General features: G+C 39.6%; 91 protein-coding genes (2 of these 91 cut by a window edge). 38 read left to right on the top strand and 53 right to left on the bottom strand.

The window, feature by feature from the left end; genetic code table 11:
* On the bottom strand, window positions 1-74 hold the beginning of the coding sequence (gene helD, locus ACJZU6_RS07010) for a DNA helicase IV (protein WP_408900866.1). The gene continues 2008 nt to the left of window position 1, outside the view; 74 of the gene's 2082 nt are visible here — the first part of the coding sequence; its start codon is at window positions 72-74; the stop codon falls past the left edge of the window.
* Window positions 75-386: 312 nt separating this feature from the next.
* On the opposite strand from helD, the gene yccS reads away from it, so the two are divergent.
* Window positions 387-2531 (top strand): YccS family putative transporter, encoded by a 2145-nt coding sequence (yccS, locus tag ACJZU6_RS07005; protein WP_327766294.1) that lies wholly within the window; start codon window positions 387-389, stop codon window positions 2529-2531.
* A gap of 117 nt (window positions 2532-2648) precedes the next feature.
* Here the strand turns inward: yccS and torC are convergent, their stop codons facing one another.
* The gene (gene torC / locus ACJZU6_RS07000; RefSeq protein ID WP_408900865.1) at window positions 2649-3821 is read right to left on the bottom strand and encodes a pentaheme c-type cytochrome TorC; all 1173 of its coding nucleotides are present in this window, start codon (window positions 3819-3821) and stop codon (window positions 2649-2651) included.
* Between the two features lie 577 nt (window positions 3822-4398).
* On the opposite strand from torC, the gene ACJZU6_RS06995 reads away from it, so the two are divergent.
* Window positions 4399-7038 (top strand): molybdopterin-dependent oxidoreductase, encoded by a 2640-nt coding sequence (locus ACJZU6_RS06995; RefSeq protein ID WP_408900864.1) that lies wholly within the window; start codon window positions 4399-4401, stop codon window positions 7036-7038.
* 99 nt (window positions 7039-7137) lie between these two features.
* Here the strand turns inward: ACJZU6_RS06995 and ACJZU6_RS06990 are convergent, their stop codons facing one another.
* Both ACJZU6_RS06990 and ACJZU6_RS06985 read right to left on the bottom strand, forming a co-directional pair.
* Window positions 7138-9399 (bottom strand): peptidase U32 family protein, encoded by a 2262-nt coding sequence (locus ACJZU6_RS06990; protein WP_408900863.1) that lies wholly within the window; start codon window positions 9397-9399, stop codon window positions 7138-7140.
* A 116-nt stretch (window positions 9400-9515) separates the two neighbouring features.
* Window positions 9516-10508, bottom strand: a complete 993-nt coding sequence (locus ACJZU6_RS06985; RefSeq protein WP_408900862.1) for a LacI family DNA-binding transcriptional regulator — start codon at window positions 10506-10508, stop codon at window positions 9516-9518.
* Window positions 10509-10685: 177 nt separating this feature from the next.
* On the opposite strand from ACJZU6_RS06985, the gene nhaC reads away from it, so the two are divergent.
* The 5 genes from nhaC to ACJZU6_RS06960 all read left to right on the top strand — a co-directional run bounded on the left by nhaC (window position 10686) and on the right by ACJZU6_RS06960 (window position 16114).
* Entirely contained in the window at window positions 10686-12143 is a 1458-nt protein-coding gene (gene nhaC / locus ACJZU6_RS06980) for a Na+/H+ antiporter NhaC (protein ID WP_080157830.1), read from the top strand.
* A gap of 58 nt (window positions 12144-12201) precedes the next feature.
* Complete coding sequence (locus ACJZU6_RS06975; protein ID WP_107275745.1) at window positions 12202-13371, top strand: MalY/PatB family protein; 1170 nt, start codon at window positions 12202-12204, stop codon at window positions 13369-13371.
* A gap of 167 nt (window positions 13372-13538) precedes the next feature.
* Window positions 13539-13730 carry a hypothetical protein gene (locus ACJZU6_RS06970; RefSeq protein WP_080157832.1) on the top strand — a complete coding sequence of 64 codons (192 nt, stop codon included), beginning with the start codon at window positions 13539-13541 and terminating at the stop codon, window positions 13728-13730.
* A gap of 264 nt (window positions 13731-13994) precedes the next feature.
* On the top strand, window positions 13995-14645 hold the full coding sequence (locus ACJZU6_RS06965; protein ID WP_107275746.1) for a LysE family translocator: 651 nt from the start codon (window positions 13995-13997) through the stop codon (window positions 14643-14645).
* Between the two features lie 302 nt (window positions 14646-14947).
* Window positions 14948-16114, top strand: coding sequence for a Card1-like endonuclease domain-containing protein (locus ACJZU6_RS06960; RefSeq protein WP_408900861.1), 1167 nt, complete (start codon window positions 14948-14950; stop codon window positions 16112-16114).
* 111 nt (window positions 16115-16225) lie between these two features.
* Here the strand turns inward: ACJZU6_RS06960 and ACJZU6_RS06955 are convergent, their stop codons facing one another.
* The 9 genes from ACJZU6_RS06955 to ACJZU6_RS06915 all read right to left on the bottom strand — a co-directional run bounded on the left by ACJZU6_RS06955 (window position 16226) and on the right by ACJZU6_RS06915 (window position 27709).
* Window positions 16226-16456 (bottom strand): hypothetical protein, encoded by a 231-nt coding sequence (locus ACJZU6_RS06955; protein ID WP_080157835.1) that lies wholly within the window; start codon window positions 16454-16456, stop codon window positions 16226-16228.
* Window positions 16457-16650: 194 nt separating this feature from the next.
* Window positions 16651-17418, bottom strand: a complete 768-nt coding sequence (gene udp / locus ACJZU6_RS06950) for a uridine phosphorylase (protein ID WP_408900860.1) — start codon at window positions 17416-17418, stop codon at window positions 16651-16653.
* 390 nt (window positions 17419-17808) lie between these two features.
* Window positions 17809-20379, bottom strand: a complete 2571-nt coding sequence (locus ACJZU6_RS06945; protein ID WP_408900928.1) for a zinc/cadmium/mercury/lead-transporting ATPase — start codon at window positions 20377-20379, stop codon at window positions 17809-17811.
* 144 nt (window positions 20380-20523) lie between these two features.
* Window positions 20524-20997 carry a response regulator gene (locus ACJZU6_RS06940; protein WP_080157838.1) on the bottom strand — a complete coding sequence of 158 codons (474 nt, stop codon included), beginning with the start codon at window positions 20995-20997 and terminating at the stop codon, window positions 20524-20526.
* 12 nt (window positions 20998-21009) lie between these two features.
* Window positions 21010-22335, bottom strand: a complete 1326-nt coding sequence (locus ACJZU6_RS06935) for an ATP-binding protein (protein ID WP_107275749.1) — start codon at window positions 22333-22335, stop codon at window positions 21010-21012.
* A 30-nt stretch (window positions 22336-22365) separates the two neighbouring features.
* Window positions 22366-23781, bottom strand: a complete 1416-nt coding sequence (locus ACJZU6_RS06930) for an SLC13 family permease (RefSeq protein ID WP_327766286.1) — start codon at window positions 23779-23781, stop codon at window positions 22366-22368.
* A 323-nt stretch (window positions 23782-24104) separates the two neighbouring features.
* Window positions 24105-25556: an MATE family efflux transporter gene (locus ACJZU6_RS06925; protein WP_327766338.1), complete on the bottom strand. Its 1452-nt coding sequence runs from the start codon at window positions 25554-25556 to the stop codon at window positions 24105-24107.
* Window positions 25557-25725: 169 nt separating this feature from the next.
* A complete protein-coding gene (locus ACJZU6_RS06920) occupies window positions 25726-26142 on the bottom strand; it encodes a CBS domain-containing protein (RefSeq protein WP_080157841.1) in 417 nt (138 codons plus the stop codon).
* 250 nt (window positions 26143-26392) lie between these two features.
* A complete protein-coding gene (locus tag ACJZU6_RS06915) occupies window positions 26393-27709 on the bottom strand; it encodes a DUF945 family protein (RefSeq protein ID WP_408900859.1) in 1317 nt (438 codons plus the stop codon).
* A gap of 239 nt (window positions 27710-27948) precedes the next feature.
* Here ACJZU6_RS06915 and ACJZU6_RS06910 point away from each other — a divergent pair, with 239 nt between their 5' ends.
* Window positions 27949-28941, top strand: a complete 993-nt coding sequence (locus ACJZU6_RS06910; protein ID WP_080157843.1) for a 2-hydroxyacid dehydrogenase — start codon at window positions 27949-27951, stop codon at window positions 28939-28941.
* Window positions 28942-29008: 67 nt separating this feature from the next.
* Here the strand turns inward: ACJZU6_RS06910 and dsdC are convergent, their stop codons facing one another.
* Window positions 29009-29917, bottom strand: coding sequence for a DNA-binding transcriptional regulator DsdC (gene dsdC, locus ACJZU6_RS06905; RefSeq protein ID WP_107275752.1), 909 nt, complete (start codon window positions 29915-29917; stop codon window positions 29009-29011).
* Window positions 29918-30020: 103 nt separating this feature from the next.
* Entirely contained in the window at window positions 30021-30620 is a 600-nt protein-coding gene (locus tag ACJZU6_RS06900; protein WP_080157845.1) for a TfoX/Sxy family DNA transformation protein, read from the bottom strand.
* Window positions 30621-30892: 272 nt separating this feature from the next.
* Here ACJZU6_RS06900 and ACJZU6_RS06895 point away from each other — a divergent pair, with 272 nt between their 5' ends.
* The 3 genes from ACJZU6_RS06895 to ACJZU6_RS06885 all read left to right on the top strand — a co-directional run bounded on the left by ACJZU6_RS06895 (window position 30893) and on the right by ACJZU6_RS06885 (window position 33689).
* Complete coding sequence (locus ACJZU6_RS06895) at window positions 30893-31489, top strand: LON peptidase substrate-binding domain-containing protein (protein WP_408900858.1); 597 nt, start codon at window positions 30893-30895, stop codon at window positions 31487-31489.
* 114 nt (window positions 31490-31603) lie between these two features.
* Complete coding sequence (locus ACJZU6_RS06890; RefSeq protein WP_107275754.1) at window positions 31604-32521, top strand: HDOD domain-containing protein; 918 nt, start codon at window positions 31604-31606, stop codon at window positions 32519-32521.
* Window positions 32522-32789: 268 nt separating this feature from the next.
* Window positions 32790-33689, top strand: a complete 900-nt coding sequence (locus tag ACJZU6_RS06885) for a lysine exporter LysO family protein (protein WP_080157848.1) — start codon at window positions 32790-32792, stop codon at window positions 33687-33689.
* An 80-nt stretch (window positions 33690-33769) separates the two neighbouring features.
* On the opposite strand, the gene ACJZU6_RS06880 is transcribed toward ACJZU6_RS06885, so the two are convergent.
* The 5 genes from ACJZU6_RS06880 to ACJZU6_RS06860 all read right to left on the bottom strand — a co-directional run bounded on the left by ACJZU6_RS06880 (window position 33770) and on the right by ACJZU6_RS06860 (window position 39506).
* Window positions 33770-34222 (bottom strand): YidB family protein, encoded by a 453-nt coding sequence (locus ACJZU6_RS06880; protein WP_080157849.1) that lies wholly within the window; start codon window positions 34220-34222, stop codon window positions 33770-33772.
* 50 nt (window positions 34223-34272) lie between these two features.
* Window positions 34273-34701: a peptidoglycan-binding protein LysM gene (lysM, locus tag ACJZU6_RS06875; protein ID WP_080157850.1), complete on the bottom strand. Its 429-nt coding sequence runs from the start codon at window positions 34699-34701 to the stop codon at window positions 34273-34275.
* 376 nt (window positions 34702-35077) lie between these two features.
* Complete coding sequence (locus ACJZU6_RS06870; protein ID WP_408900857.1) at window positions 35078-35545, bottom strand: RDD family protein; 468 nt, start codon at window positions 35543-35545, stop codon at window positions 35078-35080.
* Window positions 35546-35553: 8 nt separating this feature from the next.
* Window positions 35554-37173, bottom strand: a complete 1620-nt coding sequence (locus tag ACJZU6_RS06865) for a PTS transporter subunit EIIC (protein ID WP_080157852.1) — start codon at window positions 37171-37173, stop codon at window positions 35554-35556.
* A gap of 809 nt (window positions 37174-37982) precedes the next feature.
* Entirely contained in the window at window positions 37983-39506 is a 1524-nt protein-coding gene (locus ACJZU6_RS06860; RefSeq protein WP_080157853.1) for a PTS transporter subunit EIIC, read from the bottom strand.
* Between the two features lie 673 nt (window positions 39507-40179).
* Here ACJZU6_RS06860 and ACJZU6_RS06855 point away from each other — a divergent pair.
* The 3 genes from ACJZU6_RS06855 to ACJZU6_RS06845 all read left to right on the top strand — a co-directional run bounded on the left by ACJZU6_RS06855 (window position 40180) and on the right by ACJZU6_RS06845 (window position 42768).
* Complete coding sequence (locus ACJZU6_RS06855; RefSeq protein WP_408900856.1) at window positions 40180-40410, top strand: hypothetical protein; 231 nt, start codon at window positions 40180-40182, stop codon at window positions 40408-40410.
* 373 nt (window positions 40411-40783) lie between these two features.
* Window positions 40784-41341 carry a hypothetical protein gene (locus tag ACJZU6_RS06850; protein ID WP_408900855.1) on the top strand — a complete coding sequence of 186 codons (558 nt, stop codon included), beginning with the start codon at window positions 40784-40786 and terminating at the stop codon, window positions 41339-41341.
* Window positions 41342-41760: 419 nt separating this feature from the next.
* On the top strand, window positions 41761-42768 hold the full coding sequence (locus ACJZU6_RS06845) for a substrate-binding domain-containing protein (protein ID WP_408900854.1): 1008 nt from the start codon (window positions 41761-41763) through the stop codon (window positions 42766-42768).
* 37 nt (window positions 42769-42805) lie between these two features.
* On the opposite strand, the gene ACJZU6_RS06840 is transcribed toward ACJZU6_RS06845, so the two are convergent.
* Genes ACJZU6_RS06840 through ACJZU6_RS06830 form a run of 3 tightly spaced genes read right to left on the bottom strand, consistent with a single transcriptional unit; the run spans window position 42806 to window position 45765 of the window.
* Complete coding sequence (locus tag ACJZU6_RS06840) at window positions 42806-43444, bottom strand: bifunctional 4-hydroxy-2-oxoglutarate aldolase/2-dehydro-3-deoxy-phosphogluconate aldolase (RefSeq protein WP_408900853.1); 639 nt, start codon at window positions 43442-43444, stop codon at window positions 42806-42808.
* A 19-nt stretch (window positions 43445-43463) separates the two neighbouring features.
* Window positions 43464-45257 carry a phosphogluconate dehydratase gene (gene edd, locus ACJZU6_RS06835; protein WP_408900852.1) on the bottom strand — a complete coding sequence of 598 codons (1794 nt, stop codon included), beginning with the start codon at window positions 45255-45257 and terminating at the stop codon, window positions 43464-43466.
* On the bottom strand, window positions 45250-45765 hold the full coding sequence (locus ACJZU6_RS06830; RefSeq protein ID WP_408900851.1) for a gluconokinase: 516 nt from the start codon (window positions 45763-45765) through the stop codon (window positions 45250-45252). The genes edd and ACJZU6_RS06830 overlap by 8 nt, the downstream gene beginning before the upstream one ends.
* Before the next feature lie 167 nt (window positions 45766-45932).
* Between ACJZU6_RS06830 and ACJZU6_RS06825 the strand changes: the two genes are divergently transcribed.
* Window positions 45933-47294 (top strand): GntP family permease, encoded by a 1362-nt coding sequence (locus ACJZU6_RS06825; RefSeq protein ID WP_408900850.1) that lies wholly within the window; start codon window positions 45933-45935, stop codon window positions 47292-47294.
* A 377-nt stretch (window positions 47295-47671) separates the two neighbouring features.
* On the opposite strand, the gene ACJZU6_RS06820 is transcribed toward ACJZU6_RS06825, so the two are convergent.
* From ACJZU6_RS06820 to yceD, 13 genes are all read right to left on the bottom strand, one after another.
* A complete protein-coding gene (locus tag ACJZU6_RS06820; RefSeq protein WP_080157859.1) occupies window positions 47672-48448 on the bottom strand; it encodes a TatD family hydrolase in 777 nt (258 codons plus the stop codon).
* 68 nt (window positions 48449-48516) lie between these two features.
* A complete protein-coding gene (gene holB / locus ACJZU6_RS06815; protein WP_408900849.1) occupies window positions 48517-49479 on the bottom strand; it encodes a DNA polymerase III subunit delta' in 963 nt (320 codons plus the stop codon).
* Between the two features lie 2 nt (window positions 49480-49481).
* A complete protein-coding gene (gene tmk, locus ACJZU6_RS06810) occupies window positions 49482-50111 on the bottom strand; it encodes a dTMP kinase (RefSeq protein ID WP_408900848.1) in 630 nt (209 codons plus the stop codon).
* Entirely contained in the window at window positions 50108-51124 is a 1017-nt protein-coding gene (gene mltG, locus ACJZU6_RS06805; protein ID WP_080157862.1) for an endolytic transglycosylase MltG, read from the bottom strand. The genes tmk and mltG overlap by 4 nt, the downstream gene beginning before the upstream one ends.
* Window positions 51118-51927: an aminodeoxychorismate lyase gene (pabC, locus tag ACJZU6_RS06800; protein ID WP_080157863.1), complete on the bottom strand. Its 810-nt coding sequence runs from the start codon at window positions 51925-51927 to the stop codon at window positions 51118-51120. The genes mltG and pabC overlap by 7 nt, the downstream gene beginning before the upstream one ends.
* Window positions 51928-52032: 105 nt before the next feature.
* Entirely contained in the window at window positions 52033-53271 is a 1239-nt protein-coding gene (gene fabF / locus ACJZU6_RS06795) for a beta-ketoacyl-ACP synthase II (RefSeq protein ID WP_080157864.1), read from the bottom strand.
* A gap of 88 nt (window positions 53272-53359) precedes the next feature.
* Window positions 53360-53593 carry an acyl carrier protein gene (gene acpP, locus ACJZU6_RS06790; protein ID WP_027697107.1) on the bottom strand — a complete coding sequence of 78 codons (234 nt, stop codon included), beginning with the start codon at window positions 53591-53593 and terminating at the stop codon, window positions 53360-53362.
* 158 nt (window positions 53594-53751) lie between these two features.
* Window positions 53752-54486, bottom strand: coding sequence for a 3-oxoacyl-ACP reductase FabG (gene fabG, locus ACJZU6_RS06785; protein WP_080157865.1), 735 nt, complete (start codon window positions 54484-54486; stop codon window positions 53752-53754).
* Between the two features lie 23 nt (window positions 54487-54509).
* A complete protein-coding gene (gene fabD / locus ACJZU6_RS06780; protein ID WP_394166184.1) occupies window positions 54510-55439 on the bottom strand; it encodes an ACP S-malonyltransferase in 930 nt (309 codons plus the stop codon).
* Window positions 55440-55576: 137 nt separating this feature from the next.
* Window positions 55577-56533: a beta-ketoacyl-ACP synthase III gene (locus ACJZU6_RS06775; RefSeq protein WP_327766271.1), complete on the bottom strand. Its 957-nt coding sequence runs from the start codon at window positions 56531-56533 to the stop codon at window positions 55577-55579.
* A 5-nt stretch (window positions 56534-56538) separates the two neighbouring features.
* On the bottom strand, window positions 56539-57564 hold the full coding sequence (gene plsX / locus ACJZU6_RS06770) for a phosphate acyltransferase PlsX (RefSeq protein WP_162494756.1): 1026 nt from the start codon (window positions 57562-57564) through the stop codon (window positions 56539-56541).
* Window positions 57565-57573: 9 nt separating this feature from the next.
* Window positions 57574-57744 (bottom strand): 50S ribosomal protein L32, encoded by a 171-nt coding sequence (gene rpmF / locus ACJZU6_RS06765; protein ID WP_006231206.1) that lies wholly within the window; start codon window positions 57742-57744, stop codon window positions 57574-57576.
* 20 nt (window positions 57745-57764) lie between these two features.
* Window positions 57765-58283, bottom strand: a complete 519-nt coding sequence (gene yceD, locus ACJZU6_RS06760; RefSeq protein WP_327762674.1) for a 23S rRNA accumulation protein YceD — start codon at window positions 58281-58283, stop codon at window positions 57765-57767.
* A 391-nt stretch (window positions 58284-58674) separates the two neighbouring features.
* Between yceD and ACJZU6_RS06755 the strand changes: the two genes are divergently transcribed.
* Complete coding sequence (locus ACJZU6_RS06755) at window positions 58675-59256, top strand: nucleoside triphosphate pyrophosphatase (protein ID WP_327772001.1); 582 nt, start codon at window positions 58675-58677, stop codon at window positions 59254-59256.
* A gap of 215 nt (window positions 59257-59471) precedes the next feature.
* On the opposite strand, the gene rluC is transcribed toward ACJZU6_RS06755, so the two are convergent.
* Complete coding sequence (gene rluC, locus ACJZU6_RS06750) at window positions 59472-60416, bottom strand: 23S rRNA pseudouridine(955/2504/2580) synthase RluC (RefSeq protein ID WP_080157871.1); 945 nt, start codon at window positions 60414-60416, stop codon at window positions 59472-59474.
* 439 nt (window positions 60417-60855) lie between these two features.
* Between rluC and rne the strand changes: the two genes are divergently transcribed.
* The 4 genes from rne (at window position 60856) to ACJZU6_RS06730 (ending at window position 67245) form a co-directional block, all read left to right on the top strand.
* On the top strand, window positions 60856-64125 hold the full coding sequence (gene rne, locus ACJZU6_RS06745) for a ribonuclease E (protein WP_408900847.1): 3270 nt from the start codon (window positions 60856-60858) through the stop codon (window positions 64123-64125).
* Between the two features lie 245 nt (window positions 64126-64370).
* A complete protein-coding gene (locus tag ACJZU6_RS06740) occupies window positions 64371-65927 on the top strand; it encodes a SulP family inorganic anion transporter (protein WP_080157873.1) in 1557 nt (518 codons plus the stop codon).
* Window positions 65928-66049: 122 nt separating this feature from the next.
* Window positions 66050-66655 (top strand): cob(I)yrinic acid a,c-diamide adenosyltransferase, encoded by a 606-nt coding sequence (cobO, locus tag ACJZU6_RS06735; protein ID WP_408900846.1) that lies wholly within the window; start codon window positions 66050-66052, stop codon window positions 66653-66655.
* 155 nt (window positions 66656-66810) lie between these two features.
* The gene (locus tag ACJZU6_RS06730) at window positions 66811-67245 is read left to right on the top strand and encodes a phosphate-starvation-inducible protein PsiE (protein WP_080157875.1); all 435 of its coding nucleotides are present in this window, start codon (window positions 66811-66813) and stop codon (window positions 67243-67245) included.
* A 106-nt stretch (window positions 67246-67351) separates the two neighbouring features.
* Here the strand turns inward: ACJZU6_RS06730 and ACJZU6_RS06725 are convergent, their stop codons facing one another.
* The 6 genes from ACJZU6_RS06725 to apbC form a co-directional block, all read right to left on the bottom strand.
* Window positions 67352-68674 carry an anaerobic C4-dicarboxylate transporter gene (locus ACJZU6_RS06725; RefSeq protein WP_080157876.1) on the bottom strand — a complete coding sequence of 441 codons (1323 nt, stop codon included), beginning with the start codon at window positions 68672-68674 and terminating at the stop codon, window positions 67352-67354.
* 413 nt (window positions 68675-69087) lie between these two features.
* On the bottom strand, window positions 69088-70029 hold the full coding sequence (gene yhjD, locus ACJZU6_RS06720) for an inner membrane protein YhjD (RefSeq protein ID WP_408900927.1): 942 nt from the start codon (window positions 70027-70029) through the stop codon (window positions 69088-69090).
* Between the two features lie 246 nt (window positions 70030-70275).
* The gene (locus ACJZU6_RS06715; protein WP_408900845.1) at window positions 70276-72387 is read right to left on the bottom strand and encodes an AsmA family protein; all 2112 of its coding nucleotides are present in this window, start codon (window positions 72385-72387) and stop codon (window positions 70276-70278) included.
* A gap of 209 nt (window positions 72388-72596) precedes the next feature.
* Window positions 72597-73190: a dCTP deaminase gene (gene dcd / locus ACJZU6_RS06710; RefSeq protein WP_080157879.1), complete on the bottom strand. Its 594-nt coding sequence runs from the start codon at window positions 73188-73190 to the stop codon at window positions 72597-72599.
* A gap of 186 nt (window positions 73191-73376) precedes the next feature.
* The gene (udk, locus tag ACJZU6_RS06705; protein WP_080157880.1) at window positions 73377-74021 is read right to left on the bottom strand and encodes a uridine kinase; all 645 of its coding nucleotides are present in this window, start codon (window positions 74019-74021) and stop codon (window positions 73377-73379) included.
* Window positions 74022-74170: 149 nt separating this feature from the next.
* Window positions 74171-75259 (bottom strand): iron-sulfur cluster carrier protein ApbC, encoded by a 1089-nt coding sequence (gene apbC / locus ACJZU6_RS06700; RefSeq protein ID WP_408900844.1) that lies wholly within the window; start codon window positions 75257-75259, stop codon window positions 74171-74173.
* A gap of 259 nt (window positions 75260-75518) precedes the next feature.
* Here apbC and metG point away from each other — a divergent pair, with 259 nt between their 5' ends.
* The 4 genes from metG (at window position 75519) to ACJZU6_RS06680 (ending at window position 82454) form a co-directional block, all read left to right on the top strand.
* The gene (gene metG / locus ACJZU6_RS06695; protein ID WP_408900843.1) at window positions 75519-77561 is read left to right on the top strand and encodes a methionine--tRNA ligase; all 2043 of its coding nucleotides are present in this window, start codon (window positions 75519-75521) and stop codon (window positions 77559-77561) included.
* Between the two features lie 348 nt (window positions 77562-77909).
* Window positions 77910-79310, top strand: coding sequence for an L-cystine transporter (locus ACJZU6_RS06690; protein WP_107250417.1), 1401 nt, complete (start codon window positions 77910-77912; stop codon window positions 79308-79310).
* A 72-nt stretch (window positions 79311-79382) separates the two neighbouring features.
* Complete coding sequence (locus ACJZU6_RS06685) at window positions 79383-80711, top strand: CoA-disulfide reductase (RefSeq protein WP_408900842.1); 1329 nt, start codon at window positions 79383-79385, stop codon at window positions 80709-80711.
* A gap of 423 nt (window positions 80712-81134) precedes the next feature.
* Window positions 81135-82454: a dicarboxylate/amino acid:cation symporter gene (locus ACJZU6_RS06680; RefSeq protein ID WP_080157885.1), complete on the top strand. Its 1320-nt coding sequence runs from the start codon at window positions 81135-81137 to the stop codon at window positions 82452-82454.
* Between the two features lie 403 nt (window positions 82455-82857).
* Here ACJZU6_RS06680 and ACJZU6_RS06675 read toward each other — a convergent pair whose 3' ends face one another.
* A complete protein-coding gene (locus ACJZU6_RS06675) occupies window positions 82858-84159 on the bottom strand; it encodes a hypothetical protein (RefSeq protein ID WP_408900841.1) in 1302 nt (433 codons plus the stop codon).
* A 726-nt stretch (window positions 84160-84885) separates the two neighbouring features.
* Here ACJZU6_RS06675 and ACJZU6_RS06670 point away from each other — a divergent pair.
* The gene (locus tag ACJZU6_RS06670) at window positions 84886-85443 is read left to right on the top strand and encodes a sugar O-acetyltransferase (RefSeq protein WP_080157888.1); all 558 of its coding nucleotides are present in this window, start codon (window positions 84886-84888) and stop codon (window positions 85441-85443) included.
* 170 nt (window positions 85444-85613) lie between these two features.
* Here the strand turns inward: ACJZU6_RS06670 and ACJZU6_RS06665 are convergent, their stop codons facing one another.
* The 6 genes from ACJZU6_RS06665 to lrp form a co-directional block, all read right to left on the bottom strand.
* Complete coding sequence (locus ACJZU6_RS06665) at window positions 85614-87404, bottom strand: bifunctional metallophosphatase/5'-nucleotidase (protein WP_408900840.1); 1791 nt, start codon at window positions 87402-87404, stop codon at window positions 85614-85616.
* Between the two features lie 474 nt (window positions 87405-87878).
* Window positions 87879-89186 carry a serine--tRNA ligase gene (gene serS, locus ACJZU6_RS06660; RefSeq protein ID WP_080157891.1) on the bottom strand — a complete coding sequence of 436 codons (1308 nt, stop codon included), beginning with the start codon at window positions 89184-89186 and terminating at the stop codon, window positions 87879-87881.
* A 126-nt stretch (window positions 89187-89312) separates the two neighbouring features.
* A complete protein-coding gene (locus tag ACJZU6_RS06655) occupies window positions 89313-90659 on the bottom strand; it encodes a replication-associated recombination protein A (protein WP_304589990.1) in 1347 nt (448 codons plus the stop codon).
* 67 nt (window positions 90660-90726) lie between these two features.
* Window positions 90727-91347 carry an outer membrane lipoprotein chaperone LolA gene (lolA, locus tag ACJZU6_RS06650; protein WP_080157893.1) on the bottom strand — a complete coding sequence of 207 codons (621 nt, stop codon included), beginning with the start codon at window positions 91345-91347 and terminating at the stop codon, window positions 90727-90729.
* A gap of 104 nt (window positions 91348-91451) precedes the next feature.
* On the bottom strand, window positions 91452-94442 hold the full coding sequence (locus ACJZU6_RS06645) for a DNA translocase FtsK 4TM domain-containing protein (RefSeq protein ID WP_408900926.1): 2991 nt from the start codon (window positions 94440-94442) through the stop codon (window positions 91452-91454).
* Window positions 94443-94921: 479 nt separating this feature from the next.
* Window positions 94922-95416, bottom strand: a complete 495-nt coding sequence (lrp, locus tag ACJZU6_RS06640; protein WP_005368765.1) for a leucine-responsive transcriptional regulator Lrp — start codon at window positions 95414-95416, stop codon at window positions 94922-94924.
* Between the two features lie 647 nt (window positions 95417-96063).
* Here lrp and trxB point away from each other — a divergent pair.
* The 6 genes from trxB (at window position 96064) to infA (ending at window position 102601) form a co-directional block, all read left to right on the top strand.
* Entirely contained in the window at window positions 96064-97029 is a 966-nt protein-coding gene (trxB, locus tag ACJZU6_RS06635) for a thioredoxin-disulfide reductase (protein WP_107275773.1), read from the top strand.
* 110 nt (window positions 97030-97139) lie between these two features.
* A complete protein-coding gene (gene cydD, locus ACJZU6_RS06630; protein ID WP_408900839.1) occupies window positions 97140-98912 on the top strand; it encodes a heme ABC transporter permease/ATP-binding protein CydD in 1773 nt (590 codons plus the stop codon).
* Window positions 98905-100629, top strand: coding sequence for a heme ABC transporter ATP-binding protein/permease CydC (gene cydC / locus ACJZU6_RS06625; protein ID WP_080157896.1), 1725 nt, complete (start codon window positions 98905-98907; stop codon window positions 100627-100629). The genes cydD and cydC overlap by 8 nt, the downstream gene beginning before the upstream one ends.
* 127 nt (window positions 100630-100756) lie before the next feature.
* Entirely contained in the window at window positions 100757-101461 is a 705-nt protein-coding gene (gene aat / locus ACJZU6_RS06620; RefSeq protein WP_408900838.1) for a leucyl/phenylalanyl-tRNA--protein transferase, read from the top strand.
* An 11-nt stretch (window positions 101462-101472) separates the two neighbouring features.
* Entirely contained in the window at window positions 101473-102174 is a 702-nt protein-coding gene (locus ACJZU6_RS06615; protein ID WP_080157898.1) for an arginyltransferase, read from the top strand.
* 208 nt (window positions 102175-102382) lie between these two features.
* Complete coding sequence (gene infA / locus ACJZU6_RS06610; RefSeq protein WP_005368778.1) at window positions 102383-102601, top strand: translation initiation factor IF-1; 219 nt, start codon at window positions 102383-102385, stop codon at window positions 102599-102601.
* A gap of 160 nt (window positions 102602-102761) precedes the next feature.
* Here the strand turns inward: infA and clpA are convergent, their stop codons facing one another.
* Both clpA and clpS read right to left on the bottom strand, forming a co-directional pair.
* A complete protein-coding gene (gene clpA / locus ACJZU6_RS06605; protein ID WP_107275775.1) occupies window positions 102762-105032 on the bottom strand; it encodes an ATP-dependent Clp protease ATP-binding subunit ClpA in 2271 nt (756 codons plus the stop codon).
* Between the two features lie 47 nt (window positions 105033-105079).
* Complete coding sequence (clpS, locus tag ACJZU6_RS06600) at window positions 105080-105400, bottom strand: ATP-dependent Clp protease adapter ClpS (RefSeq protein ID WP_080157900.1); 321 nt, start codon at window positions 105398-105400, stop codon at window positions 105080-105082.
* A 220-nt stretch (window positions 105401-105620) separates the two neighbouring features.
* Between clpS and cspD the strand changes: the two genes are divergently transcribed.
* Complete coding sequence (gene cspD, locus ACJZU6_RS06595) at window positions 105621-105842, top strand: cold shock domain-containing protein CspD (RefSeq protein WP_080157901.1); 222 nt, start codon at window positions 105621-105623, stop codon at window positions 105840-105842.
* 522 nt (window positions 105843-106364) lie between these two features.
* Here cspD and icd read toward each other — a convergent pair.
* Entirely contained in the window at window positions 106365-107618 is a 1254-nt protein-coding gene (gene icd / locus ACJZU6_RS06590) for an NADP-dependent isocitrate dehydrogenase (RefSeq protein ID WP_080157902.1), read from the bottom strand.
* 143 nt (window positions 107619-107761) lie between these two features.
* On the opposite strand from icd, the gene ACJZU6_RS06585 reads away from it, so the two are divergent.
* The 6 genes from ACJZU6_RS06585 to ACJZU6_RS06560 all read left to right on the top strand — a co-directional run.
* Entirely contained in the window at window positions 107762-108412 is a 651-nt protein-coding gene (locus ACJZU6_RS06585; protein ID WP_080157903.1) for a pseudouridine synthase, read from the top strand.
* Between the two features lie 377 nt (window positions 108413-108789).
* Complete coding sequence (gene mnmA, locus ACJZU6_RS06580) at window positions 108790-109905, top strand: tRNA 2-thiouridine(34) synthase MnmA (protein ID WP_080157904.1); 1116 nt, start codon at window positions 108790-108792, stop codon at window positions 109903-109905.
* A 14-nt stretch (window positions 109906-109919) separates the two neighbouring features.
* On the top strand, window positions 109920-110537 hold the full coding sequence (gene hflD, locus ACJZU6_RS06575; protein WP_080157905.1) for a high frequency lysogenization protein HflD: 618 nt from the start codon (window positions 109920-109922) through the stop codon (window positions 110535-110537).
* 88 nt (window positions 110538-110625) lie between these two features.
* Window positions 110626-111993: an adenylosuccinate lyase gene (gene purB / locus ACJZU6_RS06570; RefSeq protein WP_408900837.1), complete on the top strand. Its 1368-nt coding sequence runs from the start codon at window positions 110626-110628 to the stop codon at window positions 111991-111993.
* A gap of 447 nt (window positions 111994-112440) precedes the next feature.
* On the top strand, window positions 112441-114015 hold the full coding sequence (locus tag ACJZU6_RS06565) for an EAL domain-containing protein (protein ID WP_408900836.1): 1575 nt from the start codon (window positions 112441-112443) through the stop codon (window positions 114013-114015).
* On the top strand, window positions 114008-115343 hold the 5' portion of the coding sequence (locus tag ACJZU6_RS06560; protein WP_408900835.1) for a diguanylate cyclase. 266 nt of this gene lie beyond the right edge of the window; only the first 1336 of its 1602 coding nucleotides appear in the window; its start codon is at window positions 114008-114010; its stop codon lies beyond the right edge, outside the window. Before ACJZU6_RS06565 ends, ACJZU6_RS06560 begins: the two co-directional genes overlap by 8 nt.

Raw genomic sequence — 115343 nt, 5'->3', positions numbered from 1 at the left:
TTACCGTCTAAAGCGATACTGTAATAATCACCTTGAACTAGCCATTGTGCTAATCGACTGGCACTTAATTGCATTGTGATTCCACCAATTGTTCCATGCTTTAATTAGGCTGTAAAACTCATTACCAGCTGATAACTATGTCATCAACCTCAATTGAATCATTACTTGTCACCCGCTTATCGGGATAATGTTACTTAGAGTATCAATAACTCTCGTGTAGCCATAGTATTGAAACGTCTATTTGACTAAATATTATTCCACGAACTAAAAGTTTATATTTTTGATCGGCAATAACAAGATATCTGTTATCTTTAGTCACGTTTTTATAACGTTAGTTGATTCTATCGTTTTCTCTATTCCTTATTATCAGAAGATTGTTAATATCCATGCAAACTAAAGAGTTAAATGTAAAATTCCGCAAGTACTGGGTGAATGACCGAATCAATTATTCAATTCGAGTATTGATTGCTTTAGTTGGTGTTGTATTACCCTGTTGGTATCTTGGCGCTAATCATGCCGTAACCCCACTCGTACTTGGTATTATTGCAGCAGCACTGGCTGAATCTGATGATAATTTAACGGGCCGAATTAAAGGTCTCACCATTACTTTAATTTGTTTTTTGATTGCTTCTCTTTCTATAGAAATTCTATTTGATTACCCCATTTTATTTGCAATTGGCTTATTTAGTTCAACCTTTGGCTTTATTATGTTGGGGGCAATGGGTCCACGTTATGCCAACATCGCTTTTGCCTCATTATTATTAGCGGTTTATACCATGCTTGGTGCAAATAGCAGTGCCGATCTTTGGTATCAACCGATGTTACTTTTAGCGGGTGCTTGTTGGTATGGGATCTTGTCATTGCTATGGCATGTTTTATGGCCTAATCAACCAGTTCAACAAGGGTTGGCCAATGTATTCACTGAATTTGGTTACTACCTTGATAATAAAAGTAAGTTATTTGAGCCTGTAGTTGATCTCACTTCACATCCATTTCGAATTCAAGCAGCTAAACAAAACGCTAAAGTCGTTAACGCATTAAACGCGGTTAAAATGACATTGCTACATCGTGCTGGCCGTGGTCAAAGTGATAAATTCCTTAAAATTTATTTTATGGCGCAAGATATCCATGAACGCGCTAGTTCATCACATTATCGTTATCGAGAACTGGCGCAAGCCTTTCAGCGCAGTGATGTCTTATTTCGCTTCCAACGTTTATTACATGTACAAGCCCAAGCTTGTCACTGTATTGCTGATGCATTAAAACAAGGCAAAGCCTATCATCATGGTTCTGATTCCATCAATGCTTTAGATGAACTGCAACAATCACTGAATTACCTCAAACAACAAAACAACCCGCAATGGCGTTTGCTGCTGAATCAATTGGATTATTTATTTAATAATTTAGCAACAGTAGAACGTCAACTACAAAATATTAATAATCCAGATGCAGAACACATTGAACAACAAATTGATATTGAGTTAGTGGATACTGAAGCGCACAGCATCAAAGAAATGTGGAAGCGTATTAGCAGTCAACTTAATACTGATTCAATGTTATTTCGTCATGCCATCCGCTTAGGGATTGCATTAATTGTGGGCTATGGCTTTATTCAAGCACTGGATCTACAACGTGGATACTGGATCTTATTAACAACCCTCTTTGTATGCCAGCCAAACTACAGTGCAACCCGTCAAAAGCTCGTGCAGCGTGTTATTGGGACATTGGGGGGCTTGCTGGCAGGTATACCACTGCTGTATTTATTTCCCGGCCAAGAAGGTCAATTGGTATTAATGGTTATAATGGGCGTACTGTTCTTTGCCTTTCGAGCCGTTAAATATGACTGGGCAACAGCTTTTATCACACTATTAGTGCTGTTTTGCTTTAACCAATTAGGTGAAGGATTTGCGGTTATTTTACCGCGTTTAGGCGATACATTACTTGGCTGTCTGTTAGCAGTATTAGCCGTTAGTTTCATCTTACCTGATTGGGAATCTAAGCGATTGCATAAAGTAATGGCTGAAGCCACGTTAGCAAATAAAGATTATTTAGCGCAAATCATTGCTCAATACCGTATCGGTAAACGCGATAATATGAATTATCGTATTGCGCGTCGTGAAGCCCATAATAAAGATGCGCAGCTAAGTACGGCTATCAATAATATGTTAGCAGAACCTGATAAATACCAAATAGATACGGATAAGAGCTTCCGTTTTTTGACATTAAACCATGCTATGTTGAGCTATATTTCTGCACTGGGCGCACATCGAACTCAACTTGAAGATAATCAAACCCATCAGTTAGTATCAGAAGCTCATCGTATTATACATAATCACTTAGACTGTATTTCGTCGCAGCTTAATGGTTCTCTTATTGAAATATCACCATCATTAAACCTCAGTCTCGAGCAGCGTTTGGGACAATGGCGAGATGAAGACTGCACTTCAGGGCGAATGGTATTACAACAACTTCATTTAATTCATTGCATGCTACCTGAACTCCATGCGCTGGGTGATAACCTTTCACCTTAAACACATGCGATTGTTATAGCAAAGTAAAAATATAATAAAAACAATCACGCACAAAAAAGCCTGCACTAAACGCAGGCTTTTTATTACTCAAAAATAGAGTTTTTAATTATCTCAACCTTATTGAGCTGCTTGAGTTGCAGCTACTGGTGCATCTTTCGCATTGTTTTGAAGATACTTAAGTAGCGTACGTTCTTCATCTTTATTAAGCATATAGTATTGTTGCATCGCCTTAAGACCCTGAACCCAACCGTTTACAGTTAAGTGTTTTGGATCTGGAATTGCGTGACACTGACTACAGCTTGCATCTAGAATTTCTTTACCGTAAGCCCAAATAGGCTTCATGCTTGCTAACATATTACGCTGGGTGATCCATGCTGATACTTGCTCTTGCTGCCATGTCTGACCATCTTTAGCTTTTACTGTATTAAGAATAGTTGCTGACTTTTGTAGATCTGCATTTAGAGAAACAGTTTGAATTTGTTTCGCCATGTCTTGTACTAACATACCTGTTGTTGAGCCTTGTTGCTGCCAACCTGTAATTTGTACTTTGATCATGTCGCCACTAGTACCTAACACTTCAACTTTTGATGCTGGGTATAGTTGACCTTGTGCATCACCTGATGCTGAGTCAGTGGTATACAATTTTTTAGATGCTAATGTATAAAGAGTCTTAGCCGCAGGTGCTTCACCAGCATTAACTGTTAATTGCTTGAACGTTGCTTGGAAGTCGTTATTGATATGTGGCAACTGGTGCGCAATACCTTTATGACATTCAATACAGTTCATATTTTTTGCAGCTGCTGTCGTCATTGCCGCTGCTGCTGCTGGAGATTGCTTCGCGTGATCCATTGCAGTGTATGAGTGACAGCTCTTACATGTTGCTGAATTTGTTTCAGCCATCATACGCCACACGTTTTGAGCCATACGTAAACGGTTTGCTTCAAACTTAGCTGGAGTATCAATATCTTTACTAATAAATTCGCTGTAGATATCGCCAACACCGCCTAGTTTTGCTTTCATGAAAGCAATCGGATCATTTTCTGGAATATGACAATCACGACATTCAGCACGTACACCGTATGCGTTTTTGTAGTGGATGCTAGTTTTATATTCGTTGTAGTTTTCTTTCATTGTGTGACATGAAGTACAAAACTCAGTAGTCGAACTAAACTTTATCGATTCGTGAAAGGTAAATACGCCTGCCAATGTTATGATCACACAGACAACTGCAATCGCTAATACTGAATAACGACTACTTGGCTTTACTAAAAAACGCCATAGTTTCTTCATGGATGGTCCAAAATGAATTAAACGTCAAAACAACGTTAAAAAAAGAGTTGCGCACAAACTAACATTTGAATATTAACAGGGCAACGTCATTGATTCATATAAATAAATATTCTAAACACAACTGAACATATAATTGTGTTACAATTTGTAAAAATCATTATTTCATTAGATCTCTAATTATATTTAATCTGTAAATAATGTTTTTCTTTAAATACCATAATGTCTACTTTATAAAATCATAACCAAGCAAACCAATGAAAATCAATAAGTTAACGATTCATAATACCGACATTCATACGGTAAGCAAGCTTTGTGATCATTCCTATCGAGAATAGTTATCAATCACTTTTTAGTTGCAGTGCTAAGTGTTTTTTATTTATATAGAGCATTAAACATTACTTATTATAGTGTCTTTTTGTGGTAACTTATTTTCCATTTAGCAGCCTAATATATTTTATATTTCCGTGTAGCCTATCAAGAAATAAGTCAAATAATAGATCACTATACCGATTAATATTAAAATGCTTATTATGTCATTTAAATGCTTACTTATTCGGTTTGTCTTCGGAATATAAACATGACCCTATCACGTCGTAACTTTTTAAAAGGTTCAGTAGCAACGGCCATCGCTGCTAACGGACTCACCCTTTTTCCTGCTGGAAAAGTATTTGCTTCAGATACAATTACCATTCCATCAGCTACTCACTATGGTCCGTTTAAAGCAGTCGTTAAAGGCGGTACATTAATTGGTGTTCAACCGATTAATGATGTCGACCCTTTCCCAACAGAAATGTTAACCAAAGGTGTATTAAGTCGTACTTATAGTGAGACACGTATCAAATATCCAATGGTACGTAAGTCATTGTTAGAAGATCCATTGGGCGATCACAACCCACATCTTCGTGGTAAAGAACCTTTTGTTCGCGTTGATTGGGACACAGCAATCGCATTAACCGCATTCTGCATCGCGCGTACTGTTGAAAAACACGGTAACGAAGCTGTATTCAGTTCATCATACGGTGGTTGGTCACACTGTGGTGTTAACCGCCCTCAAACATTACAAGGTCGCTTCTTTAACCTTATTGGTGGCCAAAGTATTTGTGCTGGTGACTACTCTGCTGGTGCTTCTGAAGTTATTCTTCCGCATGTTATCGGTGATATGGAAGTATATTCACCACAAACTGCATGGGAAATTGTTGAAAAAAACACTGAAGTTGTTCTTTTCATCGGTTGTGATCCATGGAAAACCAACCGTGTAGAATTCCGTGTTGCTGATCACTCTATGCAAAAACACTGGGAAGCGTTTAAGGAAAAAGGGATTAAGTTTGTCTCTATAAACCCTCAACAAACCCAAACAGATAAAGCAGTTGGTAGTGAAATGATCAATATCCGTCCTAATACGGATACTGCCCTATTTACTGCAATGTCTTATCATTTATACAAAACAGGTCAACACGATAAAGCTTACATCGATAAATACACAGTTGGCTTTGATAAATACCTAGCTTACTTAATCGGTGACGAAGATGGTGTTGTTAAAACACCTGAGTGGGCTGAAGAAATCACAGGTTTACCTGCAGCTAAAATTAAAGAACTTGCTGAACTGTGTGTGACTAAACGTACCCAAATTGCAGCGGGTTGGGCACTACAACGTGCTGACCACGGTGAGATGATTCACTGGGCTATCATCAACTTTGCTGCAATCGCAGGTAAAATTGGTAAGCCAGGTGAAGGTGCAGGCTTTAGTTGGCACTATGGTAATGGCGGTATGCCTGCATCTGGTAAGCGCATGCCTATCGGTTTATCACAAGGTCGTAACCCTATCACTAAGACATGCCCTGTGGTTATGGTTTCAGATATGCTGAAAAACCCAGGTAAAGCTTATACTCGTGATGGTTCAAACCTTACGCTACCAAAAGCAAAACTTATCTATAACGCAGGTAATAACTTACTGTCTCACCAACAAGACACTAACGAATTAATCAAAGCGCTTAACGATAATATCGATACCATCATCTGTCACGAACCGTGGTGGTGTGCAACAGCGAAATATTCCGATATCGTTCTGCCAACAACCACCACACTTGAGCGTGATGATATTTCATCTGGCGGTACTTACAGCAACAATAAAATCTACGCAATGCGTCAGGTTATTGAGCCTGTTGGTGAAAGTCTTGATGACTACGAAATCTTCTCACGCCTTGCTTTCATGTTTAACGTACATAAAGAATTTACCGAAGGTAAAACTATGTACCAACATGTTAAAGCCTCTTATGAAGCATCTGATGCAACGGATGATTTCAAAACATTCTGGCAAAATGGTATCGCTCACGTATCAACACCTGCGGCAGCAAATAGCTTTGTACGTCATGGTGATTTCTACGCTGATCCGATTAAGAACCCACTGCATACACCAAGTGGTAAAATCGAATTATATAGCTCAACTATTGCTGGATTTAAAGCCAATAGTTGTCCACCAATGCCACAATGGATTCCACCATTTGAATGGCTAGGTAATGCGAAAAAAGGCCAAGTACACGTATTAAGCCCACACCCATGGATGCGTTTGCACTCACAAATGGCGAATGCGGATGTAAACAGCTACGAATCTGTTGATGGTCGTCAAATCGTACTAATCAATAAGAAAGACGCTGAAGAACGTGGCGTAAAAGATGGCGATGTAGTTGAAGTTTACAATGATCGTGGCGTACTACTAGCTGGTGCTCGTATCACTGATGAAGCAATGCCGGGTGTTATTTACATCCACGAAGGCGCATGGCTACAACTTGATAGCAAAGGCCGTTGTAACTCAGGCTCAATCAACATGTTAACAAGTAGCCAACCAACCAGTGGTTTAGCCCAAGCAACCAGTGCGAACACTTGTTTGGCTTACTTTAAGAAATGTACTGACGTAGAAACACCAAACCAGGCTTACACACCACCAAAAATTGTTAAAACTGATTATCAAGTTGATATCTGGTCGCTACAATTAGGTAAACGCTTAAAAGCCGTTGCAGCAGAGCAAGGTCCAGAGCAATCTCCTGGTGAGAAATTATTCTACGGTAGCTGCACCCTTTGTCACGCAGCACCACACCCAAGTGACTTCACTTACAAGCAGTGGAAAGGTATTACTAACAGTATGTTCCCACGTGCAGGTCTAAATGCGACAGACCGTAAACTTGTACTTGATTTCCTACAAGAAAATGCTAAAAAATAATTAATAGTCCGCTATTATTTAAATAACAAAAAGCCCCGCTGGTTAATCTCCTGCGGGGCTTTGTTATAGCAATGCGTTGCTTTTATTTACTGCTCGCTGTTACAAGCCTTTGGTGTATTGATTACAGGTATTACCAATAATAACCGCTTCAATTTCACTACGCGTAAGTTCATTATTACCCGTAACATACTGATTAAATAACGCCGTTAATTCCGCTTTAGTTACTGTCACTTGGGTGTCAGTTTTAATGTCGCGCAAATCAACCATAAACCCTGAGAACTTATTCTTAATCTCATCAACAATATCAAGGTTTAAGAAATTATTTGGGTTATATAACGCATTATGATCACCGCGCTGTTTATCAACCACAAATGACGCTTCAGTCAGATTAATGATCGACGCTGACTTATCACATTTACGTAAGCATTTATCATCAAACCGCTTTTTCTTACAGCCAACGGTTTGATGGAATAAACACTGACGGCTCATTAATAGCATCATTGGATGATAAATACTGTAATACAATTCAAACCCAGTAGGTGCAACAATGGGCTTAATTTGTGAACGTTTGATCTCATTAGAAATAAACGCCCCTACACAACCAAATTCTTGCTGTAAACACTCAAGGCTCAAACTATTACTGATGTTCATTTGCGGACCCGCTATCCACGCTAAACCTAATTGGTGCGATGCATACCCCACACCACTATTGTTAGTCACAACACGTGATGGTTTAACTTGCTCAAGGAACGTCACAGCTGCTTGATAATTATCGCCAATTAAAATTGCAGGGAACCAAGGAATTAGCTGTGGGTTTTCTTGGAACAAACTCACTAATTTTAGCCCTTCCATTGCCATCGCTTCTGGCAATTGATAATACACTGCGGTATCTGGCTGGCTCACAGCTTCAATATCTGCAGGATTAGCAATTAATACTGATAACCGTGGCATCATCGCAGCGAGAGGCTTACGGACAGCTTTAGGTAACTCAACCGGCTCAACTAATGGTTGATCACCGTTTAACACACGGGCAATTTGATCTCGCATGATAGTTAATTCTTTAAACGGCACCACTACGTCTGTCACGAGTTGACTCAAATCTATTGGTGCTAATAAATACTCACCATTATTTAAACTACGGAAGCGTTTATCAAAACAATCGCTATCAAGCACTGTATTATCTGATCGACGTAATAACGAGGTTGATGTGACTTCAAACTGTTGTAACGGTGTCGTTACTTGAATAATTAGCGGCTGTCCAACCTGACCGATAATCGTCAGCTCTAATGCTAATAAACTAATGTCTAAATCTGCAATTCGTTCTTCAACGGTTTGGATAATAGTGGTTTTATCATCATATAACTTTCGTTTAACCGTTTGAATTTCTGTCTCAGATTTAGCATCAGCAATTTGTGCAAAGTGATCGACAGAGTTATCACGTGGATTGTCGATAAACATCGCTTTATTAATATCACCCATTAAATATGAGTTAGAGAAATCGCGATTAAAGACAGTATATAACTCACGTGTATCCGCTAATAATGGCTTTTGATTACAATAGTTATCTAATTGACGACTCCAATTATCTACCACGGTATAAACGTAATGTGATTTTTTGATGCGTCCTTCTACTTTTAATGAATACACCCCAGCATCCGCTAAGGCTTCTAAATTTGAAAACGCAGAATTGTCTTTCATATTGAGCGGATAATCTTTACCAACGGCGGTAGTTTGGTATTGTTCTCGACAAGGCTGACTACAACGACCACGGTTACCTGAGTTACCATTTTTAGCCGAACTGATATAACACAAACCGGAAAAACCAATGCAGTATGAGCCATGGACAAACACTTCCATTAACACATTATGTTGATGTCCAAACTGTGCTAAATGTTTTATCTCTTTGATATTAAGTTCACGCGATAAATTCACACGGCTCGCATTAAGCTGCCCCATAAATAAAATTTGGCCTTCATTGTGACTATTAACTTGAGTTGATGCATGCACATCAAGGGTTGGAAAATGCTGTTTAATAAGATGAAACAGCCCTAAATCTTGCAGGATCACACCATCAATTTTAGTGTTAACTAATTTATTTAATAATCGAATAACCGCTGGAATTTCACTTTCAAGGATCATGATATTAAGCGTAAGAAAAATCTTACAATCGCGTTGATGGGCAACACGGACAATGCCATTTAAATCTTCAAAAGTAATATTGGTTGCACGATTACGGGCATTAAAATTATCTAAGCCGCAATAAATAGCATCCGCACCCGCAACGATAGCCGCTTTAATCGACTCTATATCGCCACCTGGAGCTAACAACTCAAAATTACTTCTCATCGCGTTATTACCCATTTATAACCGTGCCTTAAAAAAACGTACCAATATTGTGAGCGGCTATTCTACTCATGAGGGCGATTAAGTCCAATTTTGGAAGATAAATCACAGCTTATATTACTCGTTGAATACCATTACTCACATGGCGCTTGTACCGAATCACGCTTAATTAGCAATGGATGAAAGGCGTTTGATACTGGTAAATTTTCACCTTCTAAAGATAACCTTGCCGCATTAATAGCCATACTCTCAATTGGATTACGAATTGTTGTGAGCTTAGGACTAAAATAACATTGTGGTAAAACGTCATCAAAACCGACAATAGATAACCGTTGTGGGATTTCAATACCGTGCTCTTTAAATACTTGCATCGCAGCGGCCGCATAAAAATCATTAAATGCCACTAAAGCTGTCACTGGCAACCCTTTATTGAGTAAGTTAATTGCCGCTTCAGCCCCCCCTGGTTCACCAAAAGGAACTTCTTCTATCCAATCAGGGTTAAGCTCAATGCCCGCTTCTATTAATGCTTGTTGATAACCATTAAAACGATCAAATTTATCATCTACCTCCATCTCGCACGAAAGATAAGCAATTTTACGATGCCCTTGTTCAATCAAATGTTTAGTTGCTAAATAGGTTCCAGCGCTGTTATCTAACCACACACACTGAGATTCTATTTCACTAACATGGCGATTAATCATGATGATTCCTGAATGCTGTTTTGCATAATGGATCAACATGTCATCAGTCATCGCTTTACTATGTAAAACAATATTACGGCAGCCTTTACTTAAAATAAATTTAAGCGCTTCCTCTTCACACTCCATATCATAATTACCACTCGCAACAATCAGTTTACGGCCATGCTTTTTAGCCACCTTTTCAACGCCTTGCGTTAATAAACCATAAAAAGAGGAGTGAAAGCGGCTAACAATCAACCCAATCGTATCTTGCCCTTGGTTTATCGTAAGCCGTTGATTATCTTTTATTTGATAGCCAATCTCAGCCATTACCATTTCAACTTTAGCCACTGTTTCTGGCAGCACACTATCCGATTTATTAATAACACGAGAAACGGTTGCAGTTGAGACATTTGCCGCTTTTGCTACATCTTTAATTGTTGCCATATGAGGTAGAGATCCCATTTTTTAACCATGTAATTTACATATGATACTAATATGTTACATCAGTGAATTCCATCACAGAATGATAGATATTTAGTATTTATCCTAAGAATGTGAATCAAAACAGATAAAAATAATTAATAACCCTTGCCCTTTAAATGACGTGTGGATGTAAATTACATGAAAAATAAATCTATAACGACACCACCAGTAGGATTAGCCCTGCTGCCATTAATCGCAATGATCGGATTATTAGTCATTGGATATGGAGTGTATGGCCTTCCAATTGAAAGTCTTTTATTAACATCAGCAATCATTGCCGCAGTTGTAGCATGGAAAATTGGCTATAGCTGGAATGATATTCAAAATGCCATTATCGAACGTTTAGCAAAAACTCTACCGGCTATATTTATTCTGGTATTAGTTGGCGGTTTAATCGGCAGTTGGATGGTCGGTGGTACTATCCCAATGTTGGTTTACTATGGCCTGAAAATTATTAGCCCTGAATACTTAGTACTGACTTCATTTTTAGTAACCTGCATGATCTCACTTTGTACTGGTACCTCATGGGGCGCGGCGGGTACCATTGGTGTTGCTCTAATGGGTATAGCAACGGGTATGGACGCAAACCTTGCAGCGGTTGCAGGTGCTGTTGTTTCTGGAGCCTATTTTGGTGATAAGATTTCACCATTATCGGACTCAACTAACTTTGCCCCCGTGGTTGCAGGAACAGATCTCTACTCACATATTCAACATATGCTATGGACGACTGTTCCAGCATTTATCCTATCCTGTGTCGTGTTTTTCTTTGTTGGTAACCATGAAGTAACAGCCGCTACACCAGAAAAAGTTATTGCTATGTTGGCAAATATTGAACAATTATTTTCACTTAACGTTTTCTTATTACTCCCACCAGCTCTAATTTTATGGGGTGCTATCCGTAAACTACCAACGATTCCTTTAATGCTCTTAGCCATCATTATTGGCATTTTTAACTCAGTAGTATTCCAAGGCTTTAGCTTAGTGACGGCGTTAAATGCAATGCTTAATGGCTTCAATGCGAGCATGTTTGCTGATGCAGGTTTAGGCAACATTACTGTTGTTAGTGATGTTCTAACATTAGTCAATCGTGGCGGCATGACATCCATGATGGGTGTCGTATTATTGGTTTTCTGTGCTTTCTCATTTGCAGGAGCATTAGCACTCACTGGCGCACTTAATGTTCTGGTAGATTTACTTAGCAAAGGCATTAAAGGAACAGCAAGCCTTATAGGTGCAACAATTATCACGACGATTACCGTGGTATGTACCACCTCTGATGGTAAATTAGCACTGCTTATTCCATCTGAGTTATTCCGTGATACTTATAAGAAAATGCAGTTAGATCCTAAAAACTTATCTCGTACAATCGAAGATGCTGGCACCATTATTGAGCCTCTCGTTCCTTGGACTAATGCTGGTGTATTTATGGCTGCTACATTAGGAGTATCAACACTTGACTATATGCCTTGGGCAATTCAAAACTATTCTGCCATTTTCTTTGCCATGCTATGGGCAGTAACCGGCATTGGTATTGCTAAAGCAGTAAAAGATGTAAAACAAACAAAAACAACCACTCAAAATAAAGTAACAATCTAAATAAACTATTTTTGGAAAGTCCGTCAATTTGGGGCTTTCCTGCCTACGAGAGGAAATTATGGCACACGAACTTGATACAATTATTAATCGCTATGGTACAGACAGCTTAAAATGGGATTATATGGAAAAATGGCTTGGTGTTCCGAAAGGAGAAGCTTTACCAAGTTGGGTCTCAGACTGGGATTTTAAAGCCCCTACATTTATTACTGATGCGCTACAAGCGCGCTTAGATCATGGCATTTTTGGTTATTCTGAGCGCGGTGATGAATACTTTAATTCTGTCATTGATTGGTGGGCTGAACGTCATCAAGTGACATTACAAAAAGAATGGTTCCATACAACACCAGGTAGCCTACCCGCTATAGCAATGCTAGTAGAACAATGGTGTCACGTGGGTGATAAAGTCTTGGTTTTAAGCCCTGTGTATCATGCTTTTTATCGTACTATTGAAAATACAGGCCGCACTGTTGCTGAATCCAGTTTAATTAATAATGACGGTTACTACACCATTGACTTTACTGATCTTGAAACGCAATTTCAAAGTGGCGTCAAGATTATGATTTTCTGTAATCCACATAACCCAGGAGGCAGAGTCTGGACAGAACAAGAAGTCAATAAGGTCTGCCAACTTTGTCATCAATATGGTGTGTATCTTATCTCTGATGAGATTTGGGCAGATATCGTCTTCACTGGCAGTAAGTTTTACAGCTGTTTGCGCGTAGACTCTAAATATTTTGATAAATTAGCAGTATGTATCGCTGGCACAAAGACATTTGGCTTACCGTCAATGCGCTTAACAAATACCATGATCCCAAATGAGAAAGAAGCCCAAGCATTAAAAACTAAATTACTTGCCTATGGTATCGATGTGTATAGCGCATTTAGCATTATTGCCAATCAAGCAGCATACCGTAATGGTCACGCATGGGTAGATGAAACAGTTAAGTATTTAGAAGAGAATAACAAAATTCTTGAAGCCTTTGTCCGTAATGAGCTTAAGCAAGTAACCTATCGAGTTCAAGAATCGACTTACTTAGCATGGCTAGATTGTCGAGCAATGGGATTAGATGATCAAACCCTAGAAAATACACTACATCAAGCAGGTGTTATTCCAACAATGGGATATGGCTTTGGCCGAGATGGTAGTGGATTTATTCGTCTAAATCTTGGTTGTCCAACATCTATTTTAGAAGAAAAAATTAATCGACTACGTACCGTACTAAAGTAAAAAGCACACCAGATACATCCTCAAAATATGCATTAGGGTAAGTCTTATAACCCTAATGCATTATGCTTACCCCATAAAAGTAATCTCTAATTACAATCATTTCAGTCGTAAAATATTAACGATATAATAAAAATTAATCATATCGTTATATTTCAAGGAAACACACCATGACAACTCAACAAACGCAACTAACAGAAGCACAAAAATCCGCCATCGAAGAAATGGTTATCAACCGCGTAAATGCAATGAATAATGATGCTGTACTGTGTGATGCGATTGATAATAAAGTTCACAATATGGAAGAGCATCTAAAAGCTTACTTTCATGAGCGTTTTCATTTCCACAGCAAGAAAGCATAATCAACGTTAGTCAAAAATAGACCAACAAAGCCAATCATTCACTGATCACATCAACGGTATTTTTTATTGTTAGTGATCAGTCCTATACCTAGCTTCATTTCCAAAAAAACCATCGCCATTAACAACTCAATAACGTAAAACAGACGATTAACATACATAATCAAGTCAAAGCAGTAAAAAACACCCTCTATTGCTTGTAACTCATGGATTGGAACTATTTATTGTGTAAAATATAGACTTCTACACTATAACGTTGTTTTTACCATGATTGATTTAAATGTATTACCTCTTTACCTCACCGCTGTGATTGCTCTACTACTCATTCCAGGACCTGACATGCTACTTATTGCCAGCTCAAGCTTAACTTACGGTCGCAAAGTCGGTATTTATGCAAGTTTAGGTAATGCAACCTCTGGTATTTTATTAACTATTTTAGCGGCTCTTGGTGTCTCTGCGCTTATAGCAATGAATCCAATCGCTTTACATGTTTTACGTTTAGTTGGCGGCGCGTATTTATTGAAAATGGGTTGGGATTGCATGCGCACTCATCCAGATGACGCCCCTCAAGAATTAGAGCATTCAAATAAAATGGCATCGACACTTTATCGTCGAGCTGTTTTTACTAATCTACTTAATCCTAAAGCACTCATTTTCTTTGTTTTGTTTTTACCGCAATTTGTTTCAACCCATGTTGCAACATCATCGGGGGAACAAATGTTAGTACTTGGATTATTACTTAATGTCTTAGGGTTATTATTTAATTTATTTCTCGTGACGACCATTGGCGTATTCGGCCAGTCATTGCTTAAAAATGAAAAATTCCGAAATAACCAACATAAATTTATGGGTTTAATCTTCTTCATACTGGCTATTTGGCTATTAGCCTCGCAATTACCAACCCCACCAAGCATGTAATTTAATATTGGTAACTATGTTTTCAACAAAAAAAACGCCATTAATAATGATGGCGTTTTAGAAATTATCGATATTTAAGTAAAAAAAACGATTAAAAATAGACTATTAGACAAAATAACTGAATAAGTAATATTTTCGCCTTATATGTGAATTCTTAGCCTTTAAATTTTGACTTGAATTTCACACTAAAAAACCTCATATACTTACCTTATAGATGTGTGCGCACGCTTACTTTTGCATTTCTTTTATTTAATGCGCATCACAACATTACGCCCAGTATGTCGGGCGCATTAAGGATTATTATGATTACTCACGTTGGCATTATTGATCAGGATCCAGTCCGCCTGATCACTCCATTATTAGACGAAGCCGTACCTGCCGATAAAATGATATTTATTGGTACTGAAAAACAACAAGAACAATATGATCGACTCGCTTCTATTTTAACTTCACGTAATATTATTGTTGAATTTTTCATTATTCCCGACATTATCAATGTCACTCAAATTAGACAACGTTTGAACCAACTTGCCGACCAATTAAAACAAGACAGCCGTGATGTTTGGTTTAATGCAAGCTGTGGTTTACGTCACCGTTTATTATCCGCTTATGAAGTTTTCCGCTCTTTTCATTGGCCAATCTATGTCATTGAACCATTCAGTGATGAAATGTGCTGGTTATTCCCCAATGATCGCGAACAACAACAAGTACAAGATCGTATTCAAATTTCTGATTATTTAACTATTTTTGGTGCGCGTTGTGAGTTATCTGATAATCCAATGCCAGAATCTCTTAACGATCAGTTATGGGAACTGGGCCAACGTTGGACGAGTTCTGCATTAGAATTAGGCCCAGGCTTAGCAACGCTTAACTACCTAGCAACTACATGTCGTAAAGAACAAGTGCTAACTGTTGAGTTAAGTGAAAAACAGCAAGGTTATAAAGAACTAGGTACACTTCTAACCGATCTCGAAGAAACAGGCCTTGCAACATATCACGATGGTATTTTGACATTTAAACATGAAGAGGCACGTCGATTTGCTAATGGCGAGTGGTTAGAAAGCCTTGTTCACAGTACAGTGCGTGCGATTCAAAATGAGTTACCCACTATTCAAGATCACTCTTTAGGTGTGCAGGTTTACCGTAAAATTGGTGAACGTGAAGTACGTAATGAACTTGATGTAGCAACTATCGTCAATAATAAACTGCACATCATTGAATGTAAGACCAAAGGTATGCGCGATGATGGCGATGATACCTTGTACAAACTAGAATCTTTACGTGACTTGCTAGGTGGCCTACAAGCACGTGCAATGCTAGTGAGCTTCCGTCCTTTACGTCACCATGACCTCGTTCGAGCTCAAGATTTAGGATTAGCGATCATTGGTCCAGATCAACTAGGAGAGTTATACACTCATCTACATGATTGGCTTAAAGGTGCGGGTGGTCAAGCTCATAACCCAGCCTAAATCGCGAGCCATCTTGCATTAGTAAAAAAGAGTAACGATCAAAAAAGGCCTTCTTAAAGGCCTTTTTATTTCATCAAATTTTGAGAATCGCTTAATGCTGTTTGGCGTGAATTATCCAAGTCGATTAAAAACAATTCCTGCAGCTTGTGGCTTCTGTGTATGGTGCTGACCCTCATCTAAGACAAGTGTTACCGTGGTCATATTTTCCCCTACAGTTGCAATAATATCTCTTACAACAAACACATCATCTAAGTAAGCAATCTTCATCTGTAATACAGGAGAGATAGGTAATGCTATGGTCGCTTGATGTCCATTTGGAAATATAATTTTATAATCAATCATGTTTATAACTTCACTAAGCTCAACGAAATACTATTCTACAACAAAAACAACCTAATGGTTAAACTCCCCCCACTAAGTCATAGCATTATCGTGTTGTTTTCATTATACCTGTGCGCTTTTAATGCAAAAAAGCCGATAGTAATCTATCGGCTTTCTAACATACATATTAAATAAATCGCGTTATTGAAAACGTATTATTTAGTTAGCATCTGACGTGCAGCTTCAACAACAATCTTAATTGAGCGCGCTTCAGTTGCTTTTAATGTTGCGTGATCAGGAATTTCTTTTTGAGTGCGGTTAATAATAACGCCCGCAACACAACCTGCACGTAAACCAGAACTTGCACACATAGTTAATAGTGTTGCAGATTCCATTTCAAAGTTCAGCACACCCATTTCCTGCCACTCTTTCATAGAGCCTTGGAAACGACGTACTACACGACCTGAGAATGTGTCGTAACGCTCTTGACCTGGGTAGAAAGTATCACTAGAAGCGGTAACGCCAGTATGCACTGTCGCACCAGCATCATCACATGCTTGCTTCATTGCTGTTGCAACAGTGAAATCAGCAACCGCAGGGAATTCCATTGGTGCAAAGTGAAGGCTTGCACCGTCAAGACGTACAGAACCCGTAGTTACAATCATATCACCCGGGTTAATGTTTGGTTGAATAGCACCTGTTGTACCTACACGAAGGAAAGTATTAACACCCAATTGTGCTAACTCTTCAACAGCGATAGATGTTGATGGTCCACCAATACCAGTAGAACAAATAACAACTGACTTACCATCTAACTGCGCGCGGTATACTGTGTATTCACGTGCACTTGCTAGGAATTCAGGGTTTTCCATTAGGTTGGCAATTTTTTCTACACGAGCAGGATCACCAGGAATAATTGCTAACTCAGCACCGTTAAGATCCGCTTTATTAACACCTAGGTGGAACACTTTATTGTCAGACATAATGATACCCTTTAAATTTAATCGCTCTGATTGTAGGAACAGAGATGGATAATTATCGTTAATTATTGTGTTTTTTGACAGCAAACGTAATACGCAACATAACAACAACGTCTGTCAAAATCTAATGTAAAGATAACGGAAGCTGAGACTGTTTTTAGTGAGTTAAATCACATTAAACAAAAGCAATATAATTTTTAGTTACAAAATAATTGAACCGATATCACAACAAAACGTTTTCCTATCGAGCCCATCACAAAAAAAATCGTAACTTCAGCATAACGTTTACCGCTTTTATTGGTATTCAATCATAACTATAAATAAAAAAGCAGAATGGTGTTGAAACCATTCTGCTCTTCGTTATTCAGCGAATAATATTATTTATTCACCCAATTATTGCTTAGGTTTAAAACGTAATAAGCGTAACGCATTTAAAGTCACTAATGCTGTTGCACCACTATCCGCTAATACCGCGACCCACAGTCCTGTTACACCCAATATCGTTGTGACAAGGAAAATACCTTTAAGCCCAAGAGCAAGGCCAATGTTCTGACGAATATTATTTAACGTTGCACGTGACAGCTCAATCATTACAGGCAATTCAGCCAAACGATTATGCGTAATCGCTGCATCAGCAGTTTCCAGTGCAACATCAGTACCGCCGCCCATCGCAATACCGATAGTTGCAGTTTTCATTGCCGGCGCATCATTAATACCATCACCAATCATGGCAACACTATGTTCGTCATTCAATTTACGAATTTCAGTGACTTTATCAGCAGGTAATAAGCTGGCACGAAAATCAATATTGATCTCTTTCGCAATTGCAGCGGCAGCCCGAGTATTATCACCCGTTAGCATTACGGATTTAATACCAAGCTGTTTAAGTTTTTCAATCGCAACTAATGCATCGTCACGTAAATTATCTCGCCATGCAACAAGACCAACAGCTTGTGTATTACGCACCGCAACCACCAACGTTTTGCCTTCATTTTCTAACGCTGTTGCTTGTTGCTGTTGAGCCGGTGTTAAAACAATAGCCACGGGCAAACGATCAGCGGCACATAATAAGAAATTATCGCCTTCGGTGATGCCTTGAATACCACGACCAACCAAGGTTTCTCGCTCCGTTGCTTCAACCACAGTGACCTGCTGTTGTTGCGCGCGATTAACCACGGCTTTCGCTAATGGGTGCAATGAACCCGCTTCAATCGCTGCAGCTTGACGTAATAATTTCTCGTCGTCGTTATCCCAACAAATCATATCTGTTACAACAGGTTTACCTTCAGTCAGCGTACCTGTTTTATCAAACGCAACCACTTCAATATGACCCAGTTGTTCTAACGCCGCTCCCCCTTTAATTAATGCACCACGACGTGCCGCCGCAGCCAAACCTGATGTAATCGCTGCGGGAGTAGAGATAACTAATGCACACGGACAAGCAATCAATAATAATGCTAAGCCTTTATAAATCCACTCATCCCACGATTGACCAAATACCAGTGGTGGAATAATAACCACCAGTGCAGCCAATAAAATCATACTTGGCGTATACCAACGGCTGAATTTATCCAAGAAACGTTCTAATGGTGCTTTACGTGATTCAGCATCTTCAATCATATGCAAAATACGATCGATGGCATTATCGCCTTGCGCTGAAATAATGGTTAATCGCACCACTTTATCGGATGCCATGCTACCCGCCATGACTTTTTCGCCCGGTGTACGTTCAACAGGCACGGACTCCCCTGTTAACGCACTTTCATCAAAACTGGCGATAACATCCAACACTTGACCATCTGCGGGTAAACGTTCACCCGGTACCACTTCAATCACATCACCGGGTTTTAACTCCGCTGCTGATCGTTTGGTTTTAGTACCATCAGCCAAAATAACAGTGGCTTCTTCTGGTACTAAATCCATTAATGCTTTGACGCCACTACGCGCACGAGAAGCCGCATAACCTTCAAGTTGTTCGCCAATAAGGAACAAAAAGATAACCATTGCCGCTTCTGCAGTTTCACCAAGGTACAAAGCGCCAATAGCGGCAACCGACATTAATGTTTCAATTGAAAACGGTGTTCCTGATTTAGTTAAAATAATCGCTTTTTTCAAAATAGGGAATAAACCAACAATGGTCGTCAACGTAAACGCTAACAACCCTGCTTCTGCCGAAACCGTTTTATTTAAAATAAAGGCAATCACCATCATCATTGCAATAACGATCACAGAGAGATGTTGATGTAAAAAAGATTGAGTAGGTAAATCTGCGGTTTTTGTAGCAGTAGAAACTAAGGTAAAACCTGTCTGTTGTGATTTATTTTCGATCTCAGATTTTAAGCTTTCAATATCTGCTTGTTGATTATCATGAATATTTACAATCAACTTTTCAGTCGCAAACATCACTTTAGCCGTGTCGACTGAAGTTAATGACATAATGGACTTTTCAAGCTTAGCTGCGCAACTAGGGCAATCCATGCCTAGTACTTTCCAGCTAAAGGTCTTGCCATGAGCGCTATTGGTTAGAGAGGCTTCTAACGCTAATTCTTGTTCTTTACTCATCGCTGGTGTTGAACAACACTGTTTCGTATGAACATGTTCGCTATGATCATGAGTATCATGGTGGTGCGTACGCGTGGCATCTACACCATGATCATGGTGTGTATTATTTTGGGCAGGCTTATCACAATCAGAAATATGCGTACCTGTAATGGTAAAGCTGTTTTTCTTGGCTACCGGATGGATCGCATCATGTGTTGTCGCTGAACAACAACCACCTGCCGCAGGACCTTCAGTGTCATTATCACCATACCCTTCAGAATCTTTATTGGTCGAGCAACAATCAGCACTGACACTGGAACAGCAATCCGTTGTTGCTGCAACCATAGTAACCGTTGCTTTATTTGCAACGGTTGATTTTGCAGTATGAATATGATCTTTTTTATTATTACATTGAGCACACATCATCGTTCTCCTTGGGTGCTATTCGATTTTACTATTTTTGATTATAAACCTTTGAGTTAAGACCAAGGTCAAGCAACTCATCACAGTTAAGTGATAATAATTATCATAAATAAGTAAAAATACTGTTGCACCCTTAGAGATAAATTAACGTAAACGACGTAAAACTATTGTATTATCAAGCACATCACCCCAAAGCGTATAATCTAACCCCATATCAAAAATATATTCTGTCACTAATGTTCGTACACAGTTAACCAATACCTCAGTGTCCCATGGCTTTTCAAAATAGCTTTCAATACGGGCTTTATTGATCGCGGCAATAGTATCTTGATGGGTTGCTTGACCGGTTAATAACACCTTTTTAGTATGAATAAAGCGGTTATCGTTAGCCACTGCGGTTAACAATTCAACGCCACTTTTACCGGGCATAACATGGTCAGAAATAATTACCCCAATAAACTGACCGTCAGCATCCAGTTCATCCATCAACGCTAATGCTTCATCGGCTGATTCACACTCTTCCAATAAAAAAGATGGCTCAAATTCAGCTAAATCTTTTAATACTGCACTTAACACTTCACGTTGATCATCAACGCAAATAATAGTGATTTTTTCCATAATAACCGTCCCTTACGTTATCGGTAGCTTAATTCTAAATGTCGTATGTTGGTGATCACTTTTAACAACTATTGTGCCGCCATAGCTATTCACAATACGTTGAACAATGGCCAATCCCAATCCTAATCCAAATGATAATCCACCCTTTTTGGTACTAAAATTGGGATTAAATATTTTACGTCGTGTGGCTTCATCGATTATTGGTCCATTATTAGTAATTGTAACTAACAACTTATTCTTTACACTTCGAGTCGCGATTTCAATTTGTGGATTGTCAGTGTGCTCCATTGCATCGCATGCATTCTTAATCAAATTAACCCAGATCTGCACCAACTCAGTAACGCTTGCGGTTACTGGTGGTAAAATTGCAGGTCTAAGCACAACCTCCACCGCTCGCAAATTACTTTGTAATAACGCTAATGATTTATGAAGCGTATCATTGATATCAACATTAGGTATGCGGGCATGATCACCGCCACCAAGTTGTTTTACCGAACGTACAATACTTGCGGCATGGCGAGCCGCCAATCGAATATCACGTAAATCACGTCCCGTATCCCAACATTCAAGTGCGGCATTAATATCTACAAGCCAATTAGCAGGTACATCCCCACTCGGTAATGCTCGAGCAAGGATACGTGCTTGTTCTCGGCTCAAATGATATTGCTGCTGTAAAACCTTGGTACGCTCACGAACTTCTGCCGAGCTTATACTTTGACCATGATCGATACCATGTTGTAAAAATGGCATCATTTGTGGCTGGTTATCACCAACAAACTGACTAATCGCGGTTTGGATATTTTCCGTTTTACTGCTAATAACACCAATAGCATTATTGAGTTCATGGGCAATACCAGCGGCTAATTGACCTAAAGTCGTCATTTGTTCAGTGGCATACAGTTTCTGCAACGCTTTTTCTTTTTCTAGTGCTGCAATTCCCGTTAGCATTTGCCGCATTGCCAATTCATGCACCATCACTGGCATAAATTGTTCCGCTAATGGGCCATAATGTTCAGGTTCAATCGCTTGAGTTGATAAATCAATCCAAGCAATTTCACTGTCTTTTTCTGCAACAACTGTCGTTGAAGCGACACGTGTTTGTGCAAAGAAACTGTGAACACCAAAAAACATCCCTTCCTTCACGACAAACACTTGGGCACTTAAATCATTTTCTTCACTTTTTAAATACCCCGATAGCTCACCTTGTTTTACCCAATATAAGCGATCGTTATACCCATCTTGGCGTAACACCTCTGTGCCCGCGACAACAGCCATAGTCATGGTTGGATCTTGAAAATAGGTATCGATGATTCGGCGCAATGCTTTTGGTTGATTCATGCCAGCATCCTTGAATTAAGTTCATTATCCTTAAATATGATCGATGACCTGTAGTCCCCAAATCATCACAAAACTCAATAACACCCCCACAACACCAATAATAACGCCAACGCGAGCCATCTGATTACTTTCAACATGCCCTGTAGCATGCGCTAACGCATTCGGCGGTGTACTTATAGGTAATGACATACCAAGCGATGCTGCAAAAGTAACCACTAAAATCAATGTCACTTCACCACCTAAAGGCGTTAACGACACCATCGATGTTCCTAATGCCGCCATAATTGGCATTAATAAGTTTGCCGTTGCGGTATGTGACATAAAGTTAGCCATCAATAAACACAATATCGCCGCCCCAAGCAAGACCACATAAGGAGAGAAAATATCAAATGGAATACTATGCACGACTAATTTTGCTAAACCGGTTTTATCCAAGGCTAAACCAAGCGCAATACCCCCTGATACCAGCCATAGAACATCCCATGATATTTTCTTAAGATCTTCTTTATTGATGATCCCCGTTAACGAGAAAATAGCTACTGGAATTAATGCAACAGTATAAGAGTTCATGCCATGCATTGAACCCATTAACCATAGAATAATGGTGACAGCAAATGTCACATAAACCGTGATCGCTTTTGGCGTTTTAAGAAACTTCCCTTGAATTGTCAGCTCAATCGATTGTTGAGTTGCAGGATAAAGTTTATTAATCAACCACCATGCAAATACCAATAACACCGCTACAAATGGCACACCAAAGAACATCCATTCACCAAAAGTAATCAGATTTTCTCCGGTCAGGTATTTCAACGCAATCGCATTTGGAGGAGTACCAATAGGCGTGCCAATACCACCAATATTAGCCGCAACTGGAATACATAAAGCAAACGCTATTTTGCCCGGATCTTTGGCGCTAAACAAAGTAATAACTGGCGCTAAAATAGAGAGCATCATTGCGGTTGTTGCTGTATTTGACATAAACATAGAGAAAATAGCCGTGATCAGCATTAAGCCAAACATGACATATTTAGGTTGGTGTCCAAATGGTTTTAATAACACTCGCGCTAAGTTGACATCTAAACGGTATTTCGTTGCCGCCATGGCTAAAAAGAAACCGCCTAAAAATAACATAATAATAGGACTCGCAAAGGTCGCCATTATTTCGCTATAACTCATTAAATTGCCAAAATGAGGCTGTCCTTGATCAAGCCGAAACAGATACAAGCTTTTATCTGACAGTAATAATAATTCCAGCACAATAATCACAACAGACGTTGCATAAATAGGAATCGGCTCCATTACCCAACACAATGCAGCTAATAAAAAAATAGCAATAACACGTTGTTGAATAACCGTTAACCCTTCAAGAGGAAAGGCAGATGCGGGCAACAATAAAATCAGTAATGGAATTAAAATAGGTATGATATAGCGAAGATTTTGACGCATAGAGCATTATTCCCTTAAACAATAAATACGCCATCACCTTTATTTTCCTTAACCTAAAGGTGAAGTGTAATGGCTAAACTAACATTACTGACAATGGCAAATAGCGGCAGTCGCTATAAACATTCATCTACAAGCTAATAATTGTTAGTATTATTATTGTCGCTGGCTATAGCTCTTATTTCATCGAGTTAGATCAATAAAGTGATGAAATAATCACTCATTAGATAAAACAATGATCACATTTCGACAAAAAAATATCCTATCTCTATCAAAAACATAGCTGCATGTGAGCCACTTCACACAACCTATATCACCTCAATTACCTACTTTTTTAGCTCAGTGGTATTACGACTATGATCAATATCAGCCGCTAATACTTCTTCTAACACATCTTCCGTTCCCATGTAGGTGCGTGAAGAACAAAACGCCGTAACAGGAACCGATGGGGTCAGAATATCATTGTCATCCAATAGTTGTTGTTCGTGTGTCAGTCCCATCTTCTTAACTTGATGAATAACCAAACCAAAACCGATAATACCAAACACTACCGAACCAACAGCCTGCCCCATTAATACCCCCCCCGCACCCGCCAAATGTCCGCCAATTAACACAAAAGGTATGGTTCCTAAGGTTGCTTTTCCCATATTTAATGCTGTTGACCATGTTGGACGATTAAGATTATTAAAGGCGGCATTTGCCACAAATAATGCACCATTAAAAATGAAGGTCACGGCAATAAAGCTACAGAATATACCGACAATTTCAGCCGCATCACCCGTCAGGCTAAACATCGCAATTAATATATCTTGTCCAAACCAAAGTAACAGCGAAACACCAACGCAATAAACCGCCGTAAATAACATTGCATCACGTAAGATTTGATTAATTCTATCCCACCGTTCAGCACCAAAATTTTGACCAATAATCGGCCCAACAGCACCAGATAAAGAGAAAACCAACGCAAAACAAACTGGCATAATGCGCCCAATAACCGCATAACCTGCGACAAAACTTTCACCAAAATGGGCAATATTACTGGTCACAACAGCGTTACCAATAGGGGTTGCAGTGTTGGTAAGTATTGCTGGCAAGGCTATTTTAGCCACTGTTGGTAATGCCAGTTTAAAGCTCGTAAGATCAGGTTTGGCTATTAATTGATGCTTATAGACCACGGCATACAAGGAAAAACACATAACAGCTAATCGTGCAAATACAGATGCAATTGCAGCACCTTGCATACCCATTGATAAACCGAAAATAAACAGAGGATCTAAGACCGCATTAACGCCCCCGCCAATAAGTGTTGCGATCATTGAACGTCGAGCATCGCCAACCCCGCGTAATGCCGCTCCCGCAGACATAGAAATCGCAATAAATGGTGCGCTGGGCAATAGAATCACTAAATATTGAGTAGCGGCTTCAGCTACAGCCCCTTTCGCGCCAATTAAATCAAGCAAGAGCGGCAACTGCCATAGCATCAAGCTCACGACAGTAATGCTGATAATAACGGCAAAAATCATTACATTGCTGGCCATCATACGTGCTTGTTGACGATCATTTTTACCTAGTGCGCGTGAGACTAATGCCCCCGCAGCAATCGATGTACCGATAGAAATAGAAGTAGAAAAAAACACCAAGGTTCCAGCAAAGCCAATGGCAGCAGCAAGTTCAATTTGCCCCAACATGCTAATAAAAAACATATCGAGCAAATCAACTAAAAACAATGCCATTAAGCCAATCGCACCCGTTCCTGACATCACCACAATGTGGCGCATAATAGAACCAGTTAAAAATTTAGCTTGGCTATTCTCTGCTGTATTTTCTTTGTTCACAACATCTCCAAATCGGCATTATGACACTCGAAAATAAGGCCATAACAATCAAAAAGAAAGGCGCTCTGAGCGCCTTTTTTGTTACTAATCTACAAATATGTTTATATATTGATCACAATGGATGCTTAAAGCAAGCCCCAATCTGATTACTAATTGCCGTTAGCACATCACGACGTGTGATGACCCCCACTAACCGACCATCATCAACAACAGGGTATATTTTAGGCTTTTGCCCAGTCATGGTTTCAGCTAATACAATGATTGTGTCATCCCCAGACACGGTTAACACATCAACGCGCATACACTCACTAACAGTATGACTATCTTGGCAGTGATAACCTACTTTAAGGAGTTTATGGATCATATCTTGTTCCGATATAAAACCGACCACTTGCTTATGCTCATTAACAACCGGTCCACCAATCTGTTTCGCTGTTAGTAATTTATCTAGTGCTGCGGATAACGACATACCTTCAGTAAATGTAACCGGACGAATATTCATATAGTCTTTTACTTTTAGTGATTCCATAGCTTCCCCCCACCATACTGTATCCTGCTGTGGATCAGATTTAATCCTTTGATATGCTGTTTAAAATAAACCTGTACCTATAACATTAAGTTAAGTCTAAATATCTGGTTTTACTAAATATCAATGTTCCATTTTAAACATATTTATCAAAAAAAATGGTAACAACATGATAATTAACACTTTTACACATCAAAAAAAACGCTTACTCAAAAGGTAAGCGTTTTATTATCTCTAACCCACCCAAATTAAATTAGTGCAGGAATAATGCCATCATTGCTAATGGTAATTTTGCACCAGAAGAAAACTCCAATTGATCAGCAATAATTTTTACCTGTAACTGATAATTACCATCTTGCTTAGTGACAATTTTTTGATTCACTAATACAGGCAATTTCGCCGCTAATAACGGCTCTTTAGCCACAAGTGCTGCAGGAATTACTATATTGATATTACCGCTCACTTGATCAGTCACTGCCGTCAAATTGGTCGACGCATGTTCTAACCCTGATTTAATATTAAGCAGCAATTGTGCATTAACCGTGCCTTCTGGCGTTTTTACACTTAGTTGTGATAAATCAACTGTTGCACCATGAGCGATCAATAAATCTAACGCTACCATTGCTTGCTTAATCTGTGCTGGATCTTGAGCTGCTTGTGGAGATTGCTCCATCGCAGCTAACTGACTAATGGCTTTATAATTTAAATCTTTTAACGCTAACTTAAAGGCAATGTCTTGATAATGTTGGCCATCAAGCGTCGTTAATGTTGCCACTTGGATGGTATTAGTATTGGTAACTTGTTGGGTATCTTCTGTTGGTGTCTTTTCACCGCTAGGCTGACTTAAGGCGTTATTCATTGCAACATTAACACCATTAATAGCAATAAATTGGTTTTGATCAGCAGCGGTAAATTTGGCATGTTCTAAACTAAAGGTTTGATGTCCAATCCAAAAATTACCTTGCATTTGGCCTTTGCCTTCACCATTAATACCTTTGACGACCATACTTTCTTTATCAGGGGTCGCTATGGTTAATTGTGGTAAATTATAGCTAAATTGACTCTTACCATTTTCAGGATCAAATTCACCTTTCATCAGTAATGTTTTACTGATCGCTGTCATACCGTCATCATGGGTGTAATCCATTGGATTGATTGTCATCACAAAATGGGTTGTCCCCGTAAAACCGGAGTCTGTGACAATTTGCATTGGTGCAACATTCTTGCCCCAAATTTTGTTAACTAACGGTGCTAACTGCTTATCGATCACGAATTCACTGGTTGATTTAACGCCTAAAAAGCCATTATCAATATGATGACTAACTAACCATACAGTCGGTAAACCTTGTTCTGCAAACTCCGCTTTTAATTGATTTTTAAGCTCAATACGCGATACCGCATTTGACGATAAGTAGCCTCGTTCAAAACTTTTATTGGTAATAGACAGATAAGGGCTATGGTAGTTTTCAACCGCCCCCATGTAGATACTCTGCCCGATTTGACCTGTTGCCAATGGGCCACATGCAATGATCGCAACAGCGCCTGCACTGGCAAGAATTTTTTTCAACATATTGAATCCCAAAAATAAAGTAAGTTGCAACGAACAATCTAAATCATAACATGAACCACTTCGTCACAGCAGCATAACCATAACCGTTATTTTAGTATGGTTATTTTGTCATACAAATGATTTGCTATTTACAACAGAGTTGTTATCTTGATCACATAATAACCGTGTAAGTTAGTCAGATATTAAGACTTTATACTTAATAATGACTGAATAACAGACTGTGTTTTTGGAGTGATATTATGAAAATAGCTGTGTTTAGCACCAAAGGGTATGACCAAAAATCATTTGCTCATACTAATAAACAATTCCATCAACAGCTCACTTATTTTGAATTTCAACTCAACCATCACACGGCAAAAATGGCTGAAGGTTTTGATGCTATTTGTGCTTTTGTTAATGACGACCTAAGCGAGCCAATTCTCAAAATATTAGCCGAGCAAGGGGTGAAAATTATCGCGATGCGTTGTGCAGGCTTTGATCGCGTTGATCTTGAAGCCGCAAAAGCACTCAATTTACAGGTCGTTACTGTTCCGGCTTACTCTCCAGAATCCATTGCCGAGCATACCCTCGGACTGATGTTAAGCCTTAACCGTCGTATTCACCGAGCTTATCAGCGAACGCGTGACGCCAATTTCTCATTAGAAGGCTTAACGGGTTACAATTTCCATGGTCGTACTGTTGGTGTTATTGGTACCGGGAGAATTGGTATTGCGACAATTCGTATTTTAAAAGGTTTAGGCATGAATATTCTTGCTTATGACCCTTACCCAAATCCCATTGCACTAGAGCTAGGCGTTACCTACTGCACGCTTGATGAAATTTACGCGCAAGCAAATGTAATCACCCTTCATTGCCCAATGAGTAAAGAAAACTATCACATGCTAAACCGTAAAGCGTTTGCAAAAATGCGTCGAGGAATGATGATAATTAATACCAGTCGTGGTGGTTTACTCAATTCTAGTGATGCAGTTGAAGCATTAAAAAGTGGTATTATTAGTTCATTAGGTGTTGATGTTTACGAAAATGAAAAAGATTTATTCTTCCAAGACAAATCAAATGACATTATTCAAGATGATGTTTTCCGTCGTTTATCATCGTGCCACAATGTGCTATTCACTGGCCACCAAGCCTTTTTAACCGAAGAAGCACTGGGCAGTATTGCGCAAACAACATTAGAAAGCTTATCTAGCTTTGAAAAAGGTGAGCTATCAGGTAACGAGCTCATTAAATAAAAAATAAAGAATATGTTTCACCCAAAAGGCGCACCATGCGCCTTTTTTGATCATGGTGATTAGAATATTAGCTATTAATCTCACTAAATAACCAATCTTTAAATGCTTTTATCTTGGGCGAAGTTTGCATCTCTTTGCGGCAAACAACATAGTAGCTATGGGCTGAGTTCATCGTCATATCAAAAGGTGACACTAAACGAGATGTAGCAAGTTGTTCGGCAACAAATGATTGTCTTGCCATTGCCACCCCCATCCCCGTAGTTGCTGCTTTAATCGCTAAATCTGCGCGATCAAACGTACAATTATTATCAGGTAATGCGACATTGAAATATTGAGCCCAAAATTGCCACTCATCATTTCTACCCGCCCTCGCCCATGGCGCAGCATCGTGTAATAATAAGCAATGCATCAAATTCTCAGGCTGGTCATACAGTTTATTTTTTAAGGCGTAATCATGACTACACACAGGGAACATGGTCTCTTCAAGTAACTTATCTACCGCGAGATTAGGATAAATACCATTACCAAAATAAATCGCACAATCATAACTTTCGATCTGAAAATCAACTAAATCATTTCTCGTACGTAAATGAATACGTAAGTTTGGGTATTTTTCAATAAAAGACGTTAAACGAGGCACTAACCATGTTTGGGCAAAAGTCGGAGGAGCTGAAACGGTTAAATCGCCACATAGCTCCGTACTTTTTAAATCACGAATTTCATGAATAATATTGCCAAAATTAGACGCTAAAACTTGCTTTAATCGCTGACCTTCATCGGTCAAGACTAATTTTCGATGCTGTCGAATAAATAACTGAACATCTAAACTGTCTTCAAGATTCTTAATCTTATGACTGACCGCACTTTGCGTTAAACACAAAATTTCAGCAGCACGAGTAAAACTCATTTGATCTGCTGCAATCAAAAAACAATGTAATCCAGAAAGAACAGAACCTGACAACTTAGATAATTGCATACTTTAGCCACGACAACATAATTGTTGCAAGCATAGCAAAAAAATCACTGATTCTCAGCTACATCATCTTAAATAGACTTACATTATCAATTAGCTATCTCTATTAATGTGTTTGTTGACGATATTCATCAAGTAAGCGTCGCTTATGATCTTCGCTTAATAGCTGCCAGTGACCACCTTGAATAGCACCTGCAAATATCCATAACAGTTTATGATCTAATTCTTGGCCATTATGTTCGCACACACGCCTAAACACATTAACGGCACCCGCATTAAAAAAAGTATCTACATCCAAAACACCGGCTTTTTTTACCATTCGCTCTAGTGTTAAGCGCATATTAGGTAAATCACGCAAACGACGATTTGATTCAGAAGATCTAAAATTTTTATCTCGACAAGAAAAAGCAATTGATTCTTCGACAAATGAATCACATTGAGATTGATCCGTTAAAAATAGGGTTTTAATTTCATAATAATTAACGGTAGCTGTTTTACTTTTTTTTATATGTCTAAACTTTTCGCAACCAGATTTAATTAATTTCTCGTCAAGGTCATTCCCTCCACGAATATACATTGACGTCGGTGTAACAATGGCAAACATGGCACTATTAATAAAAATACCCGTACCACCAAACATTGATCTTTTTTCTTGTTGGCCAAATTTAGATAAATAATTCAAGTAATCATCTTTTATTGACGTCATAACTTATGCTCCAGATATTATCCATAACAACTAAAAACACACCAAATATTTACCATTAACAATGTCAATCATTTGACGAGCTATTTTATGCTCATAGCAACAACAGATGATACAACTAGCATTCGAATATGAGATTGCTCCCATATTTTTAGTCGAAAATTTATGAAACAAATTAACAATTAATCATTTTTTATACTTACTCTCAGTTAAATATACAGTGCTAACCTTAATAAGGTTTCTTGTAAGCGACATAAAGACGACAAGGATAAACTATGAATACCATCGCATTATTACCTCATAATGGACATTTATTACCCGGAGGACGGTTAAAAATTATTATTTCAAGAGTCTGTGATATTCGAATGGTAACCGAGGCAATCGCAAATAATGAGGCATTCGCCTTAGGGATGATAGACCGAAATACCGCACTAGAAACAGTGACTAATATTCCAGCTATTGCAACAACGGCAATAATTCGAGATTTTAATACGGTAGCTGGAGGATTCTTGGAAATAATCGTTGAAGGTACGAATAAAATATCAATTTTAGATCTTACAATGGCACATGATAATTTACTAACAGCAACCTATGAACCTCATTATAATTGGCCAAGTATTAAAATAAATGCCGAGAACCAAATACTCACTGACAAGCTAAAATTGTTGTTTCTATCAATGCCAGAAATAAGCCAACGTTATCCACAACCTAACTATCAAGATGCAACTTGGGTTTGCCAACGTTGGTTAGAAATATTACCAATCGGAATAAAACAAAAGCAAACGTTAATCCATCATCCAACCGCAGAGATTACAATTAACTTCTTATTACAGCTGCTACAAAACCATGACTTAATTAATAATTTAAAATAACACCTTTATTAAATGAGCCAAGCGTTAACTGTGTCAAAAAAATAGCAGCTTATACTTTGTACATGAAGTAACAATGCGTACACTCATAACACCTCTTTCCACTGTAATATTTCAATGTCACATTTATCTTTTTTTTGGCTAGAAGCTAATAACCAGCATTATATTCGTGCTATTCAGTCAGATCTTTGCCATTCAATAAAAAAAGCAGCACGTTATAACAAGTTAACTTTACCATCCATTCCTGATACGCTATTAAAATTGAATATATTGTGTAAAGATCCCGAAACAACAGTCCATGATGTTGCCACCTTATTACTGGATGATCCTGTACTAACTGCAAACATTATTCGAACCGCAAACTCCGCAATATTTAATCGTCGTAATATTATTTGCCACGATATTCTCACGGCAGTATCCCGCTTAGGTATTATTCGAATTAGAGATATTATTACAGCTCAAATAATTTATTCTTTAAAAAATACCTCTATAGAAAATATTGAATGTAATTTATTGCTTAAAAATAGTGCTTTCCATTCACGTCAATTCGCTGCAACGATGGCGCTTATTTGCCAAAAGATGCATCTATACAGTAGTAAGCCCTTTAAACTTGAACCCGATAAAGCATTATTGACAGGTTTGCTAGCCGACATTGGCTTATTTGGCTTGATTAATGAATACTCACAATTTATTAAACAAGGTAATTATCTTGATTTTAATATTGCTAAATATATCTTCCAAGATAACTGTGCATTAACCAGTAAAATCGTCCTCAAACAATGGGGATTTGATGAGGATTATATTGCGGTCGCAACCAATACCATATCTCCTCATCATGATAGTGAGATCAATTATTTAACTATCGCTCGAATGGCACATCACTTATTACTGTTTAAAACCAATGATGCCGCTATCAATGAGCATGAAATAGAATTAGATCTTACTGGGGCTGAAGTGATGTATGAGTTAACCAATATGCCTGAAATTGAATTTGAAAAGCAGCTGCAACAAATAACCCATAGCAGCGGTATTTAACACGTTTAACAGAACCCCCTATCACTTCTCTACGTTCGTCTAATCTCCCTATTAGACGATACGTTTTGACACATATACATACACTTTTAAGATAATTTCACTAGTTCTTTCCTGTTGAAATATATACTCTTTCTATTCTTCTATGTTATATTCGTCACAAAATAAACGCTTAATCTTTAATCACTTATTATGATGTTGTTACAACAATCTTGTATTAAGATATTCAGCGAGTCACTTTCAGCGCAGTTTTATACATATAAGGATGAATATGTTATCGGGGATCCTACTCATTTTTTTACCTTTGGTCTTGGGATATTTAATTCCTATAAAAAAAGCCAATATTCTTGAGTTTATCAACACACAAACAAGCCGTTTGGTATTGGTGATTCTCGCGTTAATGGGATTAAGTTTAGCCGGACTCGATAACCTCAGTCAGAATTTAGGTCAGATTCTGCTGTATACCTTTACTTTTTTTATCTCTATTTCAGTCTGTAACCTACTCGCTTTACCATGGCTCGACCGTTTATGGCCAACACCCACATCACATATACATCGAAAGTTACCGCTAACAAAAATGATGCTTGAATCAGGAAAATTAGTTGTGGTGGTGGCGCTTGGTTTAATTGTTGGATTGTTATTAAACCTTGATCTGTCATGGGTAGAACAAGCCAGCGAACACATTTTATTATTACTGTTATTTTTTGTTGGTATTCAACTTCGTAATAGCGGCATGACACTGCGACAAATTATCCTCAATAAAAAAGGCGTTATCATTGCTGCGGTCATTCTCGTAACATCCTTATTAGGCGGTATTATCGCCGCACTGTTACTTGGCATTCCAATTAATAACGGCTTAGCAATGGCATCAGGCTTTGGTTGGTATTCATTAGCTGGAATATTAATTGGTGACGGTTTAGGCAGTATTTATGGTGGGGCGGCATTCTTAAATGAGCTTCTACGTGAAATGTTAGCGTTAATAATGATTCCACTACTTATTAACCGTTATCCAAACACCGCAATTGGTTATGCTGGCGCAACAGCTATGGACTTTACCTTACCTGTTATTCAGAACTGTGGTGGCATTCGTTGTGTGCCTATCGCCATTGTTAGCGGGTTTATTCTAAGTATGTTGGTGCCTATTTTAATTCTCTTTTTCCTATCACTATAAAAATAAAAACCTCAGCCAATTAAGCTGAGGTTTTATATCAAAGTGCTCATTATCAATCACAGTGATTGAGTTAATTTAGCTTATTTTTTACCGAATAAACTTGCAGCCATATTGAACAAACCAGACACACCACCAACGGCATTTAATAGTTCACCGGCAACTTCACCTGCAGGGCTCGCGTTATCAACCATAGCAGGCAGCGCTTCACTTAGGCCGGTTTTAGCCTCTTGTTCTGGAATATTCAATTCATTCGCAAAATCAGACAGCTGAGAACCTGAAAAAATATTACCAATATCATCGGCTGAAATCGCACTGTTCTCACCATTGCCAAGCCAGCTCTGCAATACATTAGCAAGACCGGCACCATCAATAGATGACAATAGTTGTCCTAAATTTGCACCTTGACCGTTCTCATCACCACCAAGTAAACGAGACAGTGCTGAGACAATAGAACCTTGGCTTAATCCACCGGTATTTGCTTGTGACTGACTAAATAACTGTGCACCAATTTCTAATATTTTTGCAATATCCATGTATATCCTCATTTACTTATTAATGTGAAGTGACAAATGTTTATGCTTTATTATGCCTGAGTAATACGCAGCTTTTGTCCAGCGAAAATCAAATCTGGGTTTTGAATAACTTCTTTGTTTTCTTCAAAAATTTGCTCGTACTTAGCACCATTGCCTAGTGTTTTCTCGGCGATTTTCCATAAGCTATCACCCTCTTCAACAACATAATAAGTTACATTGCTTGTCTCTTCTGGCGCTGAAATATTATCAACAACACTTGCAATACCTTGAGTGTTACCTGCCATTAAAATAGCTTTTTCGCGTGCAGCAGCTGAATCAGCAGCGCCCGACAAGGTAGCAACGCCATCTTCCACACTTACCTGTAGATCACTGATACCCGGATTATTATCTTCAATATGTTGAGTAATTTTTGTTGGTGCTTCATCTTCATTAGAAAATAATTTATGGCCAATATCACGAGCAAAATCTAATAAACCCATTTTTTTCTTCCTTTATTAACTGTTTTATTTTTAATGCAGATTATTTGTATAGACGCTAAAAGAGTAATGACCCAACCTATTAAAAGATAGCACTCAACAGTGAAACCTATCTTTCCAATAATGAAAAATAGATGAAATTTAATAAATAACCAGAATTTTTCGCTATAAATTTAACCCAAACACTTAGACTAAGTATGATATTTATTCGAAACGAACTATTCATAGCAAAGTGCAATAATATAAAACACTGTTTAAATAAAGCACCAATAATTGCATAAAAAACCAACAATCTTGTACTTGCCTGCAACCATCGATAAAAAACACATAAAAAAAAGCCACAGCATAATGCTGTGGCTTGCGTATTTATGGTGATAACTTAGTGCAATACGACTGTCGTATGGTTGATACGATCATGCCAAGGTAAATGTGAGAAAGCTAAATATTGAGCTCCACAATAGAGTGGATATAATCCCAACGTTGCGACACAAAGGTAAATTTTATTAAACTCACGCTTTAAGTAACGTTGCTTCGTCAACGGTTGATCATCTGTCGTTACAACCTGAACGCTTAATAAGTAACGTGATAGTGACGTTCCTAATAAACGGTAACAGATCCATTGATAGCCCATAAAGACACCAATAAATAACAGCATTAATCCCATAAACAATAACAATAATGCGGGTAATGCCATGGTATCGTTTAACGAAAGCGTCGCGCCAGTACCATTGGAGATATATGCAATAATACTAAGGTAGATGTTACGACCAACCATCGCGAACATCTGCACAATTGCCATATCTATCATGAAGGTACCAATACGTCGGTATTTCAATTTAAAGCTCATTAGCGTTCTTACTTACCTAGTTTCGCGTTAATCTGTGCTTTAAAGCCAGCAGCTTGTGCACCATAGATAGCTTGAATACCTGTATTACCAATCTTCACTAAACCCTTCGCACCTAAATGCTCGGTCCAATATTGGTTGTCTTTTACTAAATCACCATCTTTAACAGTGATACGTAAACGAGTGATACATGCATCTACATCAACGATATTATCTTTACCGCCAAGTGCATCAATCATCTCATCAGCTTGAACGTCATTTTCGCCACCCGCTGCTTTTGATGCGTGGTAATCTTTCTTACGTACAACGGCAACAGCACTACCCTTACGACCAGGTGTTTTCACATCAAACTTCAGAATAAACCAACGGAACAAGAAGAAGTATACAGGGCCGTAAATTAGACCTAGTAATGGAATGTAGTACCAATGGTTTTCAGTACCTGTAAGACCTGGCAACATACCAAATAAAGCGAAGTCAATGAAACCACCACTGAATGTCATGCCCACTTTAACCTGTAGCAAGTCCATGATCATAAATGATAGGCCGGCTAGTGGCACGTGGATAAAGTAGTAAAGTGGCGCAGATAAGAATAGGAATGTAAATTCGATTGGCTCAGTAATACCGGTTAGGAACGCTGTTAGCGCAACAGAAAACAGTAGACCACCAACCGCGGTTTTATTTTCTTTATCTGCAACAGTGTACATAGCGTAAGCGGCTGCTGGTAAACCAAACATCATGAATGGGAATTTACCCGTCATAAAGTTAGTTGAAGAGAACTGTGAGTAATCACCATTCGCTAAAGAACCAAAGAAAATGTTTTGCGTACCCTTAAATACTTGACCTGCGATTTCAGCCGTACCACCAATTTCTGTCTGCCATAATGGAAGATAGAACACATGGTGTAGACCAACAGGAATCAATGCACGCTCAATAATACCGAAAATAAACGAAGCAATGTAACCATGACCAGACGCAGTCATTTCACCTAGCGTTGCACCGATAGAACCAAATGCAGCACCGATGTAAGGCCAAACAAAGACTAATGCGATACCGTAAAATAATGCAGAGAATGCACTAATAATTGGTACGAAACGTGCGCCACCAAAGAAGCCTAAGAATTCAGGTAACTTAATAGCGTGGTATTTATTGTGAAGCACAACAGTAATACCACCAGCAATAAGACCACCAAATACACCCATACTGAGTGTATTATGAATACCAAGCACATCAGCAAGTACGCCAGCATAATGGGTACCCATTAATATCACTGTGTTGTTGGTAGTATCAACCATACCTGCAACAGTCAGTGTTTTTGCAATCGCAACGTTCATTACAAGGTATGCAATAGTAGCAGCAAGTGCTGCTGCACCCTTTTCTGCACGCGCAAAACCGATAGCAATAGCAAGTGCGAACATTAATGGTAAGTTTGCGAAGACGATACCGCCAGCTGCGGTCATAACCTGTAGGAAACTATTTAAAAGTGTTCCGTCTTGCAAAATACCGATTTGGTACGCTTCAATCATACTTTGGTTAGTAAAACTACCACCAAGCCCCAGCATAATACCAGCGGCTGGTAGCAAGGCTATCGGTAGCATTACTGCTTGGGATAACTTACTGAAAAAGGCTTTCATTACCTTGTCTCCTCGAGATGGACTCTACACTTGTCGATGAAATAAATATAAGACTTTAATTACGTCTCTTTTTCTAAATCATTTTCAAAAACAAATAAGCAGGTGATGAACACTTTCGCAGTTAGAGACCAGCTCCAATTACCATCGGTAATTGCGTTAGTGAACATTGTTTGCTCCTGAGTATATTTATTTTGAAATAACACTAAGCACTAGCGACATACCCCCGTAGTCATTTGCTAATACTTATTCAGTACTATTTCAGGCATTAGTATAAAATGCGTCGAATAATATAACTTGATGACTATCAAAATTACTAATAAGCAATAAAGTATAATTCCAAACTATAATGCAGATCACAATGAAACAAATGCAATTAAACGCCACCAACAAATCGCAACATAATGATTATAAAGGTTAAATAATCACAAAAAACGCCTTTTTCAACAAATTTCACCCTCTCCAATAAGTAACCTTTGTAACCTATGTAACATGAATAATAAGTAATATTTGTTAAAAGTTTGTCATATAACTCATTTTTCAACTGTCGCATAATAATTCACACAAAACTCGATAGCGCATTTATAAATCATATAAGAGCCATAAATCTCACCTTTAATTAAGCTACCTTGCCATCATATCGCTAACATGCGCAGAAAATAATATTCAAAAATATCGTCAATGGTTAAATTCTATCTATTTTATAAATAAAAAAATCCCGCGACTTTCATCGCGGGATTTTCATAGAGAGGCGAGCTAATATACCTCTCTGTTCATTCTATAATACAAAGAGTAGCTAATCGCAATTAGACCTATTCTTTATGCTCTGCTTTTTCTTCTGCTGTACGATAATCAAAGATGAAAATCAGTACCATTGGCACAACAAAAGCAACAGCGATTGATACTGCGTAAACCCACATTGGGTGGAACACAGGAATGGTTAATAGTGACGTAAATGCAAACGCTTGAGTTTTAACACTACCGTACATAGAACCAAGAATCGCAAGTGTTACACCACCAGCAAGACAACCAGGAAGTAAACGTGAGTAAACTTTCTTAAAGCGTAAGTGGATACCATATAGTGATGGTTCTGAAATACCACCAAATAGACCAGCAGCTAACGCACCAGAAGCAGTTTGACGCATAGTGGCATCTTTTTCACGAAGCGAAATCAACAATACACCCGCTGTTGCGCCGAAACATGCAAAGTTCCACACACCCATTGGGCCTTGAATGAAGTCATAACCTAATGTTTGAATATTCATTAACATTAGTGCGTTTAGAGGCCAGTGTAGACCCAATGGAACAAGGAATGGGTATAATAGCGGGATTAGAATCGCGAACACAAACGGTGCATTCGTATTTAGCCAAGCTAAACCAAGACCTAAGTAAGTACCAATCCACACACCTAGAGGACCAATCAAGAACGCAGTTAGCGGAATCATAATGATCAAAGAAAGGAATGGTACAAATACCATGTGTAGGTTGTCAGGAATAATTTTCTTTAAGAAGCGGTATACAAGCGCTAATACAGCAACCATGATCAATGGAACGAACACGTTACCAGAGTAATCATTAAGCTGCATTGGTAAACCAAACACGTGTGCAACGTGAGAGACAGTACCTAATGTTGTATCTTTAATCGATGTTGTTGACGCTAATGACGTTAGCTTTTGGAAATCAGGCGTCATTAATGCGCCCATGATTGCCGCACCTAACCAAGGGTCAACCTTCAGTTTTTTAGACGCATTATAAGCAACCATAATTGGCAAGAAGTAGAATACAGAATGCCACATTGAATCGACAAAGATCCAACCCGCAGACTTATCACCTCTAAAATCAACAATGTGTAAGGCATCTAATACTGCACATAATGCAATAATTAACGATGCACCTAGTAAAATACCTAAAATGGGACGGAACGAATCTGAAAGGTATTCAAAGAAACCATCAACCCAAGCGACTTTGCCACGAACACCACCTGAACGCAGTGATGCTTTCACATCATCATTAGATGCCACAGCTTCAGTTTTAGTGTTAGTGTTAGTGTTAGTGTTATCAGCACCACCACTTGCTTTACTATCTTCAATTAACTGTTGCAGTGCGCTATGCATCGTCGCAACACCGCCACCAACAACAATTTGGTAGCGCTCGCCACTTTGAGGAACACAACCCATTACATCAGGAATAGCATCTAATGCGGCTTTATCTACAATTGAGTTATCGTTTAATTCAAAACGTAAACGCGTTGCACAGCACGTTAAAAACTTAATGTTAGCAGCACCACCAATCCCTTCAAGGATTCTCTCTGCTGATGATTTATTGCCATTCGACATGATTTTTACCTTTGATATCCAGACCAATACCAATGAGGATAGCATCCCTCACTGGCATGTACGTAATAACTAATTAATTTTATTGATATAATTAAGGGCTATATACAATATTTATCTACTTTAATAAATTTAGTTTTAGCTCTTTAGAAGAATAAATTGATTAAAGCATTCTTAACAAGCATAACCCCGCGAAGATATTGCTCGTTTTTGACCGATATTTCCAGAATATACTTAAATAACATGCTAAATATAAAACATAGATCACACGGATTGCATTACGAGCTGTAAATTACTGATAATAAAACCAAAAAAACGCAATTCTAATAAAACTTTTATTACAGAAATGAAACGTAAGCAACACAATGTAACGCAAATAATACAAAACAAATAACAACATCATATTCAACATAGTTAAATGCAATACTGTTTTATCTTATTAATTAGAAATCATTGAGAATGACGCATATAAGCAACCAATAATGCTTATAAAATAGCCATAGAGATAAAAAAAGCCTTAGAAAGGTAACAAGTATAAGTTTCTATCTAGACACACTAAAAACTAATCCTACTCTCGCTATTTGTTAATCAAACATAAAAATAATTAGCCAAAAATAATGTGTACAAAGCTAACTTCAACACTTTGTCGCACCATTCAGACGCTTCATGACTACTCTTGAAAAAACACATTCATAGTGCTCGCTCGATGCGCTATAGCGTTGACGAAGTATTTTTTGATATTAGCCTCCTGCAACGTATTAACATCGATCTCAATCAACACGTAAAAACACTACGTCAAGCCATTTATAAAGAAACCGGTGTCCAACAGGGACTGGTGTCGGCAAAAACCCCACTTAGCCAAAGTCTCCTCCTAGGCTACAAAAATTGCCAATCTTATCAAGGGTAATGCGTATTGATGAGCGAACAACAAGAGACCACTAAAATATGGCCTTAAGGTTACATATTTTATGTGTGCTAACAGACTTAACTTATTATTGGGTCTTGGACTCTAACTAAATACAAATTAGCCAAAATATAGAAAGTGAATCTAATTAACTATACTACTTCAATTAAAATGTCGTTATATAGATATTCACAACTAATAGGCTCACAGTTAATGACATTTAATTCAATAACTTATACGTTATTCCAAAGTATAATGAAAAACATTGAGATTATATTATAACTTTGAGAAATAACTCGCAAAAGAAAAGCAATATATATATGGCAACAGCTTTATAAAATAAAATTATCACCACGTTTAATGATTATTCTATTCTATGAAACAACTACTATTATTTTATATTTTTATGCTTTCACTTAATATATGGACAACGTCTACATTATCTAACTTAGATAACGTTTGGCTTAAATTAGGTCTTTCTTCAAGATTTACAAATAATGCTAAAATAGATCAAATTACAGAGTTAGCTGAAATACCAAATTTAAAAGATCGAGGAGATGACTTACTCGGTATTGACTCTGATAACAATGGAATTAGAGATGATATTGATAATTTCATTCAACTTAACTATCCAGATGTGACTCAAAAAAAAGCGGCAGAGCAATTAGCGAGAGGACTCCAGAAAACATTAATTGCTGACATTGATAATAAACTTAAAGTCAAACAAATAAACAAGCTTAACTCTAGAGCCATTAATTGCATATTCTCTAAATTCAATAGTACAAAGGAAAATGCAATATACCCAGCTCGTGTCGCTTCAGAGCTGGAATCAATAACAACCAATACTAAAAAACGACTATTAGCCTATCTTAAATTTAATAAAGCTCTAGATGGAACAACTTGGTCTCTTCCTGTCGGTGATTCTTGTGAATAAATTAAAAAAACAATAATCTTTAATATATTACAACGATCAAACAGACTATCTTTAACCACCCTCGCTATTGTTGCTCTACTACACCCTACTTCTACTGTCTGTGAGTAACTATACCTAAGGCTTGTAATGATTCATTTACACGGTGACAACGGTACTTACCTTCAGCTTTTGCTTTCGCAATACCTTGAACTTGATGTTTATACCTAGCCTCATAGCCTCATAGCCTCATAGCCTCATAGCCTCATAGCCTCATAGCCATCACTATTAAGTTTAATTTAAGTTAGTTTCACTAAAGTAAGTACGTTTTATAAATATTCCATAATAAATATAAGAGTAATTATTTTGCACGGACTTAATCATTATGAGTCTATCTTAATAAAATGTTAGACTATTTTAATAAATTTCGATTTGGCTACTTTATGTCTTCAATACCTAAACATCGTCCAACACTGAATGATATCGCTTCACATGTTGGTGTTACCAAAATGACGGTTAGTCGCTACTTACGCGATCCGAACTCTGTGGCAATTGCAACAAGAGAAAAAATAGCCGTTGTAATTGAAGAAATGGGTTATGTACCAAGTCGAGCGCCAGATATTTTATCTAACCGTAATAGTAAAGCGATTGGCATTTTAATTCCTTCCCTTTCTAACCAAGTCTTTGCCTCTTTAATTCAAGGAATTGAAGCAGTAACTAAAGCACAAGGCTACCAAACCTTAATTACCCACTACGGTTATAGCCCCGAAGAAGAAGAAAAGAAAATATGCTCTTTATTATCCTATCATGTTGATGGCTTAATCTTAACGGAAAGTATTCATACTCAACGTACATTAAAAATGATCGAGTCAGCAGGGGTATCTGTTGTAGAAACGATTGATTTGCCAGAAAACCCCATTGAGCTTGCAGTTGGTCTTGATCATGAGCAAGCTGCTTATGAAATGGTATCACTCATGATTGCGCGTGGACGTCGCCAGGTTGTGTATTTTGCCGCGCGGATGGATCGTCGAACTCAATTACGTTGTGATGGTTATACTCGTGCCATCACTGAAAATGGCTTAACGCCAATCATGATTGCTACAGAAGAGCACTCTAGCTTTACTCAAGGGCGATTATTAATGGAAAAATCACTACAGGACTACCCATTATTAGATGGTGTTTTTTGTACCAATGATGATTTAGCGATTGGTGCCATGATGTTATGCCAAGAACATCATATCGTCATACCAGAGCAAATTGCTATTGCTGGTTGTAATGCATTAGATATAGGTAAAGCTATTTCACCCACATTAGCCAGTATTGAAACCCCGCGAGAGCAAATGGGTAAAATGGCGGCAGAATTACTATTAAAAAAGCTCTCAAATAAAAAGATTACTCAACCTATTAATAATATTGGTTATTCAATATTTCTAGGCGATAGCTTGGGATAAAACGCATCATGCCAATACATCATGCGTTTAAATACTATTAACTCAGTAAGGCAACAGCTTGTTTAGATAACTGAGTGATTTTATCCCACTGACCACTATCAATCAGATCTTTAGGTAGCATCCAAGAACCACCGACTGTCGCAACACATTGTAGTGATTTATATTGATCAACGTTTGCAGGACTAATGCCACCAGTTGGACAAAAGCTAACTTGTGGCAATGGTGCTGAGATTGCAGCTAATACTTTCGCGCCGCCATTAGCTTCTGCTGGAAAGAATTTGAGCTGCTGATAACCTAACTCAAGCGCTTGCATGACTTCTGATGGAGAACTTACACCAGGAATTAACGGAGCTGGACCTTTTTTAGCATATGCTAATAGCTCTGGTGTCATTCCTGGTGAAATAACAAATTTCGCACCTGCAGCAACAACAGCATCATACTGCTCACAATTTAATACCGTTCCTGCACCCACCATTGCTTCAGGCATTGCTGCTGCAATGATACGAATGGCGTCTAATGCCACAGGTGTACGTAATGTAATTTCAAATACTGCTATTCCACCATCTAGTAATGCTTGCGTCATCGGTAGTGCGTGTTCTAGCTTTTCAATAACCATAACAGGAACAACTGGTGATGCTTTAAATACGTCTTTAGGGTCTAGTTGCCAACAATTCATTTTATATCCTTATACTAAATCAATTAAAAATAGTCGCGCCAGTATCAGCACTTGAGATTTGAGAACGAAAACCTGCAAATAAATTTCTACCCCAGGTTTGTGGTTGATATTGGTAAGTAAACTCAGGCATATGACGTAATGACAAATCAGCATCAACATTAAGTACGCCACGAACGGCATCAAATTCAATCATATCGCCATCTCTGATCAGGCCTATTTCACCGCCACAAAAAGCTTCTGGAGTAACATGTATCGCCGCTGCTATTTTTCCTGACGCGCCAGATAATCGGCCATCGGTAACTAACGCAACACAATATCCCTGCTTTTGAATGTTTCCCAAAATAGGCATTAACTTATGTAATTCAGGCATGCCATTCGCTACGGGGCCGTTATGGGTAACAACAACTATAACATCTTGGTTTAACTCGCCTTTTTTATATGCTTGTTCGACTTCATTTTGGCATTGAAACACTTTAGCCGGGGCGGTTATTTGTTGATACTCAGTCGCTACCGCAGAAACTTTAATGACTGATTTACCGATATTACCGGTCAATACTTTTAGCCCACCACTGCCACTAAATACCTGGGTCGGCATTGCCAACACCTCAGTATTGGTACTATCACCACAATCGACCCAAACTAACTGCCCATCTTTTAACATTGGCGTCGTCATTAGGTCTGCAAACTCACCAAATGCGGTTTTAATATTGGTGTTTAATAATCCTAATGCATGCAGATTTTTCATTAATACAGGCACGCCGCCTGCTTGTTGAAAGGCATTGATATCTTCAGGACCATTGGGATACATGCGTACTAATAACGGAACCACATCAGATAACTCACTAATGTCATCCCACGTTAAAATAAGTCCAGCGCATCGAGCGATCGCCACCATATGTAAGCTGTGATTGGTGCTACCACCAGATGCAAGCCAAGCAATGAGTCCATTAACAAGACTTTCAGCAGTAAAGACTTCATATAAAGGGCGGTATTGTTGTGATTGGCTGTTCATCGCCGCAATTTTGCATGACGCAGCTTGGGTTAAAGCATGGCGTAATACACTGTTTGGAGCTACAAAGGCAGATCCTGGAAGCATTAGTCCCATCGCTTCAAGCACTAATTGATTGGTATTAGCCGTTCCATAAAATGTACAGGTTCCTGGAGAGTGATACGCCTGACATTCCATATTTAATAAAGTTTCTTTGGTTGCTGCTCCCGCGGCATATTGCTGACGAACCGTTACTTTTTCATCATTGCTGATCCCCGTCCCCATTGGGCCAACAGGAATAAAAGCCGTCGGTAAATGAGCAAAAGATAACGCCCCCATTAATTGACCCGGTGCAATTTTGTCACAAATACTGAGCAATAATGTGCCATCAAACGCATTATGACTTAAGGAAATCGCCGTTGCTTGAGCCACAATATCACGTGAAAATAGCGACAACTCCATGCCCGGTTGCCCTTGAGTAATACCATCACACATTGCAGGGACACTGCCTGCAACTTGACAGGTGTGTCCTAACGGTCGCAATGCTTCTGCGATAATATCAGGGTAGAATTTGTAAGGCTGATGCGCACTTAGCATGTCGTTATAAGCTGTTACAATACCAAGGTTTGAATGTAACAAATCTAAAATCGCGCTTTTCTCTTGAGAGCAATTAGCAGCAACAACATGGGCTAAGTTACCGCAAGATAGCTGGCGACGACCGCGACCAGAGTTGACCATCGCTAATGTCATCTCGAGCCATTGGCGGTAACTGGTCTCACTGCGCTGCTTAATGCGTTGTGTAACGCGAGCAATAATCTTATTCATTGATATTTCCTACCAATGCAGCAACAGCTGCATCCACAATGTTATCGATAGACCCATCGATTGAAATCGTAAACACGCCAGCTTCTTGATTTGGCCTTTCTAAGGTTTCCAATTGGCTACCCAGCATAGTTTCACGCATGAAATGCCCTTGGCGCGCACGCATTCGTTCTAAAATGAGTGTTCTGCTACCATCAAGAAAAATAAACTGTACATTTTTATTGCCTTCACGAATTTGGTCGCGATATTTCTTTTTCAAAGCAGAGCAAACAATGACACCCGTTTCATTCTTAGTTTCAATGCTATAGGCTGCGTCACGGATACGTTCAAGCCACGGTTCTCTATCGATATCATCTAAAGGCGTACCACTTGCCATTTTTTGAATATTAGCTTTAGGGTGTAAATCATCACCATCAATAAATTTTGCATTGAGCTTGTTAGCAATGTTTTCACCGATTGTTGATTTACCACAACCGCACACGCCCATAACAATGATGCTTCTGCCTGTCATTTATTCTACCTTCCTCTCATTTTTGGATACGGGCTTATCGAATTGCTTGTAAGTTACCATGTTACGGGTAACATGTTACCCGTAACTTCGCGGTGTGTGAAGTTATTCACAATAAAAAAAACAGAACGTTATTACCTCAATTTTAATTTTTGCTGGAGAAATCCTGTATGACGCAAGATCCTACATTCTTATTATTAGTTGCTACTGGCTCAATCGCACTGCTATTGATCCTGATTATGCGCTTTAAAATACATGCCTTTTTAGCGTTAACATTAGTAAGCTTTTTAACCGCAGTTGTTACTGGAGTACAAGCAGATCAAGTTGTACCAACGATGATGTCTGGCTTTGGTGGTACGCTAGCATCCGTAGCACTTCTTGTTGGTCTTGGTACTATGATTGGCCGTATTCTAGAAGTGACAGGCGGTGCAAAAGTATTAGCTGATACACTCATAGGCAGATTTGGTTCCGATAAAGCACCTTTTGCACTAGGTGTTGCTTCTTTACTTTTTGGTTTCCCTATCTTTTTTGATGCGGGATTGATCGTAATGATGCCGATTCTATTTAGTGTTGCTAAACAGTTTGGAGGCTCGACCATCAAATATGCATTGCCTGTTGCAGGTGCTTTTGCTGTTATGCATGCTTTTCTCCCTCCACACCCAGGTCCCGTTGCTGCGAGTGAATTATTAGGCGCTAATATTGGACTATTAACTTTTGTAGGTCTGGTTATTGCCTTACCAACCTGGTATTTAGGTGCTTATTTATATGGCTTATGGGCAGGTGAGCGTTTTAATTTACCTCTACCTCAAGCATTTTTAGCAACTCAGCGTGTTATTGATGATAGTAAACTCCCTAAGTTTTCACTCGTCATTACAATTCTACTGTTACCACTCGTGCTTATATTTATGGATACAGGGCTTAATACTTTATCTGTAATGGGCGTTGTTGATCCTCAGGCAGCATGGGTAAATATTCTACGCATGCTCGGTAAAACACCGGTTGCATTAATGATCACCTTATTGTTTTGTTTAGCTGTATTTGCTAAAGATTATGGCATGGCCAAATTAGAACAATTATGTGGTGATTCATTAGCACCAATTTGTGCTGTTATTCTGGTAACTGGTGCAGGTGGTATGTTTGGTGGGGTATTACGCGCAAGTGGTATTGGTGACGCGTTAGCTGGTGTTCTTACTGATACAGGTATGCCTGTTATTGTTGCAGCATTCTTAATTGCAACAGCATTACGTGTTGCTCAAGGATCGGCAACAGTAGCACTAACAACTACAGCAGCATTAATTGCTCCAATGGTAGCTGCAACTACGGGCCTGAGTGCTTTTGACTTATGTTTTATCGTAATAGCTATCGCTTCTGGCGCAACCGTGTTATCTCACTTTAATGACTCAGGTTTCTGGCTAGTCGGTCGACTACTTGATATGGATGAGAAAACAACGTTAAAAACGTGGACTGTAATGGAGACCTTATTAGGAACAATAGCTTTCACTATTGCAGCAACATTGAGTATTTTCTTATAACGATCTTATGATTAATGCTGATTAATTTAATAAGGCTAAACAGCATTGTTTAGCCTTTTTTTTAATAATAGTGGGCTTTTAATAAATATTTGTAAGCATGTGGTGAAGTAGTATGTAGTAGCTCGGTGAATTTAGGCCACATGAATAGAGATTTATCCCTTCTAGGCTATATCGTTTTACCTAAGATTATCTACACCAATAAACTACTCCTCTTTGTTTTGTCTCATAACCAACTTCACATAACATCTGTTATATGTCCCACAGAGAATTGTATGTGTTACAACCATTTAGAAATGTCAAATCAACCACCAGCCCCTTTCCAGCAACAAAAAAAGAGAAGCCGAAGCTTCTCTTTAGTATCAGACCAAAACTGTGCTTTACTGTTTTGCTAATGAAAACAACGTAAAGAAGTTTTTAGTGGTGGCTTGTTCCACTTCCTCAACAGATATGCCTTTTAATAGCGCAATATATTGTGCTACTTCGCGTGTGTAAGCCGGTTGGTTTTGCTTACCACGGTATGGAATTGGCGCTAAGAATGGAGAATCGGTTTCAACCAATAACCGATCTAACGGTAACTTACTCACCACATTTTTTAAGTCGCTCGCAGTATTGAACGTCACAATGCCAGAGATTGAGATATAAAAGCCTAGCTCAATCGCAGCTAATGCCATATCCAAATCTTCAGTAAAGCAATGTAATACACCGCCACACTTTTCTGCGCCTTCTTCACGTAAAATACGCATAGTATCTTCACGTGCCATACGAGTATGGATAATTAGCGGCTTATTCAATTCAACCGCCACACGTGCTTGCTCACGGAACAATTTTTGCTGCAGTTCTGCAGTCTCAGGCTGGTAGTGATAATCAAGCCCTGTTTCACCAATCGCAACCACTTTTTCATGGCGCGCATAGGCTTTAAATTGCTCAGAGTCATACCCTGATTCTACATCTAAGGGGTGAATACCACAGGATGCAAACACGTTATCGTAAGGTGCGATCATTTCCATCATTTTAGGAAAAGCCGCTAATGTCACCCCTACTGATAGAAAATATTCAACGCCACGTTCCTTGGCCTTATTTAATACATCATCAATCCCTGTATGTAATTTATTGTAATCAAGTTTATCAAGATGACAATGTGAATCGACTAACACAGGCTTTCCTCTTGTTTATTCTTATGCTTCATTTCATAACGGTGCTGGTAAAGCATTAATTGTGAAAATTACTTACCAATAAATCCGCTTAACCACTCAACCACTAACAACTCAATATTTAGCCCTGTATGTTTGGCTAATTGACGATGTAAGTTGTTAAGATTGCGTACTTGTTCTAATAATAATGCCGTTGGTATCGTGGTCGCGACGGCTTCAACTGCGAGTAGCGATTCTTGATGAACAAGATATTGCGTTGCCCCTTGTTGCCATTTTAAACAATCCACCAGAAAGTAACTGAGCAATTGTAATGTCACAATACCATCAGCGGTGCACATTGCTGCTACATCGTAAATACCAATATGCGGCGGTTGTACAAATTCAGTAAACGCTTTAACTAAATGGCCGTAACGAATATCTAATCCACTTTCAATGAAGGCTAACGTTGCTAATGGTGCACCATTGTTAAGCCGTACACTTTCTAAGAAGATAGATTGTTGTAAGCGACTTTCAACCCAACGTTTAACATTATCTTCTTCCGGTGGAATTAAACGCCACTTATTGCAACGACTCACCACTGTCGGTAATAACCGATCTAAACTTTGTGCCGTCAAAATAAATTGGCATCCAGCTGGCGGTTCTTCTAATGTTTTTAATATCGCATTCGCACCCGCTTCACCCAATGCATCTGCGTCTTCAATTAAAATAACCCGCTGTCCATTTAAATGAGAGGTCTCAACAGCCCAGCGATTACATTGCCGTACCGCATCAACACCAATTTGCTTACCTTCTTGTTCAGGCTTAATTACATGAAAGTCAGGATGGTTTTCAGCATCAAATAATTGGCAGCTATGACAAACACCACAAGGCTCGGTTTGTGAGTTTTGACAAAGTACGGTTTTAGATAATTGTCGAGTTAATACACCACGTCCACTGCCCTTTGCCGCTAATAACAAAATAGCATGGTGTAAACGTCGTTGCTCAAGCAACTGCTGCCAGTTGTGCCACAAAGTTTGTTGCCATGGATAGATCATTATTATTGTTGCTCCAACCAAGACTGTAATGCTTGGGTTAAATCAGCAGTAACCTGTTCTAAAGTTTGGCTCGCATCAATAATAATCACATTAGGCTGATTGTGACATAATGCTAAAAAACGCTCACGAGCACGTTCAAAGAAACTGATATCCATTTGTTCAATACGATCAAGCTCACCACGGCCACGTGCGCGCTGTAAGCCTAATACAGGATCAATATCCATATAGATAGTCAGATCAGGACGAAAATCCCCTAGAACGGTATCACGCAGGTTTTCCATCAATACTTGATCAAAACCACGACCACCGCCTTGATAAGCCTGTGATGACATATCATGGCGATCACCCACCACCCACCGCCCTTCAGCTAGAGCAGGTTTAATTACATTATCAACCAATTGAATACGCGCCGCATACAGCAGTAATAACTCTGCCATATCCGTTAAAGGCTCATCAGGATGACCTTGTTTAACTAAGGCGCGCATTTGCTCTGCCAACGGAGTGCCACCAGGTTCACGTGTTGATTGTGGGTTTGTAATACCATGCTGCGCTAATGTTGCTATAACTTGTGCAATAGCTGTACTTTTACCAGCCCCTTCAAGGCCTTCGATGACAATAAATTTACCGATCATTTCTGTGTTCTTAATATTTTAAGGTAGGCACGAACCGCGCGGTTGTGCTCGACTAATGTAGTTGAAAACTTGTGACCCCCTTTACCATCAGCAACAAAATAATAAAAGTCACTGTTATCGGGATCAACGGCAGCCATGATAGATGCCTTACTTGGCATTGCTATTGGCGTTGGCGGTAAACCACGCATGGTGTAGGTGTTGTAAGCAGTTGGTGTGCGTAGGTCTTTTTTCGTAATGTTGCCGTTATACTTATCACCCATACCATAAATAACCGTAGGATCAGTTTGTAATGGCATATTGGCGCGTAAACGATTCATAAAGACAGATGCCACTAAACCACGCTCACTGGCCACGGCTGTTTCTTTTTCAATAATGGATGCCATGATCAACGCTTGGTACGGCGTTTTTAAAGGTAAATCTGATGCGCGTTGCTGCCATGCAAGATCTAACTCTTTCATCATTGCACTATGTGCACGCTTTAAAATACTGATATCACTCGTGCCCGCAGTAAAGTGATATGTATTCGGCAGAAAATAACCTTCAATTTTATCATTATCGATACCAACCGCAGCGCTAATTTGCGCTTGGGTCATATCATCGGTGGTATGAGCTAAATGAGGATCAGCTTGTAACAACTCACGCCATTCACTAAAACGTTCACCATCCACCAGCGTGATCGCATATTGATATTCTTTACCTTCGGTGATCATGGTTAAGACAGAATACAAAGACGCTTGCGGTTTGATAGCATACGTACCTGCTTTAATGTCTGTTAATGCTGGTTCCAAATACCCAACCCAACGTAACCATGGTGATATTGTTATTAGCTTATCATTACTTAATTGCGTTAATAGCCCGCGGAAAGATGTCCCCGTCTTAACGGTAATAAATGTTTGTTGTTCCGTCAGTACTGGTTTATCAAGCGTTGATTTAACTTGAAAATATCCCCAACCAGCCGCGCTTGCTATTAATAATAGCAATATAAAAATCACAGTAATCAACTTCTTTAGCACGAATGTAACCTCTTCCATAGTATTTTGAACACTGTACGTTCACTATATTGTGTTGTTTGTATTTGATTTATAGGTACTAACGTCATCAATGCGTTAGTAATAAAAACTTCATCCGCAGTCAGTACAGCTTCAAGGGCAAAGTCACCCACTTGATAGTCATAATTTAATTCATTAAGCATATCAAGCACCCGTTGACGCATAACCCCTGCAACACCTGTACGTTGCAGCGCTGGAGTATATACAGTATTACCTTTACGCCAAAATAGATTCGCAACAGTTGTTTCAATAACGCGGCCATCGCTATCTAATGCAACTGCATCAACCCAACCCGTTTTTTCAATTTCTTGTTTCAATAATACTTGTTCAAGCCGATTTAGGTGCTTCATTCCTGCGAGCATTGGGCTATTACCCATTCGTAGCTGGCATACACCTAATGTAATTCCTTGTTGTTGCCACTGTTGATAATGCAATGGCCATTCAAAATGGGTGATGATCACTTGAGTATCATGACACCCAGCTGGATTATAGCCACGGCCACCACTGCCACGACTAATTAAAATTTTGATACCGCCTTGATGTGGGTATTTTAATGCAAGGGCAGCAACGTCAGTATATACCTGCAGCCAATCAGGTGCAGCTATTGCTAATCTTTCAAGGCTTACTTTAAAACGCGCTAAATGCAATGACCATAATTGAACCTGCTGATGTTCAACCAGCATTGTTGTAAAGCAACCATCACCATATTGAGTCGCGCGATCGGTAATAGCAAGTTGCTGTTGTTCACAACTGTTCACTAGGGCCATTAAGTATTCCTTTGTACAGATAAAAAAATAGCCTGATATCGAAATATCAGGCTACTTAATCATATCAGGTTATGGCACTTATTGCTCAACACGCAAATAAGTGAATTAAATTTTCTTAAACAATAACGAACCGTTAGTGCCGCCAAAACCGAATGAGTTACATAATGCGTATTCTAGGTTAGCTTGACGTGCTTCACCTGGAACATAATCAAGATCACAACCTTCACCTGGATTATCCAAGTTAATTGTTGGTGGTACTACTTGATCAATCAAACTTAAAATAGTGATGATTGATTCAACAGAGCCAGCAGCACCTAACAAGTGACCAGTCATTGATTTAGTTGATGAAACCATAACACTATCCGCAGCAGCACCTAGCGCGCGTTTAATGCCTAATGTTTCAGTCTTATCACCCGCAGGCGTTGATGTGCCGTGTGCGTTAATATAGCCAATCTTGTCAGCATTGATACCCGCATCACGAATACAAGCTTCCATAGCTAATGCACCACCAGAACCGTCTGCACTTGGTGACGTCATGTGGTAAGCATCACCACTCATGCCAAAGCCAACAAGCTCTGCATAAATTTTTGCGCCACGTGCTTTGGCATGTTCGTACTCTTCAAGCACAATCACACCAGCACCATCGCCTAATACGAAACCATCACGATCTTTGTCCCATGGACGAGAAGCCGCTTGAGGATCATCATTACGTGTTGATAATGCTTTTGCAGCAGCAAAGCCTGCCATGCCTAGCTCTGTTGATGCTTTTTCTGCACCACCCGCTAGCATCGCATCAGCATCGCCGTATGCAATCATACGTGCAGCATGGCCAATGTTATGAAGGCCCGTCGTACACGCAGTAGAAATCGCGATATTTGGACCACGTAGACCGTACATGATAGACATGTGGCCTGCGATCATATTAACAATTGTTGATGGTACAAAGAACGGACTGATTTTACGCGGTCCTTTGTCAATCAATGTTTGATGGCCAGCTTCAATTAAACCAAGACCACCAATACCAGAACCAATAGCGACACCGATACGTGGTGCGTTTTCTTCAGTAACTTCAATACCAGAATCTTTGAATGCTTGTACGCCAGCTGCAACGCCGTACTGGATAAATAAATCCATTTTGCGTGCATCTTTCTTAGACATGTAATCTTCACAATTGAAGTCTTTGATCATTCCGGCAAATTGAGTAGCAAATGCGCTTGCATCAAAATGTTGAATGGTACTGATACCACTAGTGCCAGATTGTAAAGCTTTCCAAGAAGATTCAACAGAATTACCAACCGGGGTAAGCATACCCATGCCAGTTACAACTACACGACGCTTAGACACGATTAATTTCTCCGGGAATTGAGGATAAAACAGGAAGTGAAAAAAAACAGGCGGTCATAATGACCGCCTGGGAATATTCATTTTTATATTACTGTGCGCTGTTTACGTAGTCGATTGCAGCTTGAACAGTAGTAATTTTTTCAGCTTCTTCGTCAGGGATTTCTGTATCGAATTCTTCTTCAAGAGCCATTACTAGTTCAACTGTATCTAGAGAATCAGCACCTAGATCATCAACGAAAGATGCTTCGTTTTTAACTTCTGCTTCGTCTACGCCTAGTTGCTCAACGATGATTTTTCTTACGCGTTCTTCGATGTTGCTCATACTAATATATTTCCTTTAACAAGAATTCGCTAATGCGATTTGTTGTAGTTTATTCATTACAGCAAAAGTTGCAACACTCATAATGCTGGTCAAACCACGATTTAACCAGAAAAATAGTTCAATTTGACTTGAATCATGAAGTATTACAACAAATTTGCTTAAATCATATACATGCCGCCGTTAACGTGCAATGTTTCGCCTGTTATATAAGCAGCTTCATCAGAGGCTAAAAAAGCAACAGCCGCTGCTATTTCGCGCGGATCGCCTAAACGACCAGCAGGAACATTTGCTAACGTTGCAGCGCGTTGATCATCATTTAACGCTTTTGTCATATCCGTTTCAATGAAACCGGGTGCAACTGCGTTAACGGTGATTCCACGAGAAGCAACTTCGCGTGCCATCGATTTTGTAAAACCAAGCAAACCTGCTTTAGCAGCTGCGTAGTTTGTCTGACCTGCGTTGCCCATAGTGCCAACAACAGAACCAATGCTAATGATACGACCATTACGTTTTTTCATCATAGCACGTAGCACGGCTTTAGACAGACGGAAAACCGACGTTAGGTTGGTATCCATGATATCTTGCCATTCGTCGTCTTTCATACGCATAAGTAGATTATCACGAGTAATACCAGCGTTATTCACTAAAATGTCAATATCGCCATATTGTTCTTTAATTTGCTTTAATGTTACTTCAATTGACTCTGGTGAGGTTACGTTTAACGCAAAACCTTTACCGTGATCGCCAAGATACGCACTAATCGCATCAGCACCGCTCTCAGAGGTTGCTGTACCGATTACTGTCGCGCCACGCTCAACTAAGATTTCAGCGATAGCACGACCAATACCACGACTCGCACCTGTAACTAGTGCAATTTTACCTTCCAGACTCATTGTAAATCCTCTTTTAAGCTTAATTACTTCGCAAGTGCTGCGGTTAATGATGCAACATCATTTACTGCTGCGCCGCCAAGTGCACGATCAATACGTTTAGTCAGACCGGTTAATACTTTACCCGGTCCCATTTCTAGCAATTCTTCAACGCCTTCAGCCGCCATACGCTCAACAGACTCTGTCCAACGTACTGGATTATATAGTTGCTTAACAAGTGCCAGTTTAATCGCAACAGGATCTGTCTCAGTCGCCACATCTGCATTGTTAATCACTGGAATTGTAGGAGCACTAAATGCGATACCTTCCAATGCAATAGCTAATTTGTCAGCGGCTGGTTTCATTAACGCACAGTGTGAAGGAACAGAAACAGGCAATGGTAATGCACGCTTAGCACCGGCTTCTTTACACAATACATTGGCACGTTCTACTGCTTCTTTGTTACCCGCAATAACCACTTGGCCTGGCGAGTTAAAGTTAACTGGAGAACACACTTGATCTTCTGCTGCTTGCGCACAAGCGGCTGCAATTGCGTCGTTATCTAAGCCGATAATTGCAGACATTGCACCCACACCAGCAGGTACAGCTTCTTGCATTAGTTTACCGCGTAGCTCAACTAACTTAACTGCCGCTTGGAAATCAATCACACCCGCGCAAACAAGTGCAGAGTATTCACCTAGGCTATGACCAGCTAAAACAACAGGTTGTTCACCACCTTGTTGCTGCCATACACGCCAAATTGCCACAGACGCAGTTAATAACGCAGGTTGTGTACGCTGAGTTTGGTTAAGATCTTCAACAGGACCATTTTGAACTAACGCCCATAGGTCGTAACCTAATGCATCAGAGGCTTCAGCAAACGTCTGCTTAACCACATCAAATTGCTCTGCTAAATCAGCAAGCATGCCAACAGTTTGAGAACCCTGTCCAGGGAAAACAATCGCGAACTTAGACATTTGAGAATCCTTATTCTTTTATATACTGATCGTTCAGTAAATTAATAGGCTAATAAGACAGCGTTAACTATATTCAACCTTCTGCCTTATCGCAAAATTCTTTTAACGCGTAAAACTAAACCGATTCTTGATTTAGTTTAAAATTTCACTAGTGCAGAGCCCCAAGTGAAACCGCCACCAAACGCTTCTAATAATAACGTTTGACCACGTTGAATACGGCCATCACGTACCGCTTCATCTAATGCTGTCGGTACTGTTGCCGCCGACGTATTACCATGACGATCCAGTGTAACCACCACTTGATCCATCGACATTGATAATTTTTTCGCTGTTGCTGAAATAATACGCATATTCGCTTGATGTGGTACTAACCAATCAAGTTCAGATTTATCCATATTATTGGCAGTAAGCGTATTTTTAACCAAATTAGACAGTTGTGTTACAGCAACTTTAAATACTTCATTACCTGCCATGTAAAGCCAAGTATTTGCATCAAAGTCTTTATCATGTTCTGGTACAGCAAGGCTTAGCAAACCACCAAAATGACCATCAGCATATAAATGCGTTGAAATGATACCTTGTTCTTCACTGGCGCCAAGAACGACCGCACCAGCTGCATCACCAAATAAGATAATGGTTGAGCGATCTTCTGGATCACAGTGATGAGAAAGTGCATCAGACCCAATCACTAATACATTTTTCGCCATGCCCGTTTTAATATGCTGATCAGCAACACTTAATGCGTAAACAAAACCTGTACATGCCGCAGATAAATCAAAAGCAGGACAGCCTTTAATATCTAACATGCCTTGTACTTGGCAAGCCGCAGAGGGAAATGAGTGACTTGCACTAGATGTCGCAACAATAATAAGATCGATGTCTTCTTTATCAATGCCAGCCATTTCAATCGCGTTTAAAGAAGCATGATAACCCATCACTGCCACTGTTTCGTCAGCCGATGCAATGCGACGCTCACGAATACCAGTACGAGCAACGATCCATTCATCGCTGGTGTCTATCGTTTTTTCTAAATCCGCATTGGTGCGAACTTGTGTTGGCAAATAGCTGCCAGTTCCTAAAATTTTGCTATACATGAAGACTAATAATGCCTCTCTAATAAGACCTCTTCCAGACGGTCACTGATTTTCATCGGTATTTGACGTTTAATCTCATAAACCGCTTGGCTTATGGCATTCTCCAAAGCTGTGGTGTCGGCACTTCCATGGCTTTTAACGACAATACCGCGTAATCCTAACAGACTTGCGCCATTATACTGGTCGGGGTTCAATTGCTGTAAGCTATCAAACAGTTCACGAAATAGCCATTTAGCAATCAATCGCTTAAATGGATTACGACCAATATTACGCTTAATACAATCAATGAATAGGTTTGCTACCCCTTCACTGGTTTTTAAACTCACATTCCCGACAAAGCCATCACACACAATTACATCCGCTTTATCGGAATACAATTGATGACCTTCAATATAGCCAATGTAATTAATATCGGAAGATTGACTCAACATTTCAGCACAGCGTTTAACCAGATCATTGCCTTTAATGGCTTCTTCGCCAATATTAAGTAATGCCACGCGAGGCGGTGAACCTAATGTTTGTTCCGCAACCACAGATCCCATAACGGCAAATTGGAACAAAGTATCTGCATCGCAGGAAACATTGGCACCGAGATCTAATAACCAAGTATGGTTAGCGTGACGATTAGGAATTTCTGAAATTAAAGCGGGACGTTCAACACCAGGAAGCTGTTTAAGCACATAACGGGATAAAGCCATTAATGCACCGGTGTTGCCAGCACTCACACAGGCATCTGCATCACCTGCGGCAACAGCATCTAGAGCCATGCGCATTGAAGAGCCTTTACTATGGCGTAATGCTTGTGATGGACGTGTTTCATTAGCTATAACGTTATCGCAATGCACGATAGACAATCGAGGATGATTGAGCTTATTAAGAAGAGTTAGCTGGGTAGTGATAGCACTTATATCACCAAATAGAATGAGTTTGAGCTCAGGCGAATGCAACAGTGCCTGCACGGCGGCAGGCACTGTTACTTGAGGACCGAAATCCCCGCCCATTGCATCAAGTGCAACGGTAAGACCCATCAAGGTTCAACCTTACTTGTTGATAACCTTACGGCCACGGTAGAAACCGTCAGCTGTCACGTGGTGACGTAGGTGAGTTTCACCAGATGCTGAATCTACAGATACTGCTGCTGTAGTTAGCGCATCATGTGAACGACGCATACCACGTGCTGCACGTGATTTTTTGCTCTTTTGTACGGCCATTAACCCTACTCCTGTTAAATTTAACTTTTAAGATTCTTCAATACTGCAAACGGATTCGGACGCTCATCAGCAACGGGGATCTCACCAAAAGACAAGTTATGAGTGCCGATCTTACAATCGTCATCATCATGTCTTGCAACTTGTGGTAATTCTAACATCAATTCATCTTCGATGATTTCAATTAGGTTAATCTCGCCATTTTCATCGACAATTGTCGGCTCATAGGCTTCCGGTAACTTATCAATAGCCTCTTCATCACGAACCGGACTATAACAGAATTCAACACTAATTGTGTGTGGAAATTCTTCCTGACATCTCTGACAGGTCAACATCACATCTACACTTGCGTTTCCGCGCATGAAAGGAATACGACGTTGGTCAAGGTCAAAAGACAAGTTGACGTTTGCATCACTTATTACGCTCTGGGTTGAGCCAGCTAAACGAGACAGAAGATCAGCTTTGATGATGCCATCATAGTCGAGTCTTTTCTGTGCAGTGCGTACTGGATCTACCTTTATCGGCAATTTTACCTTTTGCATAGGGCGCGAATATTAGCCTTATAGTCTGGTTGAGTCAAAGGAAATGTGCCGGAATTAACAGCTTTTGAACAATTCTCGTGCTGCCATGAAAATTCGTTCAACATTCATTCCCCCTCCTCATTAAAAAGTTTTTATTTCTTCATCACTCAATCACTTGACGATTGCTGATAAAATGACGAAAGATCACTCAATCATTGTTTAAATGCTAGCCAATACTGGCTTTAGTGGAATTTAAATCAATAATTGCGCCTTATAATAGCATTGTGCTGTAACGATAACATCGTCTGTCTGCACTGAAATCAAAACAATCAATAAATAAAGCTCGCTGGCTTTGAATCGCAGCGATAAGTACACTCAAGGCATCACTTCATCTAGATAACTAAAATAGCCTATGAACCAGTCACTTGTTCTTGCGTCTACTTCACCATTCCGTAAAAGCTTGCTTGAAAAACTACAGCTTCCTTTTACAACAGCCAACCCCAATGTAAATGAAGCCATGCTAGACAATGAGTCAGCAACAGCTTTAGTGATGCGATTAGCACAAGCTAAAGCACTCGCTTGTGCAGAATCTCACCCTAGTCATCTTATTATAGGTTCTGACCAAGTGTGTGTCATTAACGGGGAAATTTTAGGAAAACCGCATACTGAAGCGAATGCTTGTGCTCAGCTACGTGCAGCCAGTGGCAAAGTCATCACCTTCTATACTGGCTTATGCTTATATAATTCACGCACACAAACGACACAAGTTATTTGTGAACCGTTCCATGTCCACTTCAGAACCTTAACCGATAATGAAATTGCACATTATGTCGCTCAGGAACAACCACTTTATTGCGCAGGCAGTTTTAAAAGTGAAGGATTGGGCATTGCATTATTTGATCGATTAGAAGGACGAGATCCAAATACATTGGTTGGATTACCGCTAATTGCCTTACGAGAAATGCTTGCCAATGAGCATCTGGCGGTTTTATAAACCAGCAATCGGTATTATCCCCCATTACAATAAGTGTCATTCTCGTTTCCTAGGCTCTTTTGCCATTTCCAACCATGAAGGTTCGCGAGGGAGATAAGAAATTGAAGGCTGTTGAAAGATGACTTCTTAATTTATGGGGTTGGTATTACAAAAATAAAAAATCATAAAAATAAAAAAGGCGAGCACAATGCTCGCCTTACGATTTTTTAACATCATTAAAAAGTGCGAAGTTTGGCTAAACAGCGTTCTAACACTGGTTCCATTGGCGCACTAATATCCATTAACTCATCTGTATGTGGATGGGTAAATTTAATGTTCGCCGCATGCAAGAACAAGCGGCCTAATCCGGTTTTCTTAGTGTAAGCATCAAAACGTGGGTCGCCATAACGATCATCCCAAGCAATAGGATGGCCCTCGTATTGACAATGTACACGAATTTGGTGAGTACGCCCGGTCACTGGACTTGCTTGTACCAGTGTCGCTTGAGAAAAACGTTCTAATACTTTAAAGCGAGTATCTGAAGCTTTACCTTGCGGGTTAACACGTACAATGCTGTTAACTTCATTTTTCAATAACGGTGCATTTACTCTCTTACAGTTTGCCTTCCATTCCCCCATCACTAAGGCAAAATAATATTTCTGAACCGTTTTTTCTCTAAATTGCTCTTGTAGTTTACGTAACGCAGAACGTTTCTTCGCTACCAACAAAATGCCAGAAGTATCTCGGTCAATACGGTGTACTAACTCAAGGTATCGAGCATCAGGTCGTAATGCTCGTAACGCTTCAATCGCACCAAACTTCAGGCCACTACCGCCATGAACAGCTGTGCCTGATGGCTTATTCAAAATCAATACATGATCATCTTCATAGATAATGCATGATTCAAGTTCGGCCACTTTATTCAATTTGGTACTAATCGGTGCTTGTTCGTCTTTCTCAGGAACAAAAACCGGTGGGACGCGTACGAGATCACCATCCTGCAATTTATATTCAGGTTTAATACGTTTTTTGTTTACTCGCACCTCGCCTTTACGCAAAATACGGTAAATCATACTTTTTGGTACATTTTTAAGCCTAGCACGGAGAAAATTATCGATCCGTTGGCCAGCAAAATCATCAGTAATATCGATGAATTGCACTTTAGGTTTATCTTCTGTCATAAGTTTGATTGTACCATGCAAATAAAGCAGATTGCCGCAAAAAAGTGAGCCTGCTATGATTGCATTCTAGAATAAGTTTTTTTGCTTATTTTACTGACAAGGTGAGCATGCTCTCACCATTTCGGCTATTTTATATACAACTCAGGTGATAAACGCAGCACGTGGCGTAAGACGTTATGGTTACCGGAGTTTTTTTTAGCGCGTCAGATTACAGATTTTTTTGATGTAACAGATACAACCACACCTCGATGTGGTGATACCAGCTGTGTGTTTCAGATCTAACCATCTCGACACAGTTGGCTAATACGTGTGGCCATAGAGCACTCCTGCATTCCAACCGTGAGGTTGCACCCGTACATCAGACTTGGAGTCAGGCACCATCAAAAAATTGATGTAATTAGCGGCGCTAATACACAACGACAATAATGAGTACAATATAATGAAAAGAATGTTGATTAACGCAACTCAGAAGGAAGAGTTGCGCGTCGCATTAGTTGATGGCCAAAAGCTATTTGATCTTGATATCGAAAGCCCTGGTCACGAATCTAAAAAAGCAAATATCTACAAAGGCCGCATCACGCGTATCGAACCAAGCCTGGAAGCTGCGTTCGTTGATTACGGTGCAGAACGCCATGGCTTCCTCCCTTTAAAAGAAGTCGCTAAAGATTACTTCCCATCAAACTATTCTTACCAAGGTCGTCCTAACATTAAGGAAGTCTTGAAAGAAGGCCAAGAAGTTATCGTTCAAGTTGATAAAGAAGAGCGTGGCAACAAAGGTGCCGCACTTACAACCTTTATCTCATTAGCGGGTAGTTACTTGGTGTTAATGCCTAATAACCCTCGTGCTGGCGGTATTTCTCGTCGTATTGAAGGTGAAGAGCGTACACAACTTAAAGCTGCATTAAGCACATTAGAACTGCCTCACGGTATGGGTCTAATTGTTCGTACTGCAGGTGTAGGTAAATCAGGTGAAGAGCTTGAGTGGGATTTAAATGTTCTTCTTAATCACTGGAATGCAGTGAAAGAAGCCGCTGAATCTCAAGCTGCTCCATTCTTGATCCACCAAGAAAGTAATGTTATTGCTCGTGCTATTCGAGATTATCTACGTCGTGATATCGGTGAAATTCTTATCGATAGCCCACAAATTTTTGAACGTGCACGCGATCATATTAAATTAATTCGCCCTGATTTCTTATCGCGTATTAAGCGTTATGAAGGTGAAGTTCCACTATTTAGTCACTACCAAATTGAAAGTCAAATTGACTCTGCGTTCCAGCGTGAAGTTCGTTTACCTTCAGGTGGCTCAGTTGTTATTGACCCAACAGAAGCACTAACATCTATTGATATCAACTCCGCTCGTGCAACAAAAGGCGGCGATATCGAAGAAACAGCATTACAAACTAACCTAGAAGCCGCTGATGAAATTGCTCGTCAATTACGTCTACGCGATCTTGGTGGTCTTGTGGTTATCGACTTCATTGATATGACGCCAGTTCGTCACCAACGTGAAGTAGAAAACCGTTTACGTGAAGCTGTTCGTGTTGACCGAGCGCGTGTACAAATTGGTCGTATATCTCGCTTTGGTTTGCTAGAAATGTCACGCCAACGTTTAAGCCCATCTTTAGCTGAAGCAAGCCATCACGTTTGTCCACGTTGTACTGGTACGGGTGTTGTTCGTGATAATGAATCACTATCACTTTCTATCTTGCGTTTAATCGAAGAAGAAGCATTAAAAGATAACAGTTCACAAGTACTTGCAATTGTACCAGTGCCTGTTGCTTCTTACCTATTGAACGAAAAGCGTCCTGCGGTACAGCACATTGAGAAATATCACAATGTGCATGTTGTTATCGTGCCAAACGCCAACATGGAAACGCCACACTTTGAAGTGTTACGTATTCGTGAAGGTGAAGAGCAAGAGACACTTTCATACCATCTTCCTAATGCGATTGATGCACTGAAAGAAGCAGAAGCGACTGAAGCTCCTCAACAAGAGCGCAGTACAAGAAAACGTGAAGAACCTGTTCTACACGGCTTTGCAGCACCAAAACAACCAGCGCCAGTGGTAGCGACACCAGAAGCACAACCGGCAACTAAACCACAAACGATTATTGCTCAAGCGCCTAGTATCTTTAGCCGCATTTTTGCTGCAATTTCTTCATTCTTCAATAACGGTACTGAGCAGAAAACCGAGATTAAGCAAGAAGTAGAAGCACCAGCAAAAGAACAAACAAATAATAATCGTCGTAACAACAATAATCGTCGTCCTGATAACCGTCGTAATGACCGTCAAGGTAACCGTGACAACACTCGCCGTAATGGCAATCAAGAGAGTGATCAAGACAACAAAGCTGAACAGCAAGATCGCAACAACGAGCAGCGTCAATCTCGTCGTCGCAATGAGCGCACGGACAAAAACCGTCAGCCTCAAGCCGAACGTCCAGTTAAGCAACCGCGTCAACCTCGTTCTGAAGAAGCGAAAGAGCAGCAACGCCAGTCTCGTAAAGAAGAGATTCAAGCGCAGAAGCAACAACGCCAACAAGCAAACGAAGTTAAAGCAAAAGCGACTCAAAACGTTGTCGTTGAAGAGCAAGTGGAAGCCGAAGACAAAAATGTTGTTAAGGTAAAACAGCGTCGTCAACGTCGTCAGTTACAGAAGAAAATTCGTATTACTGACAAAGCAGCACCGGTTGTTGAAGAACAAGCTATTGTTGAAACTGCAGCGATCACTGCCCCATCACCATTAATGGAAATGGGTACAACGATTGCTAAAGAAGCGCAAACAACGTCGACTCAAGATCACGCTATTGTTAATGAGCAATCAGAAACAAATGAGCAAGACAACAATCAACGTCGTAACCGTCGTTCACCACGTCATCTACGCGCTAGCGGTCAACGCCGTCGTCGTATTCGTGATACACGTAGTGAAAAACAAGATTACGAGCAGCATGAAGATCCAAGCTGTTACAACGTTGCAGATGCCGTTGAACACGCCGTTGTTGAAGCAACAGACACTATTAGCGATATGGTAAATGTTGTTTCTATTGTTGAGAAACCAAAAGCACCCCGTCAAACATCAGGTGTAGCAACACCAGAAATGGCAATGGGCAAAGTATGGTCTCGCATTAAGCCAACAATTGAAGCTCCTGTAGCTGCGGTTGAAACTGTTGTTGAAACTAACGATGATCTTATCATTGCTAATCATTCAGCAATCGCGAAAGCATTACCTGAAGTTGAATCAAAACCTGCTTTAGGCGGTGTTGCGATGCCTGAACTTGCAATGGGTAAAGCATTCCCATTACGTGCAGCGTCAGTTGTTGAAGCACCAGTTGTTGAAGCACCAGTCGTTGAAGCACCAGTTGTTGAAGCACCAGTCGTTGAAGCGCCAGTCGTTGAAGCGCCTGTTGTTGAAGCACCTGTTGTTGAAGCGCCTGTTGTTGAAGCACCTGTCGTTGAAGCGCCAGTTGTTAACACAGCATCAGCACCAATGACGAAAATCGTTACTGAAGCTGTCGCGGTTACGGCAACATCTCCACGTGGTTTCCATGCGGTAGCAGCAATGACTAAAGCGCCAGCACCTGTTGAAACAACAGTAAAAGTGCATGTTGAAGCGGCACCACTACGTGAGCTTGCAACAACACGCTCTGCGGGTAGCCAAACAGCAACTAACTCAGCAGCAGCACCAATGACTAAGCCATCTTTTGACTAAGTTAATGTAAACTGCCAATAAAAAGCCATGCATCTGCATGGCTTTTTTATTACTCCACTTTTGAGTCAAAAATAACCATCTTTTTTAACAATTAGTGGGTTTGACTTCATTAACATGGTAAAAATGCATATCTTTACATCATTTAACGTCGTAAGTTGAAGCGTTGTAAATCTTTCGGTAACATTCTGTTACTCAATACATTTAAATAATCCATTCATTTTAGCGAAGAGAAGAACGCCTAATATATGCCTGAATTTCCTCAAGTCTCACAACAATCAGTCAAAAATGATATCCTTTCTGGATTAACTGTAGCACTTGCTCTAGTACCAGAAGCGGTTGCTTTTGCGTTTGTTGCTGGTGTCGATCCTATGGTTGGTCTGTACGCCGCATTTATTGTTGGTTTAATTACAGCCATCTTTGGCGGTCGTCCTGGCATGATCTCTGGTGCAACAGGCGCAATGGCTGTTGTCATGGTTAGCCTTGTTGCTCAACACGGTATTCAATACCTGTTTGCCGCAGTAATGTTAGCGGGTGTATTTCAAATACTGGCTGGCGTATTCCGCCTCGGTAAATTTATTCGTATGGTCCCGCATCCCGTCATGATTGGTTTCGTGAATGGTCTTGCGATAGTTATCTTCTTAGCACAACTTGGTCAGTTTAAAGTTCCTTCTACAACAGGTGGCTTAGAATGGATGCAAGGTACTCAGCTTTACATTATGCTGGGCTTAGTGCTGTTAACCATGGCTATCATTTACTTCTTACCTAAACTCACCAAAGCGGTCCCTTCTTCGTTAGTTGCCATTTTAACCGTAACAGCACTGGTGCATGTATTAGGTCTAGATTCACGTACTGTCGTGGATTTTGTGCGTACAATGAGTGGTGATGCTAATGCAACATTGGCAGGCTCACTACCCACTTTTGCCCTACCCGATGTTGGCTTTAATCTAGCAACCCTTAAAATCATTCTGCCTTATTCTTTGATTTTAGCCGCGGTAGGTTTAATCGAATCATTACTGACACTGACTGTTATTGATGAAATGACCAATACCCGTGGTCACGGTAACCGTGAATGTGTCGGTCAAGGTATGGCAAACATCACCTGTTCAGTTTTTGGTGCTATGGGTGGTTGTGCGATGATTGGTCAATCAATGATCAACATTAACTCTGGTGGTCGTGGCCGTTTATCAGGTATTACTGCTGCTATTGGTCTACTGGTGTTTATTCTATTTGGATCAGCCTTTATTGAAATGATCCCACTGGCTGCATTGGTTGGTGTAATGTTTATGGTGGTGATTGGTACCTTTGAATGGGCAAGTTTACGTATGATGCGTAAAGTGCCAAAACATGACTTCTTCACCATTATTCTGGTTACCTGTGTAACGGTAGCCGCGGATCTGGCTGTTGCGGTGTTCGTTGGTGTTATTTACTCAGCACTTGTGTTTGCATGGAATCATGCCAAGCAAATTTATGCGAGTTCGCACATTGATAACAATGGAGCCAAAGTTTACCAAGTGAATGGTCCATTGTTTTTTGGCTCAGCGTCTCATTTCCTAGAGCTATTTGATGCGCCTAACGATCCACAAACAGTGATTATTGATTTTGCCCATTCACGTGTAGCCGATCACTCTGCGATTGAAGCGATTGATACCCTTGCAGAACGTTATGCAAATCGTAACAAAAACCTTCATATTCGACATTTAAGTCCTGAATGTCGTCGATTACTACAAAAAGCAGGTAACTTAGTAGAGGTCGATATGATTGAAGATCCAACCTACAAAGTTGCGACTGATGTTCTAGGTTAATCATTGTTAATATCAAAATAAAGCCCGTGTAGTCCTGTGACTACGCGGGCTTTCGTTTATAATCACCAATGCGTTATGATTGTATTTATGATAAATACAGCAATGTTACCAAAGAGGAAATTATGGTTGATTCAACCACCAAGGATGAACGTCACCAAGCCCGTCAACAACGTTTAAAAGAACAGGTTGATAATAAAATTAATGCTGCCCAACAAGAACGAGGTTTAGTGCTGGTTATTACGGGGAACGGTAAAGGAAAATCAACCTCAGGTTTTGGCATGATTGCGCGCGCCGTTGGTCATGGTCAACAATGTGGTGTTGGTCAATTTATCAAAGGCACGTGGGATTGTGGCGAGCGTAACTTGCTACAACAACATGGCGTAATATTTTCAGTCATGGCGACAGGCTTTACATGGGAAACCCAAAATAAAGCAGCAGATACCCTTGCCGCTCAAGCGACATGGTCTGACTGTAAAGCAATGTTAGCGGATAATACATTAGATGTGGTATTGCTAGATGAGCTCACTTACATGGTGACTTATGACTACGTCGATTTAGATGAAATAATTAACGCAATCAACGCCAGACCGTCACACCAAACCGTGATTATTACAGGACGCGCAGCTCACCGCCGTTTGATTGATATTGCAGATACAGTTTCTGAAGTGCGTAATGTCAAACATGCTTTTGAACAAGGAATAAAAGCCCGCAAAGGTGTTGATTGGTAAAGATAACAGCTTCAAGCGTTCTAAAAAAAAGCAATGTGCACAATAAACTAACACTCATTTACATTGAATGATATTTTACTATTAGAATAAGCGTTACATTTTATAATACAAAAATGCCTATTAAAATTATAAACAGCGTAATAGCTGGAGAAAATATGCCGTCTCATTTACCTCGCTCATTTAGTAAACCGTTTCTAAAAGTCTTTCATATTTTAGAAGCTATATTATTAATCGCTATCACCCTAGCAACCGTTGTTGCAATGGTGAATGAATTTATCCATGTGTTTGTTAACCGTAATATTCAATTAACCGACATATTATTAATGTTTATCTATCTTGAAATCCTCGCCATGGTGCAACAATTTGTGGCTCACGGTAAGATTCCAGTACGATATCCACTGTATATCGCCATAATGGCCATTGCCCGTTATATCACTCTTGGTATGAAAGAGCTCGATGGTACATTTATTATTTGGTTATCACTGGCAGCATTTATTCTTGCCGCGGCGACTGTTTTAATTCGAATTGGTCATCACTATTGGCCTTACGAAGAACCAGAAGAGCCAGGTAAGAAACAATCTGACGATTAATTGTCAGATTTAAAATACACCACACATTAAATTTAATAGGGCGAATCTAATGATTCGCCCTTTATTATTTAAAAACTATTCACAACAAAGTGATACAAATTACGGCTTAAATGATCATTTGAGCGAGCACGTAACCAATACAACAGGCAGAGATAACCCCGATTAAACCTGGCATCATAAAACTATGATTGAAGTACCACTTACCAATTTTAGTGGTCCCCGTAACATCAAAGTTAACCGTTGCAATATCTGACGGATAATTAGGAATGAAAAAATAACCGTATGTCGCTGGCATTAAGCCAATTAACAACGCAGGGTTTAATCCCATAGCCAAACCAACAGGTAGCATCATTCGCGCGGTTGCTGCTTGTGAATTAACTACCACAGAAACAGTAAATAGCGCCAATGCAAAGGTCCACGGGTAATCTTGTACCATGGCTGTGATGCCCGATTTAAACGATGGCATTGCATATTGGAAATAGGTGTCACTCATCCAAGCAATACCAAAAATAGCAATCGCAGCAACCATACCCGATTTAAACACTACCCCTTCAGGGACTTTCTGCACATTAGTGCGTGTCACTAAAAGAATTAAGCCACCAAAACCTAGCATCATCATTTGAATAATTAATGACATCGAAATAGGTTTAGCATCACCAATGGTACGAATTTCTGGCACCATCGCCACAATCACAATCGTTACCAACGCCAACACAAACAACAATACGGCATGCATAGCAGAGCGTGGTAATTGCTCATTAAGTGAGGTTTTAGTGGTATGAAGAATTTGATCTCGCCAGACAGGATCTTGTAGTCGACGTTGATATTCAGGATCATCAGCCAACTCTTTACCACGACGTAAACTGTACAATGATAATAATAATGTACCGCCTAATGTTGCAGGAACTGTCACCATCAAAATGGATAATAAATGAATAGAGTCAGTGATCGTAGACAGTTGAGCAAGGTAATAAACAACAGCAGCAGAAATAGGACTAGCGGTAATCGCAAGTTGAGAGGCAACAGAGGAAGCCGCCATTGGGCGCTCTGGACGAATACCATTTTTAAGGGCAACATCACCAATGATTGGCATAATTGAATACACCGCATGGCCGGTACCCAACATAAATGTCATCACGTAAGTCACTAACGGACCGACAATAGTGACGCGCTTAGGATTACTCCGCAAAATACGTTCTGCTATTTGCAGCATGTATTTTAAGCCGCCCGCCGCTTCCAGAATTGACGCACATGTCACAACGGCAAGGATAATCAACATCACGGTAATCGGTGGTGACGTCGGTGGCATACGGAAGATAAACACTTCCACCAGCAAACCTAATCCTGAAACAACCCCAAGTCCAATACCGCCAAAGCGACTACCTGCATATAACACTAACAACAGGAATAAAAATTCCAAATACAACATGACTTATCTCCCTATATATCATTGATACTCTGTTAACCAAAGTACCGATTATTAGGAGCAAAATGCCTCTTCTACTCATCAGCCATATTGATAAATATCAAACTACTTAATAGCAATAGACGCTAAATTTCACTTATGAGAACTATCACAAATAACTGTCGCCACAGAAAAACAACTTTATCACTAAAGTGGTTACATATAATTACAAATACATCACCATAAAGTAACCACCACCCCGCTAGCGATGATAAATGGATCACTACGATTATTTATACAGCGACAGCAATACTCATCAACTTGCATTCAACATCCGCATATAAACAGTATTAATACGTATTATTCGTAACAAAAGTGTAAAAAAAGGACAGCACCAACGCTGTCCTTTGATTTATAAACTTAGTTTATTATTATTGCTACAACTGTTCTTCACTATCACCATCTGCAGTAACAGAAGTTTCTGTAACACCATAACCTGGACGGTTTTCTTTTGCGGTTGCTATCCAAGCAGCACAGAACAACGTTAAGCGCGCAAAGAAATAGAAGAAAGCCATTAAACCAATGATAGAGCCAAACGCAGCACCTGAGGGTGAACTTGCCAATTTAGGTAGTAAGAACGTCATGGCAAACTTAATCGCTTCAAAACCAATGGCAGCGAGTAATGTTCCCTGCATTAATGTTTTACGGTTAAAACGGCGACGAGGCAACATCCAAAATATCCATAAGAACATCAAATAGTTCGCTAGGATAGAAATAGTCAGTGCGATAGTGGTAAGTACTGGGCGTAACCAACTGATTCCACCTAACCCTAGCGCATCAACAATTGTCGCTTGTGCTGAACCGGCAACAGAAGTTAACACCACAGTAAAAATCAACGCAGCAACTAACCCTGTTAAACCAATAAGATCTTTACAGTATTGTAGAAGAATATGTTCTTTGTCTTCCGGTTTACGTTCCCACACATCACGAGTCTGTGCGCGAACTGCTTCACGTAAGTTGCCCATCCAACTAATGCCCGAATAAAGCGCAATCGCCAAACCACTCAAACCCACAGTTGTACGTTGGTTAATCGCCGTTTGTACCATTTGCTTAAGCGTATTAGCTAAATTGGGATCCGTTACACCGGCAACAATTTTATCAATAATATTAGTCAGCAACACTTGGTTGGACGCTAACACAAAACCAGCTGCAGCAAACAGCACCATTAAAATGGGTATCAATGATAAAAAAGAAAAATAGGTAATTGCTGCACCGAACTGACTGCCTAGACGATCATTAAAACGATCCGCTGCGCGAATGAAATGATCAATCGGAGGTAATGCTTTAATCGCATTGCCAATAAGAGTAAACACTCCCATAATTTTAGAGAGTAATGTCGATTTTTCAGAAGATATTGTTTTATTAGTCATAATTTGATTGGGTGTGTCATAAAAAAATACTCAACAATATTAGCAATGGATAAAAACAAACCCAATCTAATAATAACAAGTCATTCACTACCTGTTACGCAATTGATTATATAATTAAAAAATAAAGGCTTGCCAATAACGGCAAACCTTTTCGACCATAATTTACATTAACTATACCACTTCACTAATGGCGGATTAATTAAATAACCCTTTCAAAAGCTTATCTGCGACATTTTTAATGTTTTCATCTTTCGCTTTATCGCCAAGCAATTTCTCTAAACCACGATTAATTTCTTTCTTGGCTTTACTTTCTAGTGCTGCATTATTTTTAAATAAGTCTTTAATATTTAAATTATATTTAGGTTGTTGCCAAGTACCACTTACATGAATAGGCACAGCAATACCTTTAATTTCATCCAGCCCTTTACCACTCGCCACAATTTCAGAATTAATCATCAGATCAATACTTTCATTAACAAGGCTGGTATTACCTTGACCTGTGATTGCAACTAATGGCGATGCCAACTTAAAATTATCTGTTGATGCAGTGCCATTATGTAACTTTAACGTTGTTGTTAAGGCTGAAAAGTCAGTTTTCTTCGCCGTATCAGTACCCGTATCGGCCTGACCTTTGAATTTAGCTTTCGCATTACGCAATAGATCTGGAATATTCACGCCATACACTGCGCCATCAGACACATTGACCTTAATTGAACCAGTAATGTTATGACGAATATTCGCTTCAGATAGCCCCTGACCTCTTAGATCTGTCGTAATATTAGCTTTACCTGCAAGCAAGTTATTATTCGCAACCGCTTTTAGTAATGGTAAAAGATCTACGTTAGAAATAGTATTTTTCAAACGATAACTTGGTAATGCACTATTTACATCAATAGCCGCACTGCCTGTGACCTTACCGCCATATAAATTAGCTTCAAACCGATTAATGGTCGCCACCCCCTGCTTAATCGATGTCACCACTTTAACATTTGTCACATTAGCGTGATCAACGGTTAATTGCTTAATCGCGATCATACCCGCAAGGTTGATATTTTTTAAGGCACTCAGATCAGGTTCTGCGGTTGAAGCCTTCGCATTATTTTCAGTAGCGACTGGTGCATTCATCGCGGCAGCGCCTGCGGCAGTCGTACTATTGTTAGTATTAGCTACGGCTGTTTTTGCTGGTAACCAGCTATCAAGATTAATATTATCACTTGATAAAGCAAAACGAATATCAGGAATAGCAGTGGCTAAATATGAACCAGAACCCGAAGCCTGAGTACCATCAGCATTAATGGAAAGCTGACTTACTAAGGTTAATTTTTGGCTAATATCATACGTTGCATCCGCATCAACCACTAAGTTTATCGTTGGTCGTGGTAATGTTTTCCCCACTAAATCATTAGTTACTTTTAATCCTTGAACAGTAATAACATTATGATCTGTTGATAATTTTACTTTAGCTGTGCCATGAGTATCAAAATTTAGATTAGGTACTTTACCATTAACGGAAAAAGTCATATTTGACCATTGACCAAGGTTAAATTGATCCAGTCCTAATTGTGCATTTTTGATCTCAGTTTTGCCGTCGGTCATGTTCATTGTTGCTGATAATGCTTTCAATCGCACATTCTTATAATCAGCAGCAAGATTAATCTCAGTACTACCTTGAGCACTAAAGGTTAATGCGTTGACATTACCCTGCACATCAAAAGTGGCTTTGGTCCATGTTTGGGGCTGAAAGCTATCAAGTGTAAAATTAATGTGATTAAGTTGCGCGACCATCTTGGTTTTATCATTGCGTACTTCTGCACTGGCATTTACTAATTTAATGCCTGCGACAGAAACATTCCAATGCGTATTTTTCTCACCATGTGTCACGGTATTACCCGTTGTTGTTTCAGCAACAGCGGTCTTATCTGTTAAACCATCAAGGTTGGTCGCACCATTATTTAAAGTTTGAATAAAAACATGTGCGCCATCTAACCGCATTTCACCGATATCAAGATGTTGAGATAGCAACGGTAAAACCGACACGGATAAATCAGCTTGCTTAAATTGAATCAAATTAGGTTCAGCAAACCCTGCTGGATTTCGAAATTCAGTATCACCAACACTTAATCCTAATGTTGGAAAGAATCGCCAGCTAATATCACCATTAATAACTAAGTCACGGCCTGTCATTTTCTTAACTTGCTCAGTCAGCAACGGCTTAAACTGATTAGGGTTAACAAAGGTAACTAGTGCGCCAATACCAATCACGACTAATAAAATCAGCCCGAGTAATATATACAGTATTTTTTTCATTACGCCCTCGGATATGCATATAGCATCACAATAAATCGTGTGCTATATAAAAATAATTGGTTGAGAATTAACCCTATAAATCAATGTCATTAAGACCACCAACCCCAAGATTAGTTCATCATAAATAGAATAGCTAAACAAAAGGCAACCCGAGGGCTGCCTTTAATAATTTATTGAATGATGGCAATAACAATTAGCATCTAAACAGATTAACTTTGTTTGTCATCTTCATTGATACGACTTGCCACTGCACCTTGCTGATTTTTATATTTCGCATCAATACGCTTGTTATACGGTTTTTCCGCAGGACCAGATAAGGTCTCAAAACTTAGCGCACCAATTGGCATATGGGGACGTAGTGCTAATGGTAGGCGACCTGAATTATAAAATTCAAGCACAATACGTCCTGACCAACCGGGATCAATACGATGTGCAGTCACATGCACCATTAAGCCTAAACGGGCTAATGATGAACGACCATCTAACCAACCAACAATATTATCGGGAAGCGTAACAGACTCATGGGTCACGGCTAAAGCCAATTGACCAGGGTGAAGAAAAAATGCATCTTCTTCCGCAACCACAATCTCATCACTCATCACTTTATCAAGCTGAGTAGCTACATCTTCTTTTTTACCCGATAAATCGATAAATGGCGCACCGTGATCATTAAAGACGCGGAAATTATTTCCAAGACTTACATCAATCGTTAAACCACTAATACAATCATCTGATGGTCGAGGCTCAATGCTGATTTTACCTTCATCAAGGTAAGCCCTGATATCTCTATCACAAAGTCTCATTTAAACTCTCTCCTGCATAATACACACTCTATCCTGTCATGCTCAACACATGCGAGTGGTATACCAAAACACATCAATAAGACTCAGTGTCGTTGATGGGTCAGCAAAGGGTAATAGGGTTATACCCAACAATCATAGCCATAAAAATAAGGCTGACATATTGTCAGCCTTATTCATTTTAAATCATTACGAACGCAGCAATTTAGCAATGTGTGCTTTTAACACATCGATTGCAATACGGTTCTTACCACCACGAGGGACAATAATATCCGCATATTGTTTTGAAGGCTCGATAAACTGCATGAACATTGGACGTACCGTTTTTTGGTATTGCACCAGCACTGACTCCATTGTACGACCACGTTCAGCAACATCACGTTGCAGACGGCGTAGCAAACAGATATCCAGTGGTGTATCCATAAAGATACTAGCGTGCATAATGTCACGCAAACGAGGATCAGTTAACAATAAAATACCTTCTAAGATAATCACTTTTTTCGGTGTCATCGTGGTACTTTCTTGTAAACGAGTATGCTCGCTGTAGCTATATTGTGGTACTTCTACTGCTTCACCTTTCATTAACTGCTCTAAATGATCACATAATAAATTGTGATCTAGCGCGCTTGGATGATCGTAGTTAGTTTTAACTCGCTCATCCATAGTCAGGTGACTTTGATCGTTATAGTAACAATCTTCCGTGATTACACCGATCTGATGATCGCCGACTTTTTCTTTTAACTCTTTGTAAACTGTACTGGCAATCAGACTTTTACCGGAAGCAGAAGCGCCTGCAATACCGATAATAACGCATTGGTGTGAAGTTTCAGACATATCAGAAAGTACCTATTAGACCACGTAGCAAGGCGAATATGGATAAATTAAACCCTCCGATTATAAGCAGTTGCAATGACAGATACCAGCAAAAATGAGGCCTCTGTCATATCTGATTATAATCTCGGCGTTTTTTGATTACCAAACAACTACATTGTACGAATAGTAATCTGCTCAGCCACAGTTTCACCCTGCCAATATAATCGGCTGGCTATATTTGCAGCTAACATAATGTATGCGCCTGCTTGTTCTGACTCAGGAGCAGCAATAACCGTTGGCTTACCGTTATCAATATCTTCACGAATTTTGATATCTAGTGGTAATTGCGCCAATAATGGCACCGCATAGTCTTGTGCCATTTTAGCTGCACCACCCGTACCAAAAATATGCTCTTGATGACCACAATTGCTACAAATGTGATAACTCATATTTTCAACAATACCCAGCACAGGCACATCAACTTTATTAAACATGCTGATACCTTTAATCGCATCAGCTAAAGCAAGATCTTGTGGCGTAGTTACGACAATCGCTCCTGTTACAGGAATTTGCTGTGATAGCGTTAACTGAATATCACCCGTACCTGGTGGCATATCAATCACAAGGTAATCCAGATCTGGCCACCATGTTTCACTGATAATTTGCGCCAGTGCTTTTGATGCCATAGGACCACGCCAGATAGTGGCACTTTCTGCTGGTACTAAATAACCGACAGAGTTGGTGTATAAACCATGAGCCTCAATCGGTAACATCATTTTGCCATCAGGCGATTGTGGCTTAGCATCCATTGTGCCTAACATCATAGGTACTGAAGGACCATAAATGTCAGCATCAAGTAACCCCACTTTTGCGCCTTGCTGCTGTAAACCTAACGCTAAATTAACCGACGTTGTTGATTTACCCACACCGCCTTTTGCAGAACTCACAACAATGATGTTTTTAACACCTTTAAGAGGCTGCTTTTCTGCAACAGCTAACGTCGCCACTCGACAACGAACGTCAAATTTTAGCGCAGCATTTACAATTCCTTGTTGCTGTTGCTCTGCAATCCATTGACGCAATTGTTGCGCTAATTCGTTGGCTGCAAATGGAATCGTGATAACGATAACACCCTCGGCCGATACCGAGACAAAGTGTGGCACATCAGCCCATTCCGCACTCAAAAGTGGATGTTCAAATTGATTTAGCCATTGACTGATATCACCAACGCTATCGAAATGGTTTGTTTCTATTGCCATAAATTAGCACTCCACATAAATGTCATAGCTTATTAGCAACATCTACGTCACAGTATTAGTATAGAAAACAACCAGTAACGTTGATGCTGCGGGGTAATATTCTCCCCTTTTTCCTAATGCTACCACCAAAGTACCCTTTCTGCCCGATTTCCCCCGTCCTAAAACAGATAAATCAGTATCCGATGCTAGTCAATATGCTGTCCATCAGGTAGTATTTATGGCTATGTTTTTCTACCCATCATGAGCGAAAGAAGTAATTATGGCTGCTAATCCAAGAAAAATTCTGGTGACCTGCGCCCTGCCGTACGCTAACGGTTCTATCCACTTAGGTCACATGCTAGAGCATGTTCAAGCGGATATTTGGGTGCGCTACCAGCGCCTTCGCGGCAACGAAGTTCATTTTATCTGTGCAGATGACGCACACGGTACTCCAATCATGCTTAAGGCCCAGCAGATGGGTATGGAACCTGAGCAAATGATTGCAGAAGTGAGCAAAGAGCACCAAGCTGACTTCGCCGGTTTCGATATTGACTTTAGTAACTACCACAGCACGCACTCACCTGAAAACCGTGAGCTTGCTTCTTTTGTTTACACCCAGTTAAAAGATAAAGGCTTTATTACTAGCCGCACTATTTCTCAGTTATTTGACCCCGAGAAAGAAATGTTCTTACCTGATCGCTTTGTAAAAGGCACTTGCCCTAAGTGTAAAGCTGAAGATCAATACGGTGATAACTGTGACAACTGTGGTGAAACTTACAGCCCGACAGATCTGATCAATCCAAAATCAGCTGTGTCTGGTGCTACACCAATCATGAAAGACTCAGAGCACTTCTTCTTTGATCTGCCACAGTTTGAAGACATGCTAAAAGCATGGACTAAATCTGGCGCACTTCAAGATGAAACATCAAACAAGATGCAAGAGTGGTTCGAGTCAGGCCTACAACAGTGGGATATCTCTCGTGATGCACCTTACTTCGGTTTTGAGATCCCTGGCGAACCTGGCAAATACTTCTACGTATGGCTAGATGCACCAATCGGCTACATGGGTTCATTTAAAAACCTTTGTGACAAGCGTGATGATCTTGATTTTGACGAATTCTGGAATAAAGACAGTTCAACTGAGCTTTACCACTTCATCGGTAAAGACATTGTTTACTTCCACAGCCTATTCTGGCCTGCAATGCTAGATGGCGCAGGTTTCCGTAAGCCAAATAACGTGTTCGTACATGGTTACGTAACCGTGAATGGCGCGAAGATGTCAAAATCTAAAGGCACATTCATTAAGGCAGGTACTTACTTAAACCACCTTGATCCTGAATGCCTACGTTACTACTACGCAGCAAAACTAAACAACCGTATTGATGATCTCGACCTTAATCTTGAAGATTTCACTCAACGCGTAAACAGCGATGTTGTGAACAAGATTGTTAACCTAGCATCACGTAACGCAGGCTTTATTGCTAAGCGTTTTGACGGCATGTTATCTGAGAAATTTGCAGAACCAGAGCTTTATACTGAGTTCGTTGCAGCAGCAGCACGCATTGGTGATCTTTATGAGAGCCGTGAATACAGCCGCGCAATTCGTGAAATCACCGCGCTAGCTGACAAAGCTAACCAGTATGTTGACGAAAAAGCACCTTGGGTTGTTGCTAAGCAAGAAGGTAAAGATCAAGAGCTACAGGAAATCTGTACTGTTGGTATCAACCTATTCCGCGTGTTAATGGCTTACCTAAAACCTGTAATGCCAAAACTTGCAGAGCGTACTGAAGGCTTCCTAAACGAAACATTAACGTGGGAAGGCATCGAAACACCACTAACAAACCATGAAGTCACTAAGTTCAAGGCATTGTTTAATCGTATCGATCCTGTACATGTTGCTGCAATGGTTGAAGCCTCAAAAGAAGAAGCGGCGGCTGATAAAGCTGCACTTGAAGCTGCTCAACCAAAAAGCCCATTAACAGAAGAGCCAATTGAAGCTGAAATCGAATTTGATGATTTCGCTAAAATTGATATGCGTATTGCGAAGATTGTTTCTTGTGAAGCCGTGCCAAAAGCAGACAAACTATTGAAATTCCAATTGGATATCGGTGGTGAAATGCGTCAAGTATTCTCTGGTATTAAATCAGCTTACACACCAGAAGAACTTGTTGGCAAACTAACAGTAATGGTTGCTAACCTAAAACCGCGTAAAATGAAATTTGGTATGTCTGAAGGTATGATCCTTGCAGCGGGCCCTGGTGGTAAAGATCTTTGGATTTTAGAACCCCATGAAGGTGCTCAACCAGGTATGCGTGTAATGTAATTTACACTACATTTTAATACTGAATACCGATAACTCAGTTGTCGGTATTTTTTTGTCTTTTTTTTATACATTTTCCTTCTTATATCGCATCAAATACATCAACTTATTTGTCATTGTTAATAGGTTGTTGAATATTGATCTAGCTCCGCTGCGAACTCTAATTTTATAAACAAATATTCATCTCTCGTTCATAATTAGCGATCTTGATCGTTTTCCCTTCTGACAATATCACTTACATTAATTGCGTTAATTTGCTTGTAATTAATTATAAAACCAGCAAAATTTAACCCTAAATAGATAGGAACAATAAAAATACCCTACTTTTTTATTTGATATGAAGGATTCATGATGACTTTAGGTATTGTAACAAACCTCGCCATATTTGTTGGCTTGATAGCATTTCTATATCATATGCAAAATAAACACTACAGTTTTACTAAACGTGTGTTTGCCGGTTTAGGATTAGGTATTGCTTTTGGTGCTGCGCTACAAGTTTTTTATGGTGCTGGCTCTGAGGTCATCAAAACATCGATTGAGTATTTTGACATTGTCGGCGTAGGCTATGTGCGTCTATTACAAATGATCATTATTCCATTAGTAATGGTGTCTATTATTTCCGCCATTTTAAAGCTTAACGGTGGCACCTCACTTGGTAAAATCAGTAGCCTGACTCTTGGGGTTCTGATTGTTACTACCATGATTGCCGCTTGTGTCGGTATTCTAATGGCTAACCTTTTTGGTCTTACCGCAGAAGGACTAACATCAGGTGCGGCTGAAATGGCACGTGCTAAAAGTCTTGAATCAACCCTTTCTAATGTAGAAGCAATGTCGTTTGCTAAATTAATAATTGAGTTTATTCCTGCCAACCCATTCTTAGATATGACAGGTGCACGTCGTACTTCAACTATCGCAGTGGTTATCTTCTCTATTTTCATTGGCTTATCAGCAACAGGTATTGCTAAGAAAAAACCTGAAATTTTCGCACAATTTGAAGGCTTCATTAAAGTTGCCCAAGCGATTGTTATGCGTATGGTAACGTTAGTATTACGTCTAACACCATTTGGCGTATTAGCACTAATGACCAAGGTAATTTCAGGCTCAAACTACACTGATATTGTGAATCTTGCCAACTTCGTTTTTGCTTCTTATGCCGCATTAATTCTGATGTTTATGATTCACTTAGCACTTGTTGCGCTTGTTGGTATTAACCCACTACGCCACTTGAAAAAAATCATTCCAGTACTGGCTTTTGCTTTCACATCTCGCACCAGTGCTGGTTCAATTCCAATGAACGTGCAAACCCAAGAAAAATGCCTTGGTATTCCATCTGGTATTGCTAACTTTGCCGCTTCGTTTGGTTCAACTATCGGTCAAAATGGTTGCGCAGGAATCTACCCAGCCATGCTGGCAGTAATGATTGCACCAACCGTGGGTATAAACCCAATGGATATCGGCTTTCTATGTACTTTAGTTGCGATTATCACTGTGAGCTCTTTTGGTGTTGCAGGTATTGGTGGCGGTGCAACATTTGCGGCATTAATTGTACTTTCAGCAATGGATATGCCAGTGGCTCTTGCCGGTCTTTTGATCTCAATTGAACCTTTAATTGATATGGGTCGTACTGCGCTTAACGTTTCAGGTTCAATCACCGCAGGCACAATCACCAGTAAAGTGATGGGCGAAACAGATATGGCTATCTTTAATAGCGATGACGTTGTTAACTTAGACGGCGAAGAATCAGCGGCTTAATCAACATTTAACACTCGTTTTAAGGGAGGTTGATTGCCTCCCTTCTCCATTTTTTAAGGAAGAGACAATAGTATGAAAATTATCATTATTGGTGGTGAAGCCGCTGGCATGAGCGCAGCAGCAAAAGCAAAACGCATTAACCCAACCGCTGAGATTGTTGTTTATGAAGCGTCTAATGTGATCTCTTTTGGCGCTTGTGGCCTACCTTATTATATTGGTGATGAATTTTCTGACGCTAATTTCATGGCGGAATTTACCCCAGCACAATTTGCAGAAAAAGGGATTCAGGTCTTAACTCAACATCGTGTTATTGGTCTCGACCCACAACAGCAGCAACTCACCGTTGAACATCAAGGGGAAACACTCGTTACCCATTATGATCGTTTAATGATTGCAACAGGGGCCAAAGAAATATTACCCCCAATAGCTGGCCTTGAAAAACATGGGGTTTATTCACTACGTCGTATGCAAGATGGCCTTGATATTAAAACCGCCCTTGCCGATCCACTATGCCAACATGTCACGATTATTGGCTCTGGTTTTATTGGCTTAGAAGTGGCTGAAGCCATGATCCATCAAGGTAAAACAGTACGCTTAATTGAACGTGCCGCCTGCTTAATTCCCGATGCCTTTGATACTGAAATCAGCCAACATATTCAACCTGAACTTGAACAAGCTGGCGTACAGATTCACCTTAGAGAATCAGTGAGTGAGATTATTGGTGATGATCGTGTTACTAGTATTAAAACCGATAAAGACATTTATGAGACTGATCTAGTGATCTGCTGTACTGGTGTAAAGCCCAATACAGATTTTATTGCAGCAACAGGCATTGAACGTTTAGCCAATGGCGCAATAATCATTGATCAACAAGGGAAAACATCACTAGATAATATTTGGGCGGCTGGCGATTGCGCCACTATTTGGCATGCACAGTTACAACAACCTGTTTATATTCCACTCGCAACAGGCGCCAATAAAATGGGCCGTTTAGTCGGTGAAAATATCGCTGGCAAAAACCTCAGTTATGACGGCACATTAGGCACCAGTTGTGTCAAAGTTTTAGGCTTAGAAGCCGCTCGCACCGGACTCTCAGAGCGTGAAGCTCAACAAGCGAATATTGATTACAGCACCGTATATATCAGTGACAAATGCCACACCAACTACTGTGAAGGTCAATCACCACTTTATATTAAATTGGTTTACCGCTCTGATAATAAAAAATTACTTGGTGGACAAATGATTGGTAATAAAGGTGCTGTTCACCGTGTTGATGCTCTTGCCGTAGCCATCAGCCTTGGCGCAACAACGGAACAATTAGGTATGATGGATTTTGCCTATGCGCCGCCATTTTCCCGTACTTGGGATATCATGAATGTCGCGGGTAATGTGGCGAAATAATTACCAGTTTTAATTGCATTAACATGTAGCCCCACAGTCACGTATTTTTGATAAATCCTCCAACAAACACTACGTGACTGTCTTCTCTTTCCTCTTTTTATCATCCTTTTTTGATCGCCAGACTCACTGACGAGTCACTCGCCATTTTTACCACTAATCGTTACGCCTCGAAAATCCCGACTATACACCTCGAAAAAACAACGTTTTATTAAAAAAATATACATTCAAATCGCAATTTTCGTTAAATATTAGTTAAAAATAGATTTTATAAACATTAAATCGGTATAAAATTTGTGACTTAACGCAAATTTTAGCGGTTAATAACAATTATTACTTCGCGTTAACAGATGAATAACTGCTACTCTCCGAACGCACTCTGATAATCGATGGACAGAGAGAAATAAACATTAAGGATAACTTCTAATGACGACAGAAAAGAAAAAAATGTCACTGACTGGCCGAGTGATCCTCGGTATGATTTTAGGTATTCTGACAGGATTTATGATCCGTTCCCTTTTTGCTGATGTCGCTTTTATTCATGACTATATCGTAAATGGCCTGTTTGATGTCGGTGGTAAAATCTTTATTGCCAGCTTAAAAATGTTAGTTGTGCCTCTGGTATTTGTATCGCTAGTTTGTGGTACTAGCTCATTAAAAGATTTAGCAACACTGGGTCGTTTAGGCGGAAAAACCTTAGCGTTTTATCTAACCACGACAGCCTTAGCCATTACCCTTGCACTGACCATGGCAAATATCTTCCAGCCAGGTGCCGGTGCTGATTTAAGTGCAGCAACAACATTTGCATCAAAAGAAGCGCCATCACTAGGTAGCGTTATTGTGGGTATGTTCCCAACTAACCCTATTAGCGCAATGGCAAGTGGTAACACGCTTCAAATTATTGTCTTTGCGGTTTTATTTGGTATTGCAATCAGTGCCGCAGGTAAACCGGGCGAGCGTCTGGCAGCAGTCTTTGCTGATTTAAATGAAGTGATCATGAAGCTGGTAGCATTATTGATGAACATTGCCCCATACGGTGTGTTCTTTTTAATGGCGAAATTGTTCACAGGATTAGGTCTTGACGCTATCTATAGCTTAATTAACTACTTCCTTGTTTTAGTAGCTGCACTATTACTGCATGCATTGGTCACTTACAGCGTGATGCTAAAAGCATTTACTGGTTTAAGCCCAATTACCTTCCTCAAGAAAATGGAAGATGCAGTGATGTTTGCGTTCTCAACCGCATCATCAAATGCCACCATTCCTGTAACGATGGAAACGGCGACTAAGCGTTTAGGCGTTAACAATAAAATTGCCTCATTTACTGTACCACTTGGCGCAACCATTAATATGGACGGCACCGCCATCATGCAAGGTGTGGCAACAGTATTTATTGCCCAAGCGTTTAATATCGACCTTACAATGACTGATTACATCATGGTTATTCTAACCGCAACACTAGCCTCAGTAGGTACGGCAGGTGTTCCGGGCGTTGGTCTCATTATGCTGGCGATGGTACTTAACCAAGTCGGTCTACCAGTTGAAGGTATCGCATTGATTATGGGTGTTGACCGTCTGCTTGATATGGTACGCACCGCCGTTAACATCACAGGTGATAGCGTCGTAACCTGTATTGTTGCTAAATCAGAAGGTGAAATGGATGTTGAACGTTTCAACGATCCACTCGCAGCGACAGAAGATGAAGCGGTTCGTTTCCATTCAAACCCTCAAGCACAGAAATCATAACAGCGAGTAAAAACTTGCGAACACAACATAACTCAAGGGCACGTAAAGTGCCCTTTTTTTGGTTTCAATAGGGTTATAGGGACGAGGTATCAGGAACGAGGAACAGCTACTCTCTGATTGATGGTTATGCTTCGAATATAAAAATACCGCCACGATGGACGGTATTTAACAGTATGACTATTTATGCGTACTAGCACGTTGTAACGCTCAGATACTACCAAAGCTGCTAACAGGCAGCCTTTTTAAAATTATTTAATAGATATTTGTTGGCTTATCCTTTCGATAGGTTGCCGCAGATCAATGAGCGAAAATACTGGTTCATTTTAAGTAATTCCTATACGCGAGATAAGACCGATCCTCGTGGTTTAGTAATCTGGTTTTATTCAGTCATTACTTAAATATGTTATAACACTCTCGAAAATGGATTTTGAACAGAAAACCATCGTATACAATGCTCACTAATAATTTTCAATAATTTAGCAAACTCATCATAATGTTCTTCACTTGCCTCAAGGTTAGAAGCTTTATAATTTGATTTCGCATGAGCAATATTATTTCGAGTTGCAGTTATACAACTCGCAACATAGGCTAAAGCATGATCTTCACCTTTCTTTAAATCTGTTTTAAATTTATTTTCCATATATTTTGGAATAACCGGAATGATATCATTAACATATGAACAAGTTTGAACCGTTATCTTTATGGAGTCTGAATCTTTTTGATAGGAATTATCTTTGAATAGATATTGCAGTTCTTTTATAAATGATGCGTCTGGATTCATAGCTCTCTTACTACTTAAAGCCTTACGACCTAGTTCAGTAATTTTAGCTCTAACAACTGTTTGAGAAATAAACTCTATTATTTTTGAAAAATAAAGAATGGCAAATTCAGAATCACCAGTTGATATGGCTTTATTATATAACTTTATAACTTCATCTGTATCTTTACAAATAATAAGACTTGTGGAATTTAAATTTAAATATTCATTGTTAATTACAATATCAACCTCATGAGTATCAGAGTTATTAGGAGATGCTTTAATAATAACATCATATAAACTTCCAGATTCAAAGATTAAACTATTACAGGCAACCCGACAGTCATCAATATTAAGATTTTCACCAGTTATAATAATAAAGTTATCATGACAAACGGGAGATTCACACTTATTATTCAATAGCTTCATGCTAAATAAAAAATTCGCCTTATCTGATATTCGAATATGTTCAGAGGGATTAGGAAGAATGAAATCTGTAACATATAACGTATCTTCATTACTTGCAGCATCTATTGATAGGTACTCAATATCAATTCTTTGTATATATATTTTTTTATGGAAAAACTCCATGTTATTAATTAATTCAGCATCTGAAATTATTGTTTTATATTTTAAAAAATCAGAGTTTTTAACCCATGCCCCCGTATTATCATCATTCATATACCCATAATTAGATTTGAACCCACCTATATAAATATGACAAAAACATGATTCAGAAATTATCACCTTTCCTTCAGCATCTTTTATAATTCCACGATCATCTTTATCTATTATAGAAGCATCTCTTAAAGCATATAAATCTTCAATTTCAAATATTTCATAACCGTCACCAGCGATAATGGTATCATTATCATTATATTCATTTATAAAATCTTCAATCGCATTAATAAATTTATCTTTAAAACTTTCACAATCAAAATAAATCACTATAAACATCACTCCAAAATAAGATAAACAATATATCTTTGCGATTTATATTTATTATCTATTTAATAAAAAATTTACCCCACGAGTATGATATCTATCATTTAACATTAATTCATAAATTAATTCCGATACTACTAGATTTATTTTAAATCTTTCCGCTTTGATCACGCTTATCCATCTTATGTGACTAAAATACCCGTTAAATCGCCCCTAGAAACGATTTTAAGACCACAAATACCGATCACTCAGCTCGTAGTATGACTTTGAGTTAGAAATGGCTGTATTTAACAGTATGCATCTAATCCGTACTATACGATCTCTATTCATATAAAAAGTATCGCTTAGGTCTTATTTTGATAAGTTTTCTTCAAAATAATTAGCCTAAACATGGTGTATTTAATTTGTTACTCATGTTAACAACAATGAAAGCACCTAATTGGCGATACTTAACAGTCATAATCCCTAAAATAGATAAAATTATCCCTACAATACGTGATTAGTAGATTCCCTATCGCCCTCGCGGGCATTCGCTGTAGGGAAGGGTTGGTTTGGCATTTACTATAGAGAGTGACGGGGTTGGGCTTGGTATTCACTGCTGCTTTTTTCGAATAGATAGCAAAAATATGACTCACTGTCTCATCTATAATATCGAGTGATAAATAAATAACATCACCAGTGATAGAATTATCGTTAAATAAACCCATACAAAATAAGTTGAGAGGCAACATGACTGAATTTGAAAAGATGCTTGCAGGCGAAGATTTTGATGCGGGCTCAGATTGTATTGAAAATATTCGTCAAAATGCATTAAATCTATTGCAGGCTATTAACCAAAATATAGATAGCTCTCAGCGTGATGAACTGTTTCAACAGCTAATGGGGAATATTTCGCCATCCAGTATTGTGCGCTCACCGTTTTATTGTGAATTTGGTAAAACAATTTCGATTGGAGAAAACACCTACATCAACATGAATGTCACTATGTTAGATGGTGCTAAAATCACTATTGGTAATAATGTCTTAATTGGTCCAAACACACAATTTTACTGCGCTAGTCATGACTTAAATTATCGCAATCGCCGTAATTGGAAAACCATTTGGAATACAATTACGATTGAAGATGATGTATGGGTTGGTGGCAACGTGGTAATCAATCAAGGTGTGACCATTGGCGCACGCTCTGTTATTGCCGCAAATTCTGTGGTTAATTGCGATGTACCCGCCGATTCTCTTTATGGTGGTACACCTGCAAAATTAATTAGAGTTATTCACGAAAATCAATAGAAAATAAAAGGACGATGCATCAGGAACTAAGTATTAAGGGCGAATAAATAATAATACATACTTTTATCTCGAAACTCGTCACCTTAGAACCTCGAAACTAACAAAGGGCACATGATGTGCCCTTTTATAGCGTACTTAATATAATATAACCAACAACCGCAATGGATAAATTAATGTGTATTACGAGCTAAATCGGCTACTGTTAATGCCGCAGTATTGGTGTAACGACCATTATCAATACTTGGTAATGCAACCTTGCCACTATTAACCAGTTTAGCGATACGTTGTTGATCAGCTTTAGAGGTTGATAAGCCAATAACCGACCAATCATTTTCAGTTTTACCTGTAATATGGCCTTTTTTAACATCACGAATATAACGCATGGTTAATTGACGAACCGTGCCAGCTTCAGTGCCGTAATGGGCTTTTGAATCAAAGAGCACCTTAAATTTATGGCCTTCAAGTACCCCACCTTTTTTCGTTAAATGTCCCATACGGTAGCTATTCATGCCTAAATTAATAGTTTGTGCATCCGTAATCGGTTTACCGTTCATTTTAAGGTTGGTAATACGATGACCTGCCGCTTTGGTTAAATCAATTTGGTAAGTGACGCCACCGAAAATGTCGTGGGTACTGTATTTTGATGAACGACGTTTAGCATCAAAGCTGTAAGTAAGATCAGTAGGCTTAACACTATTGAAATACCCCGCTGACCATTCCATATAGGTTTTTAAATCTTTCCCTGTCATTTCATAAACCGTGTATTCACCACCTGCGTATTCATAGTTAAAGTTAATATCTTTAACTTTAATATCGCCGACAGGTAACGATGGATTCATATTATCAAGGTGAACCGCAATCACATTGGCTTGCGGAGCAAAATAAAAACCAACTTCTTGGAAAAGTGACGTTAATCCAGAGTCATGCAATTGGCTATCAGGAATACCTTTAATGGTATTTTGTGGCACCAGATCTTGACCCTCTAATTGGCCGATAACTTTATTCGCATCTTGCTGAAGCTTATGATGATAAGGCTTAAAGATAGTTTCCATCGTTGGGTCTGATGGTAATTTATTCATATTATAAGTGAAGCTATCTTTATTGATTAGGGTGTATTTACCCTGTGCATCTTTTTTGAAATTCAAATCAATGCGAGATAACGCGCGACCATATTTATACGGTTCAGTAATAATAACCCCATTGATCATCGCCTTATCTACTTTAACGTGCATATGACCAGCAACAATGGCGGCTAACTCTGGGTTGGCACGTGCAATATCACCTACGCCAGTATCGGCAATGTTATTTTCGTTATCAATACCCATATGTGCCACTAAAATGATGGCATCGGTTTTATCTTTAATTTGGGTAATAACTTTTTTAACTTCCAGACTTGGGTTACTAAAGGTCAGATCTTGCAAGCGATCACTACCATTAGCAAAAGCGGCGATCATTGGTGTATCCATACCAATAATGCCAATTTTAACGCCTTTACGTTCAACAATTTTATAAGACGGTAAAAAAGGAGAGGTTGCATTATGGAAAATATTACCGGCTAGTGGCGTACCATTAAAGGTTGCAATGGTATTTTTAAGTACCTTTAAACCGAAATCAAATTCATGATTACCCAATACATAGGCGTCATATTTTAATTGGTTAAAGCCTAACATCATCGGGCTGATAGGATCGTTTTTAAAGGTTTCGATATTATTACCCTGAATCGCATCACCCGCATCGACTAAAATAATCTCAGGATCTTGCTTTCTTAGCTCGCCAACTTTGGTCGCGATTTGGCTTAAACTGCCGGATAAGTTAGGTTTATCGGTGGTGTAATCCCAAGGAATAAATCGCCCATGAAGATCTGATGTGCCTAAAATTGTAATATCGACTTGCTCTGCATAAACAGATTGTGAACTAACTAAAAGGGAAAATAATACTGTTTTATAAATGTTCTTATTCATTACTTGAATGACTCATCCGTTGATTTAAACCACCTATGGCATAAGAGCACAATTATACACAATCAACATATTAATATTCCTGAGATGCATAACAATTATGTGATTTATATTTAGAAATGAGGAAAGACAACAAACCGCAAGGAATAATACAAGGCACGATGTATCAGGGCCGAGGGAAAAGCAATAAACGGCATCGTCTTTAATCTCGATAGTCACCTTCTCGAAATATCGAAACCTATAACAAAGGTCGCTTTAAATAAGCTAAAAACAAACGTTATCCGCACGAACAAAAACATACCAACAATACATTCACAATGAATCCTGTTTAAAATAAAGGCACGAGGCAAAGCACTTCATCTCGATACTCACGACCTAGAAACCTCGTCCCTAAAACCCTCTCTACCTTTCTTTCATAAAAAAACCCAGCCTTATCGACTGGGTTTTTAAGCTACATGCTTAGTGCAGTATCAGTGATTAACCGATGTGCGTTGCGTTACGCATGTACTTACGTAGTACTTCAGGGATCATAATACGGCCATCTGCTTCTTGGTTATTTTCAAGAATAGCAACCATAGTACGACCAACAGCAAGACCAGAACCGTTTAGTGTGTGTAGTAGCTCAGGCTTCTTCTCGCCTTTACGACGGAAACGCGCTTGCATACGACGTGCTTGGAAATCCCACATGTTTGAACATGAAGAAATCTCACGGTAAGTTTCTTGAGCAGGAACCCACACTTCTAAGTCGTAAGTTTTGCAAGAACCAAAGCCCATATCGCCAGTACAAAGTACCACTTTACGGTAAGGTAGTTCTAGAAGTTGTAGCACTTTCTCAGCATGACCTGTTAGTTCTTCAAGTGCTGCCATTGAATCTTCAGGGCGAGTGATCTGAACTAGCTCAACTTTGTCGAACTGGTGCATACGGATAAGACCACGAGTATCACGACCGTAAGAACCGGCTTCTGAACGGAAACATGGCGTGTGTGCAGTCATCTTGATTGGCAAATCTGCTTCATCAGTAATGGTGTCACGCATCATGTTTGTTACAGGCACTTCTGCTGTTGGAATTAATGAAAGCACGCGAGGCTCTTCATCATTCACTTTTTCAGTTAGCGGTTGAGTGTGGAATAGATCTTCACCAAATTTAGGTAATTGACCTGTACCAAATAGGCTGTCAGCGTTCACTAGGTACGGTACGTACATTTCTGTGTAACCGTGCTCTTCAGTGTGAAGATCGAGCATAAACTGTGCAATTGCGCGGTGTAGACGAGCAAATTGACCTTTCATTACGATGAAACGTGCGCCAGTAATTTTTACAGCACTTGCGAAATCTAGACCACCAGCCATTTCACCAAGATCAACATGATCTTTCACTTCGAAGTCATACGCTTTTGGCTGACCCCAACGTGAAACTTCAACGTTTTCTGACTCATCTTTACCTGTTGGTACTGACTCATCAGCGATGTTTGGTAGCATTTGAGTGATAGTATCAAGTTGAGTTTGAAGCTCAGCTAATGCTGTTTTTGCTTCATCAAGCTCAGAACCTAGGTTGCCGACTTCCGCCATAATACGCTCAGCTTCAGCGTGATCACCTTTTGCTTTTGCCTGACCAATCGACTTCGATCGCGAGTTACGCTGTGCTTGAAGCTCTTCTGTTTTTACTTGAAGAGACTTACGTTGCTCTTCTAAGTTGCGTAAAGTTTCTACATCAAGGTTAAAACCACGACGCGCGAGTTTTGCAGCTGTTTCATCCAGCTCAGTTCGAAGTAATTTAGAATCTAGCATGCTAATCCTGTGCTCTTAATAGTCTGAAATGCGCGTTATTTAGGCATTTCTTATTAAAATAGTTGTAGTTGGGAGGCAACCATAACAAATTGTTGCCAATCACTTAACGATACCCAAAAAGCCTTATTATTGGTAGCGCTTTAGCGGGCTTTTTGCATCTAAAGAAGCAAGATAATCCAACTTTTCTGATATTTTTATCTCTAAGCCCCGTTTTGAAGGCTGATAATAAACTCGATCACGAATTTCGCGCGGTAAATACACTTCACCAGGAGCATAAGCACCTGGTTCATCATGAGCATAACGATAACCTTCACCATAGCCCAATTCTTTCATCAGTTTGGTTGGTGCATTACGTAAATGTGGCGGCACTTCAAAATCAGGAAATTCACGCGCATCGGCTTTAGCAAGGTTGAACGCAACATACACCGCATTACTTTTAGCAGCACAGGCTAAATAGACAATGGCTTGGGCTATCGCTCGTTCACCTTCATAAGCGCCAACGCGGGTATAACAATCCCATGCCGACACAGCGACTTGCATCGCACGAGGATCAGCATTACCAATATCTTCTGATGCAATGGCTAATAATCGACGCGCAACATACAGTGGATCACACCCTGCTTGCAGCATTCTCGCAAACCAATACAGCGCACCATCGGCATTAGAACCACGAATAGATTTATGTACAGCAGAAATCATGTCATACCAAAGATCGCCTTTGTTATCAAACCGAGCAACTTTTTCACCCGTGACTTCAGCTAATAACTCTACCGTGATTTGTTTGATGCCCTGCTTATCTTCTTCAGCCATATCTATTAACTGTTCAAGATAATTAAGTGACATTCGTGCATCACCACGTACAAATTCAGCCAATTGCTGTTTTACTTCACCTACAAACTCAAAATTGGTTTCGCTAATACCACGTTCTTTATCTGTTAACGCTTGTTCAATCACTTCAAGAATTTCATCATCTTCAAGGGATTTTAATTTATACACCCGCGCACGGGATAACAGAGCGTTATTAAGCTCAAACGAAGGATTTTCAGTGGTCGCGCCAATAAAGGTCACGGTGCCATCTTCGATATGTGGCAAAAATGCATCTTGCTGGCTTTTATTGAACCGATGTACTTCATCAACAAATAAAATAGTACGTCTGCCTGCCATTTTATTATCACGCGCTTTATCTATTGCTGCGCGAATATCTTTAATGCCTGAGGTAACTGCAGAAACGCGTTCAACTTCAGCATTGGCATAATTGGCAGCCACTTCGGCTAAGGTTGTTTTACCTGTTCCTGGTGGTCCCCACAAAATCATCGAGTGCAATTGACCCGCTTTTAATGCTCGACGCAGTGGTTTTCCTTCACCAAGAATATGTTGTTGACCAATGTATTCCTCTACCGTTCGTGGCCGCATTCTTGCTGCCAAAGGTCTAAAATCCGAGGAAAAATCTAGGCTGAAATTATTCAATATAATGACTCCCCTAAGACAGAAAAAGGTGGCTCATTCGCCACCTTCTCATAATAATTAATTAGAATAACAATTAGTTACGTTGGTCATCTAACTCCACACCTTTTGGCGGTGTAAAGGTAAATAAACTGGCTGCTGGTGTTGTGCGTTTAAAATCGCTCAAGACATACTGACTGCGTTGCCCATCAGTTTCAATGACTGAGAAATTACGTACATCACCTGCTTTTGATACCGTGACCACGAATTTATCCATTGATGATGTTTTATCTTTTGGAGTTAAGGTAAAGGTATCCACTAACTGAGCGACATTATACTTCGACCAATCACTTGCACTATTACGGGTTAATAATACAAACGGCGTTTGCTCTGTCGCATCTTTAAGCCACATTGCTGTTACTTGCTCAACAAACGGGCTGTAATACCATACAGTTTTACCATCAGAAACCAATAAACTTTCATCAGGTGTCACGGTTTTCCAACGAAATAAATTAGGGCGTTTAATCGATAAATCGCCAGTACCATTTACTAAAACTTCACCATCAGGGCTGGTGACTTTTTGAGTAAAGTTAGCGCTAAATGCATTCACTTTATCAAGACGGCTACTTAGTGCTTGTTGCGGTGTTGCAGCCCATGCACTTGACGCAACCAACATTGGTGCGGCAACTAACATGCTCATTACGAGTTTCTTCATCATATTCGCTAACCTCTTTAGTATTAAACCGCTGTGATAATCTCTATCACAGCGGTTTTATTTACACTTTAGTGCTTACAGCATACGTGGCTATTTATCGCTAGATATTAATCGTGATGCTGTACGGGTGGCGGCGCTAATACTTCACGGTTAGCATTATGCCCCGGAGCACTCACGATGCCATGTGCTTGTAATTGATCAACAATACGTGCAGCACGGTTATAACCGATTTTAAATCGACGCTGTACACCTGAAATAGATGCTCGACGCGTTTCTGCTACAAAAGCAGCCACTTCATCAAATAGCTGATCTAAATCATCATCACCCGATGGTGCTTCACCTGGTAGTAAGCTATCGGCACCTTGATCTGAATTTAGAATACTATCTATATATTGGGGCTTACTACGCGCTTTCCAATCATTAACCACATTGTGCACATCTTCATCAGAAGCAAACGCACCATGAACACGAATGGTATGACTTTGGCCTGATGGTAAGTACAGCATATCACCCATACCTAACAATGTTTCGGCACCACCTTGATCAAGAATAGTGCGTGAGTCAGTTTTGGTTGAAACCGTAAATGCCATTCGCGTTGGAATATTGGCTTTAATCAAACCAGTGATAACATCAACTGATGGACGCTGGGTAGCTAATACTAAGTGAATGCCAGCTGCACGTGCTTTTTGTGCTAAACGTGCAATCAATTCTTCAACTTTCTTACCAACAACCATCATCAAGTCAGCAAATTCATCGACGATGACCACAATACTTGGCATTTTCTCCAATAATGGTGGGTATTCATCCATGGTATCACCCGGTTTCCACAATGGATCGTGGATTGGGTGGCCCGCTTCTGCTGCTTCTTTTAGTTTAGCGTTATAACCTGCAAGGCTACGTACACCACAAGCGGCTAATACTTTATAACGGCGTTCCATTTCACCGACACACCAACGTAGTGCATTACCGGCATCTTTCATGTCCGTAACCACTTCCGTTAATAGATGTGGAATACCTTCATAAATCGATAATTCCAACATTTTCGGGTCAATCATAATAAAGCGACAATCTTCTGGCTTACATTTATAAAGTAAACTCAAAATCATCACGTTTACACCCACTGATTTACCAGAACCTGTGGTACCGGCAACCAATAAGTGGGGCATCTTGCTTAAATCAGCCACAACGGCTTCACCCGCAATATCATTACCAAGTACGATAGGTAATGCGCCACCAACATTTTGGAATTGCTCACTGGCAATCACTTCCGACATATAAACCGTTTCACGGCTCTTATTCGGTAGCTCTAAACCAATGTAAGGTTTACCCGGAATCACTTCAACCACACGTACTGATGTGGTTGATAATGCACGCGCTAAGTCTTTTGATAGCCCAGAAATACGACTCACTTTTACGCCAGGGGCAAGGTCAAGTTCGTAACGTGTAATAACAGGGCCGGGATAAATACCTTTAACTTGCACTTTGATTTTATAATCAGCAAGTTTTGATTCAATCAGAGCTGCAATCGCTTGTAATTCTTCATCAGACGCTTTCTCAACCGTTTTACGTGCAGGCTGTAGCAAATCTAATGTTGGCATTGGTGATGTTGGAACCGGAAGATCAGGCTCCCTTTGCATTAAGAATGGATTATCTAATCCTGCAAGGTGTGCTTGTTCTTTTTGTTTATCACGAATACGTTTTAGGAAAATTTCCTCGTCTGTTAATCCTTCTTCTGAAGTATCAACAGCCGCTGTCGGTGCAAAAGACGCCGCAACAGGTTCAGCATAGACTTGTGATGCAGTAGGTTGCTCACTAACAACAGTATTAATCACATGTTGCGTTTGCTCATCAACCGCAACCGTAAAATCTTCATCTTTTTCAAGCTCGCGCTCAAGTGCTGAAACAGATAAACCTTGTATCGGTGCTACTTGCTCTACTGGGGCAACATAGGCTTGAGGTTCAACATATGGTGCTACCTCTTCAACTGGCGCAACATAGGCTTGAGGTTCAACATATGGTGCTGCCTGTTCTACTGGCGCAACATAGGCATGAGGTTCAACATACGGTGCTGCCTCTTCTACTGGCGCAACATAAGCTTGAGGTTCAACATATGGTGCTGCCTGTTCTACTGGCGCAACATAAGCTTGAGGTTCAACATACGGTGCTGCCTCTTCTACTGGCGCAACATAAGCTTGAGGTTCAACATACGGTGCTGCCTGTTCTACTGGCGCAACATAAGCTTGAGGTTCAACTTGTGGTGCTGCGATATCCATTAATGGATCAGCGGCAACAGCAGCGGTTGAATGAATAATCGGTGTTTGCTGTGCTGCGTTATAAACCGGGACTTTACGCTCAAAAGAGTGACCAGCAGACGCTTCTTCATGAGCTGAATTCGCATAAGACGACAATAGTGGATCATCATGCTCGTCATTAACATCATGCAGATGCTTGGCATAAGGCATATCTGCTTCGGCTGCAATTTCAGTGGCAAACGGACGCATCATTTCATGTTTATCTGAACGTAACTTATTCAATATCCATGTTAAGCTTGATAGTGTTTTTTCACCCAATTGATCAACAATGGTTGTCCACGAAACGCCCGTAAAGAGCGTAAAGCCAATCGCCCATGCAAACATGAGGAGTAAGGTTGCACCTAGTACATTGAGTAATGGTAACGATACGTTGGCAACAACATCACCAATAACACCGCCTGATGAGAAATACCAAATATCATCAAAGTTAAGATCGGCTAAACCACAACTGCTTAAGATTAATAAAATCAATCCCAACCAACGAGTGCCGTAAACCATATAATCCAATGACAGCATTTTGGTTCGACGCTGAAAAACAAACCAGCCTAATGACACTAAAATAATCGGAATAACGTAAGCCAGTGATCCAAAAATAAAGAACAGAGTATCTGCGACTAACGCGCCAAATGAGCCTGCTTTATTCTGAACAACACCTTCCCAAGCAGTCTGCGACCAAGATGGGTCTGCCGGATTAAATGTGACTAGCGCTACCATCATATAAATGGCGACTAAAATACTGATGATCAAAAAACCTTCAATAATGCGTTGCCCACCCGATAAACGCATTTTGGGCAGTTTTTTACCTTTAAACTTCCTCAAGAATAACTCCGGTGTTTCTATCAAATTCAAATGTTTTGCCAACAAGCTGATATTTTCAGCGACTAAAGTGGCGCCTTTGCTGCTAATAACAACATTACATCCAATACCCAGCCACGTTGTTGGCAAACTCACAAATATAAAGTAAATGTTTTAATGCCATCATTCTATACTAAAAGACCACATTGTCTGTGTTCGTCGCCCTTTAAAATAAAATTATTTTCAAATAGTAAGCAATAAAAGCTAATTATCTCAAACGGCTAGTCGTTACTTATTTTAGACGGTCTGCCGTCAAATAAATTCATCATTATGTCAATTTGTAGATCCGTTTGGATGATTAATCACCAATTATTATTTTTATAGCGTATAAACAAATACACCCTGAATAACAATCACGTTATTCAGGGTGTATATATATCTCAATCTTCGATTGCTTAAAGCACGAATATCTAGCGTGTTTTAATAACCAAGTTGTTGCTTTGCTTAACTTCTTCCATAACAACATAGGTACGAGTATCGTTAACACCAGGAAGACGTAGCAAAGTTTCACCAAGCAATTTACGGTAAGCCGACATATCTGATACACGTGTTTTCAACAAATAGTCAAAATCACCAGAAACTAAATGACATTCCTGAATATCTTCTAGCTCTTGTACCGACTTATTAAACTGCTCAAAAACATCTGGCGCACCACGGTTGAGAGTGATCTCAACAAACACAAGTAGTGATGCATCAAGAAACTGTGGGTTTAATAGTGCAGTATAACCGCTGATATAGCCTTGGCGCTCTAATCGACGCACACGCTCTAAACAAGGTGTCGGTGATAAGCCAACACGCTTAGAAAGCTCGACGTTTGAAATTCGACCGTCTTTTTGAAGTTCATTCAAAATATTACGGTCTATGCGATCCAATTCCTTGGATGGTTTCTTTTTGGTATCTACCATTTTTTATTCCACCTTCTCACTTCCTTGCAAAAAAATATACTACATCTTATCTATTTTTAGAATCAAATACTCTAATAGTCAAACAATCCGTGATAAATATCAGACGATCATGCTATTTAGTTACGATATTGTTGGATTTTATTTCTACCTATGACTATAACCATCCTCAAATACTGAAGGATTTTACTAGCAGCTGCTCATCAAAAACAAATATTTAACTATGTTGTACCAAAACAAAACGGATTATCAAAGTAAATTAATCATATCAACACAAATACATTAACATAATTTAACAACTGTGGGTTTTAATCATCTATCTGTCTATTACAGCAATAGTTATACAATCATTATTCAAAAAATTAAAATAACGAATATCATGTATTTTTTTTAATGAAATTTGTGCTAGATCAAAAAAAACACGATCTGACTTTTCACATTTAACTCTTCAAAAAAGCCTATTACTACGGTATTTTTGTCGTCAATCTAGCTTCTTTTTTTTATTAAAGTTGAGACGCTATTAAACGTTTGTCGCCCGAATTCAATAGGGCAAGCAAATAATTGATTGTCTTACATCCTCTTCCTTTACGACTGCAATTTACCTACAATCAGTCTTCCATAATAATAATATTATTCAGCCTGGAGAAAAAATGAGTAACGTAAAACATTGTGAACTACTCATCCTTGGTTCTGGACCAGCGGGTTATACTGCTGCTGTCTATGCTGCACGTGCAAACCTCTCACCAGTAATGATCACAGGTATGCAGCAAGGTGGTCAACTTACGACTACTACTGAAATTGAAAACTGGCCTGGCGATGCTGATGAGCTAACAGGCCCTGCATTAATGGATCGCATGAAAGCCCATGCAGAAAAATTTGAAACTGAAATTATCACTGACTTTATTAGTGAAACTGATTTCAGCCAGCGCCCTTTCCGCTTAAAAGGCGAAAACAGTGAATACACCTGTGATGCGCTTATTATCTCAACCGGTGCTTCTGCAAAATACATTGGTTTAGACTCAGAAGAAGCATTTAAAGGCCGTGGCGTATCTGCTTGTGCGACTTGTGATGGTTTCTTTTACCGTAACCAAAAAGTTGCCGTTATCGGTGGTGGTAACACCGCTGTTGAAGAAGCGTTATATCTGTCAAATATTGCCGCAGAAGTACACCTTGTTCACCGTCGCGATAGCTTCCGTTCTGAGAAAATTCTAATCAATCGTCTGATGGAAAAAGTCGCCAACGGCAATATCATTTTGCACACTGATCGTACGCTTGATGAAGTCTTAGGGGATGACATGGGTGTAACAGGTTTACGTCTTAAAGATACCCAATCAGATGCAACTGAAGAACTTGATGTAATGGGTGTGTTTATTGCTATTGGCCACCAGCCAAATACCGCTATTTTCAATGGTCAATTAGATATGGAAAATGGCTATATTAAAGTTCAATCAGGTATTCACGGTAATGCTACTCAAACCAGTGTTGAAGGTATTTTTGCTGCGGGTGACGTAATGGATCATAGCTACCGCCAAGCTATCACGTCTGCTGGAACAGGCTGTATGGCCGCATTGGATGCTGAGCGTTATTTAGACGCTCTCGCAGATCAAAATAAGTAACATCAAGCCTCTGTTTATACAGCAGCTTTTTTCCTTACAGCAGCATAAATTTCAATTTGTGTTGTTGTAAGAGCGACTTACCATAAATACCGTAATGAAACCTTATTTATATGGATAAACAATTACAACGCGATTTGACCAAATGGTTAAAATCCCAAAGTAAACTCGCCAAACGTTGGATGATGTTCAGTATTGGCTTAGGGTTTATTTCGGGATTATTGCTTGTCGGGCAAGCAGCTTTATTAGCCAATATTTTGCATCAATTGATCATGGAGCATACCGATAAATACCAACTTATTAATCAGTTTGTTGGTCTTATTGTTATCGTTGGTTTACGTGCATTATGTAGCTGGGGACGAGAGGTTTGTGGTTACCGTTGCGGTGAACAAATTCGACTCCATATTCGCCAATTAATTCTCAACCGCTTACAAAATCTCGGTCCTGCTTATATCAAGGGTAAACCGGCTGGCGTATGGGCAAGTTTAGTGCTTGAGCAAGTCGAAGAAATGCAAGATTTCTTTGCGCGCTACTTACCACAAATGTCACTGGCGGTATTAATTCCGGTGGTGATTTTAGTCGTGGTATTCCCGCTTAACTGGGCTGCAGGCTTAATCTTCCTTATTACTGCACCGTTAGTTCCATTTTTTATGGCATTAGTCGGTTTAGGTGCAGCAGATGCTAACCGTCGTAACTTTAAAGCGTTACAACGTTTATCTGGTCACTTCTATGACCGTTTACAAGGTTTATCAACCCTACGATTATTTAATCGCGTTGATGCTGAAGCTGAAAATTTAGATGCCGCTTCACACGTCCTACGTAAACGCACCATGGAAGTGCTGCGATTAGCCTTTTTATCATCAGCTGTATTAGAATTCTTCTCAGCAATTTCTGTTGCTATTGTTGCAGTGTATTTTGGTTTTGCTTTCATCGGCGAACTGAACTTTGGTAACTATGGTGTACCTCTTTCGCTATTTACAGGTTTATTTGTATTAGTGCTCGCACCTGAGTTTTATCAACCACTGCGAGATCTTGGTACCTTCTACCATGCTAAAGCGCAAGCCATCGGTGCTGCTGAATCAATTGTTGAATTTTTAAACATTGAAGCAGATGAAATGAGTAACGGTGACACACCATTACCCACCCCAGATGCTATTCATATAACAGTAACCGATCTTGAAGTGCTAAGCCCTGAAGGTAAAATACTGGCAGGTCCTCTAAGCTTTACCATTAATACCAAAGAACATGTGGCATTAATTGGTCCAAGTGGCGCGGGTAAAACCAGTTTACTCAATGCCCTACTCGGCTTTTTACCTTACCGTGGCAGTATCAAAATAAACGATGTTGAACTGAATCAACTTAGGCATGATCAATGGCGTCAAGCGATCAGTTGGGTCGGTCAGAATCCATTATTAGTCCATGGTTCTGTACGCGATAACATTACGCTCGGTAATCCAAGTGCCACGAATAACGATATCGAACAAGTCACTCGCCAAGCCTATGCTGATGAATTTATTCAACGTCTTGAAAAAGGCTATGAACACCATGTAGGTGATCGCTCAGGTGGTTTGTCTGTCGGCCAAGCACAACGTATTGCCGTAGCGCGTGCAATGTTACAAAACGGCGCTTTTTGGCTACTTGATGAACCCACGGCAAGCCTTGATGCTAACAGTGAGCGCTTAGTGCTAGAAAGTTTAGCTATGGCAGTTACTGATCGCACCACACTGATGGTGAGTCACCGTCTAGATCAACTGCATGCTATGGACCGCATTCTGGTTATGGATAACGGTAAATTAGTTCAAAACGGGGCTTTTGATACCATTTGTCATCAAGGTTTATTAGCTGACATGCTCACATCTACAGATAAGAGGGATCTCGATGCGTGATTTAATCCCTTACCTTAAACTCTACCGTAAACACTGGTTTGGTTTAACCTTAGGCATGATTTTAGGATTATTGACACTATTATCAGCCATTAGCCTATTAACGTTATCCGGTTGGTTCATTGCCGCTTCTGCCGTGGCAGGTCTAACCTTAATTAGTAGTCAAACGTTTAATTACATGGTACCTGGTGCTGGTGTACGTGGCTTTTCTATGGCACGTACAGCAGGACGGTGGGCAGAACGGGTTGTTAGCCATAACGCGACCTTTAAACTACTCGCTGATTTACGATTATTCTTTTTTCGAAAACTGACACCATTGATTCCAGGTCGTCATGCAAATTTACGTGATGCCGACTTACTTAATCGCTTAGTGGCAGATGTTGATGCAATGGATCACGTCTATCTGCGTTTAGTTAGCCCACTGATTATCGGTGTGCTAGGCATTGTTATTGTGACTGGCTTTTTAGCTTGGTTTGATCCCACTATTGGTTTTACTCTTGGTGGCATCTTATTAGCATTAATGATCATTTTACCGATTGTTTTTTATCGTTTAGGTAAGCGCAATGGTGAAACATTAACTCACGCTAAAGCAAACTATCGCATTACGTTATTAGATTGGATTCAAGGTCACGCTGAATTATTGCTGTTTAATGCAGAAGAACGTTACCGTCAACAAGCAGAAGCAGAACAAGATAAATTGCTTGATGCTCAGCGAAAAATGGCAGGGTTAACTGGCATTGCTAATGGCTTATTAATGGCAGCTACAGGCTGGACGTTAGTGATTATCCTGTGGATTGCAGCCAACGGTATTGCAGGTCATGCACCCGATCCTTTTGTCGCAATGGTGGCTTTTACTACTATGGCAAGTTTTGAAATGATGATGCCAGTGGCGGGCGCATTTCAGTATTTAGGCCAAACATTATCATCGGCAAAGCGTCTTAATGAAATTATTGAAGCAACGCCTGATACTGTGTTTGATCCTCAAGGTTATAACGCAGTAGCCCATGGTGATATTTGTTTTAATGACATCAGCTACACCTATTACGGCAGTGATAAACCCGTTGTTAAACACTTATCACTGAATATTAAGCAAGGTGAAAAATTAGCCTTACTTGGCCGTACAGGTTGTGGTAAATCAACTTTATTACAATTACTCACCCGCAGCTGGGATCCACAACAAGGATCGATTGCCATTGATGGTGTACCACTGCCAACATGGAGTGAACCTGCATTACGTAATGCCATTACGGTTGTTAGCCAACGCGTCGATATCTTTAATGGCTCACTACGTGAAAACCTTGTCTTAGCTAAACCAAATGCGACTGAGCAACAATTTGTGGATGTACTCAATAAAGTCGGTTTAAGCAGTCTGCTTGATGACAATGGTTTAGATACATGGCTTGGTGACGGTGGTCGTCATATTTCCGGTGGTGAACGTCGTCGAATCGGTATTGCACGCGCATTACTTCATGATGCTCCAATTCTGTTATTAGATGAACCGACCGAAGGGCTTGATCGTCGAACTGAGCAGCAAATATTAAGTTTATTGCTTGAATTTGCCAAAGACAAAACAGTGTTATTTATTACTCACCGTTTAGTTGGGCTCGATAGCATGGATCAAATTTGCTTAATGGATGAAGGTGAGATCATTGAACGCGGTCAGCATCAACAATTGCTGGCTCAAAATGGTCGTTATGCTGAATTATGTCACCGAATTTAATCAAGCATTAACCCTCTAAAACGCAGTTAACGCCAATAATCCCCGCTGATTATTGGCGTTTTTTTTATCCGTCGTTAAATGTTATATTGCCATTAGTAGCCTTTGACTTGCATGTTGTTGATAATAAATGACGATTTATATACCTGAAATTGATCCTTCATCATTACTATTTCCAGATCCAACAACAGCCCTTGCTGATCCTAATGGGCTACTGGCTTTTGGTGGTGATCTTAGCCCACAACGTTTACGTCAAGCTTACCGTCACGGCATTTTTCCGTGGTATTCACAAGGCGAACCTATTTTATGGTGGAGCCCAACCCCACGTGGGATCTTTATTCCACAACAATTTACACCCAGTAAAAGCGTACGCAAATTTATGCGAAAAGCCCCTTATACCATCACCTTAAATCATGCCTGCCATGCGGTGATCCGCCACTGTGCAGAGTCTCGTGGTCCTGAACACACATGGATCACTGAAGCAATGATCGTGGCTTATCAGAAATTACATGATGAGGGTGACTGTCACTCGGTAGAAGTATGGCAAGATCAGCAATTAGTCGGTGGCTTTTACGGGGTTTCCGTGGGAAGTGTTTTTTGTGGAGAATCGATGTTTTCCCTTGCTGATAATGCCTCAAAAATTGCGTTATGGTATTTCTGTCACCATTTTTCAAGCCACGGTGGTACTCTCATTGATTGCCAAATGATGAATCCCCATCTAGCCTCTTTAGGTGCCTGTGAATTAAACCGCCCTGCTTTTCTAACGCAATTACATCAACAACGAGATAGTGCATTACCTACGGCCTGTTATCACCCTCAAACTTTAGTGTTATAAATGAATTAATGATGAAAGAATTATCCTTACAACTAGGTTTAACACCTGAAAGTGATTGTAATTACCTACCACAACAACGTGATCAGCTTGGTATTGTAATGGATCAACCGTGGTTAAACCCTAATGGTTATGATCTATTAATTAGTTCTGGTTATCGTCGCAGCGGTAGTGTTATTTATAAGCCAATGTGTAAAAACTGTAATGCTTGTACTCCGTTGCGGATTAATTGCACTGAATTTACACCATCAAAAAGCCAGAAGCGGCAGCAAAACCAACTCAAAAAACTACAATGGGAATTTAAGCAACAACTCGATCCTAATTGGTTTGAGCTTTATGAGCGTTATATTAATGTTCGTCATGCCAGTGGCTCAATGTTTCCTGCCAATAAACAGCAATTTTTTGATTTTGTTAGCGCTTCGTGGATGAACACGGCATTTTTACATCTCTATCAAGATAATCAATTAATTGCTATCGCAGTTACGGATGTTTTTCCTGATTCACTCAGTGCGGTTTACAGTTTTTTTGAACCTGAACATAAACTCTCACTTGGAACATTATGTGTCCTATTACAAGTTGAAGTCTGCAACCAAACACAACGCCAATGGCTCTATCCCGGTTATCAAATCGACCAATGCCGTGAGATGAACTATAAAATTCGCTTCATGCCGCATCAGAAATTAATCAATGGTGAATGGATTTCTTCGTTATTATAAAAAAAACAAAGCGGTTAAAATAACCGCAACAACCGTTGTTTTACATCTGCTTTTGTTAATTAGCTGAGAAAAAATGGATTAATCGCGAACAAAAGCTGACAAAAACAGCTAGCGAGGGTAAAATTACGTCCTAAACTTTACACTCAAACAGTTTCAAGGCATTATCCAGCCCGATCAAGATGAATGGCTGGTAGCCTAAGAGGATTCAATGGCAAAAGAAGACGTAATTGAAATGGCTGGTACTGTACTAGATACACTACCAAATACTATGTTCCGTGTTGAGCTGGAAAACGGTCACGTTGTTACTGCTCACATCTCTGGTAAGATGCGTAAAAACTACATCCGTATCCTTACTGGTGACAAAGTAACAGTGGAACTGACTCCTTACGATCTAACTAAAGGTCGCATCGTCTTCCGCGCACGTTAATCTTTCTCTAAAAGATTAGTGCTGCAAATAAAACCCAGCCTATTTGCTGGGTTTTATTTTAGCGAATGATGGTAACAAGAGTCATAATATAAAAACGCCGCAGATAGTTGTTACTATCTACGGCGTTTTTGTTTATGCAACATACCCTAACAAGATTCTGTTAGTGGGCAGCTTCCATTTCACTACTGAATTGGAAATCAAGTTCACCATTAATGTAGTCAACACGAACAGAACCGCCATTAACCAATGAACCGAACAACAATTCATTCGCAAGTGGCTTTTTAAGGTTCTCTTGAATCACACGCGCCATTGGGCGAGCACCCATCGCCTTGTCATAGCCTTTATCTGACATCCACTCACGTGCACGTTCAGAGACTTCCATTGATACGCCACGCGCATCTAGCTGTGCTTGTAATTCCACAATAAACTTATCAACCACTTGGCCAATAATGTCTTTTTCAAGATGATTAAACCAAATAATATTATCAAGACGGTTACGGAATTCTGGTGTAAATACGCGTTTGATCTCAGCCATCGCATCATGGCTATGATCCTGCTGAATAAGACCAATCGATTTACGTACTGTTTCCGTCACACCGGCGTTAGTTGTCATCACAAAAATAACATTACGGAAATCCGCTTTACGACCGTTATTGTCGGTAAGCGTACCGTTATCCATTATTTGTAACAGTAAATTGAACACATCAGGATGCGCTTTTTCAATTTCATCTAGTAAAACAACGGAGTGAGGATTTTTAATGACGGCATCTGTTAATAATCCACCTTGGTCATAACCCACATAACCAGGAGGTGCACCAATTAAGCGGCTTACTGTATGACGTTCCATGTACTCAGACATATCAAAACGTAGCAGCTCAATGCCCATTGTACGTGCTAACTGGACTGTTACTTCCGTTTTACCGACACCAGTAGGACCGGCAAATAAGAATGAACCAACAGGCTTATTATCAGCACTGAGTCCTGCACGGCTAAGTTTGATAGCTTCCGTTAATACATCAATCGCACTATCTTGACCAAAGACCAACATTTTTAATCGGCGATCAAGGCTTTGAAGTACATCACGATCACTGCTTGAAATTGATTTTTCAGGAATACGAGCCATACGAGCGATCATCGACTCAATATCACCGACATTCACCGTTTTTTTACGACGGCTTGCCGGGGCTAAACGACAACGCGCACCCGCTTCATCAATCACATCAATCGCTTTATCAGGTAAGTGACGTTCGTTAATGTATTTGGCTGATAACTCAACCGCAGCACGAATCGCTTTATTGGTAAAACGAACTTCATGGTGCGCTTCATATTTAGATTTCAACCCCATCAAGATTTTAGTGGTGTCATCCAATGAAGGTTCAACCACATCAATTTTTTGGAAACGACGCGATAAGGCACGCTCTTTCTCAAAAATATTGCTGTATTCTTGATAGGTTGTTGACCCCATGCAGCGAAGCTTACCACTACTCAATAATGGTTTTAGTAAGTTAGCAGCATCAACTTGGCCGCCAGAGGCAGCACCTGCGCCAATGATGGTATGGATTTCATCAATAAATAAAATCGCATGTTCTTCTTTTTCAAGCTGCTTCAAAATACCTTTGAAACGTTTTTCAAAGTCACCACGGTATTTTGTGCCCGCTAAAAGAGAACCAATATCGAGCGAGTAAATAATACAGTCTTGAATAATTTCGGGCACTTGACCTTCAACAATACGCCATGCCAGACCTTCAGCAATTGCGGTTTTACCCACACCTGCTTCACCCACTAATAACGGGTTGTTTTTTCGACGGCGGCACAGCACTTGAATCGTACGCTCAAGTTCTTTATCTCGACCAATTAGAGGATCAATACCACCCGATTTGGCAAGTTGATTGAGGTTGGTAGCAAAATTCTCAAGTTTGTCTTCTGAGCTTGCTTGTTCGGTACGTTGTTCTTCGTTATTGCCAATCTCTGACGGATTCACATCATCATTATCACTGCCTTTCACAGTGCCATGAGAAATAAAGTTCACCACATCAAGACGACTAATATCACTTTTCTTAAGCAAATATGCTGCGTGTGATTCTTGCTCACTAAAAATAGCAACCAATACATTCGCACCAGTAACTTCACTGCGACCAGAGGATTGGACATGGAACACGGCACGTTGTAACACCCGTTGAAAACTCAATGTTGGTTGGGTTTCTCGGCTCTCATCATCCATTGGAATTAAGGGTGTTGTTTGTTCAATGAAAGAATCTAACTCTTTACGCAACAGGTCAAGATCAGCACGACATGCTAATAACGCCTCTTGTGTGGCTACATTGTCTAACAGTGCCATCAATAAATGTTCTACCGTCATAAATTCATGACGCTTTTCCCTTGCTCGTGCAAATGCACCGTTCAGGCTTGCTTCAAGTTCTTTATTTAGCATAAGGCACCTCCCCTAAAAACCACTCAATATGGCGTGCCGGAAAAAGATTATGCTTTTTCCATCGTACACAACAACGGGTGTTCATTTTCCCGCGCGTACATCATTACTTGCGCAACTTTTGTTTCTGCTACTTCGGCAGTGAAAGTGCCACAAATGGCTTTACCTTCATAATGCACCGCAAGCATCAACTGAGAAGCTTTTTCCAGATCCATGGAAAAAAATGTTTGTAACACATCAATCACAAAATCCATCGGCGTATAGTCATCATTATTTAGCACTACTTTATACATCGATGGCGGCTTAACTTGGATTTCTTCTTTATCTAAGACATCAGATTCAGGATTCATCCATTCGTATAACTTACTCATAGTTTTATCTTAGTTCATTAATTCGTGAGCTGGCTATAGCCAAGTTAACAAAAGATTTTATCAAAATGTTACAAACAATACTTGACTGACTAGTTAATTTTACTACATTGTAAAATATAGTAGATATAATCTGCATCAAAATCGCATTAGTATGCAATCAAACATTACTCGATAAGCAACTAATGTCAAATGGAACTTGAATGCAAAAAGGATGTATAGCATGGCAACAGGTACAGTGAAATGGTTCAATAACGCTAAAGGATTTGGTTTCATCTGCCCTGAAGAAGGTGAGGATGATATTTTTGCCCACTATTCAACAATTCAGATGGATGGTTACCGCACACTTAAAGCCGGTCAGCAAGTGAACTATGAAGTTCAAACAGGTCCTAAAGGTTACCATGCCAGCGCTATTATTCCCGCCCAAGGCGATGAAGCCAAATAAATGGATCCCGTATTACTTGCACATTAAGAGGTGAGTTATCTCACCTTTTATTCGTTAACTCGAAACCAAATTTCTACTATCTAGTACAATATACCAATTACACTTCGACTTCGACAGTCATCTGGTGTTATTAATCCTTCGTATATGTTTTTATGCTGAAAAATTCAACAACCATGTGAACTCACTGTTTATTGAACACTCATAAATTGAATAAAATACGCATAAAAACGTAGCGTTGCTTTAAGTATTAAAATTAAGATTTAAACATCACAATACTTAACAAATAATACACATATAGCCTATTGCATTTCTATCCTATGCCAATTTTAATGAGCTGCCTATACTGACCGACTTTCCTTATTCTCTGTTTGAGAGTTAGCGCACGAGAGTATGATATATGTAATCTCGTTACTGATCATCTATCGGTATAACACTTAATACATCTCACCGATAACAACACGCAACAGCCATAAAAAAAGCCCAGCCAATGCTGAGCTTTATGTATTTTAAATACGGTAATGGTTACATTTGCTCAATCATATCATCAGCAAATTCTGAACATTTACGCAGGTTAGCGCCATCCATTAGACGTTCAAAATCATAGGTTACGGTCTTATTACTGATCGCCGCTTCCATTGAACTAATAATCAAATCAGCAGCTTCTGTCCAACCCATATGACGTAACATCATTTCAGCAGACAGAATCAATGAACCAGGGTTAACCTTATCTTGGCCTGCATACTTAGGTGCTGTACCGTGAGTCGCTTCAAACAGCGCCACACCATCACCAATATTGGCACCCGGTGCAATACCAATGCCACCCACTTGAGCAGCTAAAGCATCCGAAATGTAATCACCATTAAGGTTCATGGTTGCAATAACATCGTACTCTTCAGGGCGCAGTAAAATCTGCTGTAAGAAAGCATCAGCAATACAATCTTTGATCACAATCTCTTTGCCTGTCTTTGGATTCTTTAACGTCATCCAAGGGCCGCCATCAAGTAATTCTGCACCAAATTCTTGTAGAGCTACATCATAGCCCCAATCTTTAAACGCGCCTTCGGTAAATTTCATGATGTTACCTTTGTGTACTAAGGTTAACGAGTCACGATCATTATCAATGGTGTATTGAATTGCAGCACGTACTAGACGTTTAGTGCCCGCCTCTGATACGGGTTTAATACCAATACCACATTGCTGTGGGAATCGAATTTTTGTTGCACCCATTTCTTGCTGTAAAAATTGAATAACTTTATCAGCTTCAGGTGTACCCGCTTGGTATTCAACCCCCGCATAAATATCTTCTGAGTTTTCGCGGTAGATAACCATATCGGTTAATTGTGGACGTTTAACTGGGCTTGGAACACCATCAAAATAACGAACAGGTCGAACACAAATATAGAGATCAAGCTCTTGACGTAATGCGACGTTCAGGGAACGAATACCGCCACCAACGGGGGTTGTTAATGGGCCTTTAATAGCCACTTTGTATTCACGAATAAAATCAAGAGTTTCTTGTGGAAGCCATGCGTCATCGCCGTAAACTTGGGTTGATTTTTCACCCGTGTAGATTTCCATCCACTCAATCTTTCGATCGCCGGCGTACGCTTTTTTAACTGCGGCATCAACAACTTTAATCATTGCAGGACTTACATCGATCCCGATACCGTCACCTTCGATGTACGGAATAATCGGGGTACTAGGAACAATCAATTTACCTTCAGCATCTACTGTGATTTTCTGACCCGCTGTCGGTATAATTACTTTACTATCCATTTTAAATCTCCTGGCATCCATTTGTTATCATTTTGTAAGAAGCGAGCAAATCATACTTTAAATTTTATCAATACGTCAATTGTGTAATTTTTCACGTATAATAAGCCTGTCCAACTCATCAACTCTTACAACAACGCGTATTTATGAAGCCAAACACCACAAATCGTCAACCTCTTCGTGCCAATAATGAGCGTAGAGCGTCAAGAAAAATAAATAAACCCAAGCGTCCTCGTGGCCCACAAAAAGTTATTTTATTTAACAAACCTTATAACACTTTGACCCAATTTTCAGGTGAACCTGGTGATAGCACCTTAGCGGATTTTATTCCGGTTAAAGATGTTTATCCTGCTGGACGGTTGGATAAAGACAGTGAAGGATTACTGGTATTAACTAATGACGGTATTTTGCAAGCGCGATTAACCCAACCACAATCAAAGCAAGCCAAAGTCTATTGGGTGCAGGTTGAAGGCGCACCAACAGCTGCAGATTTACAGCAGTTACGTGATGGCGTGACATTAAAAGATGGCCCAACGCTACCCGCTGGCGTTGAAGTGATCGAATCACCACAAATATGGGATCGTACGCCACCTATTCGTGAGCGTAAAAATATTCCCACAACCTGGCTTGCTATTACGTTACGTGAAGGTCGTAATCGCCAAGTTCGTCGCATGACGGCACATATCGGTTTTCCAACATTACGTTTAATTCGCTATCAAATGGCGCAATGGACGGTGGCAGATTTAGCGCCGGGTGAATGGAAAGAAATTACGCTTCCAAGTCCAAATCTAGCGTAGTTTTCTATTCGCACTATTCGCGCTCTATGTCTGACCACCCTCTGTCTGACATTGGAGCGCATTATTCCCATCAATACCTGAAAACTATTTCCCTCAACAAAAAACTACACTTTTTTAGTTACATCTACTATGATTGCGACAAATAGCAAACGTTTGCTATTTAATAATATCAAGATCGTAATAATAAGGAATCATGGCCTTTTTTTATCTATACCTCCGTTTTTAAATGTTTTTTTTTATTACCTTGAGTTTTATTTATACCGTTACTATCGTTAATCACTATTTATTGAAGTGTGATTCTGCTCTCGATCTGTTTCAGGCGCAGGGTTTCTGTTAGAATTACGCTCTTAACACTAAATTAGCGACAGTAGAGAAATATGTCTGATAACAGCCAAAAGAAAGTCATTGTCGGCATGTCCGGCGGCGTAGATTCATCGGTATCCGCTTACCTGCTCCTTCAACAAGGTTATCAAGTTGAAGGCTTGTTTATGAAAAACTGGGAAGAAGACGATAACGACGAATATTGCTCTGCTGCAGAAGATCTCGCTGATGCACAAGCGGTATGTGACAAACTTGGTATTACGCTGCATACCATCAACTTTGCAGCGGAATACTGGGATAACGTGTTTGAATACTTCCTTGCTGAATATAAAGCGGGTCGTACGCCAAACCCAGATATTCTGTGCAACAAAGAAATCAAATTTAAAGCCTTCCTCGAATTTGCGGATGAAGTGCTAGCAGCTGACTATATTGCAATGGGTCACTATACCCGTCGTAGTTTCCCAACAGTTGAAGGTGAAAAACCTCAAATGTTGCGTGGTGTCGATAACAACAAAGATCAAAGCTACTTCCTATACACGTTAGGTTATGAGCAAATTGCACGCAGTTTATTCCCTGTTGGTGAACTTGAAAAACCGGAAGTACGTCGTATTGCCGAAGAGCAAGGCTTGATCACGGCAAAGAAAAAAGATTCAACTGGCATTTGTTTTATTGGTGAGCGTAAATTTACTGAGTTTTTAGGTAAATACCTCCCCGCTCAACCGGGTAAAATTGAAGTTGCAGATACAGGCCTTGTTATCGGTGAACATCAAGGCTTGATGTACCACACATTAGGTCAACGTAAAGGCTTACATATTGGTGGTCAAAAAGGCGGTAATGGCCTTGAAGATGCATGGTATGTCGTTGATAAAGATCTAGAGCGTAATGTGCTAATTGTTGGTCAAGGTAAAGATCACCCTCGTTTAAAATCAAACGGTTTGATTGCCTCTCAGTTGCATTGGGTTGATCGTCAACCTATTCGCGAGACCATGGCATGTACGGTAAAAACCCGTTACCGTCAGCAAGATCTTCCTTGTACTATCATCCCAATGGATGATGAAACTATTAAAGTAATTTTTGATGAGCCTCAAATTGCAGTCACACCTGGACAATCAGCCGTGTTCTATAACGGTGAAATCTGTCTTGGTGGCGGCATTATTGAAGAGCGAATTTAAAGGAGTTTTTGCGCGTGGCTTACTCTATTTATGATCGAACGATTGCGTTTGCAGGTATGTGCCAAGCAGTCAAATTAGTTCAAGATGTTGCCCGTAATGGCAATTGCGATTCAGCAGCATTAAGCACAATGCTCAATAGCATTATGGCAACAGATCCAGCCAACACCGTCGGTGTCTACGGCAGCGAAGCTGATCTACGTATTGGCTTAGAAGCTATGGTGCGTGATATTGATGGTTCATCATCTGGCAGTGAAATAACACGATACCTTGTAGGTGTTATGGCACTGGAACGTAAACTATCGGCTCGTCGCGATAGCATGGCACAACTGAGTGATCGTGTTGACACATTGAAACGCCAAACGGTCCATTTTGAACTACTTGACGAACAAATGTTGAGTAATATTGCCAGTATTTATTTGGATATTATCAGCCCATTAGGACCTCGTATTCAAGTATCTGGTACGCCAGCGCAATTACAATTGCCTCATGTTCAGCATCGTGTTCGTGCATTATTACTTGCAGCCGTTCGTAGTGCTGTTCTTTGGAGCCAAGTCGGTGGTAAACGCCGTCATTTATTATTTGGTCGTAAGCAAATGCTAGAACAAGCAAAAATTTTGCTCGCTCGAAACTAAGTTAACGCATTGCTAACTTCAATTCAGCCTGATAAATCAAGCTGAATATTAATTTTGTTTTAACCCTCATAAACCAGGAGAGATCAACATGGAACTGTCAGCACTGACAGCTGTTTCCCCAGTAGACGGCCGCTACGGAAGCAAAACAAGCGTATTACGCAGTATTTTTAGTGAGTTCGGTTTACTAAAATACCGTACTATCGTTGAGATCCGTTGGTTACAAAAATTAGCCGCTACTGATGCTATCGTGGAAGTTCCTGCATTCAGCGCTGAAGCAAATGCATTCTTAGATCGTATTGCAGCTGAGTTTAGTGAACAAGATGCACTACGTATTAAAACGATTGAGCGTACAACAAACCACGATGTAAAAGCGGTTGAATACTTTCTAAAAGAAAAAGTAGCTGAATTACCTGAGCTCCATGCGGTTAATGAATTCATCCACTTTGCATGTACTTCAGAAGATATCAATAACCTTTCTCATGCGCTGATGCTGACTGAAGCTCGTGAAAAAGTAATGCTACCAGAAGTACGTAACGTTATTGATGCGATTAAAGCGCTTGCTAATCAATTCCGTGATGTTCCAATGCTTACCCGTACTCACGGCCAGCCAGCTTCTCCATCAACAATGGGTAAAGAAATGGCAAACGTGGCGTACCGCATGGAGCGTCAATATAAGCAAATCGAAAACGTTGAAATTCTAGGTAAGATCAATGGTGCAGTAGGTAACTACAACGCTCACCTATCTGCTTACCCTGATATCGATTGGCATCAATACAGCGAAGAGTTTGTGACGGCATTAGGGATTACTTTCAACCCTTACACCACACAAATCGAACCGCATGATTACATTGCAGAATTATTTGATGCGTTTGCTCGCTTCAATACTATCTTGCTTGACTTCGATCGTGACATTTGGGGTTATATTGCTTTAGGTCACTTTAAGCAAAAAACCATTGCTGGCGAAATTGGTTCTTCTACCATGCCACACAAAGTTAACCCAATCGATTTTGAAAACTCAGAAGGTAACCTTGGCCTAGCTAATGCTATCTTTAGTCACTTAGCACAGAAGCTACCTGTTTCTCGTTGGCAGCGTGACCTAACAGACTCTACTGTTTTACGTAACTTAGGTGTAGGTTGTGGCTATGCAATCATTGCATACACATCAACACTTAAAGGTATTAGTAAGCTTGAACTTAACCAAGATGCACTTGCTGCAGAGTTAGACCGTAATTGGGAAGTGCTTGCAGAGCCAGTTCAAACAGTTATGCGTCGTTACGGCATTGAAAAACCTTACGAGAAGCTAAAAGAGTTGACTCGTGGTAAGCGTGTTGATGGCGAAGGTATGCGCACATTCATTGATGGTTTAGAATTACCTGAGCATGAAAAAGCACGTCTTAAAATGTTAACCCCTGCTAACTATATTGGTGATGCAGTTAAATTAACAGATAAGCTATAAATTACCGCTATTACAAATAGAGTTAATAATATAAGGACGTTATTTGATAACGTCCTTTTTATTAACGCTACACTGATAATTTATTGACGGTTTGTTGACGATATCACTATTATCTTAGCTTATACTTCTCTGCGTTAATTAATAGTAATAGTTATGATGAACATTTTTATGACTATTATTTATAAATAACAATAAGGAATATAAAATAATAATAACAGCAATGAAAATTCCTACAAAATATAATATTAACGCATTCGCAATGTGCATACCTACCTAAGTTCATATTCATTGAACGATAAAACAATACCTTAGTGTTATATAAAAAATAATAAATAACGCATAGTTTATATTTTTATTGTTTTCATAACTCTTCAGGAGCATCTTGGATCTGTTTTTGCTATTTTGCTTAAGATAATTAAAATATAAAAATAGTGGAGTTCTTTCATCGTGACTATCAGACGTCCTTCAATCTCGTTATATAGCATTGTATTAATAATGTTATTTCTCGCTATAGGTTTCGTGACGTTAGCACTTACTTCACAATCAGTTGGTCGCCAATTATTTAAATATAATCTTGAATCATTTGAATATAAGCGAAGTAATAACTACTTACAAAGCATTCAATCCACTGCTATTCTACTTGATAATCTACAATATCATCTGTCTTATACCTGTGATAATGAAGATATATCAGAGCTTGAACGAGCAAGCTATTATTCATCAAATATTCGTAATATTAGCCTTACCACTAATTCAGGTAAAATCTGTGGCGATCGGACCAATTTAAGTCAGATGTATGGTTCTCCAATCAAAAAGATTCAATTGAATAATGATCTTGCCATGGTAGCAAATGCAAATAATAGTGAATCAATTCTTCAATATAGTAAAAAGGTTGTTGGTGGCGTAATTACTGTTGATATTGAAAAACAACCTATCGATGCTTTATTAGTTAATACTTGTGATAATTGTTGGGTCCAAACGATAGAGCATGATGGTATTACGTTGTATACCAGTAATACTGAAAATGCATCAAAAGCTCTGTTCAAACAACCAGCAGTCAATGATCAGCAACTAAAAAACGCAATGGAACCTATTATATCGAGGCCTTTTTATAAAAAGGCATCAATAACATATTATATTACACCTCAAGTAATTACAGACTATCGTGCACGCATAAAACCATTTTTATTGCTGGTATTAAGCGGGTTAATTTTTATTGTCTTAATAATGTTATATCGTCGCTATCGCAGCACAAGTATTATTAAATACTTGATACTCAATGCGATTAAACAAAATCATTTAGTACCTTACTATCAGCCCATTATTGATGCAGAAAAGCATTTAACATGTGGCTATGAAGTCTTAATTCGTTGGGAGACTAAAAAAGGTAAAGTTATTCTACCTGATGAATTTATTCCTCAATGTGAAACGAACGGTGTCATTACACCGCTGACTTTTCAATTAATTAATACTGTTGCGCGTGATATTCATAAGCTAGAAGCCTTACATGGCAAAACCCTGCCTTACTACTTCAGTATTAATATCAGCGCCAGTGTACTGCAAGATCCAGAGCTCATTGATATTACGCGTTCAGCTCTGGCTCACTACCACATTGCACCTCATAACATTGCTTTTGAGCTCACAGAACGTTCTCCAATTGAGAATATTGAGCAAGCAGAAAAAAACTGTCAGAAACTCAATGCCATGGGAGTTCAAATTAAGCTTGATGATGTCGGTAATGGCCACTGTGACTTGTTGTCTCTACAAAGATTACAAGCGACAACCATTAAAATTGATAAAGTCTTTATTGCTGATATTGGTTCATCAAACGCAAATACTATTATTAAATCATTAGCTGCATTTGCAGAACAAGCAGAAGTAGAAATAATTGCAGAAGGGATTGAAACACAACAGCAGGCTGAAATTTTACTTGATATTGGCATTCGTTATCATCAAGGTTTTTTATATAGCAAACCAATGCCATTTGACTTGTTAATTAACGATAAACACTTCAATGTCTAAAATAGAACATCATATATTTAAAAAAAACGATCCTGAACGGAAGTTCAACCACTTTATTTGCGAAAATAAATTCGTCAAAAAAATAGTTATTATTTTATGTAATATGTTGATACTGGCAGGTTTAGTTACTATCAGTATCCGCAATGATATTCATGAAACACAGCTATACGTGCAAGAAAATTTGAATCAAATAAAAAATGCAATGAACACGTTAGCATTTCGAAATCAACGTTATGCCAGTACGGTAACAAAAGCTATTAACGACCTAAAAAACCAACAATTACAGGCTTTAGTTACAATACATTATTACCCAAAATTAAAAGAATTTGGCTTCAATCGGGGTATTTATCCCGATAATCTGCTTAATGGCACGTTACTTGGTCCTGGGAAGCCAAATAAGCACATTCAAAATGATACCCATATTTTTGCTCTGCTTGATGATCTATGGGCTGAGCAACAACATCATTCGATCACCTATAATTACTATTATATTTCTCATACATTGGAATATTTTTATCTATCATCAAAATCCAATGCTATTAATTTTAATGCCACAAGAGAATTTTTCTCGTCGCCAAAATATAAAGATCAGCGTTCTGAATCTCAACCTGTAACATCACTATATAATGGCTTTTATTATACGGCGCCTTACCTTGATTTTTTCTCTAACCGAATGGTTATTACGATTAAATCACCCGTTTATAATAAAGATCAGGTCGTCGGTGATATTGGGGTTGATATTCCAGTTAAATCATTACTATCGTCAATCACCTTACCTAATAAATTAAAATCTTCATTAAATTTATATCTTTATGATGTTAATAAGAAAAAGAGGATTGATATTTTTAAGGGATATAACCATACACTATTACCATCAATACAGGTCTACACCCGTTTAAGTAATAATATTCTGATACACGCGAATATCTCATCAACAATTTTTATTACTTTTGCTGTTCAAATTCTGACTTTCGGGTTACTTATTTTGATCGCACTTAATTATATGAATGCCACATTAAGAAAATACAAATCTCAAAAACAGTATTATCAATTAGAGGCATATACAGATCAATTAACGGGATTATTTAACCGTCGAATTCTTGATACTGTTATCAAAAAAACACTAGAAGAAAATAGAGCAATCGATAAACCAATTTCAATGATTGTTTTTGATGCCAATGATTTTAAAACAATTAATGATACTTATGGACATGATATTGGTGACTTAGCACTGAAACATATTTCATCAACCATTGATGATATGACACGAGACAGTGATATTTGTATTCGACTCGGGGGTGATGAATTTTGTATTATTTTGCCCAATG

The sequence above is a fragment of the Photobacterium piscicola genome (assembly GCF_046058925.1).
Lineage (GTDB): Bacteria > Pseudomonadota > Gammaproteobacteria > Enterobacterales > Vibrionaceae > Photobacterium > Photobacterium piscicola.
Note: the sequence above shows the minus strand (reverse complement) of the source record. Positions and strands in the feature narration are given on the sequence as shown.

Coding starts and splice junctions, on each gene's coding strand:
- yccS (WP_327766294.1), top strand. CDS start 387: ATGCAAACTAAAGAGTTAAATGTAAAATTCCGCAAGTACTGGGTGAAT.
- torC (WP_408900865.1), bottom strand. CDS start 3,821: ATGAAGAAACTATGGCGTTTTTTAGTAAAGCCAAGTAGTCGTTATTCA.
- ACJZU6_RS06995 (WP_408900864.1), top strand. CDS start 4,399: ATGACCCTATCACGTCGTAACTTTTTAAAAGGTTCAGTAGCAACGGCC.
- ACJZU6_RS06990 (WP_408900863.1), bottom strand. CDS start 9,399: ATGGGTAATAACGCGATGAGAAGTAATTTTGAGTTGTTAGCTCCAGGT.
- ACJZU6_RS06985 (WP_408900862.1), bottom strand. CDS start 10,508: ATGGCAACAATTAAAGATGTAGCAAAAGCGGCAAATGTCTCAACTGCA.
- nhaC (WP_080157830.1), top strand. CDS start 10,686: ATGAAAAATAAATCTATAACGACACCACCAGTAGGATTAGCCCTGCTG.
- ACJZU6_RS06975 (WP_107275745.1), top strand. CDS start 12,202: ATGGCACACGAACTTGATACAATTATTAATCGCTATGGTACAGACAGC.
- ACJZU6_RS06970 (WP_080157832.1), top strand. CDS start 13,539: ATGACAACTCAACAAACGCAACTAACAGAAGCACAAAAATCCGCCATC.
- ACJZU6_RS06965 (WP_107275746.1), top strand. CDS start 13,995: ATGATTGATTTAAATGTATTACCTCTTTACCTCACCGCTGTGATTGCT.
- ACJZU6_RS06960 (WP_408900861.1), top strand. CDS start 14,948: ATGATTACTCACGTTGGCATTATTGATCAGGATCCAGTCCGCCTGATC.
- ACJZU6_RS06955 (WP_080157835.1), bottom strand. CDS start 16,456: ATGATTGATTATAAAATTATATTTCCAAATGGACATCAAGCGACCATA.
- udp (WP_408900860.1), bottom strand. CDS start 17,418: ATGTCTGACAATAAAGTGTTCCACCTAGGTGTTAATAAAGCGGATCTT.
- ACJZU6_RS06945 (WP_408900928.1), bottom strand. CDS start 20,379: ATGTGTGCTCAATGTAATAATAAAAAAGATCATATTCATACTGCAAAA.
- ACJZU6_RS06940 (WP_080157838.1), bottom strand. CDS start 20,997: ATGGAAAAAATCACTATTATTTGCGTTGATGATCAACGTGAAGTGTTA.
- ACJZU6_RS06935 (WP_107275749.1), bottom strand. CDS start 22,335: ATGAATCAACCAAAAGCATTGCGCCGAATCATCGATACCTATTTTCAA.
- ACJZU6_RS06930 (WP_327766286.1), bottom strand. CDS start 23,781: ATGCGTCAAAATCTTCGCTATATCATACCTATTTTAATTCCATTACTG.
- ACJZU6_RS06925 (WP_327766338.1), bottom strand. CDS start 25,556: ATGCGCCACATTGTGGTGATGTCAGGAACGGGTGCGATTGGCTTAATG.
- ACJZU6_RS06920 (WP_080157841.1), bottom strand. CDS start 26,142: ATGGAATCACTAAAAGTAAAAGACTATATGAATATTCGTCCGGTTACA.
- ACJZU6_RS06915 (WP_408900859.1), bottom strand. CDS start 27,709: ATGTTGAAAAAAATTCTTGCCAGTGCAGGCGCTGTTGCGATCATTGCA.
- ACJZU6_RS06910 (WP_080157843.1), top strand. CDS start 27,949: ATGAAAATAGCTGTGTTTAGCACCAAAGGGTATGACCAAAAATCATTT.
- dsdC (WP_107275752.1), bottom strand. CDS start 29,917: ATGCAATTATCTAAGTTGTCAGGTTCTGTTCTTTCTGGATTACATTGT.
- ACJZU6_RS06900 (WP_080157845.1), bottom strand. CDS start 30,620: ATGACGTCAATAAAAGATGATTACTTGAATTATTTATCTAAATTTGGC.
- ACJZU6_RS06895 (WP_408900858.1), top strand. CDS start 30,893: ATGAATACCATCGCATTATTACCTCATAATGGACATTTATTACCCGGA.
- ACJZU6_RS06890 (WP_107275754.1), top strand. CDS start 31,604: ATGTCACATTTATCTTTTTTTTGGCTAGAAGCTAATAACCAGCATTAT.
- ACJZU6_RS06885 (WP_080157848.1), top strand. CDS start 32,790: ATGTTATCGGGGATCCTACTCATTTTTTTACCTTTGGTCTTGGGATAT.
- ACJZU6_RS06880 (WP_080157849.1), bottom strand. CDS start 34,222: ATGGATATTGCAAAAATATTAGAAATTGGTGCACAGTTATTTAGTCAG.
- lysM (WP_080157850.1), bottom strand. CDS start 34,701: ATGGGTTTATTAGATTTTGCTCGTGATATTGGCCATAAATTATTTTCT.
- ACJZU6_RS06870 (WP_408900857.1), bottom strand. CDS start 35,545: ATGAGCTTTAAATTGAAATACCGACGTATTGGTACCTTCATGATAGAT.
- ACJZU6_RS06865 (WP_080157852.1), bottom strand. CDS start 37,173: ATGAAAGCCTTTTTCAGTAAGTTATCCCAAGCAGTAATGCTACCGATA.
- ACJZU6_RS06860 (WP_080157853.1), bottom strand. CDS start 39,506: ATGTCGAATGGCAATAAATCATCAGCAGAGAGAATCCTTGAAGGGATT.
- ACJZU6_RS06850 (WP_408900855.1), top strand. CDS start 40,784: ATGAAACAACTACTATTATTTTATATTTTTATGCTTTCACTTAATATA.
- ACJZU6_RS06845 (WP_408900854.1), top strand. CDS start 41,761: ATGTCTTCAATACCTAAACATCGTCCAACACTGAATGATATCGCTTCA.
- ACJZU6_RS06840 (WP_408900853.1), bottom strand. CDS start 43,444: ATGAATTGTTGGCAACTAGACCCTAAAGACGTATTTAAAGCATCACCA.
- edd (WP_408900852.1), bottom strand. CDS start 45,257: ATGAATAAGATTATTGCTCGCGTTACACAACGCATTAAGCAGCGCAGT.
- ACJZU6_RS06830 (WP_408900851.1), bottom strand. CDS start 45,765: ATGACAGGCAGAAGCATCATTGTTATGGGCGTGTGCGGTTGTGGTAAA.
- ACJZU6_RS06825 (WP_408900850.1), top strand. CDS start 45,933: ATGACGCAAGATCCTACATTCTTATTATTAGTTGCTACTGGCTCAATC.
- holB (WP_408900849.1), bottom strand. CDS start 49,479: ATGATCTATCCATGGCAACAAACTTTGTGGCACAACTGGCAGCAGTTG.
- tmk (WP_408900848.1), bottom strand. CDS start 50,111: ATGATCGGTAAATTTATTGTCATCGAAGGCCTTGAAGGGGCTGGTAAA.
- pabC (WP_080157863.1), bottom strand. CDS start 51,927: ATGGCCCTAGTGAACAGTTGTGAACAACAGCAACTTGCTATTACCGAT.
- acpP (WP_027697107.1), bottom strand. CDS start 53,593: ATGAGCAACATCGAAGAACGCGTAAGAAAAATCATCGTTGAGCAACTA.
- fabG (WP_080157865.1), bottom strand. CDS start 54,486: ATGAGTCTGGAAGGTAAAATTGCACTAGTTACAGGTGCGAGTCGTGGT.
- fabD (WP_394166184.1), bottom strand. CDS start 55,439: ATGTCTAAGTTCGCGATTGTTTTCCCTGGACAGGGTTCTCAAACTGTT.
- ACJZU6_RS06775 (WP_327766271.1), bottom strand. CDS start 56,533: ATGTATAGCAAAATTTTAGGAACTGGCAGCTATTTGCCAACACAAGTT.
- rpmF (WP_006231206.1), bottom strand. CDS start 57,744: ATGGCCGTACAAAAGAGCAAAAAATCACGTGCAGCACGTGGTATGCGT.
- yceD (WP_327762674.1), bottom strand. CDS start 58,283: ATGCAAAAGGTAAAATTGCCGATAAAGGTAGATCCAGTACGCACTGCA.
- ACJZU6_RS06755 (WP_327772001.1), top strand. CDS start 58,675: ATGAACCAGTCACTTGTTCTTGCGTCTACTTCACCATTCCGTAAAAGC.
- rluC (WP_080157871.1), bottom strand. CDS start 60,416: ATGACAGAAGATAAACCTAAAGTGCAATTCATCGATATTACTGATGAT.
- rne (WP_408900847.1), top strand. CDS start 60,856: ATGAAAAGAATGTTGATTAACGCAACTCAGAAGGAAGAGTTGCGCGTC.
- ACJZU6_RS06740 (WP_080157873.1), top strand. CDS start 64,371: ATGCCTGAATTTCCTCAAGTCTCACAACAATCAGTCAAAAATGATATC.
- cobO (WP_408900846.1), top strand. CDS start 66,050: ATGGTTGATTCAACCACCAAGGATGAACGTCACCAAGCCCGTCAACAA.
- ACJZU6_RS06730 (WP_080157875.1), top strand. CDS start 66,811: ATGCCGTCTCATTTACCTCGCTCATTTAGTAAACCGTTTCTAAAAGTC.
- ACJZU6_RS06725 (WP_080157876.1), bottom strand. CDS start 68,674: ATGTTGTATTTGGAATTTTTATTCCTGTTGTTAGTGTTATATGCAGGT.
- yhjD (WP_408900927.1), bottom strand. CDS start 70,029: ATGGGAGTGTTTACTCTTATTGGCAATGCGATTAAAGCATTACCTCCG.
- ACJZU6_RS06715 (WP_408900845.1), bottom strand. CDS start 72,387: ATGAAAAAAATACTGTATATATTACTCGGGCTGATTTTATTAGTCGTG.
- dcd (WP_080157879.1), bottom strand. CDS start 73,190: ATGAGACTTTGTGATAGAGATATCAGGGCTTACCTTGATGAAGGTAAA.
- udk (WP_080157880.1), bottom strand. CDS start 74,021: ATGTCTGAAACTTCACACCAATGCGTTATTATCGGTATTGCAGGCGCT.
- apbC (WP_408900844.1), bottom strand. CDS start 75,259: ATGGCAATAGAAACAAACCATTTCGATAGCGTTGGTGATATCAGTCAA.
- metG (WP_408900843.1), top strand. CDS start 75,519: ATGGCTGCTAATCCAAGAAAAATTCTGGTGACCTGCGCCCTGCCGTAC.
- ACJZU6_RS06690 (WP_107250417.1), top strand. CDS start 77,910: ATGACTTTAGGTATTGTAACAAACCTCGCCATATTTGTTGGCTTGATA.
- ACJZU6_RS06685 (WP_408900842.1), top strand. CDS start 79,383: ATGAAAATTATCATTATTGGTGGTGAAGCCGCTGGCATGAGCGCAGCA.
- ACJZU6_RS06680 (WP_080157885.1), top strand. CDS start 81,135: ATGACGACAGAAAAGAAAAAAATGTCACTGACTGGCCGAGTGATCCTC.
- ACJZU6_RS06670 (WP_080157888.1), top strand. CDS start 84,886: ATGACTGAATTTGAAAAGATGCTTGCAGGCGAAGATTTTGATGCGGGC.
- ACJZU6_RS06665 (WP_408900840.1), bottom strand. CDS start 87,404: ATGAATAAGAACATTTATAAAACAGTATTATTTTCCCTTTTAGTTAGT.
- serS (WP_080157891.1), bottom strand. CDS start 89,186: ATGCTAGATTCTAAATTACTTCGAACTGAGCTGGATGAAACAGCTGCA.
- lolA (WP_080157893.1), bottom strand. CDS start 91,347: ATGATGAAGAAACTCGTAATGAGCATGTTAGTTGCCGCACCAATGTTG.
- ACJZU6_RS06645 (WP_408900926.1), bottom strand. CDS start 94,442: ATGCGTTTATCGGGTGGGCAACGCATTATTGAAGGTTTTTTGATCATC.
- lrp (WP_005368765.1), bottom strand. CDS start 95,416: ATGGTAGATACCAAAAAGAAACCATCCAAGGAATTGGATCGCATAGAC.
- trxB (WP_107275773.1), top strand. CDS start 96,064: ATGAGTAACGTAAAACATTGTGAACTACTCATCCTTGGTTCTGGACCA.
- cydD (WP_408900839.1), top strand. CDS start 97,140: ATGGATAAACAATTACAACGCGATTTGACCAAATGGTTAAAATCCCAA.
- cydC (WP_080157896.1), top strand. CDS start 98,905: ATGCGTGATTTAATCCCTTACCTTAAACTCTACCGTAAACACTGGTTT.
- aat (WP_408900838.1), top strand. CDS start 100,757: ATGACGATTTATATACCTGAAATTGATCCTTCATCATTACTATTTCCA.
- ACJZU6_RS06615 (WP_080157898.1), top strand. CDS start 101,473: ATGAAAGAATTATCCTTACAACTAGGTTTAACACCTGAAAGTGATTGT.
- infA (WP_005368778.1), top strand. CDS start 102,383: ATGGCAAAAGAAGACGTAATTGAAATGGCTGGTACTGTACTAGATACA.
- clpA (WP_107275775.1), bottom strand. CDS start 105,032: ATGCTAAATAAAGAACTTGAAGCAAGCCTGAACGGTGCATTTGCACGA.
- clpS (WP_080157900.1), bottom strand. CDS start 105,400: ATGAGTAAGTTATACGAATGGATGAATCCTGAATCTGATGTCTTAGAT.
- cspD (WP_080157901.1), top strand. CDS start 105,621: ATGGCAACAGGTACAGTGAAATGGTTCAATAACGCTAAAGGATTTGGT.
- icd (WP_080157902.1), bottom strand. CDS start 107,618: ATGGATAGTAAAGTAATTATACCGACAGCGGGTCAGAAAATCACAGTA.
- ACJZU6_RS06585 (WP_080157903.1), top strand. CDS start 107,762: ATGAAGCCAAACACCACAAATCGTCAACCTCTTCGTGCCAATAATGAG.
- mnmA (WP_080157904.1), top strand. CDS start 108,790: ATGTCTGATAACAGCCAAAAGAAAGTCATTGTCGGCATGTCCGGCGGC.
- purB (WP_408900837.1), top strand. CDS start 110,626: ATGGAACTGTCAGCACTGACAGCTGTTTCCCCAGTAGACGGCCGCTAC.